Consider the following 115,343-nt stretch of genomic DNA (forward strand, 5'->3'; position numbering starts at 1 on the left):
AGTGGCTGCATGCTTACCACTAATGGTTTTTACAGCCATTTTCTGACGGTTAATATGATGCCGGCCAATAGATGCAACAACCCGCCCATCGCACTGTCGCGGCACGCCCTGAACCAGAGTAAGATATTCTTTTTCCAGATTATGTTCTTTAAAACACTCGACCAGGGCCCGATGTACAGTGTCTGTTTTGGCGATAACCATTACACCGGATGTGTCCTTATCGAGCCTGTGAACAATACCCGGACGTACGCTATCTCCAACCCCTGCAATTGTAGCACAGTAATGCACAAGCCCGTTTACCAGGGTCCCTGTGTGATTACCTGATCCGGGATGAACAACAAGCCCCGGAGGTTTTGATATAAAAAGCAGCCACTCATCTTCGTAGAGAACCTCAAAATCGATCTTCTCAGCCGTTACTTCAAGAGGTTTATCCTCTTGAACACGACCCGATATTGATTCGCCGAGCTTTAATCTGTAACTGTTTTTTTTTGATTCGTCGTTAACGAGAATATCCCGCCCACGTATCGAAGCAGAAATTTGACTTCTGGAAAGCTGGGGAAGTTGAAGTGCCAGGAATTGATCCAACCGAACACCAACATGCTTTTCATCTACTTGATATGCAAATTGGTGTCCAGCAAGGTGTTCAAAAGAATCCATAAAAAGACGGAGTAAAGACTAAGACAATAAGAGAGAGATACACGTAATAGACTAGGAAAAAATAGCTTCGATGGTTTTACTCACATCATCTTCAGTGTAGTTTTGCGCAAGAGAAAGCTCTTTAACTAAAAGACCTTTGGCGGTATCAAGCATTTTGCGCTCACCATAACTTAAGTCTTTATCAACACTTAATAGAAAAAGATCGCGTAGGACAACAGCTACCTCGTGCACAGAGCCGGTTTTAATCTTCTCCATATAATCACGATACCGCCTGTTCCAGGTCTGGGTACCGAGCTCAACTGTTCTGTCTGAGAGTATATCGAGGATATCGCCAACCTCATCTTTTCCAACGATAGCCCGCAGGCCTACATTGTTACTACTGTCAGTTGGAATCATGATACGCATACTATTATCTAGAATTTCTAGAATATAGAATGATTGATCGATACCACCCACAGTTTTTTTCTCAATGGCTTTAATAACACCTACACCATGGGCTGGGTATACAGCCATATCACCTTCAGTAAACACTGAAATCTCCTTTAAACAAGGCGCCTTGCACAAGGCTTATAAAAAATTAAAAGAAGTACAAGACACTGCGCAATCATTAGCCAATCTAGGAAAGTACCGGCTTATACAATCTTCATTGCCGGTTTTATTGAATTAAGAAGATAGTAGAAGCAACTATTCTTTTATTTGGGTACTTAATGAATGAGTATAACATATTCCGCATTGAAATGCCGTACTTTTTGCACATTTCATACCAGTAAAGCAACTATTGCGAATTGAAAACCAACAGGCTCAGTTAAACAGTGACCTATTTAAGACTGTTGAGAATCCCTTTGGCGCGACCGATATCACCTTCGAGTACATATTTAAATCCGTCAACTATGTGGTCGATTCGATCATCTAATATACTCAATTCTTCACTTGAAAAGTTACTTAAAACATATTTTTCCACAGGAAAATCCTTATGTACATCTCCCTGACCAGGCCGTCCTATACCAATCTTTAACCTATAGAAATCATTAGTCCCAATAGAAGAGACGATGGACTTAATACCGTTATGACCACCAGCACCCCCACCCTTAGTAAGCTTGACCCTCCCTGGTGGCATATCAAGATCGTCATGAACAACAACAAGCTTATCTGGATCTATCTTAAAGAATGTGAAGGGTTGCGATACAGACTGACCACTCCGGTTCATATAGGTCAGAGGTTTAAGAAAATGAACTTTATCATGCCCATAGGTAGTTGAGCCATAGAGGCCATTCCACTTTTCTTTAAAGTTGGAATTTCGCTGGAAATAGTTATAGAGAGCGTCTACTATAAGAAATCCGACATTATGCCTGGTATCCTCATACTCAGCACCGGGGTTTCCCAGCCCAACGATCAAATTATCTTGCTTGCCCATGGGTTCTCTTAAATTACAGAAGGCCCGGAAAATGAATTTCCCGAGCCTTCTATATCAATCATGCAATAGTATGCTGCACTACTCAGCGGCATAGAATGTGCTACATGTTACTCAGCAGCAGCTTCTTCACCTTCTTCATCTTCCTCAACTACCTTAACACCAGGTTTAACAACCGAGACAGCTACTGAATCGGCGTCATTTAACATGGTAACATTAGCTGGAATAGTGAATGCACTACATTTTTTCTCATCACCGATCGCAAGACCAGTAATATCCAGGGTGATCTCATCTGGAATATCGAGAGGCTTACCCTGAATGACAACATTTTCACAAGGTGTCATAAGAACTCCACCAAGATCAACACCTTTTGCTATACCCTTATAGACTACAGGTACTTTATAGGCGCGCTCTTTTTCGAGATCAATCTCGCAAAAGTCTACATGAATCAAGGTGTCACGAACAGGATCGGTCTGAACTTCACCAATCATAACGTTTTTAACACCTTCGTTTTCGACATCCAAAGATACAACTGTGTTATGACGATAGAATTTCAGAAGTTTTGCCATCAGACTCTTGGTGTCCATCTGAAGTTTCAAAGCTTCTGCGCCACTACCATATACAACAGCAGGAGTCATTCCTTCCATACGTAATTGACGCATGGGTCCCTTCCCTGAGCTCTTTCTAACAGAAGCGGACATTTCTACCTGAAGCATAATTCCTCCTTTGCCAACCCATCGAGTTACTACTTAAAAAACGACCGGGCAAAATATTTTAAATATTTCTTTTAAATTAATAGAGTAAGATCTGAAGGCTATATAAAAAGAGAGCTAACAGAATCTTCGTTATGTATTCTATTGATTGCGTCACCCAACAGGCTTGAAACAGACAGGACTTTGATCTTATCGCATTCCTTAGCCTTTTCATTCAGCGGTATTGAATTTGTCACAACCAGCGATTTTAAACTTGAACCATTAAGTCTGTCAATTGCAGGCCCCGAGAGAACCGGATGCGAACAACAGGCATGTACTTCTTTTGCTCCATTGGCAAGCAGGGTCTCAGCACCAGCACATAAGGTCCCGGCAGTATCAACCATATCATCCATCAAGATTGCAGTTTTACCTTTAACGTCACCAATCACGTGCATAGCCTCGCACACATTAGCTTTCTCACGACGCTTATCAATAATAGCAAGACCGGAATCCAGGCGCTTTGCAAACGCTCTTGTTCGCTCTACACCACCAGCATCGGGTGACACCATGATAACTTCATCATGGCCAAAGGTACTTTCGATATAATCGAGCAGAACGGGTGCTGCATATAGATGATCAACAGGGATATTAAAGAAACCTTGAATCTGCCCTGCATGGAGATCCATACAGAGAACCCTGCGCACACCTACTGCCATAAGCATTTCAGCGACAACCTTTGCGGAAATAGGTACTCTGGGAGCATTCTTACGATCCTGACGCGCATACCCGTAATATGGAACAACCGCAGTAATCCTCCGCGCAGACGCACGACGTAATGCATCCACCATAATAACGAGTTCCATCAGATGGTCGTTAACTGGTGTACAGGTAGGTTGAACGACAAAAACGTCCGCGCCACGGACGTTTTCTTGTACTTCTACGAATATTTCTCCGTCACTAAAGTTCCGTACATCGGCTGCTGTAAGCGGAATATCTAAGTGAGCGGCAATTTCTTTTGCCAGTTCCTGGTGGGCATTACCGGAAATAACCTTTAAATCTCGCATTATCTTATCGTGGAGCTCGACTAACCTGATTTTATTTTAATGATGGCTGGGGCGGCAGGATTCGAACCTACGAATGCTGGGATCAAAACCCAGTGCCTTACCGCTTGGCGACGCCCCAGTACACGCTCTTGATATGTATACTTTATTCCCATATTGCTTACGTAATGCATCAGCAATATCTTGAAAATCAGAACTGATCGACTCTCTTACATCTGGAAAAACTCCGAAAACTGTTGGCCCACTTCCAGACATCAAAACCTTCGATGCCCCTTTGCCCAACAAGCTCTCTTTCATGCTGTCAATTTCCGGATGCGCAACTGATGTAACATCCTCTAAATCGTTGTGCATCTCGTCGACTGTCAATCGATCTAAATTGCGCTTTCGAGAGCGAGGTACTTTAGAATTTATTTCGCCACTTGTCAACAATAAATTTTCAAAAACCCATTTTGTTGAGACAGAAAAATCAGGATTAACCAGAACGAAAGTATAATTCATCAGAGAATCGACAGGATACATCTCATCTCCAATTCCTTCAGCAATAACTGCATTCGCATCGATTGCAAAAAAAGGCACATCAGCGCCCAGTGGACGTGCCATACCAACAAGGGTCTTCTCATCAAACTCAAGACCGCTTAATTGATTGAGCCCGCGCAGCACAGCCCCGGCATCGCTACTCCCCCCACCTAGACCTGCAGCGACCGGTATCATTTTTTGCAAATGAATCTTCACGCCGCACCCGATTAAACGTTTACTCTTGGAAAAGAAACTTTCCGCGGCACGTACGGCTAAATTATCAGAGTCAGTGGGAAGATTGCAATCATCACATGTCAACTCGACCCCGGAATTATCAGTTATGGACAGTTCTAGAGTATCACCGAAATCAAGCTTTTGCATCCAGGTACTGAGATTATGGTACCCATCCTCTCTTTTGCCTAGTACATGAAGAAACAGGTTAACCTTAGCAGGTGCAAAAATACGTGATTTTTTCTCTGTTTCCATAACTAGACGCAGTGTTACTTGCTCGCGTTAACAAAACGCAACTTGAGATCATAAAGAATGGTCTTCAACAACTCTCCCTCATCCACAGTCAGGTTTCCCTTCGTCTTTTCCTGCATGAGTGCAAGTGTGTCTATGGCATGACGGGCAAGATCAAGTTCCACTATTTTTTTTCCTGTACTCGGATCAGCTATCTCACCCAAGTGATACAGTGCTGAGGTATTAAGTGACATAATAAATGCATGAAACGTAACTTCGGGCATAACACACTGCCCTTCTTTATTTGGAACCTTACCTTCCCCACAGCCACATCCATTTTTATCGGTACCTGCCATCTCAGCTCTCCTTATACAGAAAATCTACTCATTATAAATATACATTTCAGCTCATGAACTCCCTCACAGAACCATTCCAAAAACATAACTACCAAGAATGGTAGGTTCAGAAATCCAAAGGTCAAGTCTTGTTCCTCTTTTTCTCACCCCTGAGACCGCATAGGTTGTGGTGCTCGGATTGTGACTATACAGGTTTCATTACCCCAGAACAACCAAAAATCTGTTCCATTGCTCTATCTTGACTCCATCGCTTAACTGTACCTACAATTACACATATTCAGGGGCGGCAAAATGCCATTCTACTTGAACTATGGATGTGAACAAGATATATAGCATAACGCAAAAGTATCCTGCTATTTTCCGACTACTTCTTGCCATCATTTACGACACAGCTTACTCTGTCCGTAATCGTATAAAACACATAGAACAAATTGTTATAACTCAGCACGCAACAGGATAAAAGGAGTCTTTCATGCGCGAAACACGTCTACGCTTTCCCCCCAGCCCCACCGGGTATCTCCACATTGGTGGAGCCAGAACCGCATTGTACAACTGGCTCTATGCCAAAAAACATGATGGGAAACTGGTCCTGCGCATTGAAGATACCGATGGTGACCGATCCAGCGAGGAATCAATTCAGGGGATTATTGACGGCCTAGAATGGCTTGGCATTGATTACGATGAAGGCCCATATTTCCAAACTGAATTTGAAGCTGATCACGCAAAGGCTGCCCAGGTATTGCTTGATAAGGGTGCAGCGTATAAGTGTTTTTGCACCAAAGAAGAGTTGGAGGCAAAGCGGGAAACTGCAAAGGCTGCCAAAGGATTTCTAGGGTATGATAGAACCTGCAGACATCTAACAGCTGATCAGATTGCAGAAAAAGAAGCGGCCGGCCTGCCAGCAGTTCTGCGATTTAAGATTCCTGAGCGCACAGGACTACTCGGCTATGACGATGAGATTCTCGGACGAATTCAGTCAGACTACAAGGAAATGGATGATTTTGTCATTGTCAGGTCAAATGGTAAGCCCCTTTACCTCCTCTGTAATGTAGTTGATGATATCCGTGACAGGATCTCCCATGTCATTCGTGGCCAGGATCATATGACCAACACCCTGAAGCAAGTTCTTCTCTACGAAGCTCTTGACGCTCCTCTTCCCGTGTTTGCCCACATGCCGCTAACACTTGACACCAAAAAGGCGAAAATTTCAAAACGAAGCCATGGGGAGATAGTTGCTGTTCAATTTTACCGTGATATGGGTTTTATTCCATGGGCTTTCAATAATTTCCTGGCGCTCCTGGGCTGGTCAGCAGGTAACGATCAAGAGTTTTTTACCAAGGAAGAGCTGATTGAACAGTTTTCCTTAGATAGAATTAATAAATCTAGTGCTATATTTAATTACCGTAAAAACGATCCAAAGTTTTTCACGGATCCCAAGGCCATTTATATTAATGAGCACTATCTCCGCACCATGGATATCAAGCAACTCGGTACGCTTGTGCGAGCAGAACTTGAGAGTGAAGACCTGTGGGATGACAAGTATGCTGGCGAAAAAGAACAGTGGTACCTGGACACCCTGGATCTTATCCGCGACAGGTTCCACACCTTAAAAGACTTCACGACTCTTGGACGAGCCTATTTTGCTGACGATTTTACAATTGAAGAAAAGCCTCTCAAGAAAAACATTCTTAAGCACGAAGGGTTAAAAGAGTGGTTCCCAGAACTCGCCAACCGCTATGAACAACTGGGTGACTTCAACCTTGAAGAAACTGAGCGGGTAGCAAGGGAGCTTGCAGAAGAGTTAGAGATTAAACCTGGAATTCTTATTAACGGCATGCGAACAGTAGCTACAGGTCAGCTGGCCGGTCCATCCATGTTTGATATTCTTGTCACCATTGGCCAGGAAAAGATCGTAGCTCGACTGCGTAATATAGACTCACTTTTTGCATAATTCAGGTTCAACACAAATCGAAAAGAGATCCATGGAAAATACAGAAACAGAAAAACGCCCCTTAGATTTTATTCGTCAGATCATTGCTGATGACCTTAAATCCGGTAAACACGAGCAATCGATTACCAGATTTCCACCTGAACCAAATGGTTTCTTGCATATTGGTCATGCAAAGTCCATCTGTCTGAATTTCGGGGTTGCTGAGGAAAATGGTGGTGTTTGTAATCTGCGTTTTGATGATACCAATCCAAGCAAGGAAGATGTGGCCTATGTTGACTCAATCAAAGAGGACGTACACTGGCTCGGATTTGATTGGGGGGAGCAGGTACATTTCGCCTCTGATTATTTTGACACCCTGTATGAACTTGCTGTGGAGTTGATCAAACTTGGTAAAGCCTTTGTCTGCGAACTCTCTCCTGATGAGATGAGACAATATCGCGGAACCCTGACTGAACCCGGCACAGAAAGTCCTTTTAGAAGTCGAAGTGTAGAGGAGAATCTTGACCTGTTTAAACGGATGAAAAATGGTGAGTTTGACGAAGGTAGCCATGTGCTTCGTGCAAAAATTGATATGGGCTCCCCGAACCTGAACATGCGAGATCCAATCATCTATCGTATCCTTAAGGCTCATCACCACCGCACAGGCGATACATGGCAGATATACCCCATGTATGACTACACCCACTGCCTCTCTGATATGCTGGAGGGAGTCACCCATTCTCTCTGTACGTTAGAATTCCAGGACCACAGGCCCCTCTATGACTGGGTACTGGAAACACTGAACACCCCCTGTCACCCGCGACAGATCGAATTTGCACGACTCAACCTCACCTATACGGTTATGAGTAAGCGTAAATTGTTGCAAATGGTGGAAGGAAACTATGTGAGCGGCTGGGATGACCCTAGAATGCTGACAATTTCAGGACTCAGACGAAGGGGTTATACTCCGGCTTCTATCAAAAACTTCTGCAAAACCATCGGTATTGGCAAAAGCGATAGTCGAATCAGCATGGGAGTCCTTGAAAACGAGATTCGAAACGATCTTAATGTTAGTGCAGAACGCCGTATGTGTGTACTGGACCCGGTAAAGGTGATCATTGATAATTACCCCGATGACCTTATTGAAGAAGTGGCGGGTAAAAATCACCCCCAAGACCCTGAGAAGGGCCAACGCATGATCCCTTTCTCCAAGGAAGTATTTATCGAGCGTAGTGATTTTATGGAGAACCCATCCAGGAAATACCACCGCCTTGGCCCCGATAGAGAGGTACGCCTGCGTTATGGTTATCTTGTTCAATATGCCTCCCATGTCAAAGACGAAACAACTGGGGAAATAGTTGAAATACACTGCACATACGACCCAGAGAGCAAAGGTGGTTCTGCACCGGACGGCAGAAAGGTTAAGGGAACCATCCACTGGGTTTCCGCATCTGAGGGTGTTCCTGTTGCTGTAAATATGTACGACCGATTATTCAAGGTAGAAGACCCTGAAGGCGACAAGGATGTGGACTTCCTTGAGCAGCTCAACCCTGATTCACAACTCATTATTAGTAATGCAGTGGCAGAACCCAGTCTTGCACAGATGCAACCTGGTGAAAGGGTACAGTTTGAGCGCCAGGGATATTTCTGCCTCGACCCTGTTGAACCGGTGAAAGACGGGAAACCACACTTTAACCGTACCGTGACGCTCCGCGACTCCTGGGAAAAAAAGAAGTAGAACAGACTCACCGCCGCAAGCTACCTCCTCCTCAGATAACCATTAACTTCTGAGGGGGAATACATAGAAAGTAACCACTATATAGACGTAGCCTTTTTGGTTCCTGTAACTCAAAATTCACTTCAAGAACTCTAGGAAATAGTATGTCACAGATCAATCTACGCCAAATGGAAAAAATGCAATCCGGAACCATCACGAGTGTCAAAGTTGGTGGAGAACTGGGACGACGCATTCGGGAAATGGGACTTGTTCCCGGCACAGAAGTTACCATTCAAGGTCGTGCCCCCCTTAATGACCCTGTTGCTCTGCGTGTACTCGGAGGCACTCTCACCCTAAGAAACAATGAAGCTGATTATATTATGGTCGAGGTTGATTAAGTTCGGCCTCACTTCAGGCTAAGCACCGCTCCTGCAACAGCGTACTTCTTTCTGATCCCGCTGTTGCCGCTTAAAACTGCTTATTATCCTACAATAACTACTAAAATCTCTCCCCATACCTCCCTGCTCCCCCTCCCACTACAACGGCGCCGCTTTTCAACTCACTCAACTCTGCATACACATTGTTAGGAGCTGCTAAATATATTAATAGATCTTGAAATAACTGTTGACTGGAACTAATGTTTGGAGTACCTAAAGATCACATTTAATGGTGAAATGATGAGAAGAAGAAAGGGAAAAAATCATAATTGCAGTTTTGGTGAAAAGGTAAGAAATTGTTTTGGTAAATCTCCGTGCCAAAAGATTGAGATGCCGCTTTCTGAAAATGGTTATTGCAGAAAAGTTAAGGTTTGCAAGATTACCGGAGACAGAAAGATTTGCGCCCGAATGGCTTCACTCGGTCTATACCCCGGCGTTGAGGCGGATGTTATCTGCTCACAGCAAGGCAATCAGTGTGTTGTTAAAGTCAATGGAGGCACCATTAGCCTCGATTCAAACATCTCTGAAAACATCTACGTTACAGATCTTTAGCCCCATCCTTTCCGTTTACTAAGGCTAAAGCCTTAGATCCAGTTCTCATTTTTTTTGACCAAAATGTTAGGAATGACTAACACCATCATGCATGGATAACCGTTATGGAACAATTTGAAAACATCATAATCGCAATCATTCTCATCCTCGTGATACTCTATCTCTTTCGAAATTTTTATTCTAAATGGAAGTCATTAACCGATCCATCCTCCCCCCCCTCATGTGGTGATGGCTGTGGTTCGTGTCCGCAATCTAGTTGTGATGATAGAGAATTTCCTACAAACGGCAAATAAAGAAGATCTTCAAAAGATACAAGAACGCAAACGTTTAATTAGAGACTTGCAGTATTAGTGACAAATAGTGTAGTAAAAATGGTCACGTATAATTGAGACAATAAGAGCATAATCTGTAATGCCGGTTACCATTATTTTAGAACCAACTATAGATAGCAGTAGTGCAAATAGATACGATACTTACAACGTACCTTTTAAAAATATTATTAGATTTCACCATAACCAATGCAATTAAAAATGGCCCTTCTGGGCAACCCTAATGCTGGAAAAACCACTCTTTTTAATGAACTTACCGGAGCGCGTCAGCATGTTGGTAACTACCCAGGTATTACTGTGGACCACAAGGAGGGGTGCATCCTCCATGAAAAGGCAAAAATTACCCTCACAGATTTACCAGGCACTTACTCTTTGACAGCTTATTCAGTTGAAGAGATCGTTGCAAGAAACTACCTTGTTGAAGAAAAGCCTGATGTTGTCATCAATATTGTCGATGCATCAAACCTTGAGCGCAATCTCTACCTCAGCTGTCAACTCCTGGAACTTGGATTACCAGTCGTCATAGCCCTTAACATGATGGATGTTGCAAAAAACAGAGGTATTGAAATCAAGATTACGACTTTTAGTAAGCTCTTTGATATTCCTGTCATTCCAATCATTGCACGAACAGGTAAAGGCACAAAAGAACTTCTGCAAACATGCATTGAATTGGGTGAACAAAAACTGCCGTGGAATCCCAGGGATATCTATTACGGGGAAGACCTCGAAAACAGCCTTAAAAAGCTTGAAGATGAAATAAATGCAGCAGATTTTCTTACTCATTTATACCCGCCCAGGTACACAGCCATCAAATACCTGGAAAATGATGAGCAGATTTTAGAGCGGGGAAAGGAGATCGCCCCTGAGACATCTGCTGTGCTTGAAAACATTGTAGACGAAGCCTCTGCACATACAATGAAAACTCTTGATGTCTACCCTGAGGCGATCATAGCAGACCATCGTTACGGCTACATTAAGGCTATTTTACGCCAGGGAGTCGTCACCCACAAGTTTGACACAGACCGACTATACACCTCTGACAAAATTGATAAGGTCCTGACCAATCGTCTCGTTGGGCCCATCATCATGCTGCTCATTCTCCTTGGGCTCTACCAGTTCACGTTTAGCTGGAGTGAAGTTCCCGTTGTCATGCTTGAAAATGTCTTCGGCTGGCTTAGTGGAATCGTAGAATCGACCCTTCCCGACGGCGTGTTAAAATCCATGATCATCTCAGGAGTTATTGATGGCGTGGGAGGGGTCCTTGGTTTTGTTCCTCTTATTATGTTTATGTTTTTTGGCATCGCCATACTGGAAGACTCCGGTTATCTCGCCCGGGTGGCCTTTATGATGGATAGGATATTTCGAATTTTTGGCCTACACGGCTCTTCAGTAATGCCTTTTATCGTATCTGGGGGTATAGCCGGTGGTTGTGCTGTCCCTGGTGTTATGGCAACACGGACACTCAGATCTCCAAAAGAAAGAATGGCGACGCTACTCACAGTGCCGTTTATGAACTGTGGAGCCAAGCTCCCGGTTCTGGCTCTATTGATCGGCGCTTTTTTCGGGGAACACAAGGCAGCATATATGTTTTTCTTCACCCTGCTTGCCTGGGTTATTGCACTTATTACAGCCAAACTGTTTCGTTCAACGGTTTTACGAGGCGCTCCTACCCCCTTTGTCATGGAATTACCCCCTTACAGATTTCCTACAATGCGTGGCCTGCTCATTCACACCTGGGAACGAACCTATCAGTATATTAAAAAAGCTGGAACTGTTATCCTGGGGATCTCCATTCTACTGTGGGCCCTTATGACCTACCCTGGACTTCCTGAAGAGAGCCAACACCTCTATGAGACAAAACGGGTTGAACTATTGAGCCAAAATAGTACTTCAGTTGAAGCGCTGGCAGAAGATGAATTGTCGGAAGTTTTACTCGGAGTAAAAGAAGAACTCACCAAAATCAACAATCTTGAGCAAGAGGCCGCACTCCGCTATTCCATTGCCGGAACACTGGGCACAAAGCTTGAGTCAATTACTCAATACGCTGGCTTTGACTGGCGAACCAATATCTCACTCATTGGAGGCTTTGCAGCAAAAGAGGTGATCGTTTCCACACTTGGCACCGCATATTCAATGGGGGAAGTTAACACAGAGGAACCGGAATCCCTCGGACAACGACTACAAAATGATAGTCACTGGAACAAGGTCGTAGCAATCTCAGCACTCGTTTTTATTATGTTCTACGCCCCTTGTTTTGTCACTGTGGTCTGTATTGCAAAGGAGTCGTCCTGGAACTGGGCATTTTTCTCCATGGCCTTTAACACCACCTTTGCCTTTCTTATGGCAATTGGTGTCTACCAGGTGGGGATGTTCTTTAACCTTGGTTAGGTATTGTGCGGCTTCAAGTAGCACAACTGCTCTCTAGCCCACAATTCTGACTGCCCCACCCCTTCGTGGATCACCAGCGCCCTCAATCCCAGGGATAACTGCATGTACTCCACCGAAGTAGACATCTCGCCCGCTCCAGACATTGACAGGAAGTAGTTTTCCAACGACATCAACAGCCTCCTGCTCATAGCCAGGCTCAATTTGAAGTAAGCCTTCATCGAGATATAACCTGGGGCTATCCACGGCATCCTGCAGGGAGCGTTTATGCTCAACCACCTGGGAGATTACACTACTGATGGCTGTACGAATTCGCTTTGACCCCCCACTGCCAATGACCAATTCAACCTTGTCGCCATCTAACAACAGAGAGGGTGACATCATGGAAAAAACCCGTTCACCAGGAGGGCTTGAGTGGAATCCATTTGGGTGCAGATCATCTTCTCCCATCATATTATTAAGCATAATCCCTGTTTCAGGAGCTACATAGCCTGATCCTTCACCGTTGGAGCAGGTCATACTCGCACAGTTCCCCTTACTATCTGCGACAGAAACATGGGTGGTCCCCCGACTAAATAGTCGTATTTTTTTTGCTGATTTTTCCACAATCTCCTTATCATCAAGAAATTGAGCCAAGGACTCAGGATCTGTTACCCCTTGTGTGCGTAAACGCTCAACTTCCTGCATAACAGCAACGGTAGAGGCTAGGTGCTGCCCACTCCCCCAGGACCCAGATTCTGCGGCCATCTGATCTTTTAAGAGTAGTGAGACTCCAATAAGAGTGCCTCCCATGGAGGGTTCAGATGCCGTTACAAAGGTCCGCCCCCTGTACGGAACTGTCAATGGTGTACGCTCTTTGACTGAGAATGCGGCTAAGTCCTGTTTTGTGAGTAAGCCTCCCTTTTCACGCATTTCTCTATCAATTTTTTCCGCTATATCGCCTACGTAAAAACAGTCACCCCCTTCCTCCACCAAACGGTCAAAGAACTGAGCAAGTTCCTGATTTCTTAACATTGCTCCAGCCTTTAAATAAACTCCTCCTGGCTGATAGATGCTTTTCGCCCTCTTGCTCAGGGTCATGATAGGTTGTAGCAGGCTTAAGAAATGGCCCTGCTGCTGGTTTAAGATATGACCGGTTGCAAGAATTTTAGCTGGCTCCATAACATCGGCCAGGGGTATTGAGCCGAGTTTGGAGTGGGTATGAAGTAAACCTTTAAGCACTCCCGGGACAGCAACTGATGCACGTCCAACATTAAACTCCTGGGTAGAACCGGAGAATTTCACTTGAACCGGAAAAAAATCTTTTTCTCCATGGTGATTTGTACTACCACGTCCAGGAGTATCCACAAAGAAATCGTAGTATATGTTTTGTTTCTGATTCCTGGAATATCCAAGCAAAAGCCCTCCCCCGCCAAGGCTCGTTAGGGCGGGTTCTGCCACCGCTGAGGCAAAACCTGCAGCCACCACAGCATCAAAGGCATTTCCTCCCGCCTCAAGTATTGCTGCTGCGGCATCACTCACCAGATTATGCCCTGAGGCTACAATGGCCGTACTCTTTTTCGACTCTCTCAAGACAAGAACTCCCTCTATGTAGGATTCTATTTCCGTTATAGGATAAGCAACACCGCCTTAGCCAGACATTGGAGGCCATTCCATGGCCACTCTGGCAAGCCAGTCTGCTCCAATCCCAAGAACTGTTTCGTCAAAATCAAAGGTTCCACTGTGGGCAGGACTATTTTCATTTAAACTGTTGGCACCAAAACGCACAAGACACCCATCCACCTGTTGTTGATAAAATGAAAAATCCTCAGCCCCAAGACTCGGTTTTCCCTGGGAGACGACCTGCTCCCTGCCGACAATAACCTGTGCTGCCTGCCGGGCTATGGTTGCAGCCAGTGTAGAATTAATCACCGCAGGTAAACAATCATGGAATTGGATAGAAGCCACAACACCAAACTGATCTGAAATACTTCGAGTCATTCGCTGAAGTGCTGCAATGAGTCTATCTCTCAGCTCAGTCTGAGTCGAACGCAGGGTACCGTCAATCAGAGCTTCATCAGCTATGATATTGTGCGCAGTCCCGGCTGCAAAACGACCAAGGGTAAGTACTGCTGCCTGATTGGGATCAGTTTCTCTTGAGATCAGTGTTTGTAAGGCTGTCGCCAGATATGCACCTGCCACCAGGCTATCTTTTGCCTCATGGGGTCTTGCCGCATGCCCGCTCTGGCCAAGGATTCTAATGGAAAATGGATCTGCGTAGGAGCAGATAACCCCTTCATCCACAGTTATGACACCGGTCGAAAAGTGTGTATCAATATGCCCTCCGAACACGACTTGAACACCATCCGCTAAAGCCCCTTCTTTAATCATTTTTTCAGCACCATTGCCATGTTCTTCAGCAGGCTGAAAGATACAGGACACCCGATTTTTGCATCCATGTTTTTTCAGTAAGGCAGTAGCACCAAGAAGCATTGCCACATGTCCATCATGACCACAGGCGTGCATTACTCCAGGGATTTTTGAGGCATAGGAAACCTCATTTTTTTCTTCCACAGGAAGGGCGTCCATATCGGCCCGAAGACCAACATGCGATAGAGTAGCATCGGCTTCACCAAGGGTGGCAATCACCCCGGTGCCACCAACACCTCCACGGAAGGGGACGCCAAGTTCGATGAGTTTTGCCTGAATAAAAGCAGAAGTATTATGCTCTTTGAAACTAAGTTCTGGATATTGATGCAGATGTCTACGAATGTTCCGCATCCAGTCAAGCAGATTGTCGTCCACACTGCTAAAAGAAATGTTCTGACCCATGAATCAATCACTCAAAAAGGACACGTCACTGCACCAGTACTGAGGTATCGCTGTTATATTCTTAGTATCTTTGGCTTTAATCAATCTTACCAGGAAATAAGACTACGCATAAAAGCAGTCTTACTCAGCAAGGAGTCAAAAATACACATTCCGGCTCATTATTAAATATACCGGGAGCGGACTATTCTATGATGATTGAACCAACATCGGCGTCTGGTGTGCGATTTTTCTTTGCCTTCTCAGGCTTTGGCTCTTCATCACCTATCACATCAAATTCTTCTACAACCACTACCTCATCATAAGTACTATCGTCTTCTGTAGATAGGGGCTCGACAACAAATTGTTCTTCCTCAGGTGACTCAACCTCTTCGTTCTGCAGCTCCTCTTCTTCCTGAACAGACGGATAAAACGAGTCAGTTTCAAGACTGAGAGGTTGTTTAAAAACTGCAACCAATCCATCCATTGTCTCCAGTAAAGATACCAGCTCCCACCCCGACTTCCCATACTCATTCAGGGAAAGTTCCACTTCAGATTCATCGAGAAAGGTGCTTCCAAGAAGACCTTCTTTTTTTAATTCATAATGTACAGTTTTATAACTCCACCGCATTGTTTCTACCTATCTTGTTACCTTTACATGTATACAATTGAGCCGATTACTATTGAGCCGGTTACAAAACACCCTTCTCAGAGTCTGCTCTTGCCTTTCCAACATTTTTGTTTTCATGGGAACGGTTTTCAAATCAGGATGTTACTGTTCCTCTACAAACTGATCATTTTCAAAGAGTCCCTTATACACCTTACCATTACGGGTCAGAACTCCCTTACCATTTCGCTTTCCAAAGCTAAACTCACCTTCGTATCGACTGCCATCAGCAGTTTCCAGTACACCTTCTCCATGGGGTAAATCATCTTTAAAATCACCGTCATAGTAGCTACCGTCCGGGTAGGTAATCTTTCCAGAGCCATTAAAAGTTCCGTTGGTAAAATAACCTTTGTAGATACTTCCATCCGCAAAGTAATACTCACCCTTACCATGGAAGAAGTCATTTTTAAAACTTCCTTTGTACTGAGTGGAGTCCGGATAGAGGAACTCTCCACGACCATGCTTCTTCCCTTTTACGAGGCTGCCAATATAAGACCGACCATCCTTATAACGAAAAGTTCCTTTACCATGGATCTCCCCTTTTTTCATTTTGCCTGTGTAGGAATCTCCATTAAGGAACATAAGTGTGCCCTCACCGTGCATTAAACCTTTCTTAAAATGACCGTTATAGGTACGCCCATCAGAAAAGCTGATCCCTGCATCCCCGGTCAGCGGCTTCATGGTCTCTCCATCATAGACAATGCCATCCCGGACTGGAAAAGGAACGGTGGAACGTAAGGACTCGACTACTGGAGTGATAGGCGGTACCTGCTCTACAATAGCTGATCCTGTAAAGGTATCAGAAGAACCGCCACTTGCTACCGCTACAGCTACTGGAACGACCACTGGTGCCGCAGTGGCTGCGTCAACTTTTGCCGCTTCCGGCTGTTGCGGTTCTCCATTTACAAATCTGCCGTTAAAACGGGTACCATCAGCATAGACAATAGTCCCTTCACCATTCATGGCATTAGCTCTGAACTGCCCTTTGTATTTCGTTCCATCAGCAAAGACAAGTTCACCCTTGCCTTCACGTTTACCTGCTATAAACTCTCCGGTGTACTTAGTTGTATCTGAATATTCCTGCACACCTTCGCCATCTGGAAGGGCATCAACAAAATCGCCGGTATACCTCAGACCATCAGGATACTCCATGACCCCCTTGCCTTCTATAACTCCAGCCTCAAAACTACCTATATACTTTCTCCCATCGGTGAACAAAAGAGTCCCTTCACCATGATAAAGGTCGTTTTCAAACATCCCCGTATACTCTTCCCCATCTGCAGTCTTATAGGTTCCATAACCATTTTTGTCCTGTCCCCGAAATTCACCAGTATACAGGGCCCCGCTTATATACTTCCGTTTACCGTGTCCCGCGGGTTTACCATTATGAAACATTCCTTCATGCCAGCTGCCATTGGCATAGATAAGTTTGCCCTGTCCGTCAATTATACCATTTCGAAAATCCCCCTGAAATTCCCGACCATCAGGAAAAAAGAGGATACCCTTACCATGAAATCGTCCGTGGCTGAATTCTCCAATATAGTGCGAGCCGTCACCGCGAATCATAGTCCCCTGACCATGGATAACAGAGTTAACAAACTCACCCTCATATCTGCGTCCATCCGGATGGGTCAGCTCACCCTTCCCGTGAAATTTTCCTTCTGTAAAGCCACCCGTATAGATCGTTCCATCAACAAATTTAAGAGTTCCTGTCCCATCGAGAAGACCATTTTTAAAGCCTCCGACATAATCCCTTCCATCAGATGAAGTGAAGTGGCCTTCTCCGTTTTTACAATTTCCCTTAAGGCAATCGGCTTGCAAGGAAAGAGGCAGGGCACACATCGACACAAAAACCATCAGACCGAACACATTCATTATATTTTTCAATCGTAGTCTCTCTTATGATTTGGAACCATTCATTACTTGAGTAGTGCACTTACAGTACTGCTGTATCCCGCGCATTGCACCTAGTATACGCTGCATCCACAACCTCAGCGATGATTTCAAGTCCCTTACGGACATCAACATCATTCTGGGAGTAGGTGATCCTCAGGCACTCATCTTTATGCCGCCATTCATCCTGTAGACCCGGGAAAAAATAGTGTCCTGAGACGACCAGTACCCCTGCTTTTTTCAATTCTTCATATAGTTCAAGGCTTGTTATCGGCAAACCTTCGAACCAAAGCCATATAAACATAGCCCCTTCAGGGACGTGGGCCCGACATGGAACATCTTCAAAGAGTTCTTGAATTGATTCAACGACCCTGTCTTTCTTTGCAAGGTAGTACGGCTGAATCATCTCTTTACTGAGTGTTGTAATCCTACCGCTTGTCACAAGTTTTTCGGCGAGTTGAGCACCAAAACTATTGGGAGAAAGTGACATTATGGCATTCATACTGGTGAGCGCCCTGATAATCTTTTTTGAGGCAACTGTTATTCCGGTGCGTACAGCAGGTAACCCGAGTTTAGACAAGGAGAGAGTCACAATGAGATTCTCATTCCAGCATGGTGTTGCCTCTGTATAAATCATCCCTGGAAACGGTAAACCATAGGCACAATCAACAATAAGAGGAATGTTGTTTTCCTTTGCAAGAGCAGAAAGTTTTCTCAGCTCACGATCTGTAACAACATTGCCTGTTGGATTGGTCGGCCTTGATATACAAATTGCACCAATTGTCTCGTCAACGCGAAGATTATCAAAATCTATGCGGTACTTGAAAAAAAGATCATCTAATATTTCAATAGCCGGTTTTGTGGAGACAAACAACTCCTCCCCAAGACCAAGATCAGCATAGCCTATATATTCTGGTGCCATGGGCAGGCAGATTTTTTTGAAACTGCCATCATCCATCTCACCTCCAAAGAGGTTAAAGAGCATGAAAAATGCTGTCTGACTGCCGTTGGTCAAACATATGTTTTCCGCAGTGACATCCCAGCCTTGCTCTTTTTTCAAAAGCGTAGCAATACCTTCAAGGAAATCAGCTTCACCCTGGGGAGATCCGTAGCTCCCTACCAGCTTTTTAAACTCTAAGGGGTCATTACATATATCAAAAAGTTCCTGTCTCATTATATCCTGAAATTCAGGCATTTGAGCAGGATTTCCTCCCCCCATCATCACCATGCTATCCCCATAGGTACTCTTCGCCTTACCCAGGTCATCCATGAGCGAGAGAATCCCGGCATTGGATGTCATTTTTTTGCCAAATTTCGTAAAGTTCATTGTTCTATTAATATCGTATTATTGTCTTCCAATGTGAGCTGAACCGGTTCGTTTACTCTTTAACTGAGTCATCAACTTCACAAGTAGAAAGGTTACCAGAAGCGAGAAAGCAATCCGTCCCCAGAGTATTCCTGCAAACTTACCTCCAATTGCTGCCATAATAAGTGTATCTTCGAGTAATCCGTGGCACAATCCCATGAGCACCATGGAGTTAAAAACCTCGTCCCGACCAAGCTTTCCCGTTGCTGTTTCTCGTATAATGAGTGCTCCACCATAACCGATACCCATAATCATCCCCACAACCGTGATGGGGGCTGCCTGCTTCCCCATACCAAAATGAGGTAATACCGGTGCGAGTAAGCGCTCAAAAAGGTCAAGCAGTCCTACCAGCTTAAATAGACGCATCAATATGATTATACACAATATAATCAAAATTATAAGACAAAGATTACCGAGGAAATCAAGGCCCCAGCTCAGATAACTATCCGATGATTCAGTTGCAGTAAAAATAACCCGTGACGGCTCCTGCCAAATATCAAAGCCATGACAAAGGATGTTGAGTAGATAACCGTATACAATTGCGCCAACAACACGTATCACCGCAATGGGCATCAACCTTGCCCCAGCCTTAGTACTCACACTCAGTTCTATCGGAAGCGAGTGGGCAACGAGCATTATTGAACAGAGAACTGTAACCTGAGCGGCGCTGAGTTCTACCCCCGGTGCAATAACAGAAAACACAGCAATAGCACTATAAAGGCTGGAAAAAATTGCTGTCGCCCACACTAAACCAAGTTCACCAGGCAAACCGAGCAGATTCATTAATGGCTCAAGTAATTGACCTATATATGTAATCAGTCCAAGTTCCGCCATTATTTTAGTCACAATGGCCACAGGAATAAGAATACGAATCAATTCCCAGCTGGTAAGCATGGTCTCTTTGAGTAGTTCAAGGATAACGGACTTCACACTTTTTTTCTCTGTAACACCCTCAGACATACCAATCTCCACCCTTACCAAGGGCCTTAAGCAACAATACCTGAACCTGAACCTGAGCCAGAGCTGCCACCACGTTTTTTTGCAAGAAAGAGCTGACACTCCAGTCCCGAGTTTTCATAAACAACCCTGGCCGGATTTTTCTGGCTTTTAAACCCCATGGCCCTGCAACCATAGGGCCTCGATGTCTCATAGGTGATAAAATAATGAACACATTTTATACAGAGCGGTCGTACGGACATAGCCAACATTCCTGAATTCAATATGACAATAGTCGTTTTCCACTACCCACTGTAATGGCAACCAGTACAGTGAGCACTCCAATAACCATATACCCCACAGCAAGAGTATAATAATCTCCCACAAGGCCAATACACATTGGTAAAAAACCTCCGCCTATTAAAAAAGCACAAGGAACACAGAGGGAAACTGCAGATCCCCGAACCTCTTTTCCACCTAAACGTGAGAGTACAGCAAAGGCAGAAGGAAAGAAACAGACAGCCACCATGGGCTGAATTACCACAAAGACAAGCAGGCCCACCCCGCTAAGTAGTCCCAGCGGGATAGTCAATAAACCTGCCACCAATAACACAGCCCTCAAGAGCCTGCCATTTCCTAATTTATCCCCAAGCCATCCTCCCACCAAGGGCATGAAAACAGCACTGATTCTTGAAAAAGCAACCAGGGTATTCGCCGCCTCATTTTCCATTCCATGCTCTGCAGTCAAATAGAGAGGTAACATAGAAAATAAGCCAAGGGTGGAACATATGGCAAAGGACAACAGTATAACCATCTGCCAGAAGGGGACTAAGCGCAAAACCACTTGCGTGGTTGCCCAATCGAGTCCCTTTGCGGCCCCTACCCCGCTATAACCACGGAACATATAGATACCTGCAACAGATATCAGAAGAGTCCCAAGGATATACAACACCGTATTGTAACTGAAATACAGGAGAAACAATGTGCAGATAAGGGGGGCCACAACAAAACCGAAATTAGGAGCCATCTCATGCACTGCAATTCCTCTTGCCAAATAAGAAGGAGAAACCAGAGACATAATTGTTGAAAGACCTGACTGCAGATACAACCCCGCCCCATATCCCAGAAAAAAAAGACCACAACGGATATACAAAAGGGTCTCAAAGGTGCCAATGAGAATAAGCATCACACCACAGCTTAATAGCGACAAAACAATGGTGTTCTTGTGCCCAAGGTATTCTGACACCTTGGTTGATAAAAGGATAGAGATAAAATATCCAAGTGAGATAAATAAAAAGAAAGATCCTGCTGCCCCGTGATCAATATCAAGGGATTTTTCAATCTCCGGTAATAAGGGAGAAAAGATTACCCTTGCCGTAAAATTTAAAAAGAAAATCGAGGTGAGCAGGAGAAGGTGTGAAAGAACACGACGAAATTGGCCGCTCTTTTCCCCACCCTTGGAAGATGTACACTTCACTTGTTACCCCACAGCAGCATCGTTTTTAGGAAAATCGAAAAAAAGCAACTTCCCATCACAGGCCGCTGAAGAAAAACCGCTCGCACCAGCATACTCAATTGCCACGATACCACAGGTAGGCACATTGGCAATTGCTGCACCAGAGAGATATCCGGCGAGATCTGTAATGGTAAAATTATGTCCCACCAGAAAAATAGTATCTACTGTTGCAAAGCTTTCCTCAAGCAGGCTGATATAAAACTCCATCGAGCCCATATACAGTCCTTCGTTGTACTGTATCTTATCCTTTGAGTAACCTGTTCCCTTTGCCATATAAACCGCTGTCTTTTTTGCGCGTTTTGCAGGGCTTGCCACAATAAGATCGGGTAGTACTGAAAGGCGTGCCAACCGTGCTGCCATTTCAGGGCCATTTCGTTTGCCTCTCTTATTAAGGGGTCGATCGAAATCAGGCAGATCAGGCCGACCCCAGCTTGATTTTGCGTGACGTATAAGAAAAAGTCGTTTCACTCAAATCACCCATCGGTTTACTTATTTTATGCTCTTATCATCAAGAGCGATAATCCGCATTTATCTTTACATAATCAAGTGAAAAATCACAGGTATACATCTCTGCCTCGCCACTACCTTCCTGCAAAGAGATAGAAACGGTAAACGCCTTTTCCTTAAGGATCTTTGTGGCACGCGATTCAACTTCTACGCCAAGACCCAAACCATTTTCCACCATGGTGACATCCCCAAAGGCAATAGAGACTTTTTCCTGATCAAAAATAACTCCAGCCCTACCCATGGCTGCAATAATACGGCCCCAATTTGCATCTTCACCAAAGAAGGCGGTTTTAACAAGATTTGAGTTGGCAACCGTCCGGGCTATCTTTTCTGCATCAGCATCATTTGCCGCACCCTTCACATGTATGGTGATTGTCTTGGTGGCACCCTCCCCGTCCTGAACAATTTGCAGGGCCAGATCCTTCATAACCAAGCCAAGAGCATCGCTAAAATCACTCAGCGCCCTTGAGTCACTTCCGTCAATAGAATGATTCCCTGCCCTGCCATTTGCCATAACAAGCACCATATCGTTTGTGCTGGTATCACCATCAACTGTAATTCTGTTGAAGGTTCTATCTGTTGTTTCGACAAGAGTGTTCTGAAGCTGCTCCCTAGCAATGTCTGCATCGGTCACAATAAAAGCAAGCATGGTTGCCATATTGGGCATTATCATCCCTGACCCCTTTGCCATCCCGAAAATATGTATTTCCTTACCTTGAACGACTACCTTCGCAGACGAAGTCTTCTGTACAGTATCGGTGGTCATGATTGCTTTTGCTACATCATCACTACAATCAACACTGAGGGAGTCCACAAGTGTATCGATATTGTCCTCAAACCCTTGAACATTTAATGGCTCACCAATGACACCAGTTGAGCTCACCTGCACCAGATTATCATCAATCCCCAGCCTACTCGAGATTAACCTGCTTGTGGCAAGAGCAGCCTCCATACCCTTGGCACCAGTACAGGCATTGGCGCATCCGGAGTTAACCAGAATCGCCTGTGCCATACCGTTTTCATCAAGTCGTTTTGAGTCAATAATGACCGGTGCAGCCTTTACCTGGCTTGTGGTGAACACCCCAGCAGTGACACATGGCTGGTCACTATAAATAAGACCAAGATCAAGCCGCCCCTTATATCGGATTCCCGCCTCAACTGCGGAAAATGAAAATCCACTCACACTCATAATAGTCTTCTACCTTTTAGTTCCATACTCTTTAAATACTACCCCAGTCAAAACAATCTAAAATCTATTTTTCATTCGTAACGTCCAAACAAGCAACATGGAACTTATCCCGGCTCAACTTATTTCTTTCCCGGGGTTAGTTCCATACTCTTTAAATACTACCCTAGTCAAAACAATCTAAAATCTATTTTTCATTCGTAACGTCCAAACAAGCAACATGGAACTTATCCCGGCTCAACTTATTTCTTTCCCGGGGTTAGTTCCATACTCTTTAAAACCTATCTAGCCAAACAATCTAAAATCTATTTTTTATTTGTAACGTCCAAACAGGCAACATGGAACGTATCCCGGCTCAATTTGTTTCTTTCCCGAGGTTAGTTCCATACTCTTAAAATCCACTGAAAAATACATCTACCACTTATCCCTTATACCGTGCTACTTTAAAAGTAAAAATAACTGAATCACTATTTTTGTAACCACATTTTATAAAAGATGTATATTTCTATGAAGATAAGAGGATAAGAGACTAAAAGTTTCATTACCATTTTTATTGTTCAACTCTTTATACCCTATGGAAATACAGAATATACATTGGAGTTACACATTTTTTTCAACCGGTATACTCCTCGCCGATTTACTTATCCGCATCGGTCTTTCCCTACGAATAATCATGCGAAAACGCCCCTATGGTGTTTCCCTCGCATGGCTTGTTGTTATCCTTCTCATTCCATTTTTTGGTGGTTTTTTCTACCTGCTTTTTGGCGAAAACAGACTACCTGAAAAACGAATGGCACGAACCAGAGCCTCTTTTGATCTATATATATCCTGGCTACAGGGGCTTGCCTCAGGCCCCCCTCTCATCTGGGAAGAAGAAAACCCCAGCTATACCTCCCTGCACAGACAAGCAAAAACACTTGTTGGTCTTCCTGCCTTAGGTGGGAACAAACTCACTCTCATATCAAGCCCTGAAGCAATATTAGGCTCTATCAAAAGAGCCATCAACAATGCTCAATCAACCTGCCATTTGCAGTTTTATATCTGGGAATCAGGTGGCCGGGTTGATGACATTATCACAGCACTTTACAAAGCTGTTGAGCGTGGTGTCATCTGCAGAATACTTGTTGACTCAATTGGTAGCAGGGATTTTTTAAAAAGCGCCACAGCTAAAGAGATGATCGCAGCCGGAATAAAGATCCAGGAATCTTTACCTGCAGGGATTATTTCCGCCCTTTTTTCGAGGATTGACATTCGTAATCATCGTAAAATTGTCGTTATTGATGGAACACTTGCCTATACAGGCAGTCAGAATATGGTTGACCCCAATGTCTTTAAGAAAAGTGCAGGAGTAGGGAACTGGGTTGATACCATGGTCAAAGTTCAGGGTCCTGTGGTGGAGACATTGGCAGGCACATTTTTAAGTGATTGGTATCTTGAGACAAATGTTGGTTACTTTGGTGACAACACACTCAAGACAGACATGAATACCATTAGACGGGTAAGTGACCTGCAGCCCTGCCCTGCTCAAGGAGAATCAAGGGTTCAACTCGTACCTTCTGGCCCCGGTAGCGTTCCTGAGGTTATCCACAGTCTTCTACTTACAACTATCTATACAGCCCAAAACGAGTTGATAATGACCACACCGTACTTTATTCCGGATGAGCCACTGCTCGCAGCCTTAAAAGCGGCGGCCCAAAGAGGAGTGAATGTCATAATCATTGTTCCGGAGAAAAACGACTCCAGACTTGTGCATTACGCCAGCAGGGCCCGTTATGAAGAACTCGCTGATTCAGGGGTAAAAATCCTCCTTTTTAATGGGGGACTTCTCCACTCAAAAACTATCACAGTTGACCGAAAATTTTCCCTCTTTGGTTCAGTTAACCTTGATATGCGTAGCTTCTGGCTCAATTTTGAGGCGACCATGTTGATCTATTGCAAGAGCTTTACCAAGAACCTTCTACAGATCCAGGAAGGTTATCTTGCTAACTCTACGGAGCTTGATCTGGAGCATTTTAAAAAGAGAAACCATTTTGAAAGGTTTAAAGAAAATGTAGTACTCCTTATAGCCCCTCTTCTCTAACTGTAGCATATGAAACAACACCTGTGACACCAATGACATGCATTCTTCTTATATCTGATATACACGGAAACTACCCGGCCCTGCAGGCTATTGGTTCTTACTTTTGTGATACTCATTTTGATAAGATCATCAATTGTGGAGATTCCACTGTTTATGCCCCATTTCCAAATGAAACACTAGACTGGTTACGAAGCAACAATACAATCAGTATCCTTGGTAATACTGATAAAAAAGTCATCAAACTTCTGCAGGGTAAATCATTTAAAAAGCCGGGAAAAGCGGATAAGAGAATAATGTATGAAACAACTGCCCAGGAGCTTACCCTGCAAAATGGAAGGTTTTTGCAAGGTCTCCCCAAAAAGAGTTCATACTCCTGTACCCATATCGATAAAGGTATTAGTCCAACGAATACAACAATCGGCGTCTATCACGGAAGCCCCGCTGCCCACCATGAGTTCCTCTTCGCAGATACCAAAAAAGAGCGTTTTATCGAACTTACGGAACTAACCGATGCTGATATTGTAGTCACAGGACACTCACACACCCCGTACCACAAAAAAATCGGTGACGTTCATTTTGTTAACCCCGGTTCAGTAGGTCGTATGTTTGACGGTAATCCAGAGAGTTCCTGTGCTGTGTTACTGGTATCCGACGGTAAGATCTCTGTTCGTCACTACAGAATACCGTATAATATTGAGACAGTGACAGACCGAATAGCTCAAAGCAAACTTCCAGCAATCTACAGTAAAATGTACCGTGAGGGACGTAAACTTAACTAATAAAAACAAATTTTCATTTTCTACATCTTTTTGATACTATAATCTAACCCCGATAAACGGGACACGTGCCGTGGAGGTAGCTTGTATCAGCAAGCATCCCCCACTAATTTTCTCGGAGTCTACGCTACCTGTTTTCTGTGACAGCTTTTCCAGAGTAAAGCACTAATAGACGTATCGATCCCTGTACCTCAATCAAAATTCAGTCTCTCTCTTCAACTAAGACAAAGGATACCCCATGGCAAAAAAACAGAGTAAAGGAAAACAGAGTTCGAAAGTTGCGAAGGTAAAACTACTTGAAGAGACCGCATATAAAAATCTGCATCGTAAACCAGGTGATGATAAAACTGCGATCTGGATAAAAGATGAACATCTTAAATATGAGATTGAGTTGAAAAAGCTGCAAATTGAGCTGATGAAGCTACAATCCACCATGAAGCTTAACGGCCAGCGAATTCTTGCCATTTTTGAAGGACGGGACGCGGCCGGAAAAGGCGGCACTATAAAACGTTTAATCGCCCATCTCAATCCACGGCACACCAGGGTAGTTGCTCTGATGAAACCCAATGACACAGAACTCAGTCAATGGTACTTCCAGCGCTATATTACCCATCTTCCTTCAGCCGGTGAGATGGTAGTCTTTGACAGAAGCTGGTACAACCGCGCTATGGTAGAACCGGTAATGGGTTTTTGCAGCGATGAGCAGAACAAACGCTTTTTAAAAGATGTACCGCTTCTTGAGGAGATGCTTGTCAAAGATGGGATAAAACTTTTTAAATTCTATTTCTCTGTCTCTAAAGAGATACAGAAAGAACGATTTGATTCAAGGAAAACTGACCCGCTCAAGCAGTATAAAATATCCCCTGTTGATAACCTTGCCCAGCAGTACTGGGACCAATACTCCGTTCGTAAGTTCCAGATGTTGTCCGAGACCAACAGAACAATTTCTCCCTGGACCATAATCCGCTCAGACAACAAGAAAAGAGCCCGAGTCAACTGCATGAAGCATATACTCAGTCAAATGGATTATGACGATAAACTACCAACCAAAGACCTGCTACCAGACTCCAAAGTCGTCATTTCAGGCATCGATGAACTCAAGCATATGGAAGATAACCTTATGCAGCCTGATCAACTGCGCGGCTAGTCCAAGGCTGCCATGAACATTATCAAGTTCAGGAGAACCTGAATTATAATAAACGAAGGGGCAATGGCGATATGCCATTGCCCCTTTGTGTTACTAGAGATGTATGCAGAGTAGAAATTTACGCTTCTTTACCACAGCACCGCTTATACTTCTTACCTGATCCGCATGGGCAGTCAGCATTACGTCCAACCTTATCACCATCGCGTTTTACTGTACTGACAGTTGTCTGTTTATTGGCATTTATCTGATTCATCCGTGCCTGTTCCTGCTCCCGACGCACCCGTCGTTCTTGCTCAAGACGTTCAACCTCATCTTCTCGTACGACCCTTACCCGCATAAGCGATGATACAGTCTGAGATTTTACCGTTTCAACCATGTGGCCAAACAACTCATACCCTTCACGCTTATACTCATTGAGAGGATTCTTCTGACCGTAACCCCTGAGGCCAATTCCCTCTTTAAGATGATCCATGGAGAGCAGATGATCCTTCCAGTGGCTATCAACAATCTGAAGAAGAATAAGCTTTTCAAGCTGCCTCTGGGTTTCTGCCCCATTGACCTCGTCCTGCATCTTGTATTTTTCTTTTACGAATGCACGAATTTTATCTGTAAAGGCATCGAGGCTTAAATCTGTATGTTCTTCCTCACTCCACTCGGGTTCATGATGAAACGCTTCACCCATGCGAGCTGTAAATCCAGCCCAGTCCCACTCGACAGACTCCGAACGATCCTGGTAAAATTCTCCGGCAATATCCTGGACAAGATCTTCGATCATATCATCGATAACCTCGACCACATCTTCACCGTTTAACACCTCACTGCGTTGCTGGTAGATGATTTCTCTCTGCTTATTCATAACATCATCATACTCAAGGAGATGTTTACGAATGTCAAAGTTATGTCCCTCAACCTTGCGCTGGGCATTTTCAATGGCCCGTGAGATCATGGTATGCTCGATGGGCTCATCTTCTTCCATTCCAAGCTTATCCATAATGCCGGTAATGCGACCTGAGCCAAAAATACGAAGGAGGTCATCTTCCAGCGAAAGAAAAAATCGTGATGATCCAGGATCTCCCTGACGCCCTGCACGACCACGCAACTGGTTATCGATACGTCTCGATTCATGGCGGGAGGTACCAAGGATATGCAACCCGCCAACCTCGACAACTCCTTCTCCAAGCTTAATATCAGTACCACGACCTGCCATATTGGTGGCAATAGTCACCTTGCCAAGTTGTCCGGCTCCTGCGATGATCTCAGCTTCCCGCTCATGGTGTTTGGCGTTCAATACCTCATGTTCAATCTTTGCTTTTTTAAGCATGTTGGAGATTTTTTCTGAGACATCAATGGAGATGGTACCAACAAGAACGGGCCGACCTATTTTATGAAGTTCTGTAATTTCTTGCACTACAGCCCGGTACTTTGCAGCTTCGTTCTTATAGATTACATCGGCGTAATCATCACGAACCATTGGCTGGTTGGTGGGCATAACAACAACATCGAGGTCATAAATTTTCTTAAATTCAGGGGCCTCGGTGTCAGCTGTACCTGTCATACCGGCAAGCTTTTTGTACATTCGGAAGTAGTTCTGGAAAGTAATAGAAGCAAGAGTCTGATTTTCCTGCTCAATCTTAACTCTCTCTTTTGCCTCTAAGGCCTGATGGAGTCCTTCACTAAAACGCCTGCCTTCCATTGTCCGTCCGGTGAATTCATCAACAATGACGACCTGATTATTATTGACGATGTAATCCACATCTTTATGGAAGACGATATGAGCCTTTAATCCCTGATTAAGGTGATGTAATTTTTCTATACTGGTTGGGTCATAAAGGTTTTCAACCTCCAACAGTTCCTCACCAAGGGCTATCCCCTCTTCTGTAAGGGAAATCTGACGCGCTTTTTCATCAAAATTGTAATGTACATCTTTCTCAAATTTTGGAATGATACGATCAACCGTTGTATACAACTCCGTCGACATTTCAGCGGGACCGGAAATAATAAGCGGGGTTCTCGCTTCATCAATGAGGATCGAATCGACCTCATCAACAATGGCAAAATTAAAACCGCGCTGGCAAAAATCAGCCTGCTCAAACTTCATATTATCGCGCAGGTAGTCAAAACCAAACTCATTGTTGGTACCATAAGTAATATCAGCAGCATACGCTGCTCTTCGCTCGGCATCATCGAGGCCATGGACGATATTACCACAAGTCATACCCAGGAATTTATAGACCTCTCCCATCCACTCACTATCTCGGGCTGCAAGATAATCGTTCACGGTTACTACATGCGCGCCTTTTCCAGTAAGGGCATTAAGGTAAATAGGAAGAGTTGAGGTGAGGGTCTTACCTTCACCTGTCTTCATTTCTGCAATTTTCCCCTGATGGAGAACCACACCACCTACCAGCTGCACGTCATAATGGCGTTCGCCAAGTACTCTGCGTCCTGCTTCACGCACAACAGCAAATGCCTCCGGTAACAGGTCGTCAAGGGGCTCTCCCTGTGCAAGCCGCTCTCTAAATGCAACAGTCTTTGCCGCTAGTTCCGGGTCACTGAGTGACAGCAGGTCCTTTTCCAGATCATTGACCTTCGAGACAATCGGTCTGATCTGCTTGAGATACCTGTCATTACTGCTGCCAAAAACCTTTGTGAGTAATTTTCCAATCATTATATCCAGCCGTTAGTTATGATTTAAGAACTATCGAAATATTAAGAAGTTGCTACACATATAAATATTAAAGCCCGAAACGCCACAGGAAAAATCTGCGATGTGCGACACCACGCGAATAAGAATAAAATGTTAATTTATTTTTATTTTTACCGGTTTCTTATCGGCACGAATGAGTTGAGTACTATTTTTTCCCTGTTGTTGTGGTGCCTTTCCTACCTTACTTGAACTATGCGGAGAAAGCAGTGTCTGCCCAGACCAGACGCCAAGAAGGAACATCCAGAGAAACAGACAGAAAACAATCACGCCTACCCCTCCAATCCCACTTTTGGTCAATTCAAACTTGACCTTTTTTACCTTTGGTTTTCGCGTTGTTGCCATGAAAAGCTTACATTCGTTCAGGAGCTGAGAGGCCGACCATATTCAAACCATTTTTCAACACCACCTGAATAGATCTGATGAGGCAGAGGCGAGCTTTGGAAAGAGCCTCATTATCAGTTAAAACTTTGTGCTTGTTATAGTAGCTATGCAGCTGACCTGCAAGTTCCATAAGATAAAATATGATTTTATGAGGCGCAAGATCAAGGGCTGAGGTCTCCATCGCCTGGGGAAAACCGGACATTGTTTTGAGTAGTTTGAGCTCTTCCGGCTCCACGAGAAGCGTAGAATCCACCTCACTGAACTCAGGTATCGTAAGTCCCTTTTCCTCGGCTTGACGCATAATTGCACAAAGACGGGCAAAACCATACTGAACATAATAGACCGGATTTTCCTGACTCTGCTTGGTGGCCAGATCAAGATCAAATTCCATCTGACTATCCGCCTTTCTCATCATAAAAAAGAAACGAACTGGATCAATTCCTACCTCGTCTAGCAGTTCATCCACGGTGACAAAGTTTGCCTTTCTGGTGGACATCTTCACCTGCTTACCATCACGGGTAAGTGTTACAAATTGATGCAGAACAACGGTCACCTTATCCGGATTATACCCTAGAGCCTTTACACCTGATAAAACATCAGGCACAGTGGCAATATGATCGGAGCCAAACACATCTATTAACCAGTCAAAATCCCTTCTGAACTTTTCTCTGTGATAGGCGATATCCGGTAGGCGATAGGTTGGCTCCCCACTGCTCTTTATGATAACCCTGTCTTGCTCTTGTCCAAGCTCTGTGGTCTTAAACCATGTTGCGTCGTCTTTTTCATAGACAAGTCCTTTGGCACGGAGTTCATTTACAACATCATCAATATGACCATCTTCGTACAGAGACTGTTCGTTATAGTAGTTATCAAACTCTATTCCAACGCGCTTAAGGGTACCGGAGATATCATTAAAAATGAACTGTTCAGCCTGCTTCTTAAAAGGCGCCACATCTTCATGATCCTTTAAGCTGTCCCCATGCTCATCCACAAGGCTCTGGGCAATCTCTATGATATACTCACCCTGATAGCCATCTTCGGGAAATTGAAATTCAGCACCGATCAGTTCGAGGTATCTTGCTCTTGTGGACTCACCAAGTACCCTCATCTGCCTGCCAGCGTCATTATAGTAGTATTCTCTGAAAACATCGTGGCCTGTAGCTTCAAGCAACCGTGCAATGGAATCGCCAAGAATCGCCTGCCGACCATGTCCTATGGAGAGAGGTCCTGTCGGATTTGCACTGACAAACTCAACCATCACCTTACGACCTGCTCCCACCTCACTCTTACCAAACTCAGCTGCACTATCTATAATTGCAGGAATCAGATTACGCCAGACCTGCTGATTGATGAAAACGTTAACAAAACCTGGACCTGCAATTTCAACACGCTCCACAAGATCGCTCACTGCCTTAAGTTTTTCACTTATCTGGCCTGCGATTTCACGGGGATTTTTCTTTTCAATACCGGCAAGGACCAGGGCAAAATTTGTTGAGAAATCCCCCTGACCTTCATGTTTTGGCAGTTCCACAGCAAATTTCCCAGCTGCCTTATCAGACCACAGTCCCTCTGCGACCCCATCGTTAAAACAGGTCTCCAGGACCTTCTTTAGTTGTGAACGAATCATCCTAACCTACTTGGTAGTTTCTATTATTATTGTGTCCAAGCATACAGAGGACTTCATAACTAATGGAGTCCATCTTTTCTGCTATATCATCGGCGGTAATAGCCCGAGAGCCCTGGCTGCCAAGAAATACAGCCTCATCACCTGCTACAACCCCATCAATTTCTGTCACATCAACCATACACATGTTCATACAGATACGACCACGCACCGCAGCTCTCTGGCCACGTATAAGAACCTCTCCTTTACTCGAAAGAGAACGGGAGTAACCATCTTCATACCCCACAGGAAGTACCGCAATTTTTGAATCAGTCTGTGTACTATACGTATGCCCGTAACTTATGCCTGTACCAGAAGGAACCTCTTTTACCTGGAGCACTTTTGAACTAAACGACATTGCGGGTTTAAGCTGCTCTTCTGCACTCTGACTGTGGGTGCTTCTACCTGCAGGATGATATCCGTACAGGGCAATTCCAGCACGCACCATATCCTGATGGGCGCTTGGAAAATTAAGCACTGCTCCGGAATTGGCAATATGGCATACGCCAGCTACACGTTTTTTTAATATTGAACAGAGTCCAGAGAAACTCTCAATGCCATTAAGGGTAGTAGTTGATTGAGGATTATCAGATTCCGGAAAGTGACTCATTATTCCGGCAAGCTTTAGCCCAGGCAACGCCTCAACCCTCTCAAAGACTGCAGGAACGTCAGCCGGAAAAAATCCCAGTCTTCCCATTCCGGTATCAACCTTAATATGCACATCAATTGTTCTATTGAGACTCGTTGCCATAGCAGACAATGCATTTGCTGCATCCATACTATAGATGACAGGAACAAGATCATACTGAAAAAAATATCCAGTATTCTCTATAGCAAAACCAATGGTCACATAGATTTTTCCAGAGACACCAGCTCTACGCAGAACCACAGCTTCTCGTAATTCAGCAATGCCAAAAATGGTACAACCAGCTCTTGTAAATGCCCTTGCAGCCTCCACACCCCCATGTCCATAGGCATCCGCTTTCACCATAGCCATTACAGGTGTTGAATCGCCAGCAAGCCTTTGTATATATCGGAAATTATGTTCTAGCGCTGAGGAATCTACTACAATTTGGTTAAACGAGGTGACATCCATTACAACTGCATCTTTATAATTTATTTACAGCCGGCCCACGCCCTCCAGCCATGTCGACTGGAAGCCATCAGAGCCAAACCAATGGTTAAGTAGATAAAACTCAATAGAGTCATCGGCAAAGACGAACTTCTCAAGATAACACCCATGCCGATCATACACAATACCATGAGCCATGTTTTTACTGAATAAACTGCGCCGAGACAGGTTCCATCCTCAAAGGACTGGATTCTCCTGATACCTTTAACAGCAGCCCTATCAAGCATACATCTAGATTTAACAGTGGCCGCCAGAATTGCAGCTATACCTATAGCGAGCTTATACTCAGGTAAGGGTGTCAGTCTAAAAGCCCCCTTGCAAACGAGCATAAGGCCAATGACAGTCCAAAGACCAGCTGACACCAGCAACAGGGTTTTCTGTTTGACCGCAGGCTTAAACTGTTGCAGGGGATACCCCATGATATTTAATCACTTCAAAATAGAACAAGCCCACCTCCTTTAAAGGAGATGGGCTTGTCGAACAAAGCAAAAACTGAAATGAATTAGATTTCAGTTACAGTAATAGCTTCTTCTGGGCAAACTTCAACACAGGTCTCACATCCGAGACACTCATCAGCTTCAACAGCTTCTGCTTTACCGTCTACCATCTCGAAAACCTGCGCTGGGCATGCTGCAACACATTCTTCGTCACCACTACATTTTTCTTTATCTATAACTACTTCCCACATAATACACCTCCGTAAAGTGATCTTTAGATCAAGTATTCATTTCACTTAATCAATCTTTTTTGAGCATCGTTCTGATACCGTTGTTGCGTGTCATATTTGCATTAATGTACGGCCAGATATTTGTCAAGCAAAAAGGTTTGTCAATCTATCTCCAAAATTAGTCTTAATTGATGTAACGGTTTACTTAAATTTCCATCAAATCCAGTAGCCCATCTTTGATGCGCCCGACCTTAACTGAGATATAACTATTGACCAGTTTCTATTATTTTATATATTGCGTACTCATTTTCCGGTAGCAGGGCGACACTGACCCTGGAATAATTATCTTCACCAAATTCATTCATAAAAAAGACAATCATTCTATGAAAAAAAATAAATCAAAGAAGAAGCTTCAAGTTGAAAAAAGAGAAGAGGCGATGATAGAGGGTATTCTAGAGGGAAGCCCCGATGCAATCGGAGTTGTTGTCATCAGACTCGATTGCGGTTGCAGAAAAATGGCTGCTGTTGCAAATGATGGCGAACCCGCCTCAAAAATCATAATGTACCGAGACCAAGCCACCAGCATCTGCGACAAATGTAAGGACGATAACGGCTCGTTTATGCGCGTTGAAGAGTCCTTTATTCACTGGGTTGAACCAGCACCCGATGAGAAAAAGCAGGAAGAGATTACGACCAAGGTGCTTGGCGCACCAACCCAGCACTAAGCCACAAATTTCACCCTATGAAATATGAGGATTAGCAGCTTTCGTCTCCAGGGCGGTATCACACCGCCCTGTTCATCTCACATTTAGCAATAAACCCTGCTGCCCACTCTGGCGTCCCTTCTGCGTGAACATGGGTATAAAGAGCAAAAACGTTTTTATAGCTTAAGCCGTCACGACCGTCTATAAAGCCTGTTCCTCGCTTCATCTTCACTGTGAGTTGCTCACTTCCTCCTCGCCAGTCGACGACTTTTGAATAACGAAACTCATGGCCTTTTACTTCAGTTCCAAGGGGGTAGTAACCGTTGTCACGATCGACCTCGAATATGGAATATCCATGGGCCTGGGGTTTTTCTGACATGGAAAACTGAGCCGGAAAAACACCTGTGAGCGGATACGTCGTATCAGACAGACTGATGGATTCCCCAAGATAGATAAGCCCTCCGCATTCAGCGTAAATCGGAAGCCCATTATCTGCCGCCTGCTTTACAGACTGACGAAAACCACTGTTGGCAGCCAACTGTGCAGCACCGGTTTCCGGAAAGCCACCTCCAATATAGAGACCGTCAATTTCTGGAAGACAACTGTCAGTCATGGCATTTATATAGACAAGCTCAGCCCCCTCCTGCTCAAGGGCCTCCAGGTTTTCAGAGTAATAAAATTGAAATGCTGCGTCCTGCAATACACCTATTTTAACCTTGGACTCCTGTGGTGATTTCAGTTCGTTATCAGGCCGTAGAGCAAAAGAATCATCAAGGGGTGCCATAACCTCTTTTATTGTATCCAAATCAAGGTTTTCTGAGATAAGATCAACGAGGAAATCAAGGGCATCTGAACTGTTATTATACTCCTGATGGGGAACCACACCCAAATGACGCATGGGAAAGATGTCGGTCTTAAGACGTGGAATAGAACCCAGTACTGGTAAGCCCGTATACTGTTCAACAGACTCTGTAACAAGTTGGCGCTGTCTCTTTGTACCAATCTGATTAAGAATAACGCCTTTAATGTCGATTCTTGGGTCAAACATTTTGCAGCCAAGCACCATAGCTGCAACTGTGCGAGTAGTCTTGGTGCAGTTAACAACCAAAATTACCGGCAGTTTAAGCATAAGAGAGAGTTCAGCGGTTGAGTAGCCACCTGTGGCATTCACCCCATCATACAGCCCGCGATTCCCCTCAACTATTACATAATCTGCACCACGTGATCGTTTTGCAAAAGATTTTTCAATCGCCTCCTGAGTCATCATGTAAGGGTCGAGGTTATAGCAGTTTTTCCCCGCTCCAAGCTGCATCCACCCCGCATCAATGTAATCTGGCCCCTTTTTAAAGGGAATTACATTATGCCCCGCACGTTTAAGCGCCGCAGTTATCCCTACAGAAACAACGCTCTTGCCAGACCCGCCAGCCAGACCCGCAATAACCACTCCCTTTGATGGATTCATACATTCTTCCTTTACAGCATATCATTACAGCTTCTACCAGAGATGACAGGCAAAAGCTGACGTATTAAAAAAGTCTAATTCCAGTATTATTCAATCTACACTTTGGGGCTTTAATTCATAATGGGAAGATTTACCATATTTTGCCCACGCCTTGGTATAGAGTGCATTGAGTTCATTTTCAAGTATACAACGATATTTTTCAAGCTCTTCAGCGTCCAGCTTTCCAGGAACATAAAGAGGCTCCCCAAAATAGACATCCACGCATGAAAAGGGCTTCGGCACTGCGGTTTTATCCCAGGAATTAATAGTAAAGTAGTTGGATGCAGACCAGGCCATTGGCACAATAGGCCTACCTGTTTTGGCTGCAACAAGAAGAGCACCGGGCTGAGCAACACGAGGCGGTCCCTGGGAGCCATCAGCTACAACAGCACCGCTATCTCCCTTTTTCACGCTCCTCAACATCCCTTTAAGCGCCTCAACCCCCTTATTATTCCTGGACCCCCGTACGGTTCTAAACCCGAATTCCTGGGCAAGCCTCGCAATATATTCACCATCGCTGCTGGCACTCACCATCACAGTTGCCGGATATTTGCGTAAGCAGTAGATAATGAAGATAATCGAATAATGCCAGAACGAGGCAACAATATTGGGACCTTCTTTGGGGGATGATAGAATAGTATCGCCGTTATGCATTTTCACTCGACAGGACCCAAACCAGACTCTCATGATCCAGGACAAAAGCTTAGGGACAACACGAATTAAAAACTTATCTATAGCCTTACTACTCATCCTATCTCAATCTCCAGCATCCTCATTTTTTTAATCCGATCCCTCAAGTCTGCAGCCTTTTCAAAGGCGAGTTCTTTTGCAGCCTGTTGCATCTCTTTTTCCAGTTTACCAATCTCTTTTTCAAGCGCTGAGATTGAAGTAAACACCGGCAGTTCCTCAGCCGCTTCAAGCAGGCCTTCTGCGAAATCATCCGCCACATAACCGGAGTTATGCAGGTGCTGCTGCATTGTGTCTTTAACCGCTGAGATAATCGTTTTGGGTATTATACCATTTTTACGGTTATATTCTTTCTGAATAGTTCTTCTACGCTCAGTCTCTTCAATTGTATACTGCATAGAACCTGTAATAGTATCTGCATACATAATAACAAGTCCATCAGCATTCCTGGCAGCCCGACCGCAGGTCTGCACCAGCGACCTCTCAGAGCGCAGGAAGCCCTCTTTATCTGCATCAAGAATTGCAACCAGCGAAACTTCAGGAATATCAAGCCCCTCACGGAGAAGATTAATACCAACTAAAACATTGTACTCCCCTTTTCTTAAATCTCGAATGAGTTCTATACGCTCAAGGGTCTTAATATCCGAGTGGAGATAGCGTACCTTAATATCCAGGTTTTCGTAGTACTCGGTGAGGTCTTCCGCCATCCTTTTGGTGAGCGTGGTAACTAACACCGCCTCCCCCCTGTCAGAACGGATCCTGATTTCTTCGAGCAGGTCGTCCACCTGACTGGTGGCTGGCCGCACTTCTATCTGAGGATCAAGAAGACCTGTTGGCCGGATAACCTGCTGGACAACCTTATTATTTGTCTGTTCCAGTTCATATGCTCCTGGAGTTGCTGAGACATAAATCACCTGATTAATACGCTTGGTAAATTCATCAAACCTGAGAGGTCTGTTATCAAGGGCAGATGGCAGGCGAAAGCCAAAATCCACAAGGGTCTGTTTTCTTGAGCGATCCCCGTTATACATACCATTCAGCTGACCTATTCCGATATGACTCTCATCTATAAACAGGAGAAAATCATCGGCAAAGTAATCAAGCAGATTAGGGGGCGGAGCACCTGGCAATTTACCTGTGAGATGCCGGCTATAATTTTCAATCCCTGTGCAGTAGCCAAGTTCCTGAATCATCTCAAGATCAAATAGTGTTCGCTGATCAAGGCGCTGGGCCTCTACTAACCTGTTCTCTGCATAAAAGGTTTCAAGTCTTTCCGAGAGCTCTGTTTTTATAGTGTCTGTTGCCTTTTGCAGCCGATCTTTTGAGGTTACAAAGTGGCTACCCGGGAAAACAGTGTATTCGTCAAGTTTATCATGTACCACTCCCCGCAGCGGATCAATTACTGAGATGCTCTCTACTGTATCCCCAAAGAATTCTACACGTATGGATATATCCTCCTCATGGACGGGAAAAATATCAAGTACATCTCCCCGAACCCTGAAGGTACCGCGATGAAAAGAGATATCATTTCTCTCATACTGCATGAAAACCAGACGTCTTTGAACCTCTTCGGTGGGATAATCCTCATCCACCTTGAGAGCAAGGTGCATATTCTTATACTCATCTGGAGAACCAAGACCATAAATGCAGGACACAGAGGCCACGATAAGAACGTCCCGGCGGGTTAACAGCGAACGGGTTGCGGAGTGGCGAAGTTTATCAATTGCATCGTTAATGGAAGAATCTTTTTCGATATAACTGTCCGATGATGGAATGTATGCTTCCGGCTGATAGTAATCGTAGTACGAGACAAAATACTCAACTGCATTGTCAGGGAAAAGCTCTTTAAATTCACTGAAAAGTTGCGCTGCAAGGGTTTTATTGGGGGCAATAACAAGGGCTGGGCGCTGAACCTCCTGAATGACATTTGCCATGGTGAAAGTTTTCCCGGAGCCTGTAACACCAAGGAGGACCTGACTTTTCTCGCCATTTTTAATGCCAGCAGCAAGGGTCTTAACGGCTGTGGGCTGATCCCCGGAAAGATTATATTCAGATCTAAGTTGAAAAGCAGTTTCCATGAAATTTAGTGAGCTGATTTATAAGGAATTGAAGCAAGGCACCATACCAGATATTATATCGAACATCCAACATAGCTATGGGAAATGTATGTGTCAACACACAGAGGTAAACCTATACAACCAGAAAACATCTCAATATGCTAAATTTTCACAACTCTTGTGGGGATCTGAACAGAAAAACATGCACCTCTACCGGGAACACTCGAAAAGGTAATGGTACCGCCAAGACTTGTCATCGTCCCATAGGCAACAGAAAGGCCTAAACCTGCACCTTCCACTTCAGGTTTGGTTGAGAAAAATGGTTCAAAAACAAGCTCCTGAAGCTCGCTCTTAATGCCACTACCATTATCACATATACAAAGGTTAATATATTCTCCTGCCAGTCTACCTGTAACCTTAAGCTCGCCACCTCTTTGCAACATCGCGTCAACACTGTTTGATATAATATTACGAACAACGAGGGTGAGTTTATTCTTGCTTACCCGATAACCTTCTAGTTCAGGCTGAAGTTCCACATCACATTGGATTTTTTCCGATGTGAAAAGTAAATCATATTCCCTCAATACATCTTCCACAATGGAATTAATTCCAACATAGACCTCATCGCTTGTGGACTCCAGATAAACATCCTGGAACTCCCGAACCATGTTACGCATTTTATCGCACTCCACATTAGCAAGCTGTAACAGATGAGCATCTTCAGGCGAGAGTTGTAACCGCTCAGAAATATCTTTTATAACTGAACGCACACCAAACAGAGGGTTACCAAACTCATGGGCAAAGCTTGCAGACAAGCGTCCAACCGCCTCCATTTTCTTTGAATTAAGCAATTCATCCTGCAATGCCGCCTCGTAAGAGACCTCCTTACAGACTGCAATTGTATTTATGATTCTATGGCTGAGATCAAATACAGGAGAGATCACACAGTATACTGAGACAGAAGCACCCCATTTGGAATTTGTACGTATAACCCCTTCCCACTTCTGGCCATTTTTAAGCTGCTGCTCTAACTGCTGTACAGTCAATGTAGCTTCAGGGGAGAGTGTTACAAATGAGAAGAGTGAATTACCAAGTAACTCATACTTACTATACCCAGACCAGCGTACCGTTCCGGGATTAACATACTCAATTGCATTCTGATCATCGGCGATAACAATCATAACAGGAGATTGTTCAACTGCCTGGCTCAAAAGTTCACGTTCATGCATGAGTTGTCTTTTCTCGCTATTATTCTTTATGAAAATAATCGCACCTGACACCTCACCGTCCTGAAAAACCGGATATGAACGAAGAGAAACAGGAATCAATGTCTTTGACGGCAGGTTGAGATAGCCCTCATCACTATGAGTACTACAAGAAAACTCCATGGAAGAGGAGATCACTTCACTTTCAGAACTTGTCATATCTGAATTAAACTCTTTATGGACAAATAGAGCTGAAAGAGGCTTACCTATGACAGTCTCATAATCAACGAGGCCAAGCATCTCCATACAAGAATCGTTGACAAAAGAACAATTTCCATCACGGCTCACCCCAACGATAGCCTCTTCCGTTGAGTCAAAAAACAGCAGTAGACGCTCTTCATTTTTTTCGAGCATCGTCAGCGCATCATGAGCCTTTTCACGCATAACGTTGAGATCAGTCACCACCTGATCAAGCTCATCACCCTGGTAACTGTCTCTTCGCTCAAGGACAATCGGTTCAGTTGATTTAGTAATATCCTGACCTTGAATCTGTCTGGCAATATCCTGCAGATGACGGGTTACAAGAAATTGAAACATCAAAAAAACAAAGGCTGCTATGAGAAATATTTTAATACCGTTTGTTACCAGGCTATGGAGAAACTTTTGATAGATATAATCTCGGACGGGAGAAATATCGGTGGCCACTTTAAGAACGGCGGCATTCTGCACCTTTTGTTGGTTAACCCAAAATGGTTGACTTGCAACCACCTCGTAGCGACTCCCCCTATTCCCCTTTTCCCAGGTGACCTCATTCTCTACGATTACAGCAGCATAGGCTATAGGGGCGACTCCCAACATCTTTTGCAATACGTTACCCACAGACTCTGCATCACCGGCTGCAATAAACCGTTGGATCTCAGGAAGTTGATGTTCTGTAACCTCGCCCACGCGTTGCGATAGACGGTTAAGGTATGCTTGATAATCAAAATAGAGTTCTGTAGCAGTTCCGATGAGTGTCAGGCTTGAACTGACAACAACAAGCCAGAACACCAAGGTGCCAGCTATTTTGTTGACTTTCAAACCTTTCATAAAATTCAAGAGGAAAATTAACTGTTTAGCAGAATATATAAGCGATGTTTCAATCAAAAACAGGTAGCGTAGACTCCGAGAAAACTGGAGAATCTTTTTAACATTGAGAACTTAAAATGACTTCCAGATAACTCAACGTAGTGAAACCTTCGAGGTCCAGATCCCGTTTATCGGAGTTAGTTCTACAATTAAAGGTTTATTCTAGACGAAAGAATCAATAAATCAAGTTGATATTAACCCCTAGCAGTCTATAGGTATATATACCAACATTAACTTGTAACATAAAACAGGTTTATCCAATATTGTCCCAACCAATACAATCCTTTGGACAATTTTTAATTGCCTCATCCACGAGTTCGACCGGATAGTTGCAGCATTCAATGATCTCCATAATTCCCATGGCACTGTTATACCTGAAAACAGCAGGGGCAACCTCGATACACCCACCACATTCGCTGCAACGACTCAGATCAATTATCGGAAATCTTTTCACTTTTTTAACAAAACACATCGTAACTCCCTTGACAAAAGTGGTCCTTTAAAAATCCAAATCTAAAAATAGCAACGTTAATTTTTTATAGCAATAGACACCAATGTAACTATAATAATCATTCCTAAATCAAATAACAGTTGTGATTTTTTTTATATCCCCATCATAAGGTTGTAATACTTTTTACTGTCCATTATGATAACAGCACCATAAAGATAGATAAGAGTGACTGACTTCGTAAAAACAGTTGGTTACCGATATATAAAATCACTAATTTAAATGAGTACACACCACACGATTGGAGCTTGAAATGAGTAGAAACGAACTAGCCAAAGGCATTCACTGGGTTGGAGCAGTTGATTGGGATATCCGAGACTTTCATGGATATTCAACATATAAAGGAACGACCTATAATGCTTTCTTAGTCGTAGATGAAAAAATCACCCTATTTGACACGGTTAAGCGTTCGCACATGGGTGAACTGCTAAGAAACATCCGGGCAATTGTCGATCCGGAGAAGATTGATTACATCGTGGTCAACCACGTTGAAATGGACCATTCCGGCAGTCTCCCAAGGCTTGTTGACCTCATAAAGCCTGAGAAAATATTCTGTTCCCCAATGGGCAAAAAAGCTATTCTTGACCACTTTCATCAGGAAGACTGGCCCTTTGAGGTTGTTAAATCAGGAAGTGAAATCTCTTTAGGCAAGCGTACTGTACAGTTCATCGAAACCAGAATGCTCCATTGGCCAGACTCCATGTTCAGCTTCTTAAAAGAAGACGGCATACTCTTTTCCAGTGATGCTTTTGGCCAGCACTTTGCCAGCAGTGAGCGCTTTGATGACGAGGTAGATCTCACCGTCGTCATGAAAGAAAGTGCCAAATACTATGCAAATATCCTCTATCTCTTTGCACCACTCATCAAGAAGTTACTTGCATCGGTGGCTGAGATGAACCTCGATATCAAGATGATAGCTCCAGACCATGGTGTGATCTGGCGAACCCACCAAGATAAGATTCTTGAAGCTTATGACAAATGGAGCAAGAACGAAGCTGATAAAAAGGCACTTGTTATATACGACTCCATGTGGCATTCAACCGAAGAAATGGCCCACGCTGTAAGTGCAGGTCTGATTGAGGCCGGTGTCAGTACCAATATGGTTAACCTTCAGGTGCACCACAGAAGTGATGTCATGACCCAGGTACTTGGGGCCAAAGCCGTAGTTCTTGGCTCCTCTACCCTCAACAATGGTCTGCTTCCCCGTATGGCTGGCTTTCTCATGTACATGAGAGGTCTTAAACCCACCAACAAGATCGGAGCAACCTTTGGTTCGTTTGGCTGGAGTGGTGAAGCCGTCAGCCTTATGAACAAGGCTCTTGAAGAAATGAAGATTGATGTTATTGAAGACGGACTCAAAATTAAGTATGTACCAACTGAGGATAAACTTGATGAGTGCCGTGAAATGGGTCGCAGAGTTGGAAAGGCTGTTTGCGAAAGTTTTAACGAATAACAACAAGTAATTATGCAGCGCATATCTCAACACAACATATTGCTTGGTGGGGAATCATTTGCGCACTGTAGTGACCAGGTCCATAAGTTTTTTGACCTTACATCACTCGTTATCTACGACTGCATTGAGATTCAGGAGGATAAGTCATTCTCCGGTCTCGATGCAGACTTTTTTCAACAGATTGACCTCGCACAGCAAAAAAATGAGCAACGAATCAAGCGGTTAGTTGATGAGTTGTATGATTCCGGCGTTGAAAAGACACAGGACCTTGTCAATATTGAACAAGGCTACGTAAGTAAAACACTCCACCTCCTCAGCCATTTCCTTGACGGCTTTATCGGAATAGACTCCATTTTTTACAACCTGCTTGATGACAGTCACCGACTCGTCGCCGACACCCGAAGACTCATTATACAAAACCCTGGCCACTACTGGCTTCTCCACGTTGACGGCTACACAACCACCCCTGAAGAAGCAAGCCTGCTCCATAGTTAGTGTAAAAATAGGTCAAATAGGTGCAACGGACAACAACGCACACTTAATGTGCAGAGGAACAATACTATAATGAACTGGACAAGCCTCTTTTCAAAAACAGAAGAAATTTCAGTTGCCAGCGCCAAGAAATTTATCGAAGCAACTCCCCAAGCGTCATACCAGTTAGTTGATGTCAGGCAACCTAAAGAGTATCAGGAACAGCATATTCCAGGAGCTCTGCTTATCCCTTTAAACGAACTGAAAGAGCGTGCAGACGAACTATCGGAAGATCTTCCTACCATTGTTTACTGCAGGTCCGGGGTTCGATCTAAGGCGGGTTGCCAGATATTAAAAGAAAATAATTTTAGTCAATTGCACAATCTCACAGGGGGAATTCTGCAATGGAACGGTGCAACAGCCTTTGGCGGTGAGGAATTTGGCCTGGATTTCTTTCTTCAAAATGACTATACCAGCGGCTTGGAAATGGCCTATCACCTGGAAAAAGGATTGCACCAGTTCTACAATTTGCTCTCAACAAATAACCACATATCGGATATCAAGACCTTACTCACACAAATGGCCCAGATGGAAGATGGCCATATGGCAACACTTATCAACCAGGCCAAAACCGCTGGACTCACAATTGATACAACCCTGCCAGAACCATCCGTTCTAGAAGGAGGACTGTCTGCCCTGCAACTGCAGGCGGCCTTTGGTGATAACCTTACCAGCAAGGAAGCTGTAATTCAGCTTGCAATGATGTTTGAAGCCCAGGCTTGGGACCTCTATAGTCGTCTGTCCAGAAAGAGTGCCACATCTGCTGACAAAACCTTTTACCTTAAAATGGCCAAAGAAGAACAGAAACACCTTGACAAACTCAGCGGAGAACTCGATAATCTATTGTAATAACATAATGTTACTCAAGACTATTTAATAGTTCTGCAACATCAAATTTAGCTTGATGAAGGAGATTATACATGTCCCTATTTACCTACAGTGCACTTGAACTCTACACCTGGCTCACCGACGAAGCAGATATGATTGTGCTGGATGTTCGCAACAAGGTCGATTTTGGTCGTTTCCAGGTTGAATCGCCTGTCCCTTTTACCATGCTCAATGTTTCCTATTTTGACTTTATGGAAATTGAAGAGGAATGTATCGCCCAGATTCCTCCAAATAAACCCATCAGGGTTGTTTGTGCCAAAGAAGGTTCTGCGAAATTTGTGTCTGAGATTCTCATAAAACATGGCTTTGATGATGTTGGCTATCTTGCAGGTGGAATTAAAACATGGGGTAATTTGCTGGTCCCAAAGCTGCTTTCGCCTGAAAAAGATTATGATCTCTATCAGTTTATACGACCAGGAAAGGCCTCATGCTCCTACGGTCTTATAAGCGGTAAAGAAGTTATGTTCTTTGACCCCAGCAGGAATATTGACTTCTACCTGGACTTTGCAAGCCAGCATGATTGCAAGATTATATATACCTTTGAGACCCACCTCCAGGCGGACTATATTGCCGGAAGTCGCATATTATGCGAAAAGAGCGACGCTGTTTTTATGGCTAATGAAAATGATTTTTCAGGCTCAAAGGTTAATTATACTGCGCTTACAGACTCCCAGGAATATACTTTTTCAGACGGTGGCCCCAAGGTACAATGTGTCTTCACACCCGGACACACTCCCGGATCTACCAGTTTTTTCATTGATGATACCTATCTGATCACAGGGGATACTATCTTTATCCACTCCGTTGGGCGCCCCGACCTTGGAGGACAGGTTAAGGCCTGGTCCGATACTCTTTTTGATACCCTCCAGCAGCTTAAGAACTACCCGGACACCATCCATATCCTTCCAGGACACTATATGGACTGGAGTGAAGCAAATGAAGATCTTAACTTCTGCGCAACCTTTAAGGCAACTCGGGATTACAATAAGTCCATTTATGCCATTGATACCAAGAGTGCCTTTTTAGATTTTATCGAAGGCAACATGAGAAAGCAGCCGGATGAATATGCCACAATCCGCCTTATTAATGCCAACCTCGAACAGGTGGACGACGACAAGGCAGAAGAACTTGATCTTGGCAAAAATGAGTGCGCTGCCACTGCCTATGCAGCACAGCAGGAAAATGCTCGCTCCTGAGTTTTTATGGTAGAAATATACGACGACTATGGGGATGAACCAGAGGACCTGTTTATCCCCATTCCAGATCATCTTTCCTGCAGCTACTATGATCTGGAGATGGATGACTACACAGAAGATATAACCTTTTTTGATGAGCAGTTGCCTGAACAGGCAAGTATCCTTGAACTTGGATGTGGGTCAGGCCGTGTTGGGCGCGGTCTTTTAAACGGCAAACGACGACTCACAGGTATAGATATATCTATACCCATGCTGCAAAAGGCCGTACGGTATGACGTGTCACCATCTGCGAGGTTTGTGGCCATGGATATGACCAAACTTGCCTTCAACTGCACCTTTGACTCCCTTATCATTCCCTATAACAGTTTAAATCTACTGATAACTCAGGAAAATATCAGCAACTGCCTCCATGGCTGTCGTGGGCACCTGCGTGAAGGCGGACTTTTTGTAGCTCAAATATTTATCCCAACCCACAAGTTCCTCACAGATAAAAAGAAAACATTCCAGTTTCAGATCTTTGATATGGCTCCTGGTGGTCGACTCATTAAAGAAATTTTAAAAGAGTACCACCCCGACTCAGAGACCATAACTGTTGAAGAACGATTTCGTTATCGTCCTGAGACAAAAGGTGAAAGTCCAACTGACCATAACAGTTGCTACACTGTTGCTGCATACAATAGAGAGACATGGTTGCAACTCATAAAAAAGGAAGGTTTTCAGATACTAAACACCTATGAGGACCTGGACAAAACCCCTCTCAACACTACAGATGCATCCTCTCTGATCGTCGTTTGTACATGATTCCGACCTAACTCCTATGGGTAGAAAGAAATGCATGTATACATACATTATGCCCTAGACATTACCCCCATATATTAATAGCAACAGCAAGACACACCAAAGACAATCTTTACAACACTAATAATTTAAAAAAATATTTATTCTTGACCTAGATCAATCCCCCTGAGACAATTCAAAGGTAGTATCTCTTCTTAAGATGGGGACAATAATTTTACCCCATCCATTTTTCAACCAGTAGAAAAGCAAACGGTATTCATCAACAGAATACATTTTACAACCTCAGGAGGTTAATATGTTTTGTAATCAATGCGAGCAAACAGCTAAAGGTACCGGCTGCACCCAGATCGGCGTATGTGGAAAGTCCGGTGATGTCGCTGCACTTCAAGATCTTCTCACCTATGCAGTCCAAGGCTTATCTCTTGTAGCTGTCGAGGCACGTAAGGTAAACATCGTAGACAAAGATGTTGACACCTTTTCACTCCAGGCTATTTTTGCATGTCTTACAAATGTTGATTTTGATCCACTTCGTTTCCAAAGCTGGATTAACAAATCTGTTGAACTACGCGAAGGCCTTAAAACAAAAGTTGCCGCAGCCGGTGGCAATGTTAATATCGCCAATGGTGCAGCAAGCTATTCTCCTGCTGATTCTGTTGCTGGTCTGGTCGCTGAAGGTGAAGCCTTAGACTTCATGAACAAGCTTGATGAAAACGAAGATTTACGTTCTCTAAAGCAAATTACTGTGTATGGCCTTCGGGGTTTAGCTGCCTACGCCGATCACGCGTCCATTCTCGGTAAAGAAGATGATTCAATTTACGTATATATCCACGAGACTATGGCAGCACTTGCTACTGGCGGGCAAGACCTTGGCGCCCTCGTCGCACTGGTACTCAAATGTGGAGAAGTAAACATCAAAGCGATGGAACTTCTCGACGCTGGAAATACCGAGACCTATGGACACCCTACCCCAACTGAAGTTCCACTTGGCGCTAAAGCTGGTAAGGCTATCCTTATCACAGGTCACGACCTTAAAGATCTGGAACTCCTCCTCAAGCAGACCGATGGTAAAGGAATTAACATCTACACCCATGGTGAGATGCTTCCATGTCACGCATATCCAGAGCTAAAAAAATACAGCCATTTCTATGGACACTTTGGGACGGCATGGCAAAACCAGGCCAAAGAATTTCCAGAATTCCCAGGTGCAATCCTTTTCACCACCAACTGTATTCAAAAACCTGCAGAGTCTTATAAGGCTAACGTCTTTACAACCGGTCTTGTTGGTTGGCCAGATCTCGTACACATTGGCGATGACAAAGATTTCACTCCTGTAATTGAGAAGGCACTTTCTTTGCCCGGTTTTACTGAAGATACAGATAAGGGTTCGGTACTTTCCGGATTTGCAAGAAATACAGTTCTTGGTGTAGCTGACAAAGTTATTGATGCAGTTAAAGCAAAAGATATCAGACACTTCTTCCTCGTTGGAGGTTGTGACGGTGCCAAGCCTGGTCGTAACTACTATACTGACTTTGTTGAGCAGGTACCTAAGGACTGTATGGTACTCACCCTGGCCTGTGGTAAATTTAGATTTTTTGATAAGAATCTTGGCGACATCGGTGGTATTCCAAGACTCCTCGATGTGGGACAGTGTAACGATGCCTACTCCGCGATTCAAATTGCAGTGGCACTTGCTGGAGCCTTTGATTGTGGAGTGAATGATCTGCCACTCTCCATGGTTCTTTCATGGTACGAGCAGAAAGCTGTGGTTATCCTTCTGAGCTTATTTAGCTTGGGGATTAAGGACATCCGTCTTGGGCCCTCCCTGCCAGCATTTATTTCTCCAAATGTACTTGATGTACTGGTTGAAAATTTTGACTGCAAGCCAATCGCAGAGACCGCTCAGCAGGATCTTGATACCATCCTCGCATAACCCTGCTTAAACAAGATAATACAGTAAAGTAACGCTTTATGCGTCACTGAGTAAAAAGAAGGCAGTGTACCCCGGGTACACTGCCTTTTCTTTTTCCCTTTCTACAATGATTTTGTCTCCTAGTGAAAACAGCTCTACACATTGTTTTCAAAGTCACTGAATAAAAAGTGAAAGAACTTGACCCAAATCAAAGAAAATCCCTGTAAAGAGACTATCATATAAGGACACTAACGAAGTAAACCACGATTGCTGGTGTGACCATTATTACTTAAATATGGCCAACACCCGACTCAACATACAGGAGATAACAATATGAAAGCTGTACGAAAAATTATTCAAATTGACGAAGAACTTTGTGACGGATGTGGACAGTGCGTACCTGATTGTGCAGAAGGTTCTCTTAAAATTATTGATGGAAAAGCCAGACTTGTGGCTGATAAACTCTGTGATGGTCTTGGGGCGTGCCTAGGTTCATGCCCAACCGGAGCCCTGCAGATTATAGAAAGAAATGCGGATGAGTTTGATGAGGAAGCTGTAGAAAAATACCTCGCTGAAGAAAAGAAAAAGCTGGAGTCAGCTGCACCTGCCACTATGGATTGTGGTTGTGCGTCAACCCATATCCAATCTTTTAAACCCGCTGAGCCCAAAGCTGGAGCTTCTCCTTGTCAATCGGCCAATATTCCGACCATTAACGCGAAGCAGACGAAAAGTGACTCAGAGTTAACACACTGGCCTGTACAAATCCGCCTGGTTCCTGCCCATGCACCATTCTTACAGAATTCTAACCTGCTTGTTGCAGCCGACTGTACCGCTGTTGCTGTGAAAAACTTCCAGGAGAACTACTTAAAAGATAAAACTGTAATGATGGGATGTCCTAAATTTGACGATGCCGATAGCTACGTTGAAAAATTTGCCGATGTACTTGCAACCGCAAATCTAAAAAGCCTGACGGTACTCATCATGGAAGTTCCATGTTGCTCTGCCATGAAGGTTATCATTAAAAAAGCAATTGAAAAGTCAGGAATCACTCTGCCAGTGGAGGAGATTACCATCTCCACCCGTGGACAGGAAGTCGCTCGTCAAAGCTGGTAAATTCATACCGCTTTTCCATAGCAATTACCGTGCTATGGAAAAGCGTTTACCATTTCAGATGGATTTCATTTTGTATTTCTGCTACCCGTACGCCAAGGGGGTGGAGGAGTTGGAACAGAGGTCTGCCAAAATAGAAGAGTTCTTCATTGAGCTTTAGGTCAAAGTCCTTTATTATCCTGGTCCTGAAACGTAGATCATGACGAACTCGTTTTTCAACATCCTTTTTTTCTGCAGCCGACAGTGTACGGTAGTTTTTTTGCAAATATTCCAAGTCATCACAGGGACATATTCTTTCATGTTCTGCAATGATTGGAATCATGGGGTGTTCCTCCCCAATTATCAGACCTCTATTCAGGGTGTCTTTTTCAACGAGAGCTAAAATCTCTTCAGTGTCCCAACATTCTAGAGCCTTGCATGCCTGCGGTCGATTTTCATAAATAGTGCACCCCTGATCTCTGCAATAATAGATACAATTCCACTGTTGACCAGTACCAATCAACTTAACGAGCTCAACACCTATACCCTGAACCTCATCAGTTTTGGGATTGTGGGCCAGCTCTCCTTTACGTAGGGTGATCAGTGATGAAATGGGAATCTGACCACTGCGGATGAGTTCCATATCCTGAAAATGCAGGGCAGGACCTCCCTGCTCACAGCATTTCCCACACTGTTTGCACTGATTCATCGTTGTATGCATAGTCTCCTAACCCCGGTTGGCAGAAAAAGATACGCCGGGATACATGGCTTTAATCTCTTGACCCTTAAGATGTGTCGCCACATTATTGTTATCGGATTGAGTCAGAAAAATTCTTTTTTCTTTATAACACGCTTTCAACACACTCACCCACTAGCCTCAATATTATCACTCTCACATGGTGGAAAGCAGACGAAATTTCTGGCTGTGTAACAACTTCAACACCTTATCGGGCTTGAGACTATTAACCCGCATATAGATTTTTGCCACGTCTTTTTTTGTATCTATATGCATAAGCCCCCTGAGTACGACATTATTGGCAGCACAAAGAGTAGACAACTCCGAAAAAATATTCTCACGGCCATCATCCTCTATCACAAAACAGAAACTACCATTTTCAAAGGAGCCGAACAGACTCCCATAGGCTGAAGTGAGATCCAGAAGCGAAAAGAGGCCAAGTACCTTGCCATCCTCATCAACCACGGGAATAGCACCGACTTTATCCCGCTCAAATATTACAAGGGCATCTTCAAGACGACCATCGATTGTCAGCGTTGAACATTCAGTGGTCATGATATCTTCAGCGGTACTTTGCTGCACCCTATCAAAAGCCAGAACAGCCTCTTCTTTAGTCGTAACAGATGAGGGATAAGCAGAACGAAGATCGCGATCAGTTAAAATTCCAATTAAACGATCGTTTTTGTCTATAACCGGAAGATGTCTAATCTGGTATTCCGCCAGGATTTTCCTTGCCTCAGGAAGCGAAGTAAGTCCTGAGACTGTAATTGGACTTGACGTCATATATTCGGATATATACATTTCACCTCCTACCGGGTTAAACCGGACTAACTATTGATCTTGCACAACAGGGATAGAGATACGTCCTCCTTGGTAACATTGTATCACACAACTATATGCATGATGAAGACAACTGTGAAAAACATTGTGTAATTATATTATTCCTGATTATACAATAAGCGCCTCCCGGAAAAAGAAGCTGGTTGTTTAAAATGAGCACTTTATGTAAAATATAATTATATAGATCCTTGTAGGCGTTGTACCTCAATACTTCTCAACTTTAGCCATCTTTCATGCTCATTACACTTTATAAATCTTCACTTTGTCCGCGGTGTTATCTTGCCAAGAAAAGTTTGCTCACACTTACACAGAAAAATCCAGAGATCCAGATCGAGGAAGTGGATATTCTAACATCCCCGGCAACTGCATGGCGCGATGGTATCAAAATGATCCCTGCCATTAAAATTGACGAAGCAGTACTCTCATCTCTTTATCTCAGTCCTCGAAAAATTGAAGACTTTGTTTCCAGCTGTTTAACCCGCAAAAAACTATAATCTCTCACGTGAAATCTTTTCTTCGTCATTCAATAGGTTATCTGGACGCAGTCTCCTGGATTTTGGTTTGTGTGTTTTTCTGCGGCAGCGCTTTAATTTTCAAGGGCAATCTGCTTCTATCTACAGCTGGCGCCTTAGGGGTTATAGTAGAAATGTTTTTCATAGCTGTCTCCATAGAGATAGTTATTGAATGTCTTAAAAATACAAAAGGAATTGGTACGCTTACCGGGTTTATCACCAACGGCCCGGAAACTGTTTGCCTTATTGTAGGGCTTGTTGTCGGAGATATTATTTTTGCGGCCTCTACCCCTCTAGGTTCAAACTTCATGAACCCAGTGCTTTTGGTTATTGCGGCCCTCATACTCGTGCAGGGTAAAGCAATAATGTCTCAGGACAGAAGCTACACCCTTATCACCATAGCAAGCACGACTCTTTTAGCTGGAAGTTTTTTCTTTCTGGACGCGGCATACTACCCGATATGGCTAATAGCCTCCGCCATTGTAACAGTTCCCCTATTTTTTCTGCGACCGTCTGAAGAAGCCAATAAAGAAGATGAGGAACATTCTTTCTCTCCTTCATTATGGCTCTTCCCTGCCATCACCTGTCTCACCGTTGCAGGGTATTACCTTGACCCTGTGGTATCATATGCAGCAGAGCACTCTAAGGCACCAAAGGGGGTCATCGGCTTTGTGGTTCTTGCAACACTAACGAGCTGGCCCGAATTCAAATCATGTCTTGCACTACTCAAACGCAAACAGATTCTTGCAGCAATTTTAAACATCACTGTCTCAAATATTACTAATATCTGGCTCGCAGTAATAGGTATAGCAACGTATCTCTTGGTTAAATAAAAGGAATTGTCCCTTGATATAAAGGAAACCGCATCTATATGAGTGGATATAAAAGAAGGAATTTTTTTATAAAAAAAGCTTTTCAGGCAAAACTACTGTTTGGATATTTTTTCTTTGTCATAAGCGGGGGGCTTTTTTTTATCGTTCTCATGGGCTTTTTCACCACCGATAGCATGACTATTTCATACAGCAGTAACGATCTTGAGATGGTTCATACGCCAATTGCATTACTCAAACAATCAATAGTCAACACCTGGCCGTACCTCCTTGTCGGTTCACTTTTTCTTGCCGTTGTTGCAATACACGTCACCCACCGAGTTGCTGGCCCCCTGTATAGATTTGAACAGACACTTGACAGTATGCTCACAGGTAACCTGGGTGATAGTATAAGTTTGCGCTCAAAAGACGAAGGTAAAGAATTAGCAGCCAAAATCAACACCTTTAATTCCGATCTTTCAATGTCTATCCATAGGGTTCAATTCGAATCCAATGCCATTAAAACCCTTCTGGAGGAGGCCCATAGGAAAGCGAGTCTGCTTCCAGAAGACAAGAGAGAAGACCTCCAAAGTATCCTCTGGAGTATAGATGAAAAAAACAAAAAGATTGCTCTAGTGGGAAAACGATACAGTGCAAAAGTCTAGATCATGTGACAAGGGTACATTTTAAAACAATATCCATATTTTCATTTTTTTGTACAACTGTTCCAAGTCAGGTTAAACCGTCGCTGAGCCTCTCATTGTCCACGAAGTACGCGAAGAGCTTGTTTTGATTTCTCATCGTCTGGGTCGAGAAGAAGGACCTGTTCATACTCTTCAATCGCCCGATATTCGACACCTTCCTTCCTGTAATAATCACCAAGTAAACGGTGAAATATGACCTCAGCAGGCAACAGTGTAATAGCTCTTCGAATGACCAGTACCGCCATATCCTCTCTTTTTTGCCGCAGATAATATCCATGGACATCCAAAAACCATTGAGGGTCTACAAACCTACTTTCCCCAACTACTTCCAATGCCCCTGCGTAATAAAAATCAGCACTATATAATAGGTTATTTGTCTCACTTGATTTTGCCAACTCCAACCATAATTCAACACTTTGTGGAAGTATTTGTCTAAGTTCTGCCCGTGTCACCATATTGCTTTGCATAAATGATAACCAACTCTGGACATCGGTACCCCCGGGTACAATGGCCTCTTTTATTAAAGCAAGAGCATCTTCTCGCTTACCATGGTTAAAAAGCCACTCACCATATCGTTGGGCCATAACTGCATTTTGCGGTGCCCGTCTATACCCCAGCTCAAGTAACTCAAGCCGTTCAGAATTTTCTTTATCACCGATAAGGGCAAGCTGCTGAAACACCTGGCCGTTCATAATGTTTTTAAACCCTGACCTCAGCAAATATTCCCCTGCATTTTTCTCATATTCCAGTGCTAACTCTAGTAAACCGAGCCTATATGAATAAACACTTTCCAGTGGATCAAAAAATACCCCAGCTAAGAGAGTATCCTGCTCCACGGTATACTGAACTGAAGAAAGTAGTGTATCTTCTAAGACAGATGGAATGTTTTTATTAAGATAGTCTGCATACCAGCGCCCCCCGTAAAACAGGATTGATGAAATGAAGATCAGAAAAGTAAAGATTGTGAGCACCCAGCGAAAGACAGATCGAGCCTCTGTACAATAAGATATCGGCTCAAAATATTGAAACCTGCAGTTCACAGCCGCAACAGTACCCCCCATATACCCTGCAAGGTAAAACCCAGAAGCTCCACCATAAAACTCTGGAAAGAGAAAAGAGTGCAGGAGTAACGCAATACATCCTGAAATAGAGCCTATACCGATGAGGGTAACAAATCGGTCACCACGTTTTTTCACCATCCGGAAGACCAATAGTAAAAAAGAGAACAGGAACCATGTCAGTAAAGCTATACCAGTGCAACCAGTCTCAAGAAAAAGACGCATAACGATCGGCTGCACTGTTAATCCATCTGCTCCTATGGGACCTGCAAGATAATGATATATGAAATCATAGGAGCCAAGGCCAGTACCTAAAAGAGGAAATGACTGTATCATTTCAAGTGATGTCCGTAATATATCCGCTGGCATGGACACCACTGCAGAAGTTTCCAGTCCTCTTTGTATTGAGTAGATCCCAGTATCATCAAACAGCCCTGCAACCAGACTTCCCACAACCAGAAGGATCAATAGAACCCAGGGGCGAATAGTTCCGGTAAACTTAAAAGCGTACAGCACCAGAAAAAGTGTTGCTGTTATATAGATACTAAAAACAGCGCCCCACTCTACGGCAACAAAGAGTGCAAGCATCATCACCACAAAACAGCAAAAGTAAAAAACATGAAAGTGAAAGGCGGGCTCTTTGTACAATACTCGCAGTGCAATCAGAGGAGAGACATTTTCGATTTCTACCGGCTTATAATAGAGAAACAGGCCAAAAGTTATTGGCAATAGTAGCCACATTACCCCCACAAATTGGAATAAATATGGTTCAGGAGAAAAAAGGTTTGCAACTATAGACCACGCTCCAAGCATTGTCAGAACTGCAATAGTCTGTGCAATATGTATCTTTATGGTGTCTCGGTGTGAAAATAGCTGCTGTACGAGAATATAGGTAGCAGCGTATCCACAATACCTGAAAAATTCATGCAAGGTTCTACCTGGTACTATTGCTAGAGATATCCATTTATCCTGTGACGCTTGTTCCAGCAGAGGTTTATACAATTGATAGGTATTTGGTGATATTGCCTCTACGATAAGAGGCGGAAGCGGGATGAGCTGAATAAGCAGCAACAGAAGGAACAGACAGAGAGGAACCAGGCCAACAACATTAAAGAAATCGTAACGCCTAGAAACTATTCCGATGAGATAGATTAATAAAGCAAAAGTAGTGAGAAAACTCGCACCCTCCAGAGGCAACTGATCAGTAGCACCATAAAAATACGGCGTAAACACCAGATAGAGAATGAGCAGGATTCCAGACACTCTTTTCATTGTACCAACAAGCATATTTAAAGTTTCTCACCCGGAAGTAGGTCACACTCTTGCGAAAAGTTCAACCACTATCCCATAAGTTTACCACAAAGAGTCTCTAAAACAGAACAGCCTGGCAACTAAAGAACCACAGGAAACATTGAGCAGTACAATATCGAACTGAATACGCCCATAAAAAAAGCTCCAATGACGGGGGACGTCATTGGAGCAGCCAAGGTTGAGCTATTTGTGTGCAGAATTATTCCTTCACGTCAAGTAAGTTAAGTCTATTCAAGCTACTGAGCACCGCCTTAATTGATGCAATAATGATATCTGTATCAATTCCTGTACCCCAGCATTTTCGGCCATCAGGACGTTGAATTTCAATATAGGCCGCAGCCTTTGCACTAGAACCTCCATCTATGGCATGTTCGTGATAATGCAATAGTTTGAAATCCCCTGTAATATGTTGTTTTAAGGCAGAACAAAATGCATCCAGAGGCCCGTTACCCGAGGCCGTAATGGGACGCCCTTCACCATTAACATCAATTGTAGCCTCGACATCTGCCTTAGACTCTGTAACATCTGCATTGACATGTCTTTTCACTACATGGAAATCTTTGAGGCTGTATGGACTGCTCAGTTCAAGATAGGCATCCTCAAAGGCTGCAAATATTTCTGTATGTTGCAGTTCCCTGCCCTCTTTTTCAGTAACTTTCTGAACAACTCTGCCAAATTCAGGATGCATCGCCTTTGGCATCTTAAATCCAAAGTCTTTTTCCATGATATATGCTACGCCACCTTTACCGGACTGACTGTTGATCCTGATAATAGACTCATAGGAGCGCCCCACATCAGTTGGGTCGATCGGTAGGTATGGAACTTCCCAAAGCTCCCCTTCAGCCAGATCATATGCATGCATACCCTTATTAATAGCATCCTGATGGGAGCCTGAAAAAGCGGTATAGACAAGTTCTCCAGCGTATGGATGTCTTGGATGTATAGGCAGACGACAAACCCGCTCATAAACGTCAATGAGTGTATTGATATTTGAAATATCGAGACTTGGATCGACTCCCTGGGTGAACATATTCAAAGCCAGGGTAACAATATCCACATTACCAGTCCGCTCACCATTACCAAAAAGAGTTCCTTCAACCCGGTCACCACCAGCCATAAGTGCCATTTCTGTTGCGGCAACAGCACAACCTCGATCATTATGGGCGTGTAAGCTGATTATGACACTATCCCTTGATGAGATATTATTACAAAACCACTCAATCTGATCGGCATAGATATTGGGAGATGACAACTCAACCGTTGCGGGCAGATTGATTATTAATTTATCATCAGGAGTGGGTTCTAATACCTCCATCACCGCCTCACAAATTTCAAGCGAGAAGTCCAGCTCTGTCCCGGTAAAACTTTCCGGCGAATATTCATATCTGAACTTTGTTTCAGGATATTTTTTTTCTTCTTCTTTGAGTAACTCCGCTCCATGAACAGCCAGTTCTATTATCTCTTTTTTACTCATCTGAAAAACTGTTCTACGCTGAAGAGTCGATGTCGAATTGTACAAATGAACAACCGCTTCCTTAGCTCCAGCCAAAGACTCGTAGGTTTTCCTGATCAGGTGCTCCCTTGCCTGGGTGAGCACCTGGATGAGAACACCTTCAGGGATAAGGTTTTTCTCAATAAGATGTCTGGTAAATTCAAACTCCACCTCAGATGCTGATGGAAAACCTACCTCAATCTCTTTAAAGCCCATTCCAACCAAGAGGTCAAACATTTCCAGTTTTTTGGCTAGACTCATCGGCTGAATCAGTGCCTGATTCCCATCTCGAAGATCAACACTGCACCAGGTTGGAGCTTTTTCTATCTGCTTGTTCGGCCATTGCCGATCTGCAAGCTCTATACGAGGATATGCTTGGTATTTTTGAATTTTGTCCTTCATTACTATCTCCTTTTGGCTAAACAGTAGTCAAATCTACAAAAAAAAAGGCCACGGTGTTTACACCGTGGCCTTTTATGGAATGTCTTAATTTTCTACAACAAACTAGGACGCCTCCTCATTAACCACGGTCTTGGTCAACGTGTCATCTAGAAGCAGAAGCAGTAGCGAGTTTGTGTTTGTCATAAGAATCATCAAGTATTGATTAAGTTTGAGATAAATCTACATCGAATAATACCCTTGTCAAGATTGTTTTGCCCTCTAACGCTAATATAGATGAAAATAGATGGTTTTATACCTGACTCAACAAGTACAATAAACTTTACAGCTATTTTTTCCCTCACCACACTTCTCTCTGGTCGATCTATACAAATGGTGTCAACATATGCCTTCAAAGTCTTTGTTGGTTGACAGAAGCACAGTTCACAGATATATTTTCTGCTTGCTTCATAGTCGTTAGTACCTTGTTCCAGAGAAGATATTTGTTACTGTACGTAATGGATACGGAAACAGGAGGTTGTTAACGGTCTGTGGCCTACAAAACAACAGGCCACAAACTACCAATAACTTTTGAGGTACAAACGTATCCCGGCTTTACTTGCCGTTCGCCGGAGTTAGACTATTCAATTTGTTCTTTGCTACGAAGAAGAACTTTCTCAATCATTATAAGGAAAGAGACTGATGGGGAAAATTAGTGGATCCCAGGCCATCGTCCAGTGCCTCAAAGAAGAAGGTATAAAAACTATTTTTGGTTATCCTGGAGGTGCAGTTATTGACCTTTATGATGCCTTAATGGACTCAGATATAGAAAATGTTCTTGTTCGCCATGAGCAAGGAGCTGTCCATGCAGCCGATGGACTGGCACGAGTGACCGGAGAAGTGGGGGTAGCTCTACTCACCTCAGGCCCAGGTGCAACCAATGGTGTCACTGGTATAGCCACAGCTTATATGGATTCTATTCCAATGGTTATCCTCACAGGTCAAGTTCCCCGTGCCCTTATCGGTAACGACGCCTTTCAGGAGGTGGATATTGTCGGCATCAGCAGACCATGCACCAAGCATAACTACCTGGTCAGTGAGCTTGACGAGCTGGTCCCAACCCTTCGTGAAGCTTTCCATATTGCGAGATCTGGACGACCTGGTCCAGTGCTTGTGGATCTTCCTAAAGACCTTGTTGCAAGCCAGATGACATATCCTCCCAAGAAAGATGTCAAATTATCCAGCTACCAACCAACCTACAAGCCTCATCCGGTCCAGATAGAAAAGGCGTGCAAGAAAATCATGAAGGCCAAGAAGCCGGTTCTTTATGTAGGCGGAGGTGTTATTCTATCGGATTCAGCAAAAGAACTCACTGAACTTGCCATCAAACTTAATATTCCGGTTACCATGACTCTTATGGGGCTTGGTGCATTTCCCGGCACCCATGAACTCTCAATGGGGATGCTTGGAATGCACGGTACATATACCGCTAATATGGCTGTTGCTGAGTGTGATCTTCTTATTGCCGTTGGTGCCAGATTTGACGACCGGGTTACTGGAAAACTTGAAGATTTTGCAGCTAAATCTGAGAAAATACACATTGATATTGATCCCACTTCAATCAGTAAAAATGTTAAAGTCGATGTCCCCATTGTCTCCGATTGCAAAAACGCTCTTGCGGCTTTAAACGCCTGGTTTGATACAAAATCTGACATAGACCTATCTGCTGAAGCCGAAAGACATATCCCCTGGTTTAATCTCATCAGAGAGTGGACAGTCAAACACCCGCTATCATATGACGAAGACACTTCCATTATCAAACCTCAGTTTGTTATTGAAACACTCCACAAACATACCAATGGTGAGGCGATAATTACCACCGAAGTAGGACAGAATCAAATGTGGGCAGCCCAGTTTTACAAATTTGACTACCATCGTCACTTTGTTACCTCCGGCGGCCTTGGCACCATGGGCTTTGGTTTGCCTGCTGCCATTGGAGCTCAGATGGCCTACCCTGACAAGACGGTTATCGATATTGCAGGCGACGGTTCTATTCAAATGAATATTCAAGAACTCGCAACCGCAAAACAGTATAACTGTCCTGTGAAAATTGCGATCCTCAACAACAGTTACCTCGGGATGGTCCGGCAATGGCAGGAACTCTTCTACGATAAACGCTATGCATCAACCACCATGGATGTTGCTCCTGATTTTGTTGATCTTGCCAAGGCCTATGGGGCAGTTGGCCTAAGAGCTACAACTAAAGATGAGGTAGAGCCGGTTATTGTAGAGGCTCTTGCAACAGACAATGTTGTTATAATGGATTTTAAGATTGAAAAAGAAGAAGGTGTGTACCCAATGGTGCCTGCTGGTAAAGCAAACACAGAAATGTTGCTTGTTTGATATTTTTCACTGATTCAATATACACTTAGCTAGGATCCTATAGATGAAACATACTATTTCGGTATTACTTCAGAATAAACCGGGTGTGCTATCCCGTGTAACCGGCCTGTTCAGCGGACGTGGATTTAATATTGAGAGTCTCTGTGTAGCCGAGACCCTTGAGAAGGGAGTATCCTGCCTGACAGTTGTGTCACGGGGTGACGATGCGATCATTGAGCAAATAACAAAACAACTCCATAAGCTTATTGATGTTATCAAGGTAACGGATATCTCCGATCAAGAATTTGTTGAACGTGAGATGGTACTCATTCGTATGAAGGCCGAGTCACACACCAGAGCAGAGGTCTTACGTGTTATAGATATTTTCAGAGGTAAAGTTGTTGATGTGAGTGCAAAAAGCTACGCAGTTGAAGTTACAGGATCAGCATCCAAGATAAAAGCTGTAATAGATATATTACGCCCCATCGGCATTAAAGAAATTATTCGTACCGGAACTATTGCAATGGCCCGGGCGACAAAAACTAAATAGCTTCAACTCTCTATAACAATACATATTATGCTCACTCCTAAAGTACCTGTTGCCAAAGAAGGGTATCCTTTTATTGGTTTTAGTGCGTTTTGCACACTACTGCTCACTATTGCCGGCTACCAACTCTTGGCCGGTCTCATGTTCATTGTCACCACCTTTGTATTAGCCTTTTTCAGGGACCCCGAACGATTTGTCTCATTTGATGAGGATGCCTTAGTTTGTCCTGCCGATGGAAAAATCATTTCTATTGACGAAGTGCAAGATGATCAGTTCACCGAGCAAAAAGTCAAAAAGGTGTGCATCTTCATGAATGTATTTAACGTTCATGTGAACAGGCTTCCTTTTTCCGGCTCAGTGGAGCGGATCATCTACCATCCAGGTAAATTCTACTCAGCCGACAGTGACAAAGCGGCCCTTGAGAATGAATATGCGGCCATAGTAATTGGGCTTAAAGGCGATAAAAAAATGGCCGTTGTTCAAATTGCGGGTCTCATTGCAAGACGAATTATCTGCTGGCTTGAGCCTGGTGATATCGCAGTTAAGGGAAGACGCTTTGGTCTCATTCGTTTCGGGTCACGTGTTGATCTCTATCTACCAATGGAAACAGAACTATTTGTTACAACTGGCCAAAAGGTCAGAGCTGGAGAGACTATCATTGGTAGATTACGATAAACATCGTCAATGATTGAGATGACTGCCTTTGAAAAAAATCAACCCTAATAATATGTTAATATTGTGAGAATTATCAGTGGTTCAGCACGAGGACGAAGGCTTGTCGCACCGCCAGCAAAGGACAACGCCATACGCCCCACGGCAGACAGGGCTAGAGAGGCTTTGTTTAGTATACTTGGACAAAGGGTTCAAAATTCAGCGGTACTCGATCTTTTTGCCGGTACTGGTGCTTTAGGTCTTGAAGCTTTTAGTCGTGGAGCTAGTCGAGTTGTTTTTGTTGATAAGGGACACACCTCACTAACAGTCTTAAAAAAAAACGTATCAATCTTCCCAGACATCCATCTGCAAAACAGAGAAATTATCATCATCAAGGATGACCTGCAAAGACCTTCATTTATAAAAAAATTCCCTGAAAATACAGATTCTCAGTTCGATCTTATTTTAGCTGATCCACCCTACGGCAAGAACCTTTCACTTCCTGTTCTACAGTATATCTGTGATCAAAATCTACTCAAAGATGATGGCCTCCTTGTTATTGAAGAACGTCACAATATAGTCCTTCCAGAGACGCTTTCATATCTTGAGCTTACGAATAGGCGAACCTACGGTGAAACAGGTTTTTCATTTTACGAGAATGTTAAGACACAAAGCACCCCAGACGATAATCAAACAATTCCACCTGGTACTAACGTGAAAGGAGCAGCTCAATGAGTGAAGAAAACAGTCACGAATATTCCATCGCTGTTTATCCAGGAACCTTTGACCCTATCACAATGGGTCATGTAGACATCATGAAGCGAGCTTTGAATTTGTTTGACAAGGTTATTGTTGGGGTAGCTGTAAATTCAGCAAAAGATCCTGTTTTCAGCCTTGAAGAGCGGATTATGATGATAGAAGAAACCTTCAAAGATGAAAAGCGAATCTGCGTTGAGTCGGTCTCTGGACTTCTCGTTAACTATGCTTACGAAAAAAAAGCGAAAGCCATTGTCCGTGGAATTCGTGCTGTGTCAGATTTTGATTACGAGTTTCAGCTGGCACTCATAAACCGTAAACTTCAGCGAGAAGTTGATTCCGTTTTTCTCATGCCCGGATTTCGCTGGATATATATCAGCTCCTCAATCATTAAAGATGCCTCGAGAAACGGCGGGGACGTGAGTGATCTCGTGCCTGAGCATGTCAACAGAATGCTGATTGAGAAGTTTTCTAAGCATGGTACACAGGAAAATGAGCCGAGATAAAACCTCTCACTTCTCTATGGTGCCGCTATCTGAAACTTATCTTAACAATCATTGGCGTTATAAGACGTGGGATTCCACGTTTGACATCGCAGCTTTCTGATTACGACACTAATATTTTACAGAGCACAACTTTCTTACGAGAATGTCTTACAAACTATCACGCAGATCTATTATAGCTTGGCTTGCTGCTTTGGGCCTCAGCTACCCGCTTCTTCGTTTTATTGGCTTTAAAGTCCCACGAAAGCCGGTACTGGTTGATATACATAAACCGGCTCCAGCTAATGGTATTATTATCATGAAAGATTTTATTCTTTTTGATAAAGAAGATGCTTGCTGGGCCGTATCCAGAAAATGCACCCACCTTGGCTGCAAGCTCAATTACCTCGAAGAAAAAGATATTCTAGAATGCCCCTGTCACCAGAGTAAGTTTCACCCTACCACAGGTGCTGTCCTAGAGGGCCCTGCTAAAAACTCACTTCATTTTTTCCCGGTCGAAAAACGCGATAATGACCCACTCTATGTTGTCACAATGTAAAAAAGGGATATCTCAACTGGCTGGGTATGGAGTAGATACTTTTTACCAGATCAAATGGGGAGCCTGGTCTCTAATTGCCCTCTATTTTTCAATAGTTTCAGGAATAATCGTCGGCCTTCAATACGACTACTCGACACCATACTATTCCTCCTCAGCTCTGGATATTCTTATTCCTTACGGTTATTATTTTCGGTCTCTTCACTTTTATACAAGCCAATTTTTCTTCTTTTTTACCTGTTTTCACCTTATTGCAATCTACCAGAAAACTGAGGATTACAAACCGGTTGAGTGGATAAAACTCATAGCCACCATTCCAGTTATTATACTTCTACTTTTTACAGGATATATTCTAAGAGGAGACAGTACTGGCGCCTCAGCAGGTATGATTGCAGAGAGTATTGTTCACACCATACCAATTCTCGGAAATGTCATTGACAGTATTTTACTGTCCGTTGACAATAGTGGCCTGCGTAAGGTGTACGTCCAGCATGTAGTTGGCCTCGACGTTATCTTATTTATTCTTCTCTGGAGCCACCTAAGAATATATAGAATAAAATTAGTCAACTATTTACATATCAGCGCTGTAATGCTTCTATTCTCCTCAGTCATCTATGCTCCAATGGATCCTGAAAAGCTGGGAACGACCTATATAGCTGGGCCATGGTTCTTCCTGGGCCTTCAAGAGCTTTTACGATATTTTGACCCGGTGATAGCTGGTGTAATCGTGCCGATCATCTTTGTAGGGCTCATATTCTCAATACAACCCTCACATCCTAAACATAAATTATATATAAAGTTACTTTTTTTCTTTCTTCTCATTTATGCTGGATTAACTGTTGTAGCATATATCAGATAAAAAAAAGGTTGCTCCGTAACAACGGGGCAACCTTTTATCTTCTACTATTACTCTACAGTTACAAGACGATTTATCTATTCAATATAACGTGATAAGCAGCTAAATTTTATCAATTTTCAACACCTGAGACTTCTTTTTTTGTTGTAATTTTCAAATATTGTTCAAGGTACATTTTTCAGGAGTAAGGCACTACCCCTCTTCCCGTCCTTTTTTGAGCTCACTTATCTCGTCCTGTAAACTCTTCCTAAGACTTGATATCTCGTCCTTAATATTTACGGGCGGCTCACCTGAACCACCTGGTGACTGTTCTGCCTCGATATCATTGAGCACATCGTCTTCAAAAGTCATAACCTCATCGCTGGGATTACCAAGCTCCTGAACGAATAAAGGTGCGGCCATTTTGGCACTATCAGCGGTTTTTCTGCTATCATTTGAGATTATCTCTTGCTGCCAGGCCAATACCTTAACCGTCTCTGAAAGAATCAAATTCTCTTTCTTATCTGTTTCTTTCTGGCTCAGTGCTAATGCATCATAAACTGATTTAAGAAGCTCATATGCACTACTACCTGCTTCATAGCGGTATCGATCAATATGAGTTGCTACCGATCGCAGAAGAGAGACAAAGGTTCGATCAAGGGGTTGTCCAACAAACTTTTCGTCAAGCATCTGCAGTTCGTCTAATAAACCGGAGAGAACATTATCTTCGAGTTCGAGCCCGGCAGCTTCGATACACGAAGCTAATCCATCAAGATCACAAACAGTGTCTACGACTACAGAATCAGTTTCACTAGTCGCATCAACAGACGGCTCAATATCCGGTACATCGAGTGGTTCCACTACAGGATCAGCACCATCTGAAAGCGAAGCAATTCCGCCAACAGCTGCAACGCCGGCTAGCTCATTTATTTCTTTATGTTCTGTTTCAAGTGATTCTTCAACTAGTTCAAAAACAACTTCTTCATCGATACTATCTTCAATATCTACAGCTACTCCAGTACTATCATCTGCGTCAAGTCCCATGGATGGGAACATATCGTTTGCTGAATCTTCGCTACCAAAATCATCACTGCCGAAGAAATCATCGAGTTGCCCCTCAATGTCCGTGGAAATATCGTCTTCACTCTTTTCCTCCGCGATTGCAGAAGATGATTCTTGTCCTGCTAAATCAAATTCATCGTAGCTGACAGGAGGCTCAGCAGGTGTACTATCCTGTAACGCTTCCAAAGAATCAGATATCGGCCCTGCTTCCTCTTCTATCTCACTAGTCGTAGAAAGATCAGGTTCAAAACTTAGATCCTCATCAAGCTCCAGAGGCCCTTCGTCTGAAATTTCATCAGAGTCAAATTCCGTCTTTTCAACCGACTGTTCTTCCTCAAAGAAATCAAGAACAGTATCTGAAATCTCATCTTCTAAACCATCAGACTCAATGACTTGATCTAATTTTTCGGCGTTAAATAAACTAACCTCATCGTTATCTGCTAAGGCAGGAGCAAGTTCACCTTCTAAAACCGGCAGCGCTTCTTCATCAGAATCATCGTCTGCTTCAGATTCAACATCAACTCCTTGAAGAGCAAAACTTTTATCAATAGAGCTGAAATCTGCAACAACCTCATCTTCACCGTCATCAGGAAAGGTTACCTGAATAGGATCATCTTCGATTTGCACAGATTCCTCTGCGAAATCTGATGCAACAAGTTCATTAGCCTCTTCAGATATAGGTGAATCAGTAAGAGAATCATCGTCAAAAGAGAGTGCAGGAGAAACATCTCCCTCATCACTATGAAGAACTGCAACGTCTTCTTCGTCTTCTTCATCACCTTCTTCGACATCGACACCCTGAAGAGCTGTACTCTTATCCACAACCTCAATGTCACCGCTATCAGAACCACCAAACTGACTTTCCATTTGAGCGGCTAATTGTTCAGTTGGTTCACGTTCATCTACAAAACTATCTTCACCAAAAAAGTTAGCTACGTGGTCATTAACATTATCTGGATTTTCTATACCTAGAGCAGCTGCCTCTTTATCGGCCTGAAAGCCCATCACATCGTCTTCTGGAAGATCCGAAAAAGCAGGGGTAAGTGAACCTGCCGACTGACCAGGAGCATCACCATCCTGGTTTTCATTCCTACGATTAATTTTCTCGGGAGATATCGTTTCACCGAGCAGAGATTTAAACTCATTAAATCTTTCTACTGCTGGAAACAGTATGGCCTTTTCTTCATCCACACTCATCGGAGAATCGACAATCTTTTCTAAACTATCATAGAAAAGGTGTAATACTTTGAAAGCATCTGCATGGGAATCACTTTTTTTGACCTTAATATACGCACCAATGGTACCTAAACCCTGCAATAAGATCAATTTAGGCCTGCTTCCAGCAAACAGTGTTTCAAGGCGTACCACTTCTTTTCTGAGAGCACTGAGATCATCATCGGTTATCTCCCAATCAATGCCTAAAACAATTGCTTTAAGATTGATAAGTTCACTCTCTCCGCCAGCTAGAGCACCAGAGGCAACTTCCTCAACTACTGTACGAGGAGCTACCGCAGAAACCTTTTTTCCAGGCGTCTTAAGGTGTGACTTTAAATCTTCAAATCGCTTAACATCTTCAAGGAGAATCGATTTTTTCTCACCTGCTGATAAATCATCGGAAGTGACTATCTTTTCAAGGTTATGATATAGTGTTAAAAGAAGTTTAATGGCACTGGGATGTGACTCAGCTTTTTTCTGGTAGATATACTTACTCAACTTCTCAAGGGCCTGAACGTAGACCAGATTGATCTTCTCACCTGCCCAGATGTCTTTTAAATCTAGCAACTCCTCATTAAATTCCATGAGGACATCATCTGTAATCTCCCAGTCTATAGAGAGTACGAGACTTTTTAAACGACTTATAGGTGATTCTTCATCAGGAGTATAGTCAAAAAGGTCCTCAGCGCCGGTATAATAGGAGTCATCATATTCGCCGCTGCTATCGGTCAAGTCGTCATCGTATTGATTTTCAGTATACTGTTCCACCACAGCTCTCTCTAGAGTAATTTTTTCTGAATTGAAATCACAGAAGAAGATATTATTTTTTTCAATGTCGGCGCTACATTATAACCTGTAATGGCGCTTGCCTCAAAGTAAGGAACTTTCAATCGACTATTGAGATCTTTATCTAGAACTTCTGTTGGTAATATGGGAATACCATGCTCTTTGAGATCAATTTTATTATACTGCATGACAAGAGGTATCTTGAATATACTCTCTTTGTAGGATTGCAAGTTCTCATGAAGTTGATTGAGGGATCGAATATTTTTTTCCCTCTGTTTTTCCATAGCATCAGCGACAAAAACGATACCATCAACTCCACGAAGCACCAATTTTCGCGTGGCGTTATATTTTACCTGCCCTGGAACAGTATAGAGCTGTATTTTAATATCATAGCCTTTGATTTGGCCCATATCAAAGGGTAAGAAATCAAAAAATAAGGTTCTGTCACCGTGGGTCTTCAGACTTACCATTTCAGATACAATCTGTTTTCGATATGTCCGATTAATATATTCTAAGTTTGTGGTTTTCCCACATCGGCCAGGTCCGTAATAAACAATTTTAACCTGAACGACTTTGTCTTTTAAGTTGATAAAACTCAACGTTTCACTCCCTATCGGCGTATCGCCAAATAACAATCCTTAAATAACAATTCAGCATATTACGACTACTTGAATATGTGCTGACTATGTTATTGTTTGTCCCATATAGACCGTATTTTTTCTATTACATCCACTACGTTAAGACGCAAAAATCCAAGAGAAATATCACGTCCAAACATTGAGATCAGCAACAATTCATCATCAATCTTACTAAAATGTATGTTCGACTCTTGCCCTTTATGAAAAAGCAACGAAAACTCCTGCTCTCCAACGAGTTTTGCCATCGCGTCAACGGTTGCAAAATTTCCTGCGGCTAATGCAGCAAAAGAATACACGTCATACTTACTTTCACCATTATCTTTTGCAGTTATTATATTTCCAGCCATGTCAATAATAATGACACAATCGACACCGAGCTTTATCAATTTTTCCGATAAAATCCCATCTATCTGCTCGAGTTGTTCTTGACTGACAATCCCATAATTCATGCCACAAACCTCATTGTAAAGTTGGTTGCTACGATCAGCTTAATTGAAGGTCAAATAAAAAAATAATTCTTTTATGTGATTTAGATATTTGAAAATACGACTAGCTACTATACGAAGAAACAATTTATTTATTCAAATAAAGAAATAACTATTCCCTTGTATCTTCTATGATTATAGTACTTTCATATGTGCAAAATATACAACAAAATTTTACTGTTAACAATATACGACAGATTTCTTACGATATGAAGAACTATTTTACCTATTTATAACAATTTCATCCCTCTGACGATATATTCTGGTTAATGAGCATCCTAATTCCATGCATATCTTCTATTTTTGGCCTTTCAGCAAAAGTGTACAATTTTACCAAACAACATTATAAGGCGATTTTCTTTTGAAAAAATTACAACCTGACTTTCCCACGCTACCAGAAAACCATTACCTGGTTGACAGCCATTGCCACCTGGATATGGAGCTCTTTAAAAATGATCTTGATGAAGTCCTTGATCGAGCATCTCTTCATGGTGTGCAAACTACTATTACAATTGGCATTGATGTTGACAGTTCTCATAGCGCTGTCGAAATCGCGAAAACGTACCCAAATATTTACGCAACAATCGGTGTACATCCCCATGAGGTCGACAAACTCAATGAAGATGCGTATGAAGTTCTTCGATCACTATACCAGGCCAACTCGGACAATATTGTTGGATACGGCGAAATAGGTCTGGACTATGTTAAAATGCACTCCCAACCTAAAAATCAGCGTTTTCATTTCAACAAGCAAATAGATTTGGCGACTGAACTTCAACTACCTATTATTATACATAACAGAGAAGCTGAGTCCGACACGCTACAGATACTACGCAGTAAAAAAGATTTTCTTCAGGGTGGTGTTATGCACTGTTTTTCTGGAGACTACGATTTTGCCAGGCAGATTATTGATTTAGGAATGATAATATCCATCCCTGGAATCGTTACTTTTAAAAATGCTACCACGCTCCACGAAGTTGTAAAAAAAGTCCCCATGGAGAATATGATTATAGAAACAGACGGACCTTTTCTTAGCCCTCACCCTTTTCGTGGGAAACGTAACGAACCTGTCAACGTCCTTTTCACTGCTGCCAAAATTGCAGAACTAAAAAATATCGATATATCAGAAGTCGCTCACCAGAGCACTTCTAACGCACGTAAACTTTTCAATCTAAATTGACAACATGATTGCCAGCAACCTTCGACAAATAAAAGAAACCATTCAATTAACAGCCATTAAATGCGGCAGACCCCCTACAGACATAAAACTTATTGCAGTATCAAAGCGTTTTTCTGCCGACAAGATACAAGAAGCTTTCCTGGCTGGCCATGAGCTTTTTGGTGAAAACTATATACAAGAAGTAACGGTTAAAAAGCCCCTCATTCCAAAAGAAGCTAAAATTCACTTTATAGGCAACTTACAAAGCAATAAGGCGAAAGTAGCAGCTGAGTGTTGTGATATGGTAGAAACCGTTGACCGGGAAAAACTTGGCCGGGCATTAAACAAACATTGTGCAAAACTTGGCAAAACACTCGACATTCTCGTACAGGTTAATATTGGGAATGACCCAAACAAATCTGGCGTTGCAGAAGGTATGGCAGCACCCCTGCTTACAAAACTCAATGAGATGTCAAACTTAAAAGTCTGCGGGCTGATGACCATCCCTCCTCTCACCAATAGTAAGGAAGAAAGTAGATTCTATTTTCGAGAATTACGAAAGTTGTCTGAAAAACTTAACAATCAAGGATTATTTCCAAAAACCGACAGGATAGAATTATCGATGGGAATGTCTGGAGATTTTAATATCGCTATTGAGGAAGGAGCAACAATCATCCGCGTCGGTACAGCAATTTTTGGACAAAGAAGTTAACGTTAGCCTAAACAAAAAAGGGGCTATATCTCAATTATGAGACAGCCCCTTTTTTCAAATAATTTAATTTTAACAATTATTTTCTTTTTGATGCTCGCTTTGCTGCTTTAAGAGGGTTGATGCGTACTGTTACAACATTTATCTCAGGTTTAGCGTGGGTAGCAAAATTACACATGCCCAGTTTCCACTTTGCCTCAGGATAAAGATAACTCTTGCAGTACTGAACACCTTCTTGCTCAACAACTCGTCCGCAACCATCACACTTTTCGGCAATTGGCTGAAAACGGCCATCGGCATAACTTACTGTGGTCTCATTTTTCATATTGTAGTCCTCCGACCCATCAAAATACTTACTGGTTTTCACCAGAAAAAAGCTCTAACAGCTATGATTAATTATTGTCAATAATTCAAGAACCAAACAATATAGCAAGCCAAACCGCACAACACAAGCTGTTTTTAAAATTATTTGCCTTTTTCTTTTGCCTTTTTAAACATAAAATTTGTCTATTTTAGTGATTTAATGGCATAAAAATTGTCAAAAGGTTGAAAACAATAACTGCATGATATATAATCGTTATTGCGTACTCGATCAATTTTATTTTCTAATAAAAACATTGCTTAAGGTTAGCACAACTGGAGAAGGGAATGCCAACGTATATCTGGAAGGGGAAAAACTCATATGGTGAAAAGCGCAAAGGTGAACTTGAGGCCCCTGACCTTGCATCAGCTACTTCTCAAGTTAAACGACTTCGAATTAGTGGTGCTGTTGTAAAAGAAAAGCCAAAAGATATCCTTGAGAACATTTCCATCTTAAAACCAAATGTTACAGGAAAGGACATTGTTATTTTCACGCGTCAGCTCTCAACGATGATTGATGCGGGCTTGCCTCTTGTTCAGGGCCTTGAGATTTTAGAGAAACAACAGAGTAATAAAACGTTTAAAGAAGCTTTAGGTGAAATCAGATCAGATGTTGAAGCAGGTTCTACACTTGCTGATGCCATGCGCAAACGACCTAAAATTTTTGACAACCTTTTCACAAACATGATAGAGGCCGGTGAGACAGGAGGTATCTTGGACACTATTCTATCAAGGCTGGCTGGCTTCATGGAAAAATCCATGGCCTTGAAGAAGAAAATCAAGGGTGCAATGACATATCCTATTATCTGTATTGCCATCTCTATATTAATTCTCGCCGTGATATTAGTTTTTGTTATACCTGTCTTCCAGACCATGTTTGAAGATTTTGGTTCTGCTCTCCCCCTTCCGACTCAGATAGTTGTCGCTATGAGTGAGTTTTTAAAGCACAACTTCTTATACATTATCATATTTTTCCTTGCTCTCTTTTGGGTTGTCAAAAAAATTTACTCCACAGAAAAGGGACAAATTGCAATCGATAAAGGATTGCTCTATTCCCCTGTTGTTGGAGTATTACTCAGAAAAGTGGCCGTAGCCAAATTTACGAGAACCCTCAGCACCATGCTTCAGAGTGGTGTTCCTATCCTCGAAGCTCTTCAGGTTGTTGCAAAGACCTCTGGTAATAAAATAATTGAGAGAGCAGTATTTAGGGTTGGCGATTCCATTGCAGAAGGTAGACCTCTTGCTGACCCATTAGAAGAAACTGGTGTTTTCCCTAATATGGTTGTGCAAATGATTAATGTTGGAGAATCTGTTGGTGCCCTTGATGCCATGCTTGAGAAAATTGCAGATTTCTATGATGAAGAGGTGGATCAAGCAGTGGAAAACCTCACCGCGATGATCGAACCCTTTATGATGGTTTTTCTTGGTGGTATGATCGGTGGTCTTGTTGTAGCCATGTATCTACCTATATTCAAAATCGCTTCTGTTGTATAAATGTAAATATGATAGTTTTTTCTTCATAGAATTTGACTTTCCCTGTCCAAAGTATATGATTAATAAAGGTTAATTTACAGACCAATTAATAATGGAGAGAAATATGACACTTACGAAAGCTGATCTCGTTCAGCAGGTATATAAGAACCACGAGGAACTCACTAAAGCACAGGCAACAGATTCTGTTGAGGCTTTTTTAAGAATTTCAAAAGAATCGTTGATTGGTGGGGCGGATCTGCTACTAAGTGGTTTTGGTAAATTCAACGTCAAAAATAAGACATCCAGACGTGGCAGAAATCCACAAACAGGAGATGAGCTAACCCTTGATGCTCGGCGAGTTGTGACATTCAAACCTTCAGGAATCCTCAGAGATAAAATTAACGCATCGTAATTGCTACATATTGGTTAACCAATTAACCTCTTAAGTTACTTATGACTCCCCTAAGTGTTACCCACTTAGGGGAGAGTCATTTCAACAGTTGAATATCATCGCTCTTAATGAGCAAGCATCTATTAGACTATTCCCACACACTCAAGCGAAAATGATAGCTATCACAGTCATGACCGCAATTGCTTGGCCTCTTTTATTTCAAAAGCAGAATATACAACGTCCAGTCACTGAGACACTATTTTATAAGCTTTAATACATCGCTTATATTCAGATAGTGAAACATAAGCATTTTACATATCTGTGCATTAACACAACTTATCCGCTACGATAAGCACAAATTTACTCAGATATCAGTGGGATAAAGAATCTTACCACGGACCAACATATCCTTACCATATGATTCAAATACGGGTTGCTCTAATTTAGGAGATAGATCTCGGGATTTAACATCGAGATTAGCAGTAAGACTTTGCCCCGAATCACCAGCAAATACTGCTCCGTAAAACAAATAAGCATAGTCATATAACTCTTCAGCGAGCAGACCTCCATGGAGTATGGACCCACCTTCTACCAGTACAGATGAAATACCTTGTTCAGCAATTTTCCTTAGAGCTTGCTTCAAGTTAATCCCATTTGACGTCTTATCCACAGTGAGAACACAAACACCCTGTTGTTCAAACATCAGTCTACGATCAGAATCAGCTTCCTTAGAGCATATAACGTAAGATTTTCCTTCAGAACTATTTACATACACCTTCGCAGACAGAGGAGTCGTCAGATGAGTATCGATAATTATCCTGGCAGGGTCTCTATGGTCGTTCCCAACCAGTCTGGTCGTAAGAGACGGATTATCAGAGAGGATTGTTTTAGAGCCAACCATTATTGAATCGTAGCGATCCCTAAGTTGATGCACCTTCAGACCAACTTCTTCTCCGGTCATCCATCCAGGCACTCCTCGCTGATAATTAAGCCTGCCGTCAAGACTAACCCCAGCTTTCATCACCATATATGGTAAGGAGGTTTTCATGCACTTTATAAAGGGGAGATTAATATCAATACATTCTTTTTCAAGAATTCCATAAACCACCTCTGCACCACTTTCACGCAAGTATAAAATCCCTCGACCGTTAACGACAGGATTCGGATCTTTCATCCCGACCACAACACGTGATATACCTGTTTTGGCAATAGCCTCACAACATGGCGGCGTCTTTCCGGTGTGACTACATGGTTCCAGAGTCACATAGATAGTTGTACCCTTAAGATTTCCTGTTGCATTGTTTATGGCGTGAATTTCAGCATGAGGGGTTCCCGCTTTTTTATGATACCCCTTACCAACCACCTTGCCATCCTTTACAATAACAGCACCAACAACAGGATTTGGTGAAGTACGCCCTACTCCTTTTTTTGCCTCATCAATGGCAAGCCGCATGAACTGCTCATCAGTCATCACTACTCACCATCTGTTCTGGCATCCAGTAAGCTCTTGAGCTCATCCATAAACTCGTTCACATCCTTAAATTGCCTGTACACAGAAGCAAACCTGACATACGCAACCTCATCAAGCTTGGATAAACCATCCATAACCCATTCACCGACAACATTTGCTGGGATTTCTTTAGCACTGTAATCTTGTAGTTTATGCTCAATATTATCTGCAAATTCATCTATCATATCACGGCTAACGGTCCGTTTCTCACATGCTTTTTCAAGACCTATGACCAATTTATGTCTGTCCCAAGATTCGCGTCGTCCATCCTTTTTCACAAGGACTGGAAGCATAACCTCTAACCTCTCATACGTGGTAAACCTCTGATCACACTTAAGACACTCCCTGCGCCGTCTCGTTATTGTCGCATCCTTGTTCAGTCGCGAATCGATAACCTTGTTATCAAGGTGCTCACAATAGGGGCATTTCATGAATATTCTCCTCACTTATAATTACAACAGGTCTATCAAGAGTTAAAACACAATAGCATCTTAAAATTATAATACCCTTAATATACAAAATAAAAAAGCCAGCTTTACAAATGCAAAGCTGGCTTTTTATCAATTTATCAATCTGAAAAATTATTAACTAAATTTATCAATTCTGCTCTGATGTCTACCACCAGCAAATTCAGTTTCAATCCAGACCTTTACCATCCGTAGCGCCAAGTCTTCACTTAAAACTCGGGCACCTAGGCATAGTACGTTGGAATTATTGTGTTCACGGCTTAAAGAGGCAGTATTCTCATCGAAGCATACAGCTGCCCTGATGGCCATATTACGATTAGCGGCAATTGACATCCCAATGCCAGTCCCACATACCAAAATGCCACACTCAGCACACTTATCTGTTATAACATCAACTGCTTTTTGTGCATAATCAGGATAATCAACAGAGTCGCTTGAATTGCATCCGACATCAGTAACGCTATGTCCCTGAGCTTTAAGAAATTCCGTTATTTTTGCTTTTAATTCATAACCGCCATGATCTGCTGCAACGACTATATTCACGTCAAACTCCTTATCCTAATTCTGCTTAGATCTTTTTCATCGCAACAACAGCATTGGTACCACCAAACCCAAACGAGTTTGAAATCGCAGCATCAATTTTCATATCGCGGGCTTCATTTGGGACATAATCCAGATCACATTCAGCACTTGGCTCATAATGGTTAATGGTCGGCGGGGCAATTTGATGACTCACACTAAGAGCTGTAAACACAGATTCAATGCCACCGGCTGCCCCAAGCATATGCCCGGTCATAGACTTTGTGGAACTCACAGCAAATTTTTTGGCATGATCTCCAAAAACTGTTTTTAGTCCATGGGTTTCGCACTTATCGTTTAGAGGAGTTGACGTACCATGGGCATTAACATAATCAATATCTTCAGGATTGAGCTTCGCATCCTTTAAAGCCATTTTCATAGCTCTAACACCACCCGCACCATCTTCAGGAGGTGCAGCAATATGATACGCATCACTGCTCAACCCATATCCACAAACCTCTGCGTATATCTTTGCTCCACGAGCTTTGGCGTGTTCATAATCTTCTAATATGAGCATGCCTGAACCTTCAGACATAACAAAACCATCACGGTCCTTATCAAATGGTCTGGAGGCCTCCGATGGATTGTCGTTTCTGGTAGAAAGAGCCTTCATTGATGAAAATCCAGCAACACCAAGACCACAAATAACCGCTTCAGTACCACCTGAGACGACCATATCGCACATTCCATACTTGATGTGCCTATAGGCTTCACCTACAGCATGGGTACCTGCGGCACAAGCTGTTGTGAGACAGAGATTAGGGCCGGTACTATTAATGTCCATGGAAATATGACCTGAAGGCATATTAGGTATAACCATGGGGATAAAAAATGGAGTCACCCGCTTAGGACCTCTATCAAGAGAAACCTTATGGTACTTTTCAATGGTAGGTAAACCACCCATCCCACATCCAGTAATGACACCTACTCTATCCTGATTACCCTCAGTCACTTCAAAACCACTATCCTGCAGTGCCATACGAGCAGCTGCAACTCCATATTGGACAAAGAGGTCAAGGTGCTTTGCAGCTTTTTTCTCAAAGAAATCCTCTGCGTTAAAATCCTTGACCTCTGCAGCAATCTTCACCACGTAATCACTGGTATCGAAACGAGTAATGAGATCAACTCCACTCACACCGGCACAGATGTTTTTCCAACTTTTATCAACCCCTGTTCCCAGAGGCGTAACTAACCCGACACCTGTAACTACTACCCTTCGCGTCACAATGAAACTCCTTTCCTTTTATTGCCACACTGGACTACTGTGGGAAAATAAAAATAGCTGCTCTATAATATTATACTATTACTTCTGCTTATTAACGTAATCAATTGCATCCTGAACAGTACCAATTCCTTCGGCATCTTCATCTGGAATTTCAATATCAAAGCCTTCTTCCATCGCCATGATCAATTCAACGAGATCAAGAGAATCTGCACCGAGATCATCTACAAAAGATGCCTGAGGTACAACCTTATCTTTTTCTACGCTCAACTGCTCGACAATGATATCAATCATTTCTTGTTCTATAGCCATCGTGTTCTCCCTTACTAAGATTTGACATGGTTACTCACACTTACCATGCTCAATTTTGTTTTAAAAAATTGTAATCCTCATTCAGATTACATGTACATACCACCATTAACATGCAGCGTCTGACCTGTAACATACCTACCATCGTCAGAGACGAGATATGCAACAGCACCTGCAATATCTTCACAACTTCCAAAAGCGGCAAGAGGAATTTCACTCTTGATCTGTTCCTGAGTACCGCTTTCAAGGAGATCTGTCATCTCCGTTTCAATATATCCAGGCGCAACGCAGTTAACAGTTATATTTCTTGATGCATACTCACGGGCCATGGCTTTTGAAAATCCAACGAGTCCTGCTTTGGCAGCAGAATAATTTACCTGACCTGCATTACCTGAAAATCCGGAGACGGAGGTGATATTAACTATACGCCCGGATTTATTTTTCATCATGGACCTTGAAGCGGCTTTGGCACAGAGAAAAGCTCCTTTGAGATTAGTATCTAACACACTATCCCAATCCGACTCTTTCATCCTGGCCATTAAACCGTCACGGGTGATTCCAGCATTATTAACAAGAATATCAATAGAACCAGCCTCTTTCAAGATTGCCTTGAATGCATCTTGAACAGCCGTACCGTCAGCTACATCAAAGCCAACAATTTGACCGTTACCACCCGCCTCTTTAATACGTTGCAACGTTTCTTCTGCAGCCTCAGATCTGGAAACATAGTTTACGTATACAAAAGCCCCAAGGCTCGCAAGCCGCAGACAAACAGCTCTTCCGATACCTCTGCTTCCACCCGTAACGACTGCCACCTTACCGTCTAAACTCATCCTTTTCGACGCTCCTCAATTTTTACAATCAATTTAGGCACGATTTCGAAAATGTCACCTACAATACCATAATCAGCAACATCAAAAATTGTAGCATTTTTATCCCTGTTAATCGCAACAATGGTCTCAGCAGACTGCATTCCTGCAACATGCTGAATGGCACCGGAGATACCACAGGCGATATAGAGTTTAGGAGCTACAGTTTTTCCAGTTTGCCCAACCTGATGGGGATATGGAATCCATCCTGCATCAACTACAGCGCGAGATGCAGAAACATTTGCATCCATAGTATCTGCAAGCGTGCGTATCAACTCAAAGCCCTTGGCACTTTCAAGCCCCCGGCCACCTGAAACAAGAACATCAGCTTCCTGGATGTTAACATTAGAAGCTTCTGCAACGACACTTTCAAGAACACGAACACCACTGACCAGTGTTTCGTCCGCGAGAGGTATCTCAATAATCTCGCCAGTACGCGCACCATCAAACTCAAGTTCCTTCATAACTTTTGGACGAACAGTGGCCATTTGCGGTCTGGAAGTTTCACAGACAATCGTTGCCATGATATTTCCACCAAATGCCGGCCTCGTCTGTAAGAGAGCACCATCAGATTCACGGATTTCAAGCTGCGTACAATCTGCGGTCAACCCTGCATTAAGCTCAGTGGCCACACCTGGTATAAATGACCGGCCGATTGCAGTAGCACCAGCCAATATAATCTCAGGTTTGTGCTCGCGAATCAACTTTGTAGTGACACTACTGTATACATCTTCTCTAAAGCTTACAAAGGCATCGTTGTCCGCGACATAGACCTTGTCTGCACCATGTGCAATAAGGCGCGTGGCTGTATCACCTGTGCCACATCCCAGAAGCACAGCACTCAACTGTACGCCCCGCTTGTCGGCGAGCTCCCGACCAATTCCGAGGAGTTCTAAGGAAACCCCGGCCAGTTCACCGCCTCTAAATTCACAGAAGACCCAGACACCTTTCCATGAGGAAAAATCATCTTGCTTTTTGGCTTCTTGAACCTCAAGGGTAATTGCTTCATATTCACAACTTTCAACACAGGCACCACAAAGTGTACAACTATCACCGGCAACGGCAAGCCCATCAACAACCTCAATGGAACCAAATGGACAGCTGTCTTCACAAATACCGCAGCCTATGCATAATTCTTTACTAATTTTTAACATATCAGGATCATCCGGTATTTCTTATAGGTATGGAACAAGCTTGTCGACAAGTTGGTCAATCTGCTCATCGATGGTTCCCTCAAGCACTGCACGTTCTGCTCTTGCCTGGGGTGGAAAGACATCCACAACTTTAGTAGGAGATCCTGGTAATCCAATACAAGAAGGATCTGCACCAATATCTTCAGCCGAGTAGGTAATAATCTCAGCCTTCTTGGCCTTCATCTTACCTTTCAGAGACGGTACCCGAGGTTCGTTGATATCTTTTACCACTGTGACAAGGACAGGAAAGTCAACAGCCACTACATCATAGCCATCATCCATCATCCTTTCCATAATCAGTTCCTTGTCGTTTGCCTCACGTACTTTTTGTACGCAGGTGACAAAGGGAATGCCTAATCTGGTGGCAAGTCCTGGACCTACTTGAGCAGTATCGCCATCAATGGCTTGCTTTCCGCAGAGAATAAGATCATATTCGCCAATCTTTTTCAATGCATTTTCAAGGGTATAAGCAGTAGCCCACGTATCTGCACCGGCAAAAGCGCGGTCTGATACCAGTACCACTTTATCCGCACCACAACTAATGGCAAATCGAAGCATTTCCTCTGCCTGAGGAGGTCCCATGGTCAGGGCAATGACTTCCCCGCCATGCTGTTCTTTTAACCGTACGGCTTCTTCCAAAGCGTGCTGATCATAAGGATTCATAATGGACTGAACCCCTTCTCTTGCGAGTGTGTTTGTCACTGGATCCAGGCGTACATCCTTGGCATCTGGAACCTGTTTGATACATACTATAATTTTCATGTAAATCTCGTTATCTGGGTGTTGAGCGATGGAGCTATTATCACTTGGAGTATTCTTTATTGAGTTCCTGTCCGATAACGTTGCGCTGAATCTGATTGGTTCCTTCATAGATCTGAAGAATTTTAGCATCCCTCATCATCTTTTCAACCGGGTACTCACACATATATCCATAGCCACCCATAACCTGCACTGCATCAGTACTCACCTTCATTGCCATATCAGTGGCGAAGGTCTTACACATTGCTGAGGCTTTAGACATATCTTTTGGATGTGCCTGAATATGTTTCGCTGAGGCGTAAACAAGTGACCGAGCGGCTTCAACACCAATAGCCATATCTGCAAGGAGATGTTGTACTGCCTGAAAGGCAATGACAGGCTTGCCAAACTGTTTTCTCTGCTTGGCATAGCTGGCAGCCTCATCAAGGGCACCCTGACCAAGGCCCACACCAAGAGACGCAATACCTGGTCTTGAAAGGTCGAGAGTCTTCATAACTGTGATAAACCCTGTTCCCGGTCGACCGATAACTCTATCTTTAGGAATTCTACAATCCTTAAAAATAAGCTCTGTTGTGGAAGATGCGCGAATTCCCATTTTCTTTTCTTTTGGTCCGCAAGAAAACCCTGGATCACCTTCTTCGACAACGAACATTGTTGCGCCACGGGCACCGCGGCTACGATCGGTAATGGCTACAACAGTATAGATCTGAGCCTCTCCACCGTTGGTAATCCACTGTTTTGTACCGTTAATTACCCACTCGTCACCATCGAGTACTGCTGTGGTCTGAATACCAGAGGCATCTGAACCAGCGTTGGCCTCAGTGAGACCGAATGCACCGAATTTTTTACCAGCTGCGACATCCGGGAGATATTTTTGTTTCATCTCCTCGGAACCGGAAATGATAATTGGATACACACCAAGGAAGTTTGCCGCAAAGGCAGTACCTACCCCAATACATCCTCGACCCAATTGTTCAACAGCTAAGACAATATCAAAACACCCACCACCAAAACCACCGTACTCTTCTGGAATTGGCACTCCAAAAAGGTCGGCCTGGGCCATTTCATTTAAAATTTCCCGGGGAAACTCATGTTTTTCGTCGAGTTCTGCTCGGTTGGGTATTATGCGCTCATCAGTGATTTGTCGAGCGATATCGACGATCATCTGCTGTTCTTCTGATAAAAAATAATCCATGTTCAAATCTCCTGTCTACCACTTAATCAGGGCTGCTCCCCAGGTAAAACCTCCACCAAAGGAACAGAACAAAACCATGTCACCTTCAGCTATCAATCCTTTACTATTTGCATCATCTAATGCAATAGGGATAGACGCAGCCGATGTATTACCATACTTAGAAACGTTTATAAACACCTTATCCTGGGGCACTTTTAGGCGGTCTACCAGCTTATGTAATATTCTGATATTTGCCTGATGCGGAATGACAAGGGAAACTTCATCAATACTCACACCTTTATTTTTAAGAAGCGTATTCACTGAGTCTTCCATAGCCCTGACGGCATGTTTAAAGACCTCACGTCCTTCCATACGAATAAAGGCTCCATTATTACCTTCGACTTTTAACTCAGGATTTGAACTTTCAGGGCCGTGCATATGTAAAAGTTCCCAAAGGCTGCCATCGGAAAGCATATGAGTTCCAATGATACCTCGATCACCTTCCACATGACCAAGCACAGCAGCTCCAGCGCCATCGCCAAATAGGATACAGGTATTACGATCTTCCCAGTCAAGGCGACTGGAAAGGGTCTCAGCTCCAATCACAAGCACCTTCATGTTGTGATCAGCTAAGATATATTTATAGGCGAGATCAAAGCCGTAGAGAAAGCCTGAACATGCGGCATTTAAATCGTAAGCAAAGGCTTTACTTGCACCAATCTCTTTTTGCACAAAACAGGCGGTGGATGGCATCTGCATATGTGAACTGATTGTGCCGACTACTATGAGGCCAATTTCATCCGCAGTAATGCCTGCAGCTTCCATTGCACCCAGTGCAGCTTTTGAGGCAAGCATATAGGTCTGCTCATCTTTTCCACCTATATGCCGTGATTCAATACCGGTTCTGGTCCTGATCCACTCATCGTTCGTATCAACAATGGATTCGAGATCCACGTTAGTCATCACTCTTTTCGGCAAACAAGAGCCGGTACCCAATACAACAATTCCCATTACATCTCCAAATATTCGGCGTTACACCGCCAGTCCTTTGAGAATATCGTGATTAATGTTGCCTTCGGCCATCTTTCTGGCCTCAAGTACCGCATTTTTGATAGCCTGGGAACTGGACTTACCATGACAGATAATTCCTATGCCATCGATTCCCAAGAGCGGTGCACCACCATATTCAGCATAGTCAACACGCTTTTTAAAAGACTTAAAAGCCTTTCTGGCAAGCAGATAACCGATTTTAGCAAGCGTTGATTTCATGATTTCATCACGAAGCATTGCCATTGCAGCATCAGCCAATCCTTCACTCACTTTCAAACAGATATTACCGACAAAGCCATCACATACGATTACATCAACATCACCCTGAAAGACATCTCTTCCCTCAACATTACCGATGAAGTTAAGGTTGCTGTTTTCAAGGAGTGGATATGTTTCTTTAATCAGACTATTGCCCTTTCCTGTTTCTTCCCCAATGGTCAGCAATCCAACACGAGGTTTGTCCAAACCATGAATACTGGAAAAAGCGGAAGCCATTACGGCAAACTGAAATAAATGTAGAGCTTTACAGTCTACATTCGCACCAATATCCATAAGGACAACAGGCTTTTTTCTCGTAGGAAATATTGAAGCGATACCAGGTCTTGCAATCCCGTCCAGTCGACCGAGTTTACGAATAGCAGCTGCCATTGTTGCACCGGAATTTCCAGCACTGACAGCAGCATCCGCTTCACCACTCCGAACAAGATCAAACGCAACCATAACAGATGCATCTTTCTTCTTTCGAATAGCATCTACCGGATGCTCATTCATCTCTACAACCTGGGATGAATGAACTATTTTAATCGAACTTGCAGTTTTGGAATCAGGGGCAAGGGTCTCAAGATGAGATCGAAGAATACCTTCATCTCCGACAAGACTAACCGTTAGGTCAGCCTCTTGGATGGCTAGCAACGCCCCGGCGATTAATTCCTCTGAGCCATGGTCTCCGCCCATGGCATCCAGGGCTATATGCACAGCGGTCTCCTATTCTACTTCAGCATCAAGGGAATAAACGGTTCTTCCCTTATATGTACCGCAGTTACCACATAGACGATGTGGCTGCTTTGGCTCACCACATTCGCTACATACTGAAAGACTAGGAGCGGTCAGTGCATCATGCGCTCGTCTTTGACGGGTACGGGAACGGGAGTGTCTTCTTTTAGGTACGGCCATTTTATCCTCCAACTTTGGTATATTTTATACCAGATTGATTGCTACTTTTTATTAATATTACCAAGAATCGCAAAAGGCGAATCACTATAATCAGCAGAGCAACTACAGTTTTCACTATTTAATTGCGCTCCGCACCCCTGGCAGATGCCTTTGCAACTTTCGCTGCACAACATCCGAACAGGGCTCTCCAGATAAGCTTGCTCACGCAAAATCTCATCGGTATCTATCTCTGGTTGCACAAGATAGAGCGTGTTCACATCATCATCTGAACACTCAACCTCCTGCAAATCCGAACTTTCTTCCTTCTTACCAGTGACAACGTATTCAAAACAACTCTCGATTTCACTGTCAACCTGCTTTCCGCAACGCCCGCAAAGCCCCTGAAGAGTTCCCTTCAGTTCTCCTTTGAGCATTACAGTTTCAGGATCTAACCGACAAACCGAAATCCATGGAGTGGTGTGTACAGTAAAGCTACCGAGCTCTTCCGGGGACCAACCTACAGCCTCCAAATCATATCGATCTGTTTTTCCGACAATTTTATCAAATGCAATTTTCATTACTTCTCACATTTTACTGACACTGAGGCCAGCTCAAAAATTAAAGGAAAGGAAAAATAATCAATTTCTTTGCAATTGGCTAGAAAAAAAAGACAAACGACCCAAGATTCTGTAGATAATCGTCTTTGTAACTCAGCTACTATACGTTGACTCCAACAAGAAAACCCCGTCTAAAGATAAGTAACCATGGAGTTAAAGGTTATAACTCATCAAGACAAACCTTCCTTTACATAGAGTGGCCCTTCGATCGATTTTCACAAATAAAGTTGAATAGAACTCCAAACCACAACGGCTTCTCTTCACAAAATCAACAAATCAACAGTCACTGGAACTAAATCCATCTATACTGCATATGTTTTTCTACTCACCTTCAGCAAAGGCCTTATTCTTTTCTTCTAGAACTTTCACTAATCCTTCATACTTATCTTTTCTGAGAATAGACTGGAACTGCTGCTGATAATTACGAACAAGACTCACACCTTCAATATTGATATCATAGACCACCCACTTCTCATCACCCTTACGCATAATATAATGAACAGGAAGTTTAACCCCACCCTCTTCTATCATAGTAGTGACTTGTGCCCTTGTTCCTTTTTTAATTTTTTCTTCAACATACTCTATGCCACCACCTGAATACCCTTCGAGTTTTCCGACGTAGACATTTTCCATGAGCTTAGTCATTATTTCGGTAAAGTTTTCTTTCTCCGCGTCATCTAATGTCCCCCAGGTTTTCCCGAGAACTAGCCTGGACATCTCCTTGAAATCAAATCCTTTCTTAATCTCTTCCATTATTTTACTGCGACGCTCTTCCTTTTTCTCATCACCTTTAAGACTTTCATCCCCCAGTAAAGCAACAAGACTCGCAAGAGACGGCTTTAAATCTTCAGTGGGTGAATCCCCAGCAAATACCGGAGTAACTGATACAAAGAAAAGAAAACAGATAAGTTGAAGTAAAATTTTCATAATAGTATGCCCTATAAATTGATTGTGCAGAGTATATGTATCTTTAACCCAAAGAAGATTTGGGTTAGTCCAAATATTTTCACAAGCTCGGCTGCACGATAAAAACTGTCCAACAAGAAGTCAACTCCAAGATTATTACTAATGAAATGATATCAATATGTTCAAATGAAGTACAACTGTAACAGTTTCATCCTTTTTTAGGATCAAAACTCTCTCGTAGCGCCTCACCTATAAAGATAAGCAAAACAAGCATTCCCACAAGGACAGAAAAAGCGGAGACAGACAACCACCACGCCTCAATATTACCCTTTCCCTGTGCAAGCAACTCCCCAAGGGACGGTGTGGAAGGTGGAACACCCAAGCCTAAGAAATCAAGACTTGTTAAGGCCAGTATAGAAGCAGACACCCTAAACGGTAAAAACGTGATCACAGGAGTGAGACTATTGGGCAAAAGGTGGCGGACTATTATTTTGCTATTGCTCACGCCAAGAGCTCTTGCAGCCTTCACATATTCAAGATTACGGCCCCGCAAAAACTCCGCCCTGACATAATCGGACAAACCCATCCAACTAAAGAGTGAAAGCAAAATAAGAAGCAGTAAAAGACTTGGCTTAAATATCGACGCAAAAATAATCAGAAGATATAATTCAGGAACGGCCCCCCACACCTCTATAAAACGTTGAGAATACAAATCCAGCCGCCCACCAAAGTAGCCCTGCAGCGCACCAAAAAAAATCCCAACCAACGTTCCAACAGCAGTCAACGCAAAACCAAATAACACACTTACCCGAAAGCCATAAATGATCCTTGCAAGAACATCCCTCCCCCTGTCATCTGTCCCCAAGAGATTCGTGCCTGATGGTGATGAGGGAACTGGGCCGTAAACATACTGATTAATGGTATTGTAACCATAAGGGTTGGGCGGAAATATCATAAAATTCCCATCTTCTGACAGCCTTTTCTGAATAAACGGTTCAAGATAATCAGTTTCAGTCAGAAATTCCCCACCAAACTGTGTTTCAGGGTACTCATTAAAAACAGGGAAATAAAAACCACCCTGATACCGAACAACTATTGGGTGATCATTACTTACAAATTCCGCAAACAGACTGACCACAAACAAAAAAGTAAACAGAACAAGACTTACATAACCACGGCGATGTCTTTTAAATCTTTGCCATATAAGGATGTTCTGACTGGCAGAACGAGTGAGTTTTTGACCTGATTCCATTATCTACCCGCCTCACCAAAACCAATACGAGGGTCAGCAACGGCATAACTAATATCAGAAAGCAGCCTTGCCACAAGTCCAATAACTGTAAAAAAATAGAGGGTGCCCAGCACCACAGGGTAGTCCCGATTCATCACTGACTCATAGGCAAGCAGCCCCATACCATCGAGGGAAAAAATCGTTTCTATAAGCAGACTGCCGGTGAAAAAAGATGCAAGAAAATAACCGGGAAAGCCAGTAATTATAGGAATAATAGCATTTCTAAATACATGTTTATACAGAACCCTCCCTTCAGAAAGACCTTTTGCTCTTGCAGTCAACACATATTGTTTACCGATCTCTTCAAGAAATGAATTCTTAGTAAGCATTGTCATTACAGCAAGACTTCCCACAGCAGTGGCTGTAATTGGCAAAACCATATGCCAAAGGTAATCAACAATCTTCATGACAAGGGTCAACTCAGAAAAATTATCTGACACAAGCCCTCGCAGTGGGAAAATAGACCAAAAACTTCCACCACCAAAAAGAACCACCAGGAGAATACCTAAAACAAAACCGGGAATTGCATAGCCAACAAGAATAACGGTAGAGCTAACCACATCAAAACGAGAGCCATCAGTAACCGCTTTTTTAATCCCTAAGGGGACACAAACTCCATAAACAATCAAAAATCCCCACAAACCAAGGGACATAGAAACGGGAAGTTTTGAAATAACCAGATCAACAACAGTCTGGTGAGAGTAATAGGAAACACCAAAATCAAAAACCAGATACTTTCGCATCATTGAGATAAAACGAGTAACAGGAGGCTCATCAAAGCCATACATCACCCTCAACTGCTCAACCCGCTCGCTACTCAGGCCACTATCGCCACGGTACAAGGAACCGGACGACACCACCTCACCGCCAGAACTGCCAACACCCTCAAGCTCTGCCACAAGCCTCTCAACAGGCCCTCCCGGGACAAATTGTGCGACCGTAAAGGTAACAAACATTACCCCGACAAGGGTTGGCACCATCAATGCTATTCGTTTGATTATATATAAAAACATAGATCATCCACACCCAAAGTGTTTATAAAAACCGGGGTCAAGACTAAAGCATCAACTATAGCAAATAAACCAGTGAATAGAATAATAATTCTTGTCTTTTACTGCTCTTTATGTCTTTTTACAGCTATATAGACTATACTCTTTTCTAAAGCAGGAGAACCTACTATATACATATTTTATTATACCCTGAACACACCTTAAACGGTGGTTTATTCAGATATTTTACGGCAGATAATCGAAGTTAACTGATAGATATTTTTTAGCAGACCAACAGGCACCAGGCATGGAAAAGTTGAACACATTAATTCAAAACGAATCGGATCTTAACCTACTCGTACAAAAAGCACGACAAACTGACGCAGTAGCCCTGGACACAGAGTTTGTATGGGAGAGAACCTACTACCCTCAACTTGGCCTCATTCAAATCGCATTATCCGATGAAGAATGCTACCTCATTGACCCAATTGCCATTAAAGATCTCTCCGCCCTTGGAAAACTTCTCTCCGATCGAGGAGTCGTTAAAATATTACACGATGCTCCTCAGGACCTTACCATACTCCACCGCGCCACTGGCGCTGTACCACAGAATATTTTTGACACCAGACTCGCTGCAGGATTCTCTGATCTTGAGGCTACACTTTCACTGGCCTACCTGATCAAAGAACTTCTCGATATTGACCTTGCCAAAAATGAAACTCGGACCAATTGGATCAAGCGCCCACTCTCTGAGGCACAGGTTGAGTATGCATTAGATGATGTACGGTACCTCCGCGCAATCCGAGTACTCCTTCTCACCCGAATCATAGGCCCCAAAATAAAGTCCTGGCTCCAGGAGGAACTCAACCTTCTCAATAACCCTGCCAACTACAACTGTGCCAACCAACATGAAAGATACCGGAAAATTCGAGGCGCCAGCAATCTAAGTCAAAAAGAACTCGCTATCTTAAAGAACTTATCCATCTGGCGGGATGGTGTAGCACAAAAACGAGATCGCCCCCGCGGTCATATTATTAAAGACACCGGACTTCTTGAGATCGCCAAAGTACAGCCCCGTGACATAGAGATTCTCAAGAACAAAACATCACTTTCTGACAAGGCTATTTCACGATATTCAAACAATATTATTGGAATTGTCTCAGCCACAAAGGAGCAGGATCCCTCACACTACCCTGAACAGAAACTCCCAACACGCTTAAACAGTGGCGAGAAAAAGACCCTTGAGAACCTCAATGGTTTAATTGCTCTAAAATGCGAGCTGCTGGGCATAGCCCCCAGTCTTATCGGTAACGCTTCGGAACTTAAGCAACTCACGAGAACCTTGCGTACCAACAAAGCTCTGAATATTGAACAACTGAGACAAACCTCAGGGTGGAGAAAAAGTTTCCTGGAAGATTTTTTCAGACAAGCCAGGAAAGACAGAAAAAGCTGAGATAACAGACAATACCGAGATAAACTACAAGCCAGAGACCATGTCACATTATTTTCAGAGGTAGCATTATGAAATCTATATATACAATTACTCTCACAGCAATCCTTGTCCTGTCATTTTTCATTACCACAAGCACAATCTGTTTTGCCGCTGAGACATACAAAGGGTGGGAAAAAGATTCCAACTACAACGCCTTGTACAATCACAAAGAAAGAGACTCCCTCAAAGGAAAACTCCTCAAGTTCAAGAAAATAACGCCACTCAAAGGAATGGATACAGGAACTGCGTTTATCCTCCTTGAAGGTGATGAAGAGATTCTTGTTCACCTCTGTCCATGGGACTATGCAAACCCCAAAGAGACCGGCCTTCGAAAAGGTGTGAAAACAAAAATCAAAGGTGCCTGGGCTGTCATTGATGATGAAGACGTTTTTATAGCGGCAAAAGCTAAACAAGGCGAAGATTATGAGTTTAAGGTACGACTCACTAAAGATGGTACCCCATTCTGGACCATGTCGGACGAGGAACTCGCAAAAGAAGCCGAAAAGCAGTAGGCTGCCTGCCTCGGCAAGTAGACTTCAAACCCGAAAAGACACGAACTGGCTTATTGCACAGACTCTTCTCCACGAACTTCATCCTTTAACGATGTGATCGGCGAATCATTACAGACCAACGGTTGCTCTGCGCAAAGTATTTCCAAATTACGCCGGGCAACCTCGTTTCCGTTACCAGCAGCCCTGCTCCACCAGAGATGTGCCTTATCTACATCAGCCTCAACTCCAACTCCCTTAATATAACAGTACCCCAGCCTACTCTGAGCAAGAACAAAACCCTGCCTGGCGGCCTTTAGCCACCAGTCAAAGGCCTTTTCCTCACTTCGCTCCACACCTTCGCCTTTAAATAGCATCCGTCCGAGATTATACTGCCCTGCGGGATCACCATTAGCAGCGGACGTCTGATACCAGTATACCGCCTGCTCACTATTCTGGGTCACACCAATCCCGTGACTATATTTCCAGGCTATAGTATTTTGGGCAAGAAGATAATCCTGCTTTGCGGCCTTTAAAAACCACTCGGCAGCCTTCTCCTCGGATAAATCGGTCCCATCTCCCTTAGCATACATCATGGCAAGATTATATTGAGCACTGGGCACACCTTTTGACGCTGCCTGAGACGTCCAGTAAAAAGATTTCTCTACATCTTTATCCACCCCATCACCGAGGTAATACATATTTGAGACCTTTCCCATCGAAACAAGATCACCACCCCGGGCAACGGTTAAGAATTTCGTAAATGCAAGGGCCTTATCAATCGGAACCCCATGACCGCGATAATACATCCATGCGAGTTGTTTTTCAGCATCATGATCACCAGCAGATGCCATCTTTTCCAACCAAAATATAGCGCGTTCAAAATCCTTATCTATTCCGTCACCGGACAAATACATCTCAGCGACCTGGCCCATAGCAGGTGAGAAACCATTTTCAGCGGCGCGTAGAAACCAACCAAAAGCACTCCTCTGATCTTTACCAACCCCTTGCCCAAGAAAGAGTGCCCGCCCATATTGATATTGACCTTCAGCATTGCCTGCCTGGGCAATTTTTTCTAGCCAATACATCGCTTTCCCAGGATCCTCTTGCACACCTAACCCAGCGAGGTACATTGCAACAACCTGTCCCTGTCCCTCCAGGTTACCCTGGCGAGCCGCCTGCAGAAACCAGCGGTACGCCTCATGCTTATTACGGTCGCCCTCAAGATAATACTGCCCCAATTGCACCATGGATGGCACATCTCCCTGATTACCCTTCTCAATCAGGTCTTCAACTCCCCCCTGAGCACAAACAAATGACGCCGACAGGAGAGAGCTAATAAAACAACCAAGAATGAGTTTTTTCAAATAGGACATATTTTCTCTTTTAACAGCGCAATACAACAGTCTGAAAAACACACAATATCAATTCCCCCCTACTCTTTAGGAGTGGTGGGCAACTGATCGAGATACCACTTCATTGGGTCGATCAGTTCAAAACCAATATCCACTAGTTTTTGTTTTATATTTATCACGTTATTTGTGAGCAGGTATGGAAAAATTGCCCTCTTATTATTCTCCCAATGTCTTGTCACAAGCACACTGCCAAGAGAAATATTTTCTTCACTTATTACATCAACGACCTTTTTCATCTGTCCAGGTTGCTCAGTCACAACAATACACAGTAAAGTACCTGGCTCATCAATATTGAGTACACTAACAAAGGCCTTTAACAAATCTCTCGTCGAGAGAATGCCCTTCAAGTACCCCTCCTCATCCACCACCGGCAATGCACCAATTTTTTTCTTCTGCATTACCAAAAGAGTGTCCTGCAGGGTATAGTATGGATAAATAGTTAAAGGTTTTGGAGTCATTATATCGGACACAGGATAACCACCGATCTTGCCTAGCGTAGTTTCATAGTCCGGCTTTTTCAATAGAGTAGACGGCATTGCATCACGCATATCCCTATCCGAAACAATCCCAAGAAGCTTTCCACTCTTATCCACAACAGGCAAATGACGTATATTTTTACTCACCATCAATTCTTTTGCCTCAAAGATCGCCAACTCAGGTTCAACAGTGATCAGGTCAGTTGCCATTCTTTCACTTACAAACATAATTCCTCCTGTAATCCTATCATGTTAACACGCTAAAACCACAATCTATGTATTTTAAAATGATCGCAACTCACAGAGCATCTTGATGTGATTTTCAACAAGCAAAGGAAGCACATCAAGGTTATATCCACCCTCTAACACCGACACGACCTTACCATCTACAAAACGGTTCACGAGATTAAGTATCACATCACTTACAAAGTCATAACCATCTGTCGTGAGACTTGTACCTGACATCATATCCTCTACATGGGCATCAAAGCCCGCGGATAATAAAATAAATTCAGGATTAAATCTTTTTACAGCAGGAACCATATCCTGCATAAGAAGACGGCGATACTCTTCATCTCCTCTACCGGGCAAAACCGCCGAATTTTTCGTAAAACCTTCCCCCTCCCCCACACCTTCCTCAAAGTCCCGTCCAGTTCCCGGGTAGGCAAAAGAGGGGTGTTCATGGATAGAATAGTACAATACTGAAGGATCTTTATCAAAAATATGCTGGGTACCATTGCCGTGATGAACATCAAAGTCAATTATGGCCACCCGTTTAATATTATATTGTGCCTGTAAATACCTGGCTCCAATAGCAACATTGTTAAAATAGCAAAAGCCCATGGGCTTATCGACCTCTGCGTGATGCCCAGGCGGCCTCACTGCACAGAAAGCCCGCTCCACATCACCTTTCATCACACTATCGATTGCTGTCAGCACTCCACCAACTGCCAGATAAGCAGCATCGTATGTCTCTCTACATATAGCGTTGTCTGCATGTTCGAACTCTCGCAAGCCCCAGGAACACGCCTCTTCAAACCTTGTAATATAATGGATATTATGCACAGCCTCAATCCATCGCTGATTGGCGGGCTCTGCTTCGATTTTTGTCAGTTTCTCTAGAGTCCCTGTTTTCACCAGATAGTTGTATATTGCCTTTAATCGCTCAGGAGACTCAGGATGAGCCTCACCTGTGTCATGCAACAGATACCTTTCATCGTAAACAAATCCTGTTTTTTTCATAAAAGTTCCTTTTCCGGTTGACCACTCTTCCCAGCACCCCCAGGACAGCCTTACAGATTTACCCTGCCATGTTCACCACTACGCGCCCTCTCTGCTTACCATTTAAAATGAAACCTATTTCAACATCAAGATCCTCAAGGGTAACTTCACGACTGATTGCTTCTAAACTACTCAGCTTCCAGACTGTACCAAGCTTATTCCAGATCTCCTTGCGATAGCTAATAGGACAGTTTTGTGAATCAATACCCACAAGAGTCACCCCCCTCAAAATAAAAGGGAATACGTTTAATGGAAGATCAGCAGATGCAACATTACCACAACAGGTTACCACACCCAGAGGATTGGTTGCCTTTATAGCGGCCACAAGCAGATCGCCACCGACAGTATCAATGACACCTGCCCAACGTGTCTTTAAGAGCGGACGCTCAGCACCCTCTGCTGCACTTGCCCGATCAATCACATCCTTTGCCCCAAGGTCCTGCAAAAATTTTTCAGCACCAACCTTACCGCTCACGGCCACAACTGAGTATCCAAGCTGAGCAAGGATCGATACTGCAATGGAACCAACACCACCAGTTGCACCTGTCACCAAAACATCACCAGCCTCGGGGCCAACAGTACGCACTAAGGCATCAACCGACATTGCTGCTGTAAAACCGGCTGTTCCATACACCATACTCTCTTTCAACTGTAACCCATCTGGTAGAGGCACCACCCAGCTGGCGGGCACTGTAATAAGTTCCCCATACCCTCCTGGAGTATTCATCCCAAGGTCATAGCTTGTAACTATCACCTGATCACCAACTTTAAAATTCGCATCCCTGCTCTCAGCCACTATACCTGCGGCATCAATCCCCGGAGTATGTGGGTAGTTCTTAGTAACGCCTCTATTTCCGGTGGCTGACAGCGCATCCTTATAATTAAGAGAAGAATAGTACACCTTAACGCGCACCTCACCATTGCCAAGACCTTCAACCGAACGTTCTTTTATACCCCGGGAAAAGGTTCCATCATTTTCTTCTGTCACCACCATGGCACGAAAGGTTTCACCCAGCATCACTTCCTCCTCAAAAAAAAGCATTATACAATTCCTGACAACTCCAGCACTCGTGAGTTTATGAACAAATGCCCAAGCATGCCAATTAACAAGGCCCAACATCAAGATAAAAGGCCCAGACAAAAACCACAACAATCTTATTACCCTAATTACCTTCCTTCTTTTTTCTTGACAAAAAACCAAGACCTAATATAAATAAAGAGTAACATTGTTACTCATTATTTATTTTTATCATTTAACTTATACACACAGTTATACTTTTTACACGTTTTTTCAACAAGAAAGAGTGCTTTTAGATTAAAATAACAACAATATACTTTTTCACGAACAAGCTGAACAGCAATACATTTTAACTAGATATTTCAATTATTTAAAAACGAAGACACCCTAAGAAAGACAAAATATGGTTGGAAACGATAACGATGTTAGACAACCTCAATAAAGATGTAAAAAAAAGACTTGAAGTTGCTGTTATGGAGGTTTTTTCCACTTCCGACTTCCATAAGGCAAGCATCAGGGACATAGCCGATAGTGCGGGTGTCAGCTTTACAACCATCTACAAACACTTCGGTAGCAAGGAACGTTTACTCTTTGCCTTCGTCAATTTTTGGATGGAACGTCTAACAGATCGTATTGAAGACCATTTAAAAGGCATCGAAGACCTGAAGGAGAAGTTGAGAAAGGTTTTTTGGTTACACCTCGACTTCTACGAAAGGCATGAGGAACTCGGAAGAATTCTCTTTATAACACTACCCATGAAAACATGGATGGTAGATGAAAGTTTCGACCAGAAAAGAAGGGTACGGCTCATAATTGAAGTTTTCAAAGATGGCCAACAACAGGGCATTATCAATCCAAACATGCGGGCTGGGTCTCTACTTGATTTTCTCTTAGGCTTTATCCAGCGCACGTTTTTCATGTGGATTATCAGAGGGCAACAGGGCAATCTCGCAAGCGAAGCAAATGGACTGTTTGAGATGGTTTGGCAGGGAATCGCAAACCCAGCCATTATTGAATATAAGAGCAGCACCAGTACAGATGAAACTGAGTAATTACGGTTATCCAACAAAATCTTAACCGCAACGCAACTTAAACTGATCAGGGAGCTCACAACATGTCAGTAGCTAAAAGGGAATTCCTCCAGGAGAAACGAGACAAAATTGCTCTGGGAGGCGGTGAAGACCGGATAAAAAAGCAACACGCCAAAGGTAAAATGACGGCGCGAGAGCGCCTTATCCATCTTTTTGATCCCGGCACTTTTATCGAAACCGATGCCTTTATCAAAAACAGATGCACCCGATTTGGCATGGACAAACTCGATTTTGAAGGTGAGTCAGTTGTAACAGGTTACGGCCAGGTAAATGGTCGCATTGTATACGCCTTCTCCCAGGACTTTACCATCACAGGTGGAGCACTAGGCGAGATGCATGCAAAAAAGATCGTGAAAGCGATGGACAGTGCTGCCAAAATTGGATCTCCAATTGTAGGCATAAACGACTCGGGTGGCGCACGCATCCAGGAAGCTGTAGATGCACTCTCTGGTTATGGAGATATCTTTTTCAGAAACTCTATATACTCTGGCGTTATTCCACAAATATCTGCCATCATGGGCCCATGTGCCGGTGGCGCAGTCTACTCACCAGCTCTTACGGATTTTATCTTTATGGTGGATAAAACATCCCAGATGTTTATTACCGGTCCCCAGGTAATTAAGACCGTAACAGGTGAAATTGTATCAGCAGAGGATCTTGGTGGGGCGATGACACACAATAGCGTCTCAGGCAATGTGCATTTTATGGCTGACAATGAAATTCAGTGTCTGACTGATATTCGAACGTTGATCTCTTACCTGCCCTCAAATAGCCTTGAGACAACACCAAAGTCTGAAAGCCAAAATGACATTAACAGGCAGATCGACGAGCTCGATGACCTCGTCCCAGACAACCCGAATAAGCCATACAACATCCTTGATGTGATTATCCCAATTGTTGATCAGGGCGAATTTATGGAATACCAGCCATACTTTGCAAAAAATCTTGTTACAGGTTTTGCCAAAATTGATGGTAGATCAGTAGGAATTGTGGCCAATCAGCCAAATGTAATGGCAGGATGCCTCGATATGAATGCTGGCGATAAGGCAGCACGCTTTATCAGAACCTGTGATTCATTCAATATTCCTCTGCTCACCTTTGTTGATGTCCCCGGCTTTCTCCCTGGCACTAATCAGGAATATGGTGGGATCATCAGGCACGGAGCAAAGATTCTCTACTCCTACAGCGAGGCAACTGTTCCTAAACTTACCGTTATCACCCGAAAAGCCTATGGTGGAGCCTATGTAGCCATGTGCTCCAAATCTCTTGGTGCAGACATGGTCTTCGCCTGGCCTTCTGCTGAAATTGCAGTCATGGGGTCTGAAGGAGCTGTAAACATCATCTTTAAAAATGATATCGCAAAAGCCGAGGATAAAGTTAAAACAAAGGCAGAAATCCTCAAAGAATACGCTGCTGAATTTGCGACCCCTTATAAGGCTGCTGAACGAGGTTTTGTTGATGATGTCATCGACCCCCATGCCTCACGCCAGCGGATCATTGATGCCTTCAATATGTTGGAGGGAAAACGTGAAAAACGACCTGCCAAAAAACACGGCAACATTCCACTCTAACAGGAGATATTCATGACAACCACAGAACTCCTGGAAATTTTTGCTAACGGTGAACTTATAGAGTCTCTTTCCATGGGAGACAAGGTAACAGCGAGCCTGATTACGACAGTACTTGGAATGGGAATCACCTTTTCAGCGCTGATTGTTTTGCTGTTCATCATGAACTGGATGAACAAAATACTGAACAAAGAACCTGTAGCTGTAACAACAAATCAACCAGCCCCTGCCCCCCAGACAACACCGAAGCCCCCGGCCAAGCCACAGGTTGATGAAAATGAGGTTGTAGCAGCAATTACTACGGCAATCGCAATGTCACTTGGCACATCTGCATCTAATATTGTGATTCGAAATATTGAAAAAGTTGAAAATCGGACCCCACAGTGGAACAGGGCAGGCGTCATAGAACAGATGAACAGCAGACTATAACTACGCAATCATTACGCACTATAATGAGGAATAAAATGAAAAAGTTCAGAGTTTTAGTTAACGGTAGCGAATACAACGTTGAAATTGAAGAACTCAGTGGAGGTTCCACTGCACCTGCCCCGGCAGCACCTGCGCCAAAACCTGCAGCACCTGCTGCCAAACCGGCAAGCCCAGCTCCTGCAAAACCCACTCCTGCAAAAGTCGAAGCAACCGTAGGTGGAGCTATCATTGCTCCTATGCCCGGCACAGTCCTCAGCGTGGCCGTTGAAGTTGGCAGTGCTGTCACTAAGGGACAAACCCTGCTGGTTCTAGAAGCTATGAAAATGGAGAATGAGATACAAGCTCCTGCTGACGGCACTGTCCAGGAACTTAACGCTTCACAGGGACTCTCAGTCAATGCAGGCGACACCCTTATCGTCCTGTCTTAATACCCAGGAGACACACCATGCTGGATGCACTAATCGATTTCTTCAAAAGCACTGGTTTTTACGGGCTTACCTTTGGTTCAATTACCATGTTAGCCGTTGCTTGCCTGTTGCTCTATCTCGCAATCGTTAAGAAATTTGAACCTCTGCTCCTCGTTCCTATCGCCTTTGGCGTACTTCTCACAAACCTGCCTTTTGCCGGACTCATGGCAGAACCTGTGATGGAGATAAAAGAAAATGTTATCCACACCGTACAACCCGGTGGTTTGCTCTACTACCTCTTCCAGGGAGACCACTTAGGTATTTTCCCGCCCTTGATATTTATGGGTGTGGGCGCAATGACTGACTTTGGCCCACTTATCGCTAACCCAAAATCTCTACTCCTTGGTGCAGCTGCCCAGTTTGGAATTTTTATCACCTTTATTGGCGCAATCGCCTCAGGGCTCTTTACCGCCCAGGAAGCAGCATCAATTGGGATTATTGGTGGTGCTGATGGACCGACTGCGATTTTTCTTTCATCTAAACTCGCACCGCACCTCCTCGGCCCAATTGCCATTGCAGCGTACTCCTATATGGCTCTTGTACCTATTATACAACCGCCTATCATGAAGTTTCTGACCACCAAAGAAGAGCGCGTCATTCGCATGACCCAGCTCCGCGTTGTTACCCAGAGAGAAAAAATCATATTTCCAATCATCGTCACTGTAATCGTCTCACTCATGGTACCCCCCGCAGCGACTCTTATCGGAATGCTGATGCTCGGCAATCTCTTCAGAGAGTGCGGTGTTGTTGGACGCCTTGAAGATACCGCAAAAAATGCCCTTATTAATATCATTACAATTTTCTTAGGCGTAACCGTTGGTGCTACGGCCACTGCTGAACAATTTTTAAAAATCGAAACACTTGCCATACTCGCCCTTGGAGTAACTGCATTTGCAATCGGTACAGCGTCCGGTGTACTCCTTGCCAAACTGATGAACAGACTGCTTAACATGAACATCAACCCACTTATCGGATCTGCAGGTGTGTCTGCCGTTCCAATGGCGGCTCGGGTCTCCCAGGTTGTTGGCCAAAAAGAAGATCCAGGCAATTTTTTACTGATGCACGCCATGGGACCAAATGTGGCTGGTGTTATAGGTTCCGCTGTATCAGCCGGTGTGCTTCTATCACTTTTTGGAACCAATTAATCACTAATTTTTAAGGACTCAGCTCCAAGAGACAAAAATGCATAGAAACTTAACTCAACAGGTTGCCTAATGAAAACAGAACAACTCAATGCGGATATTCATAAACGGCTGGAAGAAGCTGTGCTTGAAATCTTTTCGAGTTCCGATTTTCACAAAGCATCTATCCGCGACATTGCAAACCGTGCAGAGGTTAGTTTTACTACTATCTACAAGCACTACGGCAGCAAGGAACAACTTGTTTTTGCCTTCGTAGATATTTGGATGGGAAAACTGACAGACCGCATTGTGGATCATCTACACGGCATCGAAAATCTTAAAGAAAAACTCCGTAAGGTCTTTTGGCTTCAACTCGACTATTACGAGCGACACGAAGGACTTGGCAGGATTGTATTCATGACCCTGCCCATGAAAACCTGGATGGCCGACGCCACATTTGACCAGCCCAGAATGATGAATCTTATGATCGACGTACTGCGCCAAGGACAAAAAGAGAAAATCCTCAACCCTAATGTGCGCGCTGGTACCCTGCTTGACTTCCTCATGGGCTTTGTTCAGCGAAGCTTTTTTATGTGGATATTGCGGGGCAAAACTGAGTCCCTGACAGACCAGGCAAACATTATGTTTGAAATGGTCTGGCAGGGCATGATCAACCCTGAGACATATAAACAAGATAGAATCACGACAAACAAATAACCGAGAAAGAAGAAACGCCATCTGGCACCAATTCTGACTTTTGGGAGAAACAATCATGGAAATACTTAAAATTGACCACTTAGGAATTGCAGTTAACAGTATTGATGATGGAAAGAACTTCTGGTCTGAGATCATGGGCCTCAAATTTGAGGGTGCAGAAACAGTTGAAGCACAAAAAGTTACCACCGCATTTTTTCCTGTCGGGGAAAGTGAGGTTGAGTTGCTAGAGTCCACCTCTCCCGATGGCCCTGTTGCCAAATTCATCGACAAAAAAGGCACTGGCTTTCAACACGTTGCCTTCAGGGTCGCTAATATCGAAGAGGCTCTCGAAGAACTGAAAGAAAAAGGTATTCAACTCATTGACCAGACTCCAAGAATTGGAGCGGGAGGAGCCAAAATTGCCTTTCTCCACCCTAAAGCAACTGGTGGCGTCCTCGTAGAACTCTGCCAACGTGATTAAGATACATTTTTTTTAATGTAAGATATTTAAGCCAATTCAATTGGCAAACTAAGGAGTAGACAATGCCACAGCACCCCGATTACAAAAAATGGCAGGAACTTGCCGAAAAGCAGATGAAAGGCAAACCCATAGACAGCCTTAACTGGAATACCCCTGAAGGTATTACCGTAAAGCCCCTCTATACCGCAGAAGATATTGAAGGACTGGATTCAGTCAATACTCTACCGGGTATTGACCCATATGTCCGTGGTCCCATGGCCACAATGTATGCCGGGCGTCCCTGGACCATTCGTCAGTATGCTGGTTTTTCCACCGCAAAAGAATCCAATGCTTTCTATCACAAGGCTCTGGCCGCTGGCCAAAAAGGTCTGTCTGTAGCCTTTGACCTGGCAACCCACAGAGGGTACGACTCTGACCACCCCCGCGTTGCCGGTGATATTGGTAAGGCTGGCGTTGCCATTGATTCTGTTGAGGACATGAAGATTCTCTTTGATGGTATTCCTCTTGACAAAATGTCTGTCTCCATGACCATGAATGGCGCTGTCATTCCAATTCTTGCGGGTTACATAGTTGCAGCTGAGGAACAGGGCGTAAGTCACGACCAGCTCTCTGGTACCATCCAGAATGATATACTTAAAGAGTACCTCACAAGAAATACCTATATCTACCCGCCCACCCCTTCAATGCGCATTATCTCGGACATTATGACATTTTGTTCCCAGAATATGCCAAAGTACAATACCATCAGTATCAGCGGTTATCATATGATGGAAGCGGGTGCAAACAGTGTTCTGCAAACCGCCTTTACCCTCGCTGATGGTGTTGAGTATGTCAAGGCAGCGCTCAAGAGCGGCATGGATATTGATCAATTTGCGCCACGCCTCTCCTTCTTCTTTGGCATTGGCATGAATTTCTTTATGGACATTGCTATGCTGAGAGCTGCCAGGTTCCTCTGGCACCGACTCATGAGTGAATACAATCCAAAGAATCCAAAATCTTCAATGCTCAGAACCCATTGCCAAACTTCAGGCTGGAGTCTTACTGAACAGGATCCGTACAACAACATCATTCGCACAACACTTGAAGCTATGACATCAGTTCTTGGCGGAACCCAATCTTTGCATACCAACTCTTTTGATGAAGCCATCGGACTACCTACTGATTTTTCTGCGCGAATTGCCAGAAATACCCAGATCATTGTCCAGGAAGAATCCCAGGTATGTAACGTCATCGACCCATTGGGTGGTTCCTACTACGTTGAATCTCTAACCAATGATATTATCAACGAAGCACAAAAGATTATTGATGAGATCGAAGGACTCGGCGGCATGGCAAAGGCCATTGAAAGCGGTATGCCGAAGATGCGCATTGAAGAATCAGCAGCACGCAAGCAGGCACGTATTGACCAGGGAAGCGATGTTATTGTTGGAGTGAACAAGTATAAACTTGAAGACGAACAGATCGACTTTGAGGTTCGCGAAGTTCCCTCAACAGTCCGGGATGAGCAAATTGCTCGTATCGAACAGATCAAGGCCAGTCGCGACTCTAAACTCGTTGAAAAAACCCTTGCTGATCTCACTGAAGCTGCTAAAAACGGTGGGAACCTGCTTGAAGCTGCACTCCCTGCAGTACGTGCCCGTGCAACCGTTGGGGAAATTTCTGATGCGATGGAATCAGTGTTTGGACGCTTTGTTGCTACCACCCGCTGCATCTCTGGAGCCTACTCTTCAGAGTGTGATGCCAATCCAGAAGCCATCAATGCAATTAAACAAAGAACAAACAAATTCCTTGAAACCCAAGGGAGACGTCCTCGACTGCTCGTTACGAAAATGGGTCAGGATGGTCACGATCGTGGTTTTAAGGTTGTGGCAAGTGCCTATGCAGACCTTGGCTTTGATGTTGATATCAGCCCAATGTTCCAGACCCCTGCAGAAGCTGCTAAAATGGCTGTTGAAAATGACGTTCACGTTGTTGGCGCATCAAGCCTTGCTGCGGGACATAAGTCCCTTATCCCAGCACTCATTGAAGAGCTTAAAAAACTCGGGGGTGAAGATATCATCGTGGTAGCAGGCGGAGTCATTCCACCTGTAGATTATGATTTCCTCTTTGAGTCTGGCGTTGCCGCAGTATTTGGACCTGGAACACCTATTCCTGATTCCGCTGGCCGCACACTTGCGTTACTTGAAGAGAAGTACATGGGCTAAACCACAGCGCCCATGTATGACACAACAGGTGAGCTGAAATCTTGTGATTCTTCTCACCTGTTGTTATTTTATGTTCTGTTAACTCAACATTTTATAAGCAACCTTCGACCCTTCAGGCAAGACAACTCATGATGTTACAATCAGCACAAGACTATGTTCAGGGAATACTTGCAGGCGACAGACGAACCCTTGCACGAACCATCACCCTTATCGAGAGTGTCTTACCTGCGCACCAGGATCTCGCGCGGAATATCGTTGATAAACTCCTTCCCCACACTGGTAAATCTGTGCGTGTTGGGATTACAGGGGTTCCCGGGGCTGGAAAAAGTACCTACATCGAAAGTTTTGGAACAATGCTCACCGAGATGGATCATAAGGTTGCCGTTCTCGCTATCGACCCCAGCAGTACCAGAAGTGGAGGCTCTATACTTGGTGACAAGACCAGGATGGAGAAACTGGCAACCAACGAAAACGCATTTATCCGTCCCTCCCCCTCCAGCGGGACCCTTGGTGGAGTTGGTAGAAAAACCCGTGAAACTATGCTTGTGTGTGAGGCAGCAGGCTATGATGTCGTGATCATAGAAACCGTTGGAGTTGGACAATCGGAGACAACTGTCGCCTCCATGGTCGATTTTTTCCTGGTTCTTATGATAGCAGGAGCTGGAGACGAACTCCAGGGTATTAAAAAAGGTGTACTGGAAGTGGCGGACGCCATTGTTATCAACAAGGCCGATGGCGACAATATTGACAAGGCCAAAATGGCCAGAAGGGAGTATGAAGCGGCCCTGCACATGCTGATGCCAGCAAGTGTCAACTGGAGCCCTCCGGTACTGACCTGTAGCTCACTTTTCTCTGAAGGGATTCAGGAAATTTGGGACACCATCATTTCCCACAAAGACACCTTCACCGAAAGCGGCGAATTTGAGGAGAAGAGAAGAGAACAGGCCCTTGAATGGATGCATTTTCTCTTAGACGATGGTCTGCGCAGCTGGTTCTACAACAACCCTGAAGTTGCAGAGCTCTTACCAGAGCTGAGACGTGCCATTGCAGAGCAAAAAACCTCTCCTACAGCAGCCGCTGACAGCCTGCTCACGCTTCTGAAAAAATAGCTCAGCCGGCACCGTGCTAATCGTTCTTATACCAGCCTGAATATTTGATATAGTTGTTGGCAATCCTCTCTATTTCACCAGCAATGAGCTCACTGCTAATATCCTTTACCTTTTTTGCAGGCACACCCGCATAAATAGTCCCCGCTTCAACTGTAGTTCCCTGCGTGACCACTGCACCCGCTGCTATAATAGAATTACTCTCGACCACGCAATCATCCATTACAATTGCACCCATTCCGATCAATACATTATCCTTAACCGTACAACCATGCACTATTGCATTGTGGCCAACTGAGACATTGTTACCGATATTCGTTGGAAACTTCTCATAGGTACAATGAACCACCGCACCGTCCTGAATATTCACCTTATTTCCCAGACGAATATAGTTCACATCTCCTCGTAACACTGCTCCAAACCAAAGAGAACACTGATCGCCCATCACAACATCTCCCACAACCACGCAGGTCTCAGCAAAATAACAATCCTCGCCATAGGTGGGAATCACTCCATTGAGTTCTTTTAAAATCATGGTAGCTCCATTTTCTTTACAATCTCAACCATCTCAAACAGAACAGGCCCCATTGAAAATCAAAGGGGCCTGCCACTGACTATACTTCTTTGCTTAGAGTGTTATGTTATTGAACAAAGCACTGCACCCTTTGCCACAGTATCACCACTGGCAAACTTTATACTCTGGACTGTACCATCGCAAGGAGCCGTCAGACTATTTTCCATCTTCATGGCCTCAAGGACAACAACCGGCTCGCCCTTCGTAACTGTATCGCCTGCTTTTTTCGCATAACTTACTATCATTCCAGGCATAGGAGCAAGAATAAGGGTGCCGTCCGCTGGCACATCAGCCACAGGGGCCTTAGCGGCAGCTGGCGCGGGTGCTGCTGCCGGAGCCGCTGCCTGAACAGGACGGGCCACTTGGGCTACAGGAGGCGCGAATGCTTGCATATCACCTGTCGGATCAACCTCTACACTAAAGAACTCATTATCCACAAAAACGTTAAATGATCTGATATTCTCCGTCTTTTCAGGTGTATCAGCTTTAGCTTCGACAAGCTCGCCTGCTTTTGCCTTTTTAATTATCTCATCTTTAGCCTTCACCTCATCCATGGTGATAGCCTTAACAGATGCAGGTGGCTCTGATTTTCCATATTTCCATTCGAGGAATTTTCGTCCTGTAACTGGAAATTGTGCATAGAGAATGAGATCATCCATATCCACAGCCAGATCACCAACCTCTTCTTTCGCCTTATCAAGCTCTGGCTCAAGCACTTCAGCAGGACGACAGGTGATAGGCTCTTCCCCTCGGGGATAACCGGCAAGCGCCTTCTTCTGAACTTCTGGGTTGATTGGCACAGCAGTTTTACCATAGAGACCGTAACAGAGATCCTTCACCTGGCCAGTGATCATCTTATATCGTTCATCAGGAGTATCATGGAGAACGTTATTGACTGTCTGCACACCCACAATCTGACTGGTAGGTGTGACAAGAGGAATCTGACCGAGATCTTTACGTACCTTGGGAAGCTCTTTATACACTTCATCAATCTTGTCCAGTGCATCCATATCACGTAACTGATTAACAAGATTTGATAACATACCACCAGGAGTCTGATGCAAGAGCACATTAATATCGATAATCGAAATCTTCGAATCATCAAGGAGATGCTTGTATTTAGGCAGGATTTCTTTTTCAAAAATCACATTGATCGCGGCAAGCTTTTTAATATCAAAACCGGTATCACGATTAGTCCCCAACAAACTCATAACAAGTGGCTCTACCGCTGCATGGGACGTTCTGTAAGCATACGGGGTCATACAGGTATCGATAATATCTACGCCCGCTTCAATTGCCTTCAGGTGTGTCATAGGTGACATGCCTGAGGTGAAATGACTGTGCAGATGAATCGGTACTGAAACAGCTGCCTTAAGAGCCTTGATCAAAGGATACGCGTCATAAGGAGCCAAGAGACCAGCCATATCCTTTACGCAGATCGAATCAGCACCCATGGATTCAAGGGCTTTTGCTTTTTCTGTGTAATACTCGAGATTATACACCTCTCCACCAAGACGCGGCTCAGTAAGGGTATAACAGATACAACCTTGAAAATGCTTACCGCTCTTTTTAATCTGCTTAACCACAGTCTCAAAATTGCGATAATCATTGAGTGCATCAAAGGTTCTGAACACATCCATACCGTTTTCAGCAGCTCTGTCCACGAACGCGTTTGCAAGATCATCGGCATAGTTTCTGTAGCCAACCAGATTCTGCGCACGAAGGAGCATGGAAAATGGGGTCTTTTTTATGTAACGCTTTAATGTCCGTAGTCTTTCCCACGGATCTTCATTGAGAAAACGATGCATGGTATCAAAGGTAGCACCACCCCATGTCTCAATTGCCCAAAAACCGACTTCATCCATCATTTCTGCAACCGGAATCATATCTTCAGTCCGACCGCGTGTTGCAAATAGTGACTGATGCCCATCTCTTAGCGACAGATCCATGATCTTTACCGGATTTTCTGCAGGTGCCCTGTCAGCATCATAATTTAGTGGGGTCATCTTAACTTGATCGCTCATACTATATTTCCTCCTACCTTCTCATAATTGAAAGAAAATCAAAAGCGGGTAAATGTACGCATTTGGATTAGTCTCCGCAAAGCCATCATTTCCTGACGACCACTGTGGCCCCACATGGTCAATTGTGTTCCCGGAGCTGCTTGTTCAGAAACCGCTTGTTCATCCTGGGCTGCTTTTTCCTGCTGCAGATAGAGACTCACAGCAGCAAGAGCTGCAGCCGTCTTTTTACTTTTGTTTGCCATTGGCACACCCGTTTTATCCTTATTCCTTAAAATACTCACATCACGATATTATTTATGCGCTGTACATTGCATACTCGGTTTCCTCACCAAGTATCTCATCTATCTTGGTCTGAACCTCTATTCGCTTTGGATCATTCACCCAGCGATTCCAATCTTCCACAGAACGCCAAGTACTGATCACCATACATTCATCTTTTTTATCAATTCTACCCAGAGTCTCACCCGAGATATATCCGTTCTGCTCCAGGGTAAGAGTGCGGAGCATTTTCAACAGCGCAGTCAGCTCTAAAACATTGTGCTCCTGCACCTTCCGCCTTATAAAAATCTTCACCGACATGGGAATCTCCTTTAAAAGTGAACAAACAGAACAACATATTGTTTTAAACAACTGTATCAGTAACGTAGGTTTTACAAAGGAATATTCCCATGCTTTTTCATAGGATTAGTATCCCGCTTGTTGTCTAAAAGACCTAGGGCTCTTACAATTCGAGCTCTGGTTTCAGCCGGCTCAATAATATCATCTATATATCCGCGCTGAGCAGCAACATATGGGTTAGCAACAGTATCCTTATACTCTTGTTCTTTTTCAGCAAGATAGGCCTTAGGATCATCTGCATTTCTTGCATCGCGACCGTGTAAGACCCCGGCTGCCCCCTTAGCACCCATTACCGCAATCTCGGCGCTAGGCCAGGCGTAGTTAATATCACCGCGAAGATGCTTGGATGACATAACACAATACGCGCCACCATAGGCCTTTCTGGTAATGACTGTAACCTTAGGGATGGTTGCCTCGGCAAAGGCATAGAGAATCTTGGCACCGTTACGAATCACACCACCATATTCCTGAGCAGTACCTGGAAGAAAACCGGGTACGTCCACAAAGGTGACAACCGGAATATTAAAGCAATCACAAAAACGTACAAACCGGGCACCCTTTACTGAGGAGTCAATATCCAGAACTCCAGAGAGATGCAACGGCTGATTAGCGACAATTCCCACAGGCACCCCACCATATCTTGCAAAACCTACAATGATGTTTGGTGCAAAGTCAGCTTTCACTTCAAAGAAATGACTGTTATCTACGGTTTGAAGGATGACTTCCTTCATATCATAGGCCGAATTGGGATTTTCAGGAATAATATCGTTTAAGGCCGGAGTATCTCGTTTGATGGAATCAGTTACCGGAATAACAGGTGGATTTTCCATGTTATTCTGCGGTAAAAATGAGAGAAGCTCACGGATATATTCTATTGCATCCTGGCCTGAGAGTGCCGCATAATCAGAAACACCACTTTTACTTGCGTGCATGGCTGCACCGCCAAGCTCTTCAGTGGTTACATCTTCATGGGTCACAGATTTAACAACTTTTGGCCCGGTCAAAAACATATACGACTGATTCTGCACCATGACCACGAAATCTGTAAGGGCAGGAGAATAGACAGCGCCTCCTGCACATGGCCCAAAAACTGCAGAAATCTGTGGAACTACCCCTGATGCCATAACATTTCGCTGAAAAATCTCAGAATATCCAGCAAGGCTTTCAATACCCTCTTGAATACGGGCACCACCAGAATCATTAAGACCAATGACGGGGGCACCATTTTTCATGGCGAGATCCATTATTTTGCAGATTTTCTCTGCAAAAGTTTCTGACAGTGATCCACCAAGGACAGTAAAATCCTGGGCAAAAACATATACAGTCCGACCATTTACTGTACCGTGACCTGTAACCACGCCATCACCGGGATAGACCTGGCTTTCCATGCCAAAATCCGTACAACGATGGGTTTTGAACATGTCAAACTCCTCGAAGGAGTCCTTATCAAGGAGCAGATCTACCCGCTCCCGTGCAGTCAAACTTCCCTTTGCATGCTGCTTATCTATACGAGCCTGTCCACCACCGAGTCGAGCCTTAGCCCGTAACTCCTTGAGGTGCTCGAGTTGGTCATTTGTTTTCATCGGGTCTCCTTACGCAAAATTCACACTCTCCTGTTTCATATATTCTTTGATACATAATCAGGAGAACGCCTCCTTACAGAGTCGGCCAAGAGAACCAAGGTCCTCACACACATAGAGCCCTGCTTCCTGCATTGCAGCAATCTTTGCTGATGCTGTACCCTGTCCACCACTCACGATGGCACCAGCATGTCCCATCCTCCTCCCGGGAGGAGCTGTGAGGCCAGCAATAAACCCAACAACAGGCTTTTTCATATTTTCTTTAATCCAGGCGGACGCCTCTTCTTCCGCGCTTCCACCGATCTCACCGACCATCACAACCGCTTCGGTGGCTGGATCTGCGTTAAATGCCTTCAGGCAATCAATAAAGCCGGTGCCGTTTACGGGATCACCACCAATACCAACACAAGTCGTTTGGCCGAGTCCTACACCTGTTAACTGATGGACAACCTCATAGGTCAAGGTTCCTGAACGGGAAACTACACCAACAGGACCACCAGGAGTATGAATTGGACCTGGCATAATGCCTATTTTACATTCACCTGGTGTAATGAGCCCCGGACAGTTTGGGCCTATCAGGCGTGTGTTTTTTGTCGCCAGATAGTTTTTCACTTTCAACATATCCATTACAGGTACGCCCTCTGTGATACAGACCACAAGTTCAATACCCGCATCGGTCGCTTCAAGTATCGCGTCAGCTGCAAATGGTGGCGGCACCAGAATCATAGAAGCATTGGCACCCGTTGCATCTCTTGCATCCTGTACTGTATTAAAGACAGGAACCTCATCCATCTTCTGTCCCCCTTTTCCGGGGGTCACACCAGCTACAATTTTAGTCCCGTACTCAACACATTGACGAGTATGGAACTGCCCTTCCTTGCCGGTAATTCCCTGGACAAGGACACGTGTTTCGGAATTAATAAAAATGCTCATTTTTTTCCCTTACAGTTTTATTAGCAATGCTCCTTTTTTGTGACAGGCATTTGGTCCATCACTTTAAAGGAAACAGATCTATCAGCTTTTTTATCGTGTAATAACAATATTTTTGATACTAATATCTTTGTGTCTCATGTTCACTAAGTAATCAGTAATCCCAAAATATTACCTTCGTTTATGATATGTTTTCAAAAACGTCTCGTTAATAGAGTGGATTTTGATTTAGAAGTTACTTCACAAAAGAATGAGTATTAAGCGACAATTTCAGCTACTTTTTGCGCAGCATCAGCGAGATCAGTTGCATTTATAAGCTTAAGCCCTGACTCTGCAAGTATTCGACGCCCTTCCTCGACATTGGTCCCTTCCATCCGTACAACAACAGGAACAGACAACGATATTTTTTGTGCAGCCTGGACAACACCCTGTGCAAGAACATCACAGCGAAGGATTCCACCAAAGATGTTAATGAGAATTCCCTTCACCTTATCGTCGCTCAAGATCAGTCTGAAACCATTTTCAACCATTTCAGCATCAGCCCCGCCTCCGACATCGAGGAAATTTGCAGGTTCAGCGCCAGCCTGCTTGATAATATCCATTGTAGCCATCGCAAGCCCGGCCCCATTCACCATATTCCCGACATTACCATCGAGGTTAATGTAATTGAGGTTAAATTTTGCAGCTTCCGCTTCGATTGGATCATCTTCATTTGGATCGTGCATCTCAACAACATCGGGATGCCTAAACAGTGCATTGGAATCAATATCTACCTTGGCATCAAGGGCGATAATGCGATCGTCTTCAGTTATGACAAGTGGATTGATTTCAACCATTGAGCAGTCATAGTCAACAAACATATTATATAAACTTTTTAAAACCGAACCGAATTCTTTCATCACAGGTTTTTCAAGCTCAAGTCCGAACATGACCTGTCTCAGGTGATACCCCTGAATGCCTGTAACTGTACTAATGGGTACTTTGATGATTCGTTCTGGAGTTTTTTCTGCAACCTCTTCAATGTCCATTCCACCGTCCTGGCTGGTTACAATTGTAATGGTTGCCGTCGCTCTATCTGGAATGATAGAGAGGTAGAGCTCTTTTTTAATGGCGACTCCCTGCTCTACCAGTACTGTTTTCACCAGTCGTCCCTCTGGCCCGGTCTGCTTTGTCACAAGAGTCATTCCAAGAATGTCTCCGGCAGCAGCAGAAACCTCTTCTGCAGTTTTTGCAATCTTTACCCCACCACCTTTGCCGCGACCACCCGCATGAATCTGAGCCTTCACAGCAACAGGATAGCCCAACCGCGCGGCATGCTCTTCAATGCCCTGTATCGTTGTAGCCACCCCGTTTTCAAGGGTAGGAACTTTATACTTTTTAAACAGCTCCTTTGCCTGATATTCATGAATCTTCATAAACAATAGTCCTAAGAAAATGGTGCGGAAAAGACAACTCCGCTGTTTTAATAAAAATGGCAGCCTCCTCTAAGAAAGCTGCCATCCCCACGCCTACTACTTCACATAGCCCATCTGAGTTAAGGTCTCAGTGATTTCTCCTAAAATTGCAGGATCATCAATTGTTGAAGGCATCTTGTAATCTTTATTGTTTGCAATTGAACGCATGGTTCCACGAAGGATTTTCCCAGACCTGGTCTTAGGCAAACGAGCTACCTGACAGGCATCACGGAAACAGGCGATTGGTCCGATTGAATCACGTACCATTTTCACCAGCTCATCCTTTATTTCATTACCATCGCGGGTAACGCCTGCTTTAACAACAAAAAAGCCAACAGGTAACTGACCTTTTAACTTATCATCTGCGCCAAAGACCGCACATTCAGCGACATCCGGATGATTGGAAATTATCTCTTCCATGGCGCCTGTGGACAGTCTGTGTCCTGCGATATTGATAACATCATCCATACGACCCATGACATAGACATAATCATCTTCATCCATGTAGCCGCCATCACTTGTTTCATAATATCCTGGGAATTTAGTCATATAGGATTTTATAAAACGTTCTTCATTCTTCCAAAGCGTTGTCAGGGTACCAGGAGGCAGTGGAAGCTTAACCACGATATTACCTTCAGTTCCTTTAGCGACCTCATCTCCAGCATCGTCAACCACTCGGACATCCCAACCAGGCATTGGCTTTGTAGGGGAGCCCTCTTTAACAGGAAGTTCTTCAATTCCCCGGCAATTTCCAACAATCGCCCAGCCTGTCTCAGTCTGCCACCAGTGATCTATGACCGGTACACCAATAAGGTCTTCAGCCCAGTGCAAGGTATCAGGGTCAGTTCGTTCACCTGCCAGATAGAGGCAGTCAAAACATGAGGTATCATATTTTGCAAAAAGTTCTCCATTAGGATCTTCTTTCTTAATGGCTCTAAACGCTGTAGGTGCGGTAAACAGGGTCTTAACCTTATGCTCCGAAATAACACGCCAGAAAGCACCTGCATCTGGAGTCCCAACAGGTTTACCTTCATAGAAAACAGTTGTAGAACCCTGGAGAAGCGGTGCATACACAATATATGAATGACCAACAACCCAACCGACATCAGAGGCTGACCACCACACATCACCCGGATCGATATTATAGAGGTTTTTCATGGTCCAGTAGAGCGCCACTGCATGACCACCATTGTCCCTCAAAACACCCTTTGGCATTCCAGTGGTGCCTGAGGTATAGAGAATATAGAGAGGATCTGTTGCATCAAGCTCCACACATCCCACAGGATCACTCTTAGCTACAAGTTCAACCCAATCAACGTCCCTGTCACCCTTCATCTCTGCCTTTACCATATCCCTCTGGAAAAGCACAACTTTTTCAACTTCATGGGTAGATTGATCGATGGCACTATCAACAAGAGGCTTATACTCTAAGGTCTTCTTGCCTTCAATTGCACCGGACGCTGTGATAAGAATTTTGGGTGCAGCATGATCAATCCTGATTGCAAGTTCATGGGGTGCAAAACCGCCAAAAACAACTGAATGCACGGCACCCAGACGAGCACAGGCAAGCATCGCCACAGCCGCCTCAGGTATCATCGGCATGTATATAACAACGGTATCACCCTTAGTAACGCCTAGACTTGCAAGACCACCTGCAAATTTTGAGACATCATTCAACAGCTCGTTGTAACTGATTTTCTTAACAGTATTTGTTACAGGACTATCATAAATAATCGCGGTCTGATCACCCAAACCGTTTTCTACGTGGCGATCAATTGCGTTATAGCAGGTATTCATCTTACCGCCCACAAACCACTTATAAAATGGCGGATTGGAATCATCTAAGACTTTATCACACTCTTTAAACCAAGTGATATTCTTTGCTGCTTCTCCCCAAAATTCCTCAGGACTTTCAACACTACGCTGAAAAACCGCATCATACTTGCCCATAGCTACTCCTTTTAGGTCTGAATTTTATTCCATCCACCAGTCTCCACTCAATTGTATAACGTAATTCAAAACATAGTTCAACAGATATATTTAACAATGTTACACCTACCCTACAAACTCACTGAAGACATAAACCACCTTACTACTGTTTTTTCAAATACTTAACTCATCTCAAAAGCCAGATAAAACAATCTTGACGATTTCTTTATTAATCTTATTAAAAACAAATTGTTACTCCAACTAAATGTAACTTATATCGTTTATTTTCATACAGTTACACCACTCACAGGTCATTATAATCGCATACAAAAGAACATTGTTACTCAGTGTTTTTGTTTACATATTTTACTTATCTCAATGTTCAGTTTTATTTATTCTTTATAATTAACGACTTGCAAGGTATAAAGAGTTTGCACTTTTCTTTAAACAACTGTTATTTTGTTTTAATTGAGTTCCAGATACCAGAGGGACGTAAATAACGGTCTATCAGTGAACAACTATGGCGCATACGCATCATCATCATGAATAATAGTATAGATAATTGTGTTACGATCACGAACCAGCAAAACAGACGCCACATTTGCACATAGGTCCGCCTAACAACCACACTGTTTTTAGACACTTAGGATACACATGAAAGCTCCTAACAAACCACCGATGCCAAACGCCATACCCGCAAAGATTTTCATGCCTGTACTACTGTCCATGTTTCTCTTCATTGGCACCTTCTTTGGTTACATTCTCCCTAAGGTTGAAACACATCTAATGGACAGAAAACGTGAAATGATCCACGCCCTCAGTGAAAGCGCCATGAGCTCAATTGAGTATTACGCAAAGCTTGCTAAAAATGATGCAATAAGCATAACGGAAGCCCAACTCCAAGCCGCATCACATCTAAAAACCCTTCGTTACGGCCCAGACGGCAAAGATTATTTTTGGATTAACGATACCCACCCAAGAATGATTATGCACCCATATCGCCCTGACCTGGTCGGCCAGGATGTTACCGACACCAAAGATCCTGCAGGTAAAAAACTCTTCCAGGCATTTCTAGAAACTGTAAAGGAAACTGGTGGAGGTTATGTCAACTACCACTGGCAGTGGCAAGATGACCCGAGCCGTATATTTTCTAAAATATCCTATGTCCAGGAGTACAGTCCGTGGCACTGGATCGTAGGTACAGGCGTATATGTTGAAGATGTGCGTAACCAAATCGCAGCAATAACAGAACGCATGACCTTCATTTTCCTAGGAATTCTTGGTGTAATTGCAATACTTTCGGTATATGTCGTCTGGCAAGGGGCTGCCGGAGAAACACATCGCAGAGAGATTGAACACTCTCTTAAAAAAAGTGAACTCAAATACCGCTTACTTGCAGAAACAGCTCGGGAAATTATCCTTCTCTTTAGGGCAGACTTCACTATCACATACGCCAACACAGCCTGGAAACGAATCAGCAACTACTCACAGGATGAAATGGCAGGCCAATCCATTCTAGAACTGGTATCGCATGACTCCAGAGATACGTTTAAAGACACAATTGAGAAAGCGACAGACAAACAGTCCTATGATCAATTTTTCGAAACTGAACTAACACTTAAAAATGGTTCCGTCATAGCGGTTGAGGTTTCATTTGCACGAATGGAAACCAGAACAGAGGGTTCCACTTTCCTTATGACAGCCCGCGATATCACAGAAAAGAAAAAAATTGAAGCCCAGGCAAAAATGCATCAGGAACAGCTCATGCAAACGGACAAAATGGTCTCACTTGGCACCCTTGTTTCAGGAGTTGCACACGAGATCAACAACCCTATCTCTTCAGTTATGCTCAACATACAGGTCTTTGATAAATTCTGGAGAGCGGTCAGACCAGTCCTCGATAACTACCATGAGTTAAATCAGGACCTTGAGATCGGCACCATGTCCTACCCTCGGATCAGAGAACGAATCCCCAAACTTCTTCAGTTCTCTGAAGAAGGCGTGGAACGTGTGAAAAGAATAGTCGGAGACCTCAAGGACTTTTCAGGGGATAAGCCCTCAGATCTACGTGAAACAGTTAATCTCAATGAAGTTGTGGCAAAGGCAATGGGACTCATTTCAAGCCTTACCAAAAAGGCCACGAGTGACCTGCGGATCGAATATTCAGAAAACCTGCCTACTTTTCAAGGCAACAGCCAGAGACTCGGCCAGGTGGTTATCAACCTCGTTGTCAATGGCTGCCAGGCTCTCGAAAATAACCAAAAAGGTCTCTACCTTACAACGGGCTACCTCGAGGAGTCTGAAGAGATTTTCCTCGAAGTACAGGATTTTGGCAAGGGGATGAGCCCTGAGGTGCTCAGTCGCGTCAAAGATCCCTTTTACACAACCAAACGAGACGACAACGGCACCGGTCTGGGACTTTCTATTTCTGATACCATAATCAGAAACCATGGGGGCTGGCTTGACTTTAAATCCGTACCCGGCGAAGGAACGACAGCCACCATCCTGCTCCCACGTTACAGTAACGATGAAATCCAAGGACGAATGATATGAGCATAACAAAGAATCCGGAACACCCGATCCTTGTGGTTGACGATGAAGAGTCTATCTTACTGTCCATTGACACAACCCTCCAGCTGGCTGGAATGAATAATATTATTACATGCAGCGACAGCAGGCAGGTCATCGGCATCACTCAAAAAAAACCACCTTGTGTAATTCTTCTGGACCTGAACATGCCCCACGTCAATGGAGAGGCAATCCTTGACCAGGTACAGCACCAATTACCCAACACCCCGATCATAATCATTACAGGTCGTATAGATGCAGACACCGCTGTAAACTGTATGAAATCCGGAGCATTTGATTACATCGTAAAACCTGTTGATGAAAACCGACTGATAGCTTCTGTGAAAAAAAGCCTGTTGTATAGTGAGTTACACAGAGAAAACCTTGCTCTCAAGGAAAAGCTTAAAAGCAAAGACCAGAAACGACCTAAAGCTTTCAAAAATATCATCAGTGAATCTCCCAAGATGGAAAGTATCTTCGACTATGCCAAATCCATCGCCCCAAGCCCAGAGCCCGTACTTGTCCGAGGCGAAACCGGCACAGGCAAAGAACTCATAGCAAAGGCTATTCATGATTTAAGCGGGGTTCCTGGCGAATTTGTTGCAGTAAACGTCGCAGGCCTTGACGAAAACATGTTTTCAGACACCCTCTTTGGCCATGCCAAAGGTGCATTTACAGGCGCTGACACCAGTCGAGCCGGTCTTATTGAACGGGCCGCGAAGGGGACCCTTTTTCTTGATGAAATAGGAGACTTGAGCAGTAACTCTCAAATCAAACTCCTCCGCCTGCTCCAGGAAAAGGAGTACCTGCCAATTGGCCAGGACCAGTATAATACAAGCAGTGCGCGAATAATCACCTCCACCCACGTAGATCTATGGCAGATACAGCGGACTGGTCAATTCCGGGAAGACCTGCACTATCGCCTCAGAACCCACCGTATAACTCTTCCACCTCTTCGAGAAAGAAAAGAGGACCTCCTGCCTCTCTGTACCCACTTCGCAGAACAGAGTGCCGCATCTCTTAAGAAAAAATGTCCTAGGTTTCCTCCTGAAATGATCCCGCTCCTTGCAACCTACACCTTCCCGGGAAACATAAGAGAATTGCAGGCAATGGTATTTGATGCAATCGCCCGTAGCAACAACGGCATACTGCCACTCACCTCTTTTAAAGAACATCTACATAGAGCACAACTAAACGAAACAGTAGCAAACAGCATTCCCATAACCTTTGCAGACCCACTTCCAACCCTGAAAGAAGCAACACACCTCCTCATCCATGAGGCTATGATAAGAGCAGAGAACAACCAGTCCACCGCGGCGACCATGCTGGGCATATCCCAACAGGCTCTTTCTAAGCGATTGAAAAATATGGGAAATGAATAGCCCTACAACCTTTATTGTAGACACAATAAAGGTTGTACTTCCAAGAACCCAATGGCTCTGGGTGATAGCCGACTATCCCACCTAACACCTACAACTTTTATTGTAACCGTACCTTAGAACACCAATAACACCAAGCAGCTGTATTTATTGAACTATTAAACATTCAAATAGTGGCACATCCATTGCTATACCCCTTGTGTAGGTTTTCAATTTTTTCTTACTAACATTCAACAGATGCATGAAGGAGAAAAACATGGCAAACGCACAAGCTCCAATGGGAAACCCAGCAGTAGTCGGTCTCGCAGGTTTTGGTCTCACCACCCTTATTCTTCAAATTCACAACTTAGGTCTCTGTGGCCTCGGCCCTGTAATCGCCTGTGGTATTATTTTTGGTGGCCTCGCTCAGCTCATGGCTGGCTTACAGGAATTCAAGGTTGGAAATAATTTCGGCTATAGTGCGTTTGTTTCCTACGGTGCATTCTGGATCGCACTTTGTATCATTTTGATGTTCAACAAGTATGACATCTATAAGTCCAGTGGAACCGACATTGGTTATTTCCTCGTAGTCTGGACTCTTTACACCGCGATCATGTGGGTTGGTGCAATGCGTATTCATGGCGCAATGGCCTCCACCTTTACCTTGCTTCTCGCAGGATTCATCCTCCTTGACCTCGCTCATTTTGGATACCCTGCAATGACCAAGGTTGCCGCCTATGTACTTATTCTTTGTGCCCTCAACGCCTGGTACATGATGGCCCACGTAATTTTCATGCAAGTTTTCGGTCGTGATGTTCTACCTGTGGGTAAGCCATGGATCGAGCCTAAGCCAATTGCTCAACCTGAAGCACAGGAAGCATAGGATGCATATAAGTGTAGCAAACAGTTCAATTGTTAAAACCTAAGGGGGTAGATCAAACAACTTCCACAAAGGACGGAATCCAGACTCCAACCAACTAATAATCTGGTC

108 protein-coding genes, 1 tRNA gene and 1 pseudogene (1 of these 110 only partly in view) are annotated in these 115,343 nt (G+C 43.7%); 45 read left to right on the top strand and 65 right to left on the bottom strand.

Annotated features, from left to right (window positions below; genetic code table 11):
* The 8 genes and pseudogenes from ACX6CI_RS10955 to ACX6CI_RS10990 all read right to left on the bottom strand — a co-directional run.
* Nucleotides 1-657 carry the 5' portion of an RluA family pseudouridine synthase gene (locus ACX6CI_RS10955; protein WP_458778193.1) on the bottom strand. It extends 300 nt beyond the left edge of the window, so only the first 657 of its 957 coding nucleotides appear in the window; it begins with the start codon at nucleotides 655-657; its stop codon lies beyond the left edge, outside the window.
* 51 nt (nucleotides 658-708) lie between these two features.
* Entirely contained in the window at nucleotides 709-1,188 is a 480-nt protein-coding gene (locus ACX6CI_RS10960; RefSeq protein ID WP_458778194.1) for a CarD family transcriptional regulator, read from the bottom strand.
* Nucleotides 1,189-1,474: 286 nt separating this feature from the next.
* Nucleotides 1,475-2,071: an aminoacyl-tRNA hydrolase gene (pth, locus tag ACX6CI_RS10965; protein WP_458778195.1), complete on the bottom strand. Its 597-nt coding sequence runs from the start codon at nucleotides 2,069-2,071 to the stop codon at nucleotides 1,475-1,477.
* Between the two features lie 107 nt (nucleotides 2,072-2,178).
* Nucleotides 2,179-2,784 carry a 50S ribosomal protein L25 gene (locus tag ACX6CI_RS10970; protein ID WP_458778196.1) on the bottom strand — a complete coding sequence of 202 codons (606 nt, stop codon included), beginning with the start codon at nucleotides 2,782-2,784 and terminating at the stop codon, nucleotides 2,179-2,181.
* A gap of 98 nt (nucleotides 2,785-2,882) precedes the next feature.
* Nucleotides 2,883-3,824 (bottom strand): ribose-phosphate pyrophosphokinase, encoded by a 942-nt coding sequence (locus ACX6CI_RS10975; RefSeq protein WP_458778197.1) that lies wholly within the window; start codon nucleotides 3,822-3,824, stop codon nucleotides 2,883-2,885.
* A gap of 43 nt (nucleotides 3,825-3,867) precedes the next feature.
* Nucleotides 3,868-3,942 (bottom strand) — tRNA-Gln (locus tag ACX6CI_RS10980).
* A gap of 92 nt (nucleotides 3,943-4,034) precedes the next feature.
* Nucleotides 4,035-4,823 (bottom strand): annotated as a pseudogene (gene ispE, locus ACX6CI_RS10985) (4-(cytidine 5'-diphospho)-2-C-methyl-D-erythritol kinase); the annotation flags it as partial.
* A 14-nt stretch (nucleotides 4,824-4,837) separates the two neighbouring features.
* Nucleotides 4,838-5,155 carry a DUF1844 domain-containing protein gene (locus ACX6CI_RS10990; protein WP_458778198.1) on the bottom strand — a complete coding sequence of 106 codons (318 nt, stop codon included), beginning with the start codon at nucleotides 5,153-5,155 and terminating at the stop codon, nucleotides 4,838-4,840.
* 472 nt (nucleotides 5,156-5,627) lie between these two features.
* Between ACX6CI_RS10990 and gltX the strand changes: the two genes are divergently transcribed.
* The 6 genes from gltX (at nucleotide 5,628) to feoB (ending at nucleotide 12,508) form a co-directional block, all read left to right on the top strand.
* The gene (gene gltX, locus ACX6CI_RS10995) at nucleotides 5,628-7,106 is read left to right on the top strand and encodes a glutamate--tRNA ligase (RefSeq protein ID WP_458778199.1); all 1,479 of its coding nucleotides are present in this window, start codon (nucleotides 5,628-5,630) and stop codon (nucleotides 7,104-7,106) included.
* 31 nt (nucleotides 7,107-7,137) lie between these two features.
* A complete protein-coding gene (locus ACX6CI_RS11000) occupies nucleotides 7,138-8,823 on the top strand; it encodes a glutamine--tRNA ligase/YqeY domain fusion protein (RefSeq protein WP_458778200.1) in 1,686 nt (561 codons plus the stop codon).
* A gap of 143 nt (nucleotides 8,824-8,966) precedes the next feature.
* The gene (locus ACX6CI_RS11005; protein WP_458778201.1) at nucleotides 8,967-9,200 is read left to right on the top strand and encodes a FeoA family protein; all 234 of its coding nucleotides are present in this window, start codon (nucleotides 8,967-8,969) and stop codon (nucleotides 9,198-9,200) included.
* A 243-nt stretch (nucleotides 9,201-9,443) separates the two neighbouring features.
* Complete coding sequence (locus ACX6CI_RS11010) at nucleotides 9,444-9,791, top strand: FeoA family protein (RefSeq protein WP_458778202.1); 348 nt, start codon at nucleotides 9,444-9,446, stop codon at nucleotides 9,789-9,791.
* Between the two features lie 104 nt (nucleotides 9,792-9,895).
* On the top strand, nucleotides 9,896-10,084 hold the full coding sequence (locus ACX6CI_RS11015) for a FeoB-associated Cys-rich membrane protein (protein ID WP_458778203.1): 189 nt from the start codon (nucleotides 9,896-9,898) through the stop codon (nucleotides 10,082-10,084).
* A gap of 225 nt (nucleotides 10,085-10,309) precedes the next feature.
* A complete protein-coding gene (feoB, locus tag ACX6CI_RS11020; protein ID WP_458778204.1) occupies nucleotides 10,310-12,508 on the top strand; it encodes a ferrous iron transport protein B in 2,199 nt (732 codons plus the stop codon).
* A gap of 33 nt (nucleotides 12,509-12,541) precedes the next feature.
* Here the strand turns inward: feoB and ACX6CI_RS11025 are convergent, their stop codons facing one another.
* The 10 genes from ACX6CI_RS11025 to argJ all read right to left on the bottom strand — a co-directional run bounded on the left by ACX6CI_RS11025 (nucleotide 12,542) and on the right by argJ (nucleotide 23,366).
* A complete protein-coding gene (locus tag ACX6CI_RS11025; RefSeq protein WP_458778205.1) occupies nucleotides 12,542-14,077 on the bottom strand; it encodes a gamma-glutamyltransferase family protein in 1,536 nt (511 codons plus the stop codon).
* 57 nt (nucleotides 14,078-14,134) lie between these two features.
* The gene (locus ACX6CI_RS11030; protein ID WP_458778206.1) at nucleotides 14,135-15,316 is read right to left on the bottom strand and encodes a M20 metallopeptidase family protein; all 1,182 of its coding nucleotides are present in this window, start codon (nucleotides 15,314-15,316) and stop codon (nucleotides 14,135-14,137) included.
* Nucleotides 15,317-15,497: 181 nt separating this feature from the next.
* The gene (locus tag ACX6CI_RS11035; RefSeq protein WP_458778207.1) at nucleotides 15,498-15,923 is read right to left on the bottom strand and encodes a DUF4177 domain-containing protein; all 426 of its coding nucleotides are present in this window, start codon (nucleotides 15,921-15,923) and stop codon (nucleotides 15,498-15,500) included.
* 141 nt (nucleotides 15,924-16,064) lie between these two features.
* Entirely contained in the window at nucleotides 16,065-17,846 is a 1,782-nt protein-coding gene (locus ACX6CI_RS11040; protein ID WP_458778208.1) for an MORN repeat-containing protein, read from the bottom strand.
* Between the two features lie 49 nt (nucleotides 17,847-17,895).
* Nucleotides 17,896-19,179 (bottom strand): valine--pyruvate transaminase, encoded by a 1,284-nt coding sequence (locus ACX6CI_RS11045; RefSeq protein ID WP_458778209.1) that lies wholly within the window; start codon nucleotides 19,177-19,179, stop codon nucleotides 17,896-17,898.
* Nucleotides 19,180-19,197: 18 nt separating this feature from the next.
* Entirely contained in the window at nucleotides 19,198-20,178 is a 981-nt protein-coding gene (locus tag ACX6CI_RS11050; RefSeq protein ID WP_458778210.1) for a hypothetical protein, read from the bottom strand.
* Nucleotides 20,179-20,204: 26 nt separating this feature from the next.
* The gene (locus tag ACX6CI_RS11055; protein WP_458778211.1) at nucleotides 20,205-20,417 is read right to left on the bottom strand and encodes a uracil-DNA glycosylase; all 213 of its coding nucleotides are present in this window, start codon (nucleotides 20,415-20,417) and stop codon (nucleotides 20,205-20,207) included.
* Nucleotides 20,418-20,434: 17 nt separating this feature from the next.
* Nucleotides 20,435-21,631, bottom strand: coding sequence for an MFS transporter (locus tag ACX6CI_RS11060; protein ID WP_458778212.1), 1,197 nt, complete (start codon nucleotides 21,629-21,631; stop codon nucleotides 20,435-20,437).
* Nucleotides 21,632-21,634: 3 nt separating this feature from the next.
* Nucleotides 21,635-22,138, bottom strand: coding sequence for a SixA phosphatase family protein (locus ACX6CI_RS11065; protein ID WP_458778213.1), 504 nt, complete (start codon nucleotides 22,136-22,138; stop codon nucleotides 21,635-21,637).
* Between the two features lie 40 nt (nucleotides 22,139-22,178).
* Nucleotides 22,179-23,366 (bottom strand): bifunctional glutamate N-acetyltransferase/amino-acid acetyltransferase ArgJ, encoded by a 1,188-nt coding sequence (argJ, locus tag ACX6CI_RS11070; RefSeq protein ID WP_458778214.1) that lies wholly within the window; start codon nucleotides 23,364-23,366, stop codon nucleotides 22,179-22,181.
* Between the two features lie 571 nt (nucleotides 23,367-23,937).
* Here argJ and cls point away from each other — a divergent pair.
* The 3 genes from cls (at nucleotide 23,938) to ppk2 (ending at nucleotide 27,366) form a co-directional block, all read left to right on the top strand.
* The gene (cls, locus tag ACX6CI_RS11075; RefSeq protein WP_458778215.1) at nucleotides 23,938-25,443 is read left to right on the top strand and encodes a cardiolipin synthase; all 1,506 of its coding nucleotides are present in this window, start codon (nucleotides 23,938-23,940) and stop codon (nucleotides 25,441-25,443) included.
* A gap of 32 nt (nucleotides 25,444-25,475) precedes the next feature.
* Nucleotides 25,476-26,222 (top strand): metallophosphoesterase family protein, encoded by a 747-nt coding sequence (locus ACX6CI_RS11080; protein ID WP_458778216.1) that lies wholly within the window; start codon nucleotides 25,476-25,478, stop codon nucleotides 26,220-26,222.
* Nucleotides 26,223-26,457: 235 nt separating this feature from the next.
* Nucleotides 26,458-27,366 (top strand): polyphosphate kinase 2, encoded by a 909-nt coding sequence (ppk2, locus tag ACX6CI_RS11085; protein ID WP_458778217.1) that lies wholly within the window; start codon nucleotides 26,458-26,460, stop codon nucleotides 27,364-27,366.
* Nucleotides 27,367-27,484: 118 nt separating this feature from the next.
* Here the strand turns inward: ppk2 and secA are convergent, their stop codons facing one another.
* From secA to ACX6CI_RS11115, 6 genes are all read right to left on the bottom strand, one after another.
* Complete coding sequence (secA, locus tag ACX6CI_RS11090; protein ID WP_458778218.1) at nucleotides 27,485-30,034, bottom strand: preprotein translocase subunit SecA; 2,550 nt, start codon at nucleotides 30,032-30,034, stop codon at nucleotides 27,485-27,487.
* Nucleotides 30,035-30,166: 132 nt separating this feature from the next.
* Nucleotides 30,167-30,415: a hypothetical protein gene (locus tag ACX6CI_RS11095; protein WP_458778219.1), complete on the bottom strand. Its 249-nt coding sequence runs from the start codon at nucleotides 30,413-30,415 to the stop codon at nucleotides 30,167-30,169.
* A gap of 7 nt (nucleotides 30,416-30,422) precedes the next feature.
* Nucleotides 30,423-32,081, bottom strand: a complete 1,659-nt coding sequence (gene argS / locus ACX6CI_RS11100) for an arginine--tRNA ligase (RefSeq protein WP_458778220.1) — start codon at nucleotides 32,079-32,081, stop codon at nucleotides 30,423-30,425.
* 1 nt (nucleotide 32,082) lies between these two features.
* On the bottom strand, nucleotides 32,083-33,213 hold the full coding sequence (alr, locus tag ACX6CI_RS11105) for an alanine racemase (protein ID WP_458778221.1): 1,131 nt from the start codon (nucleotides 33,211-33,213) through the stop codon (nucleotides 32,083-32,085).
* A 20-nt stretch (nucleotides 33,214-33,233) separates the two neighbouring features.
* A complete protein-coding gene (locus ACX6CI_RS11110) occupies nucleotides 33,234-33,668 on the bottom strand; it encodes a hypothetical protein (RefSeq protein WP_458778222.1) in 435 nt (144 codons plus the stop codon).
* An 83-nt stretch (nucleotides 33,669-33,751) separates the two neighbouring features.
* Entirely contained in the window at nucleotides 33,752-33,937 is a 186-nt protein-coding gene (locus ACX6CI_RS11115) for an ATP-binding protein (protein WP_458778223.1), read from the bottom strand.
* A gap of 362 nt (nucleotides 33,938-34,299) precedes the next feature.
* On the opposite strand from ACX6CI_RS11115, the gene ACX6CI_RS11120 reads away from it, so the two are divergent.
* Entirely contained in the window at nucleotides 34,300-34,641 is a 342-nt protein-coding gene (locus tag ACX6CI_RS11120) for a hypothetical protein (RefSeq protein ID WP_458778224.1), read from the top strand.
* Between the two features lie 58 nt (nucleotides 34,642-34,699).
* Here ACX6CI_RS11120 and ACX6CI_RS11125 read toward each other — a convergent pair whose 3' ends face one another.
* The 5 genes from ACX6CI_RS11125 to ACX6CI_RS11145 all read right to left on the bottom strand — a co-directional run bounded on the left by ACX6CI_RS11125 (nucleotide 34,700) and on the right by ACX6CI_RS11145 (nucleotide 41,670).
* Nucleotides 34,700-36,082 (bottom strand): cobyrinate a,c-diamide synthase, encoded by a 1,383-nt coding sequence (locus ACX6CI_RS11125; protein WP_458778225.1) that lies wholly within the window; start codon nucleotides 36,080-36,082, stop codon nucleotides 34,700-34,702.
* A gap of 90 nt (nucleotides 36,083-36,172) precedes the next feature.
* Nucleotides 36,173-36,871 (bottom strand): lysophospholipid acyltransferase family protein, encoded by a 699-nt coding sequence (locus ACX6CI_RS11130; protein WP_458778226.1) that lies wholly within the window; start codon nucleotides 36,869-36,871, stop codon nucleotides 36,173-36,175.
* Nucleotides 36,868-38,886, bottom strand: coding sequence for an excinuclease ABC subunit UvrB (gene uvrB / locus ACX6CI_RS11135; RefSeq protein ID WP_458778227.1), 2,019 nt, complete (start codon nucleotides 38,884-38,886; stop codon nucleotides 36,868-36,870). Before uvrB ends, ACX6CI_RS11130 begins: the two co-directional genes overlap by 4 nt.
* Before the next feature lie 140 nt (nucleotides 38,887-39,026).
* Nucleotides 39,027-41,159, bottom strand: coding sequence for a two-component system sensor histidine kinase NtrB (locus ACX6CI_RS11140; RefSeq protein ID WP_458778228.1), 2,133 nt, complete (start codon nucleotides 41,157-41,159; stop codon nucleotides 39,027-39,029).
* A 292-nt stretch (nucleotides 41,160-41,451) separates the two neighbouring features.
* Nucleotides 41,452-41,670, bottom strand: a complete 219-nt coding sequence (locus ACX6CI_RS11145; RefSeq protein WP_458778229.1) for a ferredoxin — start codon at nucleotides 41,668-41,670, stop codon at nucleotides 41,452-41,454.
* A gap of 289 nt (nucleotides 41,671-41,959) precedes the next feature.
* Between ACX6CI_RS11145 and ACX6CI_RS11150 the strand changes: the two genes are divergently transcribed.
* The 7 genes from ACX6CI_RS11150 (at nucleotide 41,960) to ACX6CI_RS11180 (ending at nucleotide 49,594) form a co-directional block, all read left to right on the top strand.
* Entirely contained in the window at nucleotides 41,960-43,159 is a 1,200-nt protein-coding gene (locus ACX6CI_RS11150; protein WP_458778230.1) for an FprA family A-type flavoprotein, read from the top strand.
* Nucleotides 43,160-43,171: 12 nt separating this feature from the next.
* Entirely contained in the window at nucleotides 43,172-43,654 is a 483-nt protein-coding gene (locus ACX6CI_RS11155; RefSeq protein WP_458778231.1) for a hypothetical protein, read from the top strand.
* A gap of 69 nt (nucleotides 43,655-43,723) precedes the next feature.
* Nucleotides 43,724-44,539: a rhodanese-like domain-containing protein gene (locus ACX6CI_RS11160; protein WP_458778232.1), complete on the top strand. Its 816-nt coding sequence runs from the start codon at nucleotides 43,724-43,726 to the stop codon at nucleotides 44,537-44,539.
* A gap of 71 nt (nucleotides 44,540-44,610) precedes the next feature.
* Nucleotides 44,611-45,774 (top strand): MBL fold metallo-hydrolase, encoded by a 1,164-nt coding sequence (locus ACX6CI_RS11165; RefSeq protein WP_458778233.1) that lies wholly within the window; start codon nucleotides 44,611-44,613, stop codon nucleotides 45,772-45,774.
* 6 nt (nucleotides 45,775-45,780) lie between these two features.
* Nucleotides 45,781-46,575 carry a class I SAM-dependent DNA methyltransferase gene (locus ACX6CI_RS11170; protein WP_458778234.1) on the top strand — a complete coding sequence of 265 codons (795 nt, stop codon included), beginning with the start codon at nucleotides 45,781-45,783 and terminating at the stop codon, nucleotides 46,573-46,575.
* 292 nt (nucleotides 46,576-46,867) lie between these two features.
* Nucleotides 46,868-48,502, top strand: coding sequence for a hydroxylamine reductase (gene hcp / locus ACX6CI_RS11175; RefSeq protein WP_458778235.1), 1,635 nt, complete (start codon nucleotides 46,868-46,870; stop codon nucleotides 48,500-48,502).
* A 312-nt stretch (nucleotides 48,503-48,814) separates the two neighbouring features.
* Entirely contained in the window at nucleotides 48,815-49,594 is a 780-nt protein-coding gene (locus ACX6CI_RS11180; protein WP_458778236.1) for an ATP-binding protein, read from the top strand.
* Nucleotides 49,595-49,640: 46 nt separating this feature from the next.
* Here ACX6CI_RS11180 and ACX6CI_RS11185 read toward each other — a convergent pair whose 3' ends face one another.
* Together ACX6CI_RS11185 and ACX6CI_RS11190 are read right to left on the bottom strand one after the other, a co-directional pair.
* A complete protein-coding gene (locus tag ACX6CI_RS11185; protein WP_458778237.1) occupies nucleotides 49,641-50,291 on the bottom strand; it encodes a YkgJ family cysteine cluster protein in 651 nt (216 codons plus the stop codon).
* A gap of 171 nt (nucleotides 50,292-50,462) precedes the next feature.
* Nucleotides 50,463-51,107 carry a CBS domain-containing protein gene (locus tag ACX6CI_RS11190; RefSeq protein ID WP_458778238.1) on the bottom strand — a complete coding sequence of 215 codons (645 nt, stop codon included), beginning with the start codon at nucleotides 51,105-51,107 and terminating at the stop codon, nucleotides 50,463-50,465.
* A gap of 332 nt (nucleotides 51,108-51,439) precedes the next feature.
* Between ACX6CI_RS11190 and ACX6CI_RS11195 the strand changes: the two genes are divergently transcribed.
* From ACX6CI_RS11195 to ACX6CI_RS11205, 3 genes are all read left to right on the top strand, one after another.
* Entirely contained in the window at nucleotides 51,440-51,640 is a 201-nt protein-coding gene (locus tag ACX6CI_RS11195) for a hypothetical protein (RefSeq protein ID WP_458778239.1), read from the top strand.
* A gap of 152 nt (nucleotides 51,641-51,792) precedes the next feature.
* Nucleotides 51,793-52,491 (top strand): sodium:proton exchanger, encoded by a 699-nt coding sequence (locus ACX6CI_RS11200; RefSeq protein ID WP_458778240.1) that lies wholly within the window; start codon nucleotides 51,793-51,795, stop codon nucleotides 52,489-52,491.
* 38 nt (nucleotides 52,492-52,529) lie between these two features.
* Entirely contained in the window at nucleotides 52,530-53,132 is a 603-nt protein-coding gene (locus ACX6CI_RS11205; protein WP_458778241.1) for a hypothetical protein, read from the top strand.
* Nucleotides 53,133-53,224: 92 nt separating this feature from the next.
* Here ACX6CI_RS11205 and ACX6CI_RS11210 read toward each other — a convergent pair whose 3' ends face one another.
* Together ACX6CI_RS11210 and leuA are read right to left on the bottom strand one after the other, a co-directional pair.
* Nucleotides 53,225-55,501, bottom strand: a complete 2,277-nt coding sequence (locus ACX6CI_RS11210; protein ID WP_458778242.1) for a hypothetical protein — start codon at nucleotides 55,499-55,501, stop codon at nucleotides 53,225-53,227.
* A 238-nt stretch (nucleotides 55,502-55,739) separates the two neighbouring features.
* Nucleotides 55,740-57,434: a 2-isopropylmalate synthase gene (gene leuA / locus ACX6CI_RS11215; RefSeq protein ID WP_458778243.1), complete on the bottom strand. Its 1,695-nt coding sequence runs from the start codon at nucleotides 57,432-57,434 to the stop codon at nucleotides 55,740-55,742.
* Nucleotides 57,435-58,112: 678 nt separating this feature from the next.
* On the opposite strand from leuA, the gene ilvB reads away from it, so the two are divergent.
* The 7 genes from ilvB (at nucleotide 58,113) to ACX6CI_RS11250 (ending at nucleotide 63,643) form a co-directional block, all read left to right on the top strand.
* The gene (ilvB, locus tag ACX6CI_RS11220) at nucleotides 58,113-59,813 is read left to right on the top strand and encodes a biosynthetic-type acetolactate synthase large subunit (protein ID WP_458778244.1); all 1,701 of its coding nucleotides are present in this window, start codon (nucleotides 58,113-58,115) and stop codon (nucleotides 59,811-59,813) included.
* Nucleotides 59,814-59,856: 43 nt separating this feature from the next.
* Nucleotides 59,857-60,342, top strand: a complete 486-nt coding sequence (ilvN, locus tag ACX6CI_RS11225; protein ID WP_458778245.1) for an acetolactate synthase small subunit — start codon at nucleotides 59,857-59,859, stop codon at nucleotides 60,340-60,342.
* 27 nt (nucleotides 60,343-60,369) lie between these two features.
* On the top strand, nucleotides 60,370-61,014 hold the full coding sequence (locus ACX6CI_RS11230; protein ID WP_458778246.1) for a phosphatidylserine decarboxylase family protein: 645 nt from the start codon (nucleotides 60,370-60,372) through the stop codon (nucleotides 61,012-61,014).
* A gap of 63 nt (nucleotides 61,015-61,077) precedes the next feature.
* On the top strand, nucleotides 61,078-61,725 hold the full coding sequence (rsmD, locus tag ACX6CI_RS11235) for a 16S rRNA (guanine(966)-N(2))-methyltransferase RsmD (RefSeq protein WP_458778247.1): 648 nt from the start codon (nucleotides 61,078-61,080) through the stop codon (nucleotides 61,723-61,725).
* Nucleotides 61,722-62,252, top strand: a complete 531-nt coding sequence (gene coaD, locus ACX6CI_RS11240; protein WP_458778248.1) for a pantetheine-phosphate adenylyltransferase — start codon at nucleotides 61,722-61,724, stop codon at nucleotides 62,250-62,252. The genes rsmD and coaD overlap by 4 nt, the downstream gene beginning before the upstream one ends.
* A 142-nt stretch (nucleotides 62,253-62,394) precedes the next feature.
* Complete coding sequence (locus ACX6CI_RS11245; RefSeq protein ID WP_458778249.1) at nucleotides 62,395-62,787, top strand: QcrA and Rieske domain-containing protein; 393 nt, start codon at nucleotides 62,395-62,397, stop codon at nucleotides 62,785-62,787.
* Nucleotides 62,771-63,643: a cytochrome b N-terminal domain-containing protein gene (locus tag ACX6CI_RS11250; protein WP_458778250.1), complete on the top strand. Its 873-nt coding sequence runs from the start codon at nucleotides 62,771-62,773 to the stop codon at nucleotides 63,641-63,643. Before ACX6CI_RS11245 ends, ACX6CI_RS11250 begins: the two co-directional genes overlap by 17 nt.
* Nucleotides 63,644-63,832: 189 nt before the next feature.
* On the opposite strand, the gene ACX6CI_RS11255 is transcribed toward ACX6CI_RS11250, so the two are convergent.
* The 3 genes from ACX6CI_RS11255 to ACX6CI_RS11265 all read right to left on the bottom strand — a co-directional run bounded on the left by ACX6CI_RS11255 (nucleotide 63,833) and on the right by ACX6CI_RS11265 (nucleotide 67,769).
* Entirely contained in the window at nucleotides 63,833-66,664 is a 2,832-nt protein-coding gene (locus ACX6CI_RS11255; RefSeq protein ID WP_458778251.1) for a hypothetical protein, read from the bottom strand.
* A gap of 11 nt (nucleotides 66,665-66,675) precedes the next feature.
* Nucleotides 66,676-67,281 (bottom strand): GTP-binding protein, encoded by a 606-nt coding sequence (locus tag ACX6CI_RS11260; protein ID WP_458778252.1) that lies wholly within the window; start codon nucleotides 67,279-67,281, stop codon nucleotides 66,676-66,678.
* Nucleotides 67,282-67,370: 89 nt separating this feature from the next.
* Complete coding sequence (locus ACX6CI_RS11265) at nucleotides 67,371-67,769, bottom strand: roadblock/LC7 domain-containing protein (RefSeq protein WP_458778253.1); 399 nt, start codon at nucleotides 67,767-67,769, stop codon at nucleotides 67,371-67,373.
* A gap of 397 nt (nucleotides 67,770-68,166) precedes the next feature.
* Here ACX6CI_RS11265 and ACX6CI_RS11270 point away from each other — a divergent pair, with 397 nt between their 5' ends.
* Entirely contained in the window at nucleotides 68,167-68,985 is an 819-nt protein-coding gene (locus tag ACX6CI_RS11270) for a TatD family hydrolase (protein ID WP_458778254.1), read from the top strand.
* A gap of 4 nt (nucleotides 68,986-68,989) precedes the next feature.
* Nucleotides 68,990-69,676: a YggS family pyridoxal phosphate-dependent enzyme gene (locus tag ACX6CI_RS11275; protein WP_458778255.1), complete on the top strand. Its 687-nt coding sequence runs from the start codon at nucleotides 68,990-68,992 to the stop codon at nucleotides 69,674-69,676.
* A 76-nt stretch (nucleotides 69,677-69,752) separates the two neighbouring features.
* Here the strand turns inward: ACX6CI_RS11275 and ACX6CI_RS11280 are convergent, their stop codons facing one another.
* Complete coding sequence (locus ACX6CI_RS11280; RefSeq protein WP_458778256.1) at nucleotides 69,753-69,998, bottom strand: PxxKW family cysteine-rich protein; 246 nt, start codon at nucleotides 69,996-69,998, stop codon at nucleotides 69,753-69,755.
* A 323-nt stretch (nucleotides 69,999-70,321) separates the two neighbouring features.
* On the opposite strand from ACX6CI_RS11280, the gene ACX6CI_RS11285 reads away from it, so the two are divergent.
* Nucleotides 70,322-71,527: a type II secretion system F family protein gene (locus ACX6CI_RS11285; protein WP_458778257.1), complete on the top strand. Its 1,206-nt coding sequence runs from the start codon at nucleotides 70,322-70,324 to the stop codon at nucleotides 71,525-71,527.
* A gap of 103 nt (nucleotides 71,528-71,630) precedes the next feature.
* Nucleotides 71,631-71,918 carry an integration host factor subunit alpha gene (locus ACX6CI_RS11290; RefSeq protein WP_458778258.1) on the top strand — a complete coding sequence of 96 codons (288 nt, stop codon included), beginning with the start codon at nucleotides 71,631-71,633 and terminating at the stop codon, nucleotides 71,916-71,918.
* 343 nt (nucleotides 71,919-72,261) lie between these two features.
* Here ACX6CI_RS11290 and ribD read toward each other — a convergent pair whose 3' ends face one another.
* The 16 genes from ribD to ACX6CI_RS11370 all read right to left on the bottom strand — a co-directional run bounded on the left by ribD (nucleotide 72,262) and on the right by ACX6CI_RS11370 (nucleotide 86,008).
* Nucleotides 72,262-73,368, bottom strand: coding sequence for a bifunctional diaminohydroxyphosphoribosylaminopyrimidine deaminase/5-amino-6-(5-phosphoribosylamino)uracil reductase RibD (gene ribD, locus ACX6CI_RS11295; RefSeq protein WP_458778259.1), 1,107 nt, complete (start codon nucleotides 73,366-73,368; stop codon nucleotides 72,262-72,264).
* Nucleotides 73,369-73,370: 2 nt separating this feature from the next.
* Nucleotides 73,371-73,838, bottom strand: a complete 468-nt coding sequence (nrdR, locus tag ACX6CI_RS11300; protein ID WP_458778260.1) for a transcriptional regulator NrdR — start codon at nucleotides 73,836-73,838, stop codon at nucleotides 73,371-73,373.
* Between the two features lie 153 nt (nucleotides 73,839-73,991).
* Nucleotides 73,992-74,417 (bottom strand): ribose 5-phosphate isomerase B, encoded by a 426-nt coding sequence (rpiB, locus tag ACX6CI_RS11305; protein ID WP_458778261.1) that lies wholly within the window; start codon nucleotides 74,415-74,417, stop codon nucleotides 73,992-73,994.
* Between the two features lie 25 nt (nucleotides 74,418-74,442).
* Nucleotides 74,443-75,678, bottom strand: coding sequence for a beta-ketoacyl-ACP synthase II (fabF, locus tag ACX6CI_RS11310; RefSeq protein WP_458778262.1), 1,236 nt, complete (start codon nucleotides 75,676-75,678; stop codon nucleotides 74,443-74,445).
* Between the two features lie 78 nt (nucleotides 75,679-75,756).
* A complete protein-coding gene (gene acpP / locus ACX6CI_RS11315) occupies nucleotides 75,757-75,987 on the bottom strand; it encodes an acyl carrier protein (RefSeq protein ID WP_458778263.1) in 231 nt (76 codons plus the stop codon).
* A gap of 86 nt (nucleotides 75,988-76,073) precedes the next feature.
* Nucleotides 76,074-76,817 (bottom strand): 3-oxoacyl-[acyl-carrier-protein] reductase, encoded by a 744-nt coding sequence (fabG, locus tag ACX6CI_RS11320; protein ID WP_458778264.1) that lies wholly within the window; start codon nucleotides 76,815-76,817, stop codon nucleotides 76,074-76,076.
* On the bottom strand, nucleotides 76,814-78,007 hold the full coding sequence (locus ACX6CI_RS11325; RefSeq protein WP_458778265.1) for an FAD-binding protein: 1,194 nt from the start codon (nucleotides 78,005-78,007) through the stop codon (nucleotides 76,814-76,816). The genes fabG and ACX6CI_RS11325 overlap by 4 nt, the downstream gene beginning before the upstream one ends.
* Before the next feature lie 21 nt (nucleotides 78,008-78,028).
* Entirely contained in the window at nucleotides 78,029-78,808 is a 780-nt protein-coding gene (locus tag ACX6CI_RS11330; RefSeq protein ID WP_458778266.1) for an electron transfer flavoprotein subunit beta/FixA family protein, read from the bottom strand.
* Between the two features lie 40 nt (nucleotides 78,809-78,848).
* Nucleotides 78,849-80,000: an acyl-CoA dehydrogenase family protein gene (locus ACX6CI_RS11335; protein WP_458778267.1), complete on the bottom strand. Its 1,152-nt coding sequence runs from the start codon at nucleotides 79,998-80,000 to the stop codon at nucleotides 78,849-78,851.
* Between the two features lie 15 nt (nucleotides 80,001-80,015).
* A complete protein-coding gene (locus ACX6CI_RS11340) occupies nucleotides 80,016-80,990 on the bottom strand; it encodes a beta-ketoacyl-ACP synthase III (RefSeq protein ID WP_458778268.1) in 975 nt (324 codons plus the stop codon).
* A 21-nt stretch (nucleotides 80,991-81,011) separates the two neighbouring features.
* A complete protein-coding gene (gene plsX, locus ACX6CI_RS11345; RefSeq protein WP_458778269.1) occupies nucleotides 81,012-82,004 on the bottom strand; it encodes a phosphate acyltransferase PlsX in 993 nt (330 codons plus the stop codon).
* Between the two features lie 9 nt (nucleotides 82,005-82,013).
* Entirely contained in the window at nucleotides 82,014-82,202 is a 189-nt protein-coding gene (gene rpmF, locus ACX6CI_RS11350; protein ID WP_458778270.1) for a 50S ribosomal protein L32, read from the bottom strand.
* Between the two features lie 41 nt (nucleotides 82,203-82,243).
* Nucleotides 82,244-82,759: a YceD family protein gene (locus ACX6CI_RS11355; RefSeq protein WP_458778271.1), complete on the bottom strand. Its 516-nt coding sequence runs from the start codon at nucleotides 82,757-82,759 to the stop codon at nucleotides 82,244-82,246.
* A gap of 360 nt (nucleotides 82,760-83,119) precedes the next feature.
* Nucleotides 83,120-83,725 carry an MlaC/ttg2D family ABC transporter substrate-binding protein gene (locus tag ACX6CI_RS11360; RefSeq protein ID WP_458778272.1) on the bottom strand — a complete coding sequence of 202 codons (606 nt, stop codon included), beginning with the start codon at nucleotides 83,723-83,725 and terminating at the stop codon, nucleotides 83,120-83,122.
* A gap of 187 nt (nucleotides 83,726-83,912) precedes the next feature.
* Nucleotides 83,913-84,956 (bottom strand): ABC transporter permease, encoded by a 1,044-nt coding sequence (locus ACX6CI_RS11365; RefSeq protein ID WP_458778273.1) that lies wholly within the window; start codon nucleotides 84,954-84,956, stop codon nucleotides 83,913-83,915.
* Entirely contained in the window at nucleotides 84,956-86,008 is a 1,053-nt protein-coding gene (locus tag ACX6CI_RS11370) for a microcin C ABC transporter permease YejB (RefSeq protein WP_458778274.1), read from the bottom strand. The genes ACX6CI_RS11365 and ACX6CI_RS11370 overlap by 1 nt, the downstream gene beginning before the upstream one ends.
* A gap of 283 nt (nucleotides 86,009-86,291) precedes the next feature.
* Here ACX6CI_RS11370 and rnd point away from each other — a divergent pair, with 283 nt between their 5' ends.
* Nucleotides 86,292-87,437, top strand: coding sequence for a ribonuclease D (gene rnd / locus ACX6CI_RS11375; RefSeq protein ID WP_458778275.1), 1,146 nt, complete (start codon nucleotides 86,292-86,294; stop codon nucleotides 87,435-87,437).
* Between the two features lie 68 nt (nucleotides 87,438-87,505).
* Nucleotides 87,506-87,988 (top strand): hypothetical protein, encoded by a 483-nt coding sequence (locus tag ACX6CI_RS11380; RefSeq protein WP_458778276.1) that lies wholly within the window; start codon nucleotides 87,506-87,508, stop codon nucleotides 87,986-87,988.
* Between the two features lie 50 nt (nucleotides 87,989-88,038).
* Here ACX6CI_RS11380 and ACX6CI_RS11385 read toward each other — a convergent pair whose 3' ends face one another.
* Genes ACX6CI_RS11385 through ACX6CI_RS11400 form a run of 4 tightly spaced genes read right to left on the bottom strand, consistent with a single transcriptional unit; the run spans nucleotide 88,039 to nucleotide 92,178 of the window.
* Entirely contained in the window at nucleotides 88,039-89,340 is a 1,302-nt protein-coding gene (locus ACX6CI_RS11385) for a tetratricopeptide repeat protein (RefSeq protein WP_458778277.1), read from the bottom strand.
* 59 nt (nucleotides 89,341-89,399) lie between these two features.
* The gene (locus ACX6CI_RS11390) at nucleotides 89,400-90,083 is read right to left on the bottom strand and encodes a CBS and ACT domain-containing protein (protein ID WP_458778278.1); all 684 of its coding nucleotides are present in this window, start codon (nucleotides 90,081-90,083) and stop codon (nucleotides 89,400-89,402) included.
* A gap of 54 nt (nucleotides 90,084-90,137) precedes the next feature.
* Nucleotides 90,138-91,097, bottom strand: coding sequence for a histone deacetylase family protein (locus ACX6CI_RS11395; RefSeq protein WP_458778279.1), 960 nt, complete (start codon nucleotides 91,095-91,097; stop codon nucleotides 90,138-90,140).
* A 58-nt stretch (nucleotides 91,098-91,155) separates the two neighbouring features.
* Nucleotides 91,156-92,178, bottom strand: coding sequence for a YhdH/YhfP family quinone oxidoreductase (locus tag ACX6CI_RS11400; RefSeq protein ID WP_458778280.1), 1,023 nt, complete (start codon nucleotides 92,176-92,178; stop codon nucleotides 91,156-91,158).
* Between the two features lie 398 nt (nucleotides 92,179-92,576).
* On the opposite strand from ACX6CI_RS11400, the gene ACX6CI_RS11405 reads away from it, so the two are divergent.
* From ACX6CI_RS11405 to meaB, 9 genes are all read left to right on the top strand, one after another.
* Nucleotides 92,577-93,206 (top strand): TetR/AcrR family transcriptional regulator, encoded by a 630-nt coding sequence (locus tag ACX6CI_RS11405; protein WP_458778281.1) that lies wholly within the window; start codon nucleotides 92,577-92,579, stop codon nucleotides 93,204-93,206.
* A gap of 62 nt (nucleotides 93,207-93,268) precedes the next feature.
* The gene (locus tag ACX6CI_RS11410; protein ID WP_458778282.1) at nucleotides 93,269-94,816 is read left to right on the top strand and encodes an acyl-CoA carboxylase subunit beta; all 1,548 of its coding nucleotides are present in this window, start codon (nucleotides 93,269-93,271) and stop codon (nucleotides 94,814-94,816) included.
* A gap of 12 nt (nucleotides 94,817-94,828) precedes the next feature.
* A complete protein-coding gene (locus tag ACX6CI_RS11415) occupies nucleotides 94,829-95,242 on the top strand; it encodes an OadG family protein (protein WP_458778283.1) in 414 nt (137 codons plus the stop codon).
* Between the two features lie 35 nt (nucleotides 95,243-95,277).
* Nucleotides 95,278-95,670: a biotin/lipoyl-containing protein gene (locus ACX6CI_RS11420; protein WP_458778284.1), complete on the top strand. Its 393-nt coding sequence runs from the start codon at nucleotides 95,278-95,280 to the stop codon at nucleotides 95,668-95,670.
* Between the two features lie 17 nt (nucleotides 95,671-95,687).
* Complete coding sequence (locus ACX6CI_RS11425) at nucleotides 95,688-96,854, top strand: sodium ion-translocating decarboxylase subunit beta (RefSeq protein ID WP_458778285.1); 1,167 nt, start codon at nucleotides 95,688-95,690, stop codon at nucleotides 96,852-96,854.
* A gap of 69 nt (nucleotides 96,855-96,923) precedes the next feature.
* Complete coding sequence (locus ACX6CI_RS11430; protein ID WP_458778286.1) at nucleotides 96,924-97,547, top strand: TetR/AcrR family transcriptional regulator; 624 nt, start codon at nucleotides 96,924-96,926, stop codon at nucleotides 97,545-97,547.
* Between the two features lie 55 nt (nucleotides 97,548-97,602).
* Nucleotides 97,603-98,007 (top strand): methylmalonyl-CoA epimerase, encoded by a 405-nt coding sequence (gene mce, locus ACX6CI_RS11435; RefSeq protein WP_458778287.1) that lies wholly within the window; start codon nucleotides 97,603-97,605, stop codon nucleotides 98,005-98,007.
* Between the two features lie 62 nt (nucleotides 98,008-98,069).
* The gene (gene scpA / locus ACX6CI_RS11440) at nucleotides 98,070-100,211 is read left to right on the top strand and encodes a methylmalonyl-CoA mutase (RefSeq protein ID WP_458778288.1); all 2,142 of its coding nucleotides are present in this window, start codon (nucleotides 98,070-98,072) and stop codon (nucleotides 100,209-100,211) included.
* A 128-nt stretch (nucleotides 100,212-100,339) separates the two neighbouring features.
* A complete protein-coding gene (meaB, locus tag ACX6CI_RS11445; protein WP_458778289.1) occupies nucleotides 100,340-101,320 on the top strand; it encodes a methylmalonyl Co-A mutase-associated GTPase MeaB in 981 nt (326 codons plus the stop codon).
* 16 nt (nucleotides 101,321-101,336) lie between these two features.
* Here meaB and ACX6CI_RS11450 read toward each other — a convergent pair whose 3' ends face one another.
* The 8 genes from ACX6CI_RS11450 to ACX6CI_RS11485 form a co-directional block, all read right to left on the bottom strand.
* Nucleotides 101,337-101,852, bottom strand: a complete 516-nt coding sequence (locus ACX6CI_RS11450) for a gamma carbonic anhydrase family protein (RefSeq protein WP_458778290.1) — start codon at nucleotides 101,850-101,852, stop codon at nucleotides 101,337-101,339.
* Nucleotides 101,853-101,953: 101 nt separating this feature from the next.
* On the bottom strand, nucleotides 101,954-103,915 hold the full coding sequence (locus ACX6CI_RS11455; RefSeq protein ID WP_458778291.1) for a pyruvate carboxylase subunit B: 1,962 nt from the start codon (nucleotides 103,913-103,915) through the stop codon (nucleotides 101,954-101,956).
* A 38-nt stretch (nucleotides 103,916-103,953) separates the two neighbouring features.
* Nucleotides 103,954-104,157 (bottom strand): hypothetical protein, encoded by a 204-nt coding sequence (locus ACX6CI_RS11460; protein WP_458778292.1) that lies wholly within the window; start codon nucleotides 104,155-104,157, stop codon nucleotides 103,954-103,956.
* 52 nt (nucleotides 104,158-104,209) lie between these two features.
* Entirely contained in the window at nucleotides 104,210-104,494 is a 285-nt protein-coding gene (locus tag ACX6CI_RS11465) for an antibiotic biosynthesis monooxygenase family protein (protein ID WP_458778293.1), read from the bottom strand.
* A 71-nt stretch (nucleotides 104,495-104,565) separates the two neighbouring features.
* Entirely contained in the window at nucleotides 104,566-106,116 is a 1,551-nt protein-coding gene (locus ACX6CI_RS11470) for an acyl-CoA carboxylase subunit beta (protein WP_458778294.1), read from the bottom strand.
* Between the two features lie 57 nt (nucleotides 106,117-106,173).
* A complete protein-coding gene (gene sucD / locus ACX6CI_RS11475; RefSeq protein WP_458778295.1) occupies nucleotides 106,174-107,046 on the bottom strand; it encodes a succinate--CoA ligase subunit alpha in 873 nt (290 codons plus the stop codon).
* Nucleotides 107,047-107,300: 254 nt separating this feature from the next.
* Nucleotides 107,301-108,458, bottom strand: coding sequence for an ADP-forming succinate--CoA ligase subunit beta (gene sucC / locus ACX6CI_RS11480; protein WP_458778296.1), 1,158 nt, complete (start codon nucleotides 108,456-108,458; stop codon nucleotides 107,301-107,303).
* 96 nt (nucleotides 108,459-108,554) lie between these two features.
* Nucleotides 108,555-110,447: a propionyl-CoA synthetase gene (locus tag ACX6CI_RS11485; RefSeq protein ID WP_458778297.1), complete on the bottom strand. Its 1,893-nt coding sequence runs from the start codon at nucleotides 110,445-110,447 to the stop codon at nucleotides 108,555-108,557.
* A gap of 633 nt (nucleotides 110,448-111,080) precedes the next feature.
* Between ACX6CI_RS11485 and ACX6CI_RS11490 the strand changes: the two genes are divergently transcribed.
* From ACX6CI_RS11490 to ACX6CI_RS11500, 3 genes are all read left to right on the top strand, one after another.
* Nucleotides 111,081-112,979: a cache domain-containing protein gene (locus ACX6CI_RS11490; RefSeq protein WP_458778298.1), complete on the top strand. Its 1,899-nt coding sequence runs from the start codon at nucleotides 111,081-111,083 to the stop codon at nucleotides 112,977-112,979.
* Nucleotides 112,976-114,376 (top strand): sigma-54-dependent transcriptional regulator, encoded by a 1,401-nt coding sequence (locus ACX6CI_RS11495; protein ID WP_458778299.1) that lies wholly within the window; start codon nucleotides 112,976-112,978, stop codon nucleotides 114,374-114,376. Before ACX6CI_RS11490 ends, ACX6CI_RS11495 begins: the two co-directional genes overlap by 4 nt.
* A gap of 253 nt (nucleotides 114,377-114,629) precedes the next feature.
* A complete protein-coding gene (locus tag ACX6CI_RS11500; protein ID WP_458778300.1) occupies nucleotides 114,630-115,235 on the top strand; it encodes an acetate uptake transporter in 606 nt (201 codons plus the stop codon).
* The last annotated feature ends 108 nt before the right edge of the window (nucleotides 115,236-115,343 follow it).

This window comes from Desulforhopalus glucosivorans, assembly GCF_054397165.1.

Bases quoted from the DNA above. Each gene is read 5' to 3' on its own strand.
- pth (WP_458778195.1), bottom strand. From the start codon at position 2,071: ATGGGCAAGCAAGATAATTTGATCGTTGGGCTGGGAAACCCCGGTGCT.
- ACX6CI_RS10970 (WP_458778196.1), bottom strand. From the start codon at position 2,784: ATGCTTCAGGTAGAAATGTCCGCTTCTGTTAGAAAGAGCTCAGGGAAG.
- ACX6CI_RS10975 (WP_458778197.1), bottom strand. From the start codon at position 3,824: ATGCGAGATTTAAAGGTTATTTCCGGTAATGCCCACCAGGAACTGGCA.
- ACX6CI_RS10990 (WP_458778198.1), bottom strand. From the start codon at position 5,155: ATGGCAGGTACCGATAAAAATGGATGTGGCTGTGGGGAAGGTAAGGTT.
- gltX (WP_458778199.1), top strand. From the start codon at position 5,628: ATGCGCGAAACACGTCTACGCTTTCCCCCCAGCCCCACCGGGTATCTC.
- ACX6CI_RS11000 (WP_458778200.1), top strand. From the start codon at position 7,138: ATGGAAAATACAGAAACAGAAAAACGCCCCTTAGATTTTATTCGTCAG.
- ACX6CI_RS11005 (WP_458778201.1), top strand. From the start codon at position 8,967: ATGTCACAGATCAATCTACGCCAAATGGAAAAAATGCAATCCGGAACC.
- ACX6CI_RS11015 (WP_458778203.1), top strand. From the start codon at position 9,896: ATGGAACAATTTGAAAACATCATAATCGCAATCATTCTCATCCTCGTG.
- feoB (WP_458778204.1), top strand. From the start codon at position 10,310: ATGCAATTAAAAATGGCCCTTCTGGGCAACCCTAATGCTGGAAAAACC.
- ACX6CI_RS11030 (WP_458778206.1), bottom strand. From the start codon at position 15,316: ATGGGTCAGAACATTTCTTTTAGCAGTGTGGACGACAATCTGCTTGAC.
- ACX6CI_RS11035 (WP_458778207.1), bottom strand. From the start codon at position 15,923: ATGCGGTGGAGTTATAAAACTGTACATTATGAATTAAAAAAAGAAGGT.
- ACX6CI_RS11045 (WP_458778209.1), bottom strand. From the start codon at position 19,179: ATGAACTTTACGAAATTTGGCAAAAAAATGACATCCAATGCCGGGATT.
- ACX6CI_RS11050 (WP_458778210.1), bottom strand. From the start codon at position 20,178: ATGTCTGAGGGTGTTACAGAGAAAAAAAGTGTGAAGTCCGTTATCCTT.
- ACX6CI_RS11055 (WP_458778211.1), bottom strand. From the start codon at position 20,417: ATGTCCGTACGACCGCTCTGTATAAAATGTGTTCATTATTTTATCACC.
- argJ (WP_458778214.1), bottom strand. From the start codon at position 23,366: ATGAGTGTGAGTGGATTTTCATTTTCCGCAGTTGAGGCGGGAATCCGA.
- cls (WP_458778215.1), top strand. From the start codon at position 23,938: ATGGAAATACAGAATATACATTGGAGTTACACATTTTTTTCAACCGGT.
- ACX6CI_RS11080 (WP_458778216.1), top strand. From the start codon at position 25,476: ATGACATGCATTCTTCTTATATCTGATATACACGGAAACTACCCGGCC.
- ppk2 (WP_458778217.1), top strand. From the start codon at position 26,458: ATGGCAAAAAAACAGAGTAAAGGAAAACAGAGTTCGAAAGTTGCGAAG.
- secA (WP_458778218.1), bottom strand. From the start codon at position 30,034: ATGATTGGAAAATTACTCACAAAGGTTTTTGGCAGCAGTAATGACAGG.
- ACX6CI_RS11095 (WP_458778219.1), bottom strand. From the start codon at position 30,415: ATGGCAACAACGCGAAAACCAAAGGTAAAAAAGGTCAAGTTTGAATTG.
- argS (WP_458778220.1), bottom strand. From the start codon at position 32,081: ATGATTCGTTCACAACTAAAGAAGGTCCTGGAGACCTGTTTTAACGAT.
- alr (WP_458778221.1), bottom strand. From the start codon at position 33,213: ATGGATGTCACCTCGTTTAACCAAATTGTAGTAGATTCCTCAGCGCTA.
- ACX6CI_RS11110 (WP_458778222.1), bottom strand. From the start codon at position 33,668: ATGGGGTATCCCCTGCAACAGTTTAAGCCTGCGGTCAAACAGAAAACC.
- ACX6CI_RS11115 (WP_458778223.1), bottom strand. From the start codon at position 33,937: ATGTGGGAAGTAGTTATAGATAAAGAAAAATGTAGTGGTGACGAAGAA.
- ACX6CI_RS11120 (WP_458778224.1), top strand. From the start codon at position 34,300: ATGAAAAAAAATAAATCAAAGAAGAAGCTTCAAGTTGAAAAAAGAGAA.
- ACX6CI_RS11125 (WP_458778225.1), bottom strand. From the start codon at position 36,082: ATGAATCCATCAAAGGGAGTGGTTATTGCGGGTCTGGCTGGCGGGTCT.
- ACX6CI_RS11130 (WP_458778226.1), bottom strand. From the start codon at position 36,871: ATGAGTAGTAAGGCTATAGATAAGTTTTTAATTCGTGTTGTCCCTAAG.
- uvrB (WP_458778227.1), bottom strand. From the start codon at position 38,886: ATGGAAACTGCTTTTCAACTTAGATCTGAATATAATCTTTCCGGGGAT.
- ACX6CI_RS11140 (WP_458778228.1), bottom strand. From the start codon at position 41,159: ATGAAAGGTTTGAAAGTCAACAAAATAGCTGGCACCTTGGTGTTCTGG.
- ACX6CI_RS11145 (WP_458778229.1), bottom strand. From the start codon at position 41,670: ATGTGTTTTGTTAAAAAAGTGAAAAGATTTCCGATAATTGATCTGAGT.
- ACX6CI_RS11150 (WP_458778230.1), top strand. From the start codon at position 41,960: ATGAGTAGAAACGAACTAGCCAAAGGCATTCACTGGGTTGGAGCAGTT.
- ACX6CI_RS11155 (WP_458778231.1), top strand. From the start codon at position 43,172: ATGCAGCGCATATCTCAACACAACATATTGCTTGGTGGGGAATCATTT.
- ACX6CI_RS11160 (WP_458778232.1), top strand. From the start codon at position 43,724: ATGAACTGGACAAGCCTCTTTTCAAAAACAGAAGAAATTTCAGTTGCC.
- ACX6CI_RS11165 (WP_458778233.1), top strand. From the start codon at position 44,611: ATGTCCCTATTTACCTACAGTGCACTTGAACTCTACACCTGGCTCACC.
- ACX6CI_RS11170 (WP_458778234.1), top strand. From the start codon at position 45,781: ATGGTAGAAATATACGACGACTATGGGGATGAACCAGAGGACCTGTTT.
- hcp (WP_458778235.1), top strand. From the start codon at position 46,868: ATGTTTTGTAATCAATGCGAGCAAACAGCTAAAGGTACCGGCTGCACC.
- ACX6CI_RS11180 (WP_458778236.1), top strand. From the start codon at position 48,815: ATGAAAGCTGTACGAAAAATTATTCAAATTGACGAAGAACTTTGTGAC.
- ACX6CI_RS11185 (WP_458778237.1), bottom strand. From the start codon at position 50,291: ATGCATACAACGATGAATCAGTGCAAACAGTGTGGGAAATGCTGTGAG.
- ACX6CI_RS11190 (WP_458778238.1), bottom strand. From the start codon at position 51,107: ATGTATATATCCGAATATATGACGTCAAGTCCAATTACAGTCTCAGGA.
- ACX6CI_RS11200 (WP_458778240.1), top strand. From the start codon at position 51,793: ATGTTTTTCATAGCTGTCTCCATAGAGATAGTTATTGAATGTCTTAAA.
- ACX6CI_RS11205 (WP_458778241.1), top strand. From the start codon at position 52,530: ATGAGTGGATATAAAAGAAGGAATTTTTTTATAAAAAAAGCTTTTCAG.
- ACX6CI_RS11210 (WP_458778242.1), bottom strand. From the start codon at position 55,501: ATGAAAAGAGTGTCTGGAATCCTGCTCATTCTCTATCTGGTGTTTACG.
- leuA (WP_458778243.1), bottom strand. From the start codon at position 57,434: ATGAAGGACAAAATTCAAAAATACCAAGCATATCCTCGTATAGAGCTT.
- ilvB (WP_458778244.1), top strand. From the start codon at position 58,113: ATGGGGAAAATTAGTGGATCCCAGGCCATCGTCCAGTGCCTCAAAGAA.
- ilvN (WP_458778245.1), top strand. From the start codon at position 59,857: ATGAAACATACTATTTCGGTATTACTTCAGAATAAACCGGGTGTGCTA.
- ACX6CI_RS11230 (WP_458778246.1), top strand. From the start codon at position 60,370: ATGCTCACTCCTAAAGTACCTGTTGCCAAAGAAGGGTATCCTTTTATT.
- coaD (WP_458778248.1), top strand. From the start codon at position 61,722: ATGAGTGAAGAAAACAGTCACGAATATTCCATCGCTGTTTATCCAGGA.
- ACX6CI_RS11245 (WP_458778249.1), top strand. From the start codon at position 62,395: ATGTCTTACAAACTATCACGCAGATCTATTATAGCTTGGCTTGCTGCT.
- ACX6CI_RS11250 (WP_458778250.1), top strand. From the start codon at position 62,771: ATGTTGTCACAATGTAAAAAAGGGATATCTCAACTGGCTGGGTATGGA.
- ACX6CI_RS11265 (WP_458778253.1), bottom strand. From the start codon at position 67,769: ATGAATTATGGGATTGTCAGTCAAGAACAACTCGAGCAGATAGATGGG.
- ACX6CI_RS11275 (WP_458778255.1), top strand. From the start codon at position 68,990: ATGATTGCCAGCAACCTTCGACAAATAAAAGAAACCATTCAATTAACA.
- ACX6CI_RS11280 (WP_458778256.1), bottom strand. From the start codon at position 69,998: ATGAAAAATGAGACCACAGTAAGTTATGCCGATGGCCGTTTTCAGCCA.
- ACX6CI_RS11285 (WP_458778257.1), top strand. From the start codon at position 70,322: ATGCCAACGTATATCTGGAAGGGGAAAAACTCATATGGTGAAAAGCGC.
- ACX6CI_RS11290 (WP_458778258.1), top strand. From the start codon at position 71,631: ATGACACTTACGAAAGCTGATCTCGTTCAGCAGGTATATAAGAACCAC.
- ribD (WP_458778259.1), bottom strand. From the start codon at position 73,368: ATGACTGATGAGCAGTTCATGCGGCTTGCCATTGATGAGGCAAAAAAA.
- nrdR (WP_458778260.1), bottom strand. From the start codon at position 73,838: ATGAAATGCCCCTATTGTGAGCACCTTGATAACAAGGTTATCGATTCG.
- acpP (WP_458778263.1), bottom strand. From the start codon at position 75,987: ATGGCTATAGAACAAGAAATGATTGATATCATTGTCGAGCAGTTGAGC.
- fabG (WP_458778264.1), bottom strand. From the start codon at position 76,817: ATGAGTTTAGACGGTAAGGTGGCAGTCGTTACGGGTGGAAGCAGAGGT.
- ACX6CI_RS11325 (WP_458778265.1), bottom strand. From the start codon at position 78,007: ATGTTAAAAATTAGTAAAGAATTATGCATAGGCTGCGGTATTTGTGAA.
- ACX6CI_RS11330 (WP_458778266.1), bottom strand. From the start codon at position 78,808: ATGAAAATTATAGTATGTATCAAACAGGTTCCAGATGCCAAGGATGTA.
- ACX6CI_RS11335 (WP_458778267.1), bottom strand. From the start codon at position 80,000: ATGGATTATTTTTTATCAGAAGAACAGCAGATGATCGTCGATATCGCT.
- ACX6CI_RS11340 (WP_458778268.1), bottom strand. From the start codon at position 80,990: ATGGGAATTGTTGTATTGGGTACCGGCTCTTGTTTGCCGAAAAGAGTG.
- rpmF (WP_458778270.1), bottom strand. From the start codon at position 82,202: ATGGCCGTACCTAAAAGAAGACACTCCCGTTCCCGTACCCGTCAAAGA.
- ACX6CI_RS11355 (WP_458778271.1), bottom strand. From the start codon at position 82,759: ATGAAAATTGCATTTGATAAAATTGTCGGAAAAACAGATCGATATGAT.
- ACX6CI_RS11360 (WP_458778272.1), bottom strand. From the start codon at position 83,725: ATGAAAATTTTACTTCAACTTATCTGTTTTCTTTTCTTTGTATCAGTT.
- ACX6CI_RS11365 (WP_458778273.1), bottom strand. From the start codon at position 84,956: ATGGAATCAGGTCAAAAACTCACTCGTTCTGCCAGTCAGAACATCCTT.
- ACX6CI_RS11370 (WP_458778274.1), bottom strand. From the start codon at position 86,008: ATGTTTTTATATATAATCAAACGAATAGCATTGATGGTGCCAACCCTT.
- rnd (WP_458778275.1), top strand. From the start codon at position 86,292: ATGGAAAAGTTGAACACATTAATTCAAAACGAATCGGATCTTAACCTA.
- ACX6CI_RS11380 (WP_458778276.1), top strand. From the start codon at position 87,506: ATGAAATCTATATATACAATTACTCTCACAGCAATCCTTGTCCTGTCA.
- ACX6CI_RS11385 (WP_458778277.1), bottom strand. From the start codon at position 89,340: ATGTCCTATTTGAAAAAACTCATTCTTGGTTGTTTTATTAGCTCTCTC.
- ACX6CI_RS11390 (WP_458778278.1), bottom strand. From the start codon at position 90,083: ATGTTTGTAAGTGAAAGAATGGCAACTGACCTGATCACTGTTGAACCT.
- ACX6CI_RS11395 (WP_458778279.1), bottom strand. From the start codon at position 91,097: ATGAAAAAAACAGGATTTGTTTACGATGAAAGGTATCTGTTGCATGAC.
- ACX6CI_RS11400 (WP_458778280.1), bottom strand. From the start codon at position 92,178: ATGCTTTTTTTTGAGGAGGAAGTGATGCTGGGTGAAACCTTTCGTGCC.
- ACX6CI_RS11405 (WP_458778281.1), top strand. From the start codon at position 92,577: ATGTTAGACAACCTCAATAAAGATGTAAAAAAAAGACTTGAAGTTGCT.
- ACX6CI_RS11410 (WP_458778282.1), top strand. From the start codon at position 93,269: ATGTCAGTAGCTAAAAGGGAATTCCTCCAGGAGAAACGAGACAAAATT.
- ACX6CI_RS11415 (WP_458778283.1), top strand. From the start codon at position 94,829: ATGACAACCACAGAACTCCTGGAAATTTTTGCTAACGGTGAACTTATA.
- ACX6CI_RS11420 (WP_458778284.1), top strand. From the start codon at position 95,278: ATGAAAAAGTTCAGAGTTTTAGTTAACGGTAGCGAATACAACGTTGAA.
- ACX6CI_RS11425 (WP_458778285.1), top strand. From the start codon at position 95,688: ATGCTGGATGCACTAATCGATTTCTTCAAAAGCACTGGTTTTTACGGG.
- ACX6CI_RS11430 (WP_458778286.1), top strand. From the start codon at position 96,924: ATGAAAACAGAACAACTCAATGCGGATATTCATAAACGGCTGGAAGAA.
- mce (WP_458778287.1), top strand. From the start codon at position 97,603: ATGGAAATACTTAAAATTGACCACTTAGGAATTGCAGTTAACAGTATT.
- scpA (WP_458778288.1), top strand. From the start codon at position 98,070: ATGCCACAGCACCCCGATTACAAAAAATGGCAGGAACTTGCCGAAAAG.
- meaB (WP_458778289.1), top strand. From the start codon at position 100,340: ATGATGTTACAATCAGCACAAGACTATGTTCAGGGAATACTTGCAGGC.
- ACX6CI_RS11450 (WP_458778290.1), bottom strand. From the start codon at position 101,852: ATGATTTTAAAAGAACTCAATGGAGTGATTCCCACCTATGGCGAGGAT.
- ACX6CI_RS11455 (WP_458778291.1), bottom strand. From the start codon at position 103,915: ATGAGCGATCAAGTTAAGATGACCCCACTAAATTATGATGCTGACAGG.
- ACX6CI_RS11460 (WP_458778292.1), bottom strand. From the start codon at position 104,157: ATGGCAAACAAAAGTAAAAAGACGGCTGCAGCTCTTGCTGCTGTGAGT.
- ACX6CI_RS11465 (WP_458778293.1), bottom strand. From the start codon at position 104,494: ATGTCGGTGAAGATTTTTATAAGGCGGAAGGTGCAGGAGCACAATGTT.
- ACX6CI_RS11470 (WP_458778294.1), bottom strand. From the start codon at position 106,116: ATGAAAACAAATGACCAACTCGAGCACCTCAAGGAGTTACGGGCTAAG.
- sucD (WP_458778295.1), bottom strand. From the start codon at position 107,046: ATGAGCATTTTTATTAATTCCGAAACACGTGTCCTTGTCCAGGGAATT.
- sucC (WP_458778296.1), bottom strand. From the start codon at position 108,458: ATGAAGATTCATGAATATCAGGCAAAGGAGCTGTTTAAAAAGTATAAA.
- ACX6CI_RS11485 (WP_458778297.1), bottom strand. From the start codon at position 110,447: ATGGGCAAGTATGATGCGGTTTTTCAGCGTAGTGTTGAAAGTCCTGAG.
- ACX6CI_RS11490 (WP_458778298.1), top strand. From the start codon at position 111,081: ATGAAAGCTCCTAACAAACCACCGATGCCAAACGCCATACCCGCAAAG.
- ACX6CI_RS11495 (WP_458778299.1), top strand. From the start codon at position 112,976: ATGAGCATAACAAAGAATCCGGAACACCCGATCCTTGTGGTTGACGAT.
- ACX6CI_RS11500 (WP_458778300.1), top strand. From the start codon at position 114,630: ATGGCAAACGCACAAGCTCCAATGGGAAACCCAGCAGTAGTCGGTCTC.